108 protein-coding genes, 1 pseudogene and 2 riboswitches (2 of these 111 cut by a window edge) are annotated in these 114003 nt (G+C 56.6%); of the genes and pseudogenes, 44 read left to right on the forward strand and 65 right to left on the reverse strand.

Annotated elements, in window-relative coordinates; all coding sequences use genetic code 11:
• Positions 1-164: the end of a redox-sensitive transcriptional activator SoxR gene (soxR, locus tag HALTITAN_RS10145; protein ID WP_039859139.1), read on the forward strand. 319 nt of this gene lie to the left of the window's left edge; the window shows 164 of its 483 coding nt (coding positions 320-483); the start codon falls outside the window, past its left edge; the stop codon is at positions 162-164.
• 36 nt (positions 165-200) lie between these two features.
• On the opposite strand, the gene HALTITAN_RS10150 is transcribed toward soxR, so the two are convergent.
• Positions 201-608 (reverse strand): hypothetical protein, encoded by a 408-nt coding sequence (locus HALTITAN_RS10150; RefSeq protein ID WP_039859227.1) that lies wholly within the window; start codon positions 606-608, stop codon positions 201-203.
• Positions 609-715: 107 nt separating this feature from the next.
• The gene (locus tag HALTITAN_RS25745) at positions 716-853 is read right to left on the reverse strand and encodes a hypothetical protein (protein ID WP_169331552.1); all 138 of its coding nucleotides are present in this window, start codon (positions 851-853) and stop codon (positions 716-718) included.
• A gap of 219 nt (positions 854-1072) precedes the next feature.
• On the opposite strand from HALTITAN_RS25745, the gene HALTITAN_RS10155 reads away from it, so the two are divergent.
• On the forward strand, positions 1073-2269 hold the full coding sequence (locus HALTITAN_RS10155) for a DEAD/DEAH box helicase (RefSeq protein ID WP_039859140.1): 1197 nt from the start codon (positions 1073-1075) through the stop codon (positions 2267-2269).
• Positions 2270-2325: 56 nt separating this feature from the next.
• Here the strand turns inward: HALTITAN_RS10155 and rho are convergent, their stop codons facing one another.
• From rho to HALTITAN_RS10210, 12 genes are all read right to left on the reverse strand, one after another.
• Positions 2326-3282: a transcription termination factor Rho gene (rho, locus tag HALTITAN_RS10160; RefSeq protein ID WP_009287052.1), complete on the reverse strand. Its 957-nt coding sequence runs from the start codon at positions 3280-3282 to the stop codon at positions 2326-2328.
• Positions 3283-3476: 194 nt separating this feature from the next.
• Positions 3477-3773: a type II toxin-antitoxin system RelE/ParE family toxin gene (locus HALTITAN_RS10165; protein ID WP_039859142.1), complete on the reverse strand. Its 297-nt coding sequence runs from the start codon at positions 3771-3773 to the stop codon at positions 3477-3479.
• On the reverse strand, positions 3773-4027 hold the full coding sequence (locus HALTITAN_RS10170) for a type II toxin-antitoxin system ParD family antitoxin (protein WP_039859143.1): 255 nt from the start codon (positions 4025-4027) through the stop codon (positions 3773-3775). The genes HALTITAN_RS10165 and HALTITAN_RS10170 overlap by 1 nt, the downstream gene beginning before the upstream one ends.
• Before the next feature lie 199 nt (positions 4028-4226).
• A complete protein-coding gene (locus HALTITAN_RS10175; RefSeq protein WP_039859145.1) occupies positions 4227-5138 on the reverse strand; it encodes a toll/interleukin-1 receptor domain-containing protein in 912 nt (303 codons plus the stop codon).
• Between the two features lie 93 nt (positions 5139-5231).
• A complete protein-coding gene (locus tag HALTITAN_RS24850) occupies positions 5232-6062 on the reverse strand; it encodes a hypothetical protein (RefSeq protein ID WP_009287054.1) in 831 nt (276 codons plus the stop codon).
• A gap of 142 nt (positions 6063-6204) precedes the next feature.
• Positions 6205-6762 carry a hypothetical protein gene (locus tag HALTITAN_RS10180; RefSeq protein WP_009287055.1) on the reverse strand — a complete coding sequence of 186 codons (558 nt, stop codon included), beginning with the start codon at positions 6760-6762 and terminating at the stop codon, positions 6205-6207.
• Between the two features lie 500 nt (positions 6763-7262).
• Positions 7263-7703 (reverse strand): YtoQ family protein, encoded by a 441-nt coding sequence (locus HALTITAN_RS10185; protein ID WP_039859147.1) that lies wholly within the window; start codon positions 7701-7703, stop codon positions 7263-7265.
• A 99-nt stretch (positions 7704-7802) separates the two neighbouring features.
• Positions 7803-8309 (reverse strand): hypothetical protein, encoded by a 507-nt coding sequence (locus HALTITAN_RS10190; protein ID WP_236614949.1) that lies wholly within the window; start codon positions 8307-8309, stop codon positions 7803-7805.
• A gap of 88 nt (positions 8310-8397) precedes the next feature.
• Positions 8398-9162, reverse strand: a complete 765-nt coding sequence (gene cobF, locus HALTITAN_RS10195; protein WP_039859149.1) for a precorrin-6A synthase (deacetylating) — start codon at positions 9160-9162, stop codon at positions 8398-8400.
• Positions 9159-9962, reverse strand: coding sequence for a precorrin-4 C(11)-methyltransferase (gene cobM / locus HALTITAN_RS10200; protein WP_039859151.1), 804 nt, complete (start codon positions 9960-9962; stop codon positions 9159-9161). Before cobM ends, cobF begins: the two co-directional genes overlap by 4 nt.
• On the reverse strand, positions 9962-10345 hold the full coding sequence (locus HALTITAN_RS10205; protein ID WP_051051981.1) for a cobalamin biosynthesis protein: 384 nt from the start codon (positions 10343-10345) through the stop codon (positions 9962-9964). Before HALTITAN_RS10205 ends, cobM begins: the two co-directional genes overlap by 1 nt.
• The gene (locus tag HALTITAN_RS10210) at positions 10342-11565 is read right to left on the reverse strand and encodes a bifunctional cobalt-precorrin-7 (C(5))-methyltransferase/cobalt-precorrin-6B (C(15))-methyltransferase (protein ID WP_039859153.1); all 1224 of its coding nucleotides are present in this window, start codon (positions 11563-11565) and stop codon (positions 10342-10344) included. The genes HALTITAN_RS10205 and HALTITAN_RS10210 overlap by 4 nt, the downstream gene beginning before the upstream one ends.
• Between HALTITAN_RS10210 and HALTITAN_RS10215 the strand changes: the two genes are divergently transcribed.
• The gene (locus HALTITAN_RS10215) at positions 11564-12301 is read left to right on the forward strand and encodes a cobalt-precorrin-6A reductase (RefSeq protein ID WP_039859155.1); all 738 of its coding nucleotides are present in this window, start codon (positions 11564-11566) and stop codon (positions 12299-12301) included. The genes HALTITAN_RS10210 and HALTITAN_RS10215 overlap by 2 nt on opposite strands.
• Before the next feature lie 12 nt (positions 12302-12313).
• Here HALTITAN_RS10215 and cobJ read toward each other — a convergent pair whose 3' ends face one another.
• The 9 genes from cobJ to HALTITAN_RS10260 form a co-directional block, all read right to left on the reverse strand.
• A complete protein-coding gene (cobJ, locus tag HALTITAN_RS10220; protein WP_009287058.1) occupies positions 12314-13063 on the reverse strand; it encodes a precorrin-3B C(17)-methyltransferase in 750 nt (249 codons plus the stop codon).
• Entirely contained in the window at positions 13060-13785 is a 726-nt protein-coding gene (cobI, locus tag HALTITAN_RS10225; RefSeq protein WP_009287059.1) for a precorrin-2 C(20)-methyltransferase, read from the reverse strand. The genes cobJ and cobI overlap by 4 nt, the downstream gene beginning before the upstream one ends.
• Entirely contained in the window at positions 13782-14411 is a 630-nt protein-coding gene (locus HALTITAN_RS10230) for a precorrin-8X methylmutase (RefSeq protein WP_009287060.1), read from the reverse strand. The genes cobI and HALTITAN_RS10230 overlap by 4 nt, the downstream gene beginning before the upstream one ends.
• A 246-nt stretch (positions 14412-14657) precedes the next feature.
• Complete coding sequence (locus HALTITAN_RS10235) at positions 14658-15806, reverse strand: cobalamin biosynthesis protein CobG (RefSeq protein ID WP_039859157.1); 1149 nt, start codon at positions 15804-15806, stop codon at positions 14658-14660.
• Positions 15784-19620, reverse strand: a complete 3837-nt coding sequence (gene cobN, locus HALTITAN_RS10240; protein ID WP_039859158.1) for a cobaltochelatase subunit CobN — start codon at positions 19618-19620, stop codon at positions 15784-15786. The genes HALTITAN_RS10235 and cobN overlap by 23 nt, the downstream gene beginning before the upstream one ends.
• Positions 19620-20741 carry a cobalamin biosynthesis protein CobW gene (cobW, locus tag HALTITAN_RS10245; protein WP_009287061.1) on the reverse strand — a complete coding sequence of 374 codons (1122 nt, stop codon included), beginning with the start codon at positions 20739-20741 and terminating at the stop codon, positions 19620-19622. Before cobW ends, cobN begins: the two co-directional genes overlap by 1 nt.
• A complete protein-coding gene (locus tag HALTITAN_RS10250; protein WP_039859159.1) occupies positions 20728-22098 on the reverse strand; it encodes a cobyrinic acid a,c-diamide synthase CobB in 1371 nt (456 codons plus the stop codon). Before HALTITAN_RS10250 ends, cobW begins: the two co-directional genes overlap by 14 nt.
• On the reverse strand, positions 22098-22691 hold the full coding sequence (cobO, locus tag HALTITAN_RS10255) for a cob(I)yrinic acid a,c-diamide adenosyltransferase (RefSeq protein ID WP_039859160.1): 594 nt from the start codon (positions 22689-22691) through the stop codon (positions 22098-22100). The genes HALTITAN_RS10250 and cobO overlap by 1 nt, the downstream gene beginning before the upstream one ends.
• Entirely contained in the window at positions 22688-24445 is a 1758-nt protein-coding gene (locus tag HALTITAN_RS10260) for an AAA family ATPase (protein WP_039859161.1), read from the reverse strand. The genes cobO and HALTITAN_RS10260 overlap by 4 nt, the downstream gene beginning before the upstream one ends.
• Before the next feature lie 334 nt (positions 24446-24779).
• Positions 24780-24971: riboswitch (cobalamin riboswitch) on the forward strand.
• A gap of 64 nt (positions 24972-25035) precedes the next feature.
• Between HALTITAN_RS10260 and HALTITAN_RS10265 the strand changes: the two genes are divergently transcribed.
• The 3 genes from HALTITAN_RS10265 to HALTITAN_RS10275 are packed head-to-tail and all read left to right on the forward strand — an operon-like array spanning position 25036 to position 27877.
• Positions 25036-26052, forward strand: coding sequence for an ABC transporter substrate-binding protein (locus tag HALTITAN_RS10265; protein WP_039859163.1), 1017 nt, complete (start codon positions 25036-25038; stop codon positions 26050-26052).
• Positions 26049-27113 (forward strand): FecCD family ABC transporter permease, encoded by a 1065-nt coding sequence (locus HALTITAN_RS10270; protein ID WP_039859165.1) that lies wholly within the window; start codon positions 26049-26051, stop codon positions 27111-27113. The genes HALTITAN_RS10265 and HALTITAN_RS10270 overlap by 4 nt, the downstream gene beginning before the upstream one ends.
• Positions 27113-27877 carry an ABC transporter ATP-binding protein gene (locus HALTITAN_RS10275; RefSeq protein ID WP_039859167.1) on the forward strand — a complete coding sequence of 255 codons (765 nt, stop codon included), beginning with the start codon at positions 27113-27115 and terminating at the stop codon, positions 27875-27877. Before HALTITAN_RS10270 ends, HALTITAN_RS10275 begins: the two co-directional genes overlap by 1 nt.
• Before the next feature lie 82 nt (positions 27878-27959).
• Here HALTITAN_RS10275 and HALTITAN_RS10280 read toward each other — a convergent pair whose 3' ends face one another.
• Positions 27960-28571, reverse strand: a complete 612-nt coding sequence (locus HALTITAN_RS10280) for a Yip1 family protein (protein ID WP_039859168.1) — start codon at positions 28569-28571, stop codon at positions 27960-27962.
• A gap of 168 nt (positions 28572-28739) precedes the next feature.
• On the opposite strand from HALTITAN_RS10280, the gene HALTITAN_RS10285 reads away from it, so the two are divergent.
• Positions 28740-29630, forward strand: a complete 891-nt coding sequence (locus HALTITAN_RS10285) for an NAD-dependent epimerase/dehydratase family protein (protein ID WP_039859169.1) — start codon at positions 28740-28742, stop codon at positions 29628-29630.
• 3 nt (positions 29631-29633) lie between these two features.
• Here the strand turns inward: HALTITAN_RS10285 and HALTITAN_RS10290 are convergent, their stop codons facing one another.
• From HALTITAN_RS10290 to HALTITAN_RS10305, 4 genes are read right to left on the reverse strand one after another with little or no spacing between them, the layout of a single operon-like run.
• Positions 29634-30404 carry an ABC transporter ATP-binding protein gene (locus HALTITAN_RS10290; protein WP_039859170.1) on the reverse strand — a complete coding sequence of 257 codons (771 nt, stop codon included), beginning with the start codon at positions 30402-30404 and terminating at the stop codon, positions 29634-29636.
• Positions 30404-31390 carry a FecCD family ABC transporter permease gene (locus HALTITAN_RS10295; protein WP_039859171.1) on the reverse strand — a complete coding sequence of 329 codons (987 nt, stop codon included), beginning with the start codon at positions 31388-31390 and terminating at the stop codon, positions 30404-30406. Before HALTITAN_RS10295 ends, HALTITAN_RS10290 begins: the two co-directional genes overlap by 1 nt.
• Positions 31390-32313 carry a cobalamin-binding protein gene (locus HALTITAN_RS10300; protein WP_201764685.1) on the reverse strand — a complete coding sequence of 308 codons (924 nt, stop codon included), beginning with the start codon at positions 32311-32313 and terminating at the stop codon, positions 31390-31392. Before HALTITAN_RS10300 ends, HALTITAN_RS10295 begins: the two co-directional genes overlap by 1 nt.
• Positions 32294-34114, reverse strand: a complete 1821-nt coding sequence (locus HALTITAN_RS10305) for a TonB-dependent receptor domain-containing protein (RefSeq protein WP_039859172.1) — start codon at positions 34112-34114, stop codon at positions 32294-32296. The genes HALTITAN_RS10300 and HALTITAN_RS10305 overlap by 20 nt, the downstream gene beginning before the upstream one ends.
• Before the next feature lie 157 nt (positions 34115-34271).
• Positions 34272-34493: riboswitch (cobalamin riboswitch) on the reverse strand.
• A 74-nt stretch (positions 34494-34567) separates the two neighbouring features.
• Between HALTITAN_RS10305 and HALTITAN_RS10310 the strand changes: the two genes are divergently transcribed.
• Positions 34568-35185 carry a hypothetical protein gene (locus HALTITAN_RS10310; protein ID WP_009287064.1) on the forward strand — a complete coding sequence of 206 codons (618 nt, stop codon included), beginning with the start codon at positions 34568-34570 and terminating at the stop codon, positions 35183-35185.
• A 4-nt stretch (positions 35186-35189) separates the two neighbouring features.
• Here HALTITAN_RS10310 and HALTITAN_RS10315 read toward each other — a convergent pair whose 3' ends face one another.
• From HALTITAN_RS10315 to cobT, 7 genes are read right to left on the reverse strand one after another with little or no spacing between them, the layout of a single operon-like run.
• On the reverse strand, positions 35190-35615 hold the full coding sequence (locus HALTITAN_RS10315; protein ID WP_039859173.1) for a bifunctional adenosylcobinamide kinase/adenosylcobinamide-phosphate guanylyltransferase: 426 nt from the start codon (positions 35613-35615) through the stop codon (positions 35190-35192).
• Positions 35567-36220 (reverse strand): histidine phosphatase family protein, encoded by a 654-nt coding sequence (locus HALTITAN_RS10320; protein WP_039859174.1) that lies wholly within the window; start codon positions 36218-36220, stop codon positions 35567-35569. Before HALTITAN_RS10320 ends, HALTITAN_RS10315 begins: the two co-directional genes overlap by 49 nt.
• A complete protein-coding gene (gene cobS / locus HALTITAN_RS10325; protein WP_039859175.1) occupies positions 36157-36927 on the reverse strand; it encodes an adenosylcobinamide-GDP ribazoletransferase in 771 nt (256 codons plus the stop codon). Before cobS ends, HALTITAN_RS10320 begins: the two co-directional genes overlap by 64 nt.
• Positions 36924-37493: a bifunctional adenosylcobinamide kinase/adenosylcobinamide-phosphate guanylyltransferase gene (locus tag HALTITAN_RS10330; RefSeq protein ID WP_009287065.1), complete on the reverse strand. Its 570-nt coding sequence runs from the start codon at positions 37491-37493 to the stop codon at positions 36924-36926. The genes cobS and HALTITAN_RS10330 overlap by 4 nt, the downstream gene beginning before the upstream one ends.
• Positions 37490-38623, reverse strand: a complete 1134-nt coding sequence (gene cobD / locus HALTITAN_RS10335; RefSeq protein ID WP_009287066.1) for a threonine-phosphate decarboxylase CobD — start codon at positions 38621-38623, stop codon at positions 37490-37492. Before cobD ends, HALTITAN_RS10330 begins: the two co-directional genes overlap by 4 nt.
• A complete protein-coding gene (cbiB, locus tag HALTITAN_RS10340) occupies positions 38620-39624 on the reverse strand; it encodes an adenosylcobinamide-phosphate synthase CbiB (protein WP_009287067.1) in 1005 nt (334 codons plus the stop codon). Before cbiB ends, cobD begins: the two co-directional genes overlap by 4 nt.
• Positions 39621-40670, reverse strand: coding sequence for a nicotinate-nucleotide--dimethylbenzimidazole phosphoribosyltransferase (cobT, locus tag HALTITAN_RS10345; protein WP_009287068.1), 1050 nt, complete (start codon positions 40668-40670; stop codon positions 39621-39623). The genes cbiB and cobT overlap by 4 nt, the downstream gene beginning before the upstream one ends.
• Positions 40671-40951: 281 nt before the next feature.
• Between cobT and edd the strand changes: the two genes are divergently transcribed.
• From edd to HALTITAN_RS10390, 9 genes are all read left to right on the forward strand, one after another.
• Entirely contained in the window at positions 40952-42841 is a 1890-nt protein-coding gene (gene edd, locus HALTITAN_RS10350) for a phosphogluconate dehydratase (protein ID WP_009287069.1), read from the forward strand.
• The gene (gene glk, locus HALTITAN_RS10355; protein ID WP_009287070.1) at positions 42841-43806 is read left to right on the forward strand and encodes a glucokinase; all 966 of its coding nucleotides are present in this window, start codon (positions 42841-42843) and stop codon (positions 43804-43806) included. The genes edd and glk overlap by 1 nt, the downstream gene beginning before the upstream one ends.
• A gap of 35 nt (positions 43807-43841) precedes the next feature.
• The gene (locus HALTITAN_RS10360) at positions 43842-44711 is read left to right on the forward strand and encodes an aldo/keto reductase (protein ID WP_039859176.1); all 870 of its coding nucleotides are present in this window, start codon (positions 43842-43844) and stop codon (positions 44709-44711) included.
• Positions 44712-44748: 37 nt separating this feature from the next.
• Positions 44749-45699 carry a carbohydrate kinase family protein gene (locus HALTITAN_RS10365; RefSeq protein ID WP_039859177.1) on the forward strand — a complete coding sequence of 317 codons (951 nt, stop codon included), beginning with the start codon at positions 44749-44751 and terminating at the stop codon, positions 45697-45699.
• A 181-nt stretch (positions 45700-45880) separates the two neighbouring features.
• Positions 45881-46600, forward strand: coding sequence for a FadR/GntR family transcriptional regulator (locus HALTITAN_RS10370; RefSeq protein WP_039859179.1), 720 nt, complete (start codon positions 45881-45883; stop codon positions 46598-46600).
• Between the two features lie 43 nt (positions 46601-46643).
• A complete protein-coding gene (gene dgoD, locus HALTITAN_RS10375; RefSeq protein ID WP_009287071.1) occupies positions 46644-47792 on the forward strand; it encodes a galactonate dehydratase in 1149 nt (382 codons plus the stop codon).
• Between the two features lie 3 nt (positions 47793-47795).
• Positions 47796-48794 (forward strand): 2-dehydro-3-deoxygalactonokinase, encoded by a 999-nt coding sequence (locus HALTITAN_RS10380; protein ID WP_009287072.1) that lies wholly within the window; start codon positions 47796-47798, stop codon positions 48792-48794.
• Between the two features lie 22 nt (positions 48795-48816).
• Positions 48817-49422, forward strand: coding sequence for a 2-dehydro-3-deoxy-6-phosphogalactonate aldolase (locus HALTITAN_RS10385; protein WP_027957641.1), 606 nt, complete (start codon positions 48817-48819; stop codon positions 49420-49422).
• Positions 49423-49437: 15 nt separating this feature from the next.
• Positions 49438-50334: an SMP-30/gluconolactonase/LRE family protein gene (locus tag HALTITAN_RS10390; protein ID WP_039859180.1), complete on the forward strand. Its 897-nt coding sequence runs from the start codon at positions 49438-49440 to the stop codon at positions 50332-50334.
• Between the two features lie 93 nt (positions 50335-50427).
• Here HALTITAN_RS10390 and HALTITAN_RS10395 read toward each other — a convergent pair whose 3' ends face one another.
• The 4 genes from HALTITAN_RS10395 to zwf all read right to left on the reverse strand — a co-directional run bounded on the left by HALTITAN_RS10395 (position 50428) and on the right by zwf (position 55163).
• The gene (locus HALTITAN_RS10395; protein ID WP_009287074.1) at positions 50428-52023 is read right to left on the reverse strand and encodes a solute:sodium symporter family transporter; all 1596 of its coding nucleotides are present in this window, start codon (positions 52021-52023) and stop codon (positions 50428-50430) included.
• Between the two features lie 259 nt (positions 52024-52282).
• Positions 52283-52945, reverse strand: coding sequence for a bifunctional 4-hydroxy-2-oxoglutarate aldolase/2-dehydro-3-deoxy-phosphogluconate aldolase (locus tag HALTITAN_RS10400; protein ID WP_022523036.1), 663 nt, complete (start codon positions 52943-52945; stop codon positions 52283-52285).
• A gap of 45 nt (positions 52946-52990) precedes the next feature.
• On the reverse strand, positions 52991-53656 hold the full coding sequence (pgl, locus tag HALTITAN_RS10405; RefSeq protein WP_039859181.1) for a 6-phosphogluconolactonase: 666 nt from the start codon (positions 53654-53656) through the stop codon (positions 52991-52993).
• A 1-nt stretch (position 53657) separates the two neighbouring features.
• The gene (gene zwf / locus HALTITAN_RS10410; RefSeq protein WP_039859182.1) at positions 53658-55163 is read right to left on the reverse strand and encodes a glucose-6-phosphate dehydrogenase; all 1506 of its coding nucleotides are present in this window, start codon (positions 55161-55163) and stop codon (positions 53658-53660) included.
• 291 nt (positions 55164-55454) lie between these two features.
• Here zwf and malE point away from each other — a divergent pair, with 291 nt between their 5' ends.
• The 7 genes from malE (at position 55455) to trkA (ending at position 64081) form a co-directional block, all read left to right on the forward strand.
• A complete protein-coding gene (gene malE, locus HALTITAN_RS10415; RefSeq protein ID WP_039859183.1) occupies positions 55455-56642 on the forward strand; it encodes a maltose/maltodextrin ABC transporter substrate-binding protein MalE in 1188 nt (395 codons plus the stop codon).
• A gap of 74 nt (positions 56643-56716) precedes the next feature.
• Positions 56717-58288: a maltose ABC transporter permease MalF gene (gene malF / locus HALTITAN_RS10420; protein ID WP_039859184.1), complete on the forward strand. Its 1572-nt coding sequence runs from the start codon at positions 56717-56719 to the stop codon at positions 58286-58288.
• A gap of 10 nt (positions 58289-58298) precedes the next feature.
• Entirely contained in the window at positions 58299-59189 is an 891-nt protein-coding gene (malG, locus tag HALTITAN_RS10425) for a maltose ABC transporter permease MalG (protein ID WP_009287077.1), read from the forward strand.
• A 133-nt stretch (positions 59190-59322) separates the two neighbouring features.
• Complete coding sequence (locus tag HALTITAN_RS10430; RefSeq protein ID WP_039859186.1) at positions 59323-60813, forward strand: TrkH family potassium uptake protein; 1491 nt, start codon at positions 59323-59325, stop codon at positions 60811-60813.
• A gap of 40 nt (positions 60814-60853) precedes the next feature.
• Positions 60854-61999: a sensor histidine kinase gene (locus HALTITAN_RS10435; RefSeq protein WP_039859188.1), complete on the forward strand. Its 1146-nt coding sequence runs from the start codon at positions 60854-60856 to the stop codon at positions 61997-61999.
• Positions 61989-62711 carry a response regulator gene (locus tag HALTITAN_RS10440; protein WP_009287080.1) on the forward strand — a complete coding sequence of 241 codons (723 nt, stop codon included), beginning with the start codon at positions 61989-61991 and terminating at the stop codon, positions 62709-62711. Before HALTITAN_RS10435 ends, HALTITAN_RS10440 begins: the two co-directional genes overlap by 11 nt.
• Positions 62708-64081 (forward strand): Trk system potassium transporter TrkA, encoded by a 1374-nt coding sequence (gene trkA, locus HALTITAN_RS10445; protein ID WP_039859189.1) that lies wholly within the window; start codon positions 62708-62710, stop codon positions 64079-64081. Before HALTITAN_RS10440 ends, trkA begins: the two co-directional genes overlap by 4 nt.
• 17 nt (positions 64082-64098) lie before the next feature.
• Here the strand turns inward: trkA and HALTITAN_RS10450 are convergent, their stop codons facing one another.
• The 6 genes and pseudogenes from HALTITAN_RS10450 to HALTITAN_RS26360 all read right to left on the reverse strand — a co-directional run.
• Positions 64099-64836 carry an anti-sigma factor gene (locus tag HALTITAN_RS10450; RefSeq protein ID WP_039859190.1) on the reverse strand — a complete coding sequence of 246 codons (738 nt, stop codon included), beginning with the start codon at positions 64834-64836 and terminating at the stop codon, positions 64099-64101.
• Positions 64833-65387, reverse strand: a complete 555-nt coding sequence (locus HALTITAN_RS10455; RefSeq protein ID WP_236614951.1) for a sigma-70 family RNA polymerase sigma factor — start codon at positions 65385-65387, stop codon at positions 64833-64835. Before HALTITAN_RS10455 ends, HALTITAN_RS10450 begins: the two co-directional genes overlap by 4 nt.
• 118 nt (positions 65388-65505) lie before the next feature.
• A complete protein-coding gene (locus HALTITAN_RS10460; RefSeq protein ID WP_009287082.1) occupies positions 65506-66030 on the reverse strand; it encodes a DUF3455 domain-containing protein in 525 nt (174 codons plus the stop codon).
• Between the two features lie 317 nt (positions 66031-66347).
• Positions 66348-66632, reverse strand: a complete 285-nt coding sequence (locus HALTITAN_RS26355) for a hypothetical protein (RefSeq protein ID WP_176316292.1) — start codon at positions 66630-66632, stop codon at positions 66348-66350.
• A gap of 6 nt (positions 66633-66638) precedes the next feature.
• On the reverse strand, positions 66639-67013 hold the full coding sequence (locus HALTITAN_RS26275) for a 3-keto-5-aminohexanoate cleavage protein (RefSeq protein WP_338074267.1): 375 nt from the start codon (positions 67011-67013) through the stop codon (positions 66639-66641).
• Between the two features lie 42 nt (positions 67014-67055).
• Positions 67056-67400, reverse strand: a pseudogene (locus HALTITAN_RS26360) (3-keto-5-aminohexanoate cleavage protein); the annotation flags it as partial.
• Positions 67401-67709: 309 nt separating this feature from the next.
• Between HALTITAN_RS26360 and HALTITAN_RS10480 the strand changes: the two are divergent.
• Complete coding sequence (locus HALTITAN_RS10480) at positions 67710-68690, forward strand: helix-turn-helix transcriptional regulator (protein ID WP_039859194.1); 981 nt, start codon at positions 67710-67712, stop codon at positions 68688-68690.
• Positions 68691-68699: 9 nt separating this feature from the next.
• On the opposite strand, the gene ugpC is transcribed toward HALTITAN_RS10480, so the two are convergent.
• The 4 genes from ugpC to HALTITAN_RS10500 form a co-directional block, all read right to left on the reverse strand.
• Complete coding sequence (ugpC, locus tag HALTITAN_RS10485; RefSeq protein ID WP_039859195.1) at positions 68700-69815, reverse strand: sn-glycerol-3-phosphate ABC transporter ATP-binding protein UgpC; 1116 nt, start codon at positions 69813-69815, stop codon at positions 68700-68702.
• Positions 69803-71497: an alpha-amylase family glycosyl hydrolase gene (locus HALTITAN_RS10490; RefSeq protein ID WP_039859196.1), complete on the reverse strand. Its 1695-nt coding sequence runs from the start codon at positions 71495-71497 to the stop codon at positions 69803-69805. Before HALTITAN_RS10490 ends, ugpC begins: the two co-directional genes overlap by 13 nt.
• Before the next feature lie 145 nt (positions 71498-71642).
• Positions 71643-74348: an HTH-type transcriptional regulator MalT gene (gene malT, locus HALTITAN_RS10495; RefSeq protein ID WP_039859198.1), complete on the reverse strand. Its 2706-nt coding sequence runs from the start codon at positions 74346-74348 to the stop codon at positions 71643-71645.
• Between the two features lie 139 nt (positions 74349-74487).
• Positions 74488-75996, reverse strand: a complete 1509-nt coding sequence (locus HALTITAN_RS10500; RefSeq protein WP_027958695.1) for a carbohydrate porin — start codon at positions 75994-75996, stop codon at positions 74488-74490.
• Positions 75997-76450: 454 nt separating this feature from the next.
• Here HALTITAN_RS10500 and HALTITAN_RS10505 point away from each other — a divergent pair, with 454 nt between their 5' ends.
• The 6 genes from HALTITAN_RS10505 to HALTITAN_RS10530 all read left to right on the forward strand — a co-directional run bounded on the left by HALTITAN_RS10505 (position 76451) and on the right by HALTITAN_RS10530 (position 83597).
• A complete protein-coding gene (locus HALTITAN_RS10505) occupies positions 76451-77722 on the forward strand; it encodes an ABC transporter substrate-binding protein (protein ID WP_009287084.1) in 1272 nt (423 codons plus the stop codon).
• A gap of 15 nt (positions 77723-77737) precedes the next feature.
• Positions 77738-78721 carry a carbohydrate ABC transporter permease gene (locus HALTITAN_RS10510; RefSeq protein WP_009287085.1) on the forward strand — a complete coding sequence of 328 codons (984 nt, stop codon included), beginning with the start codon at positions 77738-77740 and terminating at the stop codon, positions 78719-78721.
• Positions 78721-79563, forward strand: a complete 843-nt coding sequence (locus HALTITAN_RS10515) for a carbohydrate ABC transporter permease (RefSeq protein ID WP_009287086.1) — start codon at positions 78721-78723, stop codon at positions 79561-79563. Before HALTITAN_RS10510 ends, HALTITAN_RS10515 begins: the two co-directional genes overlap by 1 nt.
• Positions 79564-79593: 30 nt before the next feature.
• Positions 79594-81213: an alpha-glucosidase family protein gene (locus HALTITAN_RS10520; protein ID WP_027958693.1), complete on the forward strand. Its 1620-nt coding sequence runs from the start codon at positions 79594-79596 to the stop codon at positions 81211-81213.
• Between the two features lie 62 nt (positions 81214-81275).
• Positions 81276-82382 carry an ABC transporter ATP-binding protein gene (locus tag HALTITAN_RS10525; RefSeq protein WP_027958692.1) on the forward strand — a complete coding sequence of 369 codons (1107 nt, stop codon included), beginning with the start codon at positions 81276-81278 and terminating at the stop codon, positions 82380-82382.
• A 183-nt stretch (positions 82383-82565) separates the two neighbouring features.
• The gene (locus tag HALTITAN_RS10530; protein WP_035538316.1) at positions 82566-83597 is read left to right on the forward strand and encodes a LacI family DNA-binding transcriptional regulator; all 1032 of its coding nucleotides are present in this window, start codon (positions 82566-82568) and stop codon (positions 83595-83597) included.
• Between the two features lie 14 nt (positions 83598-83611).
• Here HALTITAN_RS10530 and gap read toward each other — a convergent pair whose 3' ends face one another.
• Complete coding sequence (gene gap / locus HALTITAN_RS10535; protein WP_009287089.1) at positions 83612-84616, reverse strand: type I glyceraldehyde-3-phosphate dehydrogenase; 1005 nt, start codon at positions 84614-84616, stop codon at positions 83612-83614.
• A gap of 211 nt (positions 84617-84827) precedes the next feature.
• On the opposite strand from gap, the gene pyk reads away from it, so the two are divergent.
• Both pyk and HALTITAN_RS10545 read left to right on the forward strand, forming a co-directional pair.
• The gene (pyk, locus tag HALTITAN_RS10540; RefSeq protein ID WP_009287090.1) at positions 84828-86330 is read left to right on the forward strand and encodes a pyruvate kinase; all 1503 of its coding nucleotides are present in this window, start codon (positions 84828-84830) and stop codon (positions 86328-86330) included.
• A gap of 104 nt (positions 86331-86434) precedes the next feature.
• The gene (locus tag HALTITAN_RS10545; RefSeq protein ID WP_022523012.1) at positions 86435-86911 is read left to right on the forward strand and encodes a methylglyoxal synthase; all 477 of its coding nucleotides are present in this window, start codon (positions 86435-86437) and stop codon (positions 86909-86911) included.
• Here HALTITAN_RS10545 and cra read toward each other — a convergent pair.
• A complete protein-coding gene (gene cra / locus HALTITAN_RS10550) occupies positions 86908-87885 on the reverse strand; it encodes a catabolite repressor/activator (RefSeq protein ID WP_039859200.1) in 978 nt (325 codons plus the stop codon). The two genes, HALTITAN_RS10545 and cra, sit on opposite strands and share 4 nt — an antisense overlap.
• A gap of 300 nt (positions 87886-88185) precedes the next feature.
• On the opposite strand from cra, the gene ptsP reads away from it, so the two are divergent.
• The 4 genes from ptsP (at position 88186) to pgi (ending at position 95610) form a co-directional block, all read left to right on the forward strand.
• Complete coding sequence (gene ptsP / locus HALTITAN_RS10555; RefSeq protein WP_039859201.1) at positions 88186-91056, forward strand: phosphoenolpyruvate--protein phosphotransferase; 2871 nt, start codon at positions 88186-88188, stop codon at positions 91054-91056.
• The gene (gene pfkB, locus HALTITAN_RS10560) at positions 91056-92027 is read left to right on the forward strand and encodes a 1-phosphofructokinase (RefSeq protein WP_039859202.1); all 972 of its coding nucleotides are present in this window, start codon (positions 91056-91058) and stop codon (positions 92025-92027) included. The genes ptsP and pfkB overlap by 1 nt, the downstream gene beginning before the upstream one ends.
• Positions 92024-93763 (forward strand): PTS fructose-like transporter subunit IIB, encoded by a 1740-nt coding sequence (locus HALTITAN_RS10565; RefSeq protein WP_022523008.1) that lies wholly within the window; start codon positions 92024-92026, stop codon positions 93761-93763. Before pfkB ends, HALTITAN_RS10565 begins: the two co-directional genes overlap by 4 nt.
• 179 nt (positions 93764-93942) lie before the next feature.
• The gene (pgi, locus tag HALTITAN_RS10570; RefSeq protein WP_009287092.1) at positions 93943-95610 is read left to right on the forward strand and encodes a glucose-6-phosphate isomerase; all 1668 of its coding nucleotides are present in this window, start codon (positions 93943-93945) and stop codon (positions 95608-95610) included.
• Positions 95611-95742: 132 nt separating this feature from the next.
• Here the strand turns inward: pgi and HALTITAN_RS10575 are convergent, their stop codons facing one another.
• Together HALTITAN_RS10575 and HALTITAN_RS10580 are read right to left on the reverse strand one after the other, a co-directional pair.
• On the reverse strand, positions 95743-96282 hold the full coding sequence (locus tag HALTITAN_RS10575) for a DinB family protein (RefSeq protein ID WP_009287093.1): 540 nt from the start codon (positions 96280-96282) through the stop codon (positions 95743-95745).
• A gap of 60 nt (positions 96283-96342) precedes the next feature.
• The gene (locus tag HALTITAN_RS10580) at positions 96343-97074 is read right to left on the reverse strand and encodes an SDR family oxidoreductase (protein WP_022523005.1); all 732 of its coding nucleotides are present in this window, start codon (positions 97072-97074) and stop codon (positions 96343-96345) included.
• Positions 97075-97242: 168 nt separating this feature from the next.
• On the opposite strand from HALTITAN_RS10580, the gene HALTITAN_RS10585 reads away from it, so the two are divergent.
• Together HALTITAN_RS10585 and HALTITAN_RS10590 are read left to right on the forward strand one after the other, a co-directional pair.
• Positions 97243-98316, forward strand: coding sequence for a PA0069 family radical SAM protein (locus tag HALTITAN_RS10585; RefSeq protein ID WP_009287094.1), 1074 nt, complete (start codon positions 97243-97245; stop codon positions 98314-98316).
• Between the two features lie 41 nt (positions 98317-98357).
• Positions 98358-98654: a winged helix-turn-helix domain-containing protein gene (locus HALTITAN_RS10590; protein ID WP_039859204.1), complete on the forward strand. Its 297-nt coding sequence runs from the start codon at positions 98358-98360 to the stop codon at positions 98652-98654.
• Between the two features lie 23 nt (positions 98655-98677).
• Here HALTITAN_RS10590 and HALTITAN_RS10595 read toward each other — a convergent pair whose 3' ends face one another.
• Genes HALTITAN_RS10595 through coxB form a run of 4 tightly spaced genes read right to left on the reverse strand, consistent with a single transcriptional unit; the run spans position 98678 to position 104811 of the window.
• Positions 98678-100822 carry a heavy metal translocating P-type ATPase gene (locus HALTITAN_RS10595; protein WP_051051996.1) on the reverse strand — a complete coding sequence of 715 codons (2145 nt, stop codon included), beginning with the start codon at positions 100820-100822 and terminating at the stop codon, positions 98678-98680.
• A 47-nt stretch (positions 100823-100869) separates the two neighbouring features.
• Entirely contained in the window at positions 100870-101226 is a 357-nt protein-coding gene (locus HALTITAN_RS10600) for a hypothetical protein (protein ID WP_051051983.1), read from the reverse strand.
• A 4-nt stretch (positions 101227-101230) separates the two neighbouring features.
• Complete coding sequence (ctaD, locus tag HALTITAN_RS10605; protein ID WP_039859206.1) at positions 101231-103771, reverse strand: cytochrome c oxidase subunit I; 2541 nt, start codon at positions 103769-103771, stop codon at positions 101231-101233.
• Positions 103768-104811: a cytochrome c oxidase subunit II gene (gene coxB, locus HALTITAN_RS10610; protein WP_039859207.1), complete on the reverse strand. Its 1044-nt coding sequence runs from the start codon at positions 104809-104811 to the stop codon at positions 103768-103770. The genes ctaD and coxB overlap by 4 nt, the downstream gene beginning before the upstream one ends.
• Positions 104812-104847: 36 nt before the next feature.
• On the opposite strand from coxB, the gene HALTITAN_RS10615 reads away from it, so the two are divergent.
• Positions 104848-105309, forward strand: coding sequence for a DUF2231 domain-containing protein (locus HALTITAN_RS10615; protein ID WP_022522999.1), 462 nt, complete (start codon positions 104848-104850; stop codon positions 105307-105309).
• 25 nt (positions 105310-105334) lie between these two features.
• On the opposite strand, the gene HALTITAN_RS10620 is transcribed toward HALTITAN_RS10615, so the two are convergent.
• The 8 genes from HALTITAN_RS10620 to HALTITAN_RS10655 all read right to left on the reverse strand — a co-directional run bounded on the left by HALTITAN_RS10620 (position 105335) and on the right by HALTITAN_RS10655 (position 111576).
• Entirely contained in the window at positions 105335-105760 is a 426-nt protein-coding gene (locus tag HALTITAN_RS10620; RefSeq protein WP_022522998.1) for a CopD family protein, read from the reverse strand.
• A gap of 78 nt (positions 105761-105838) precedes the next feature.
• A complete protein-coding gene (locus tag HALTITAN_RS10625; protein ID WP_051051985.1) occupies positions 105839-106699 on the reverse strand; it encodes a DUF2797 domain-containing protein in 861 nt (286 codons plus the stop codon).
• Positions 106683-106967 (reverse strand): YeaC family protein, encoded by a 285-nt coding sequence (locus tag HALTITAN_RS10630; protein WP_022522996.1) that lies wholly within the window; start codon positions 106965-106967, stop codon positions 106683-106685. Before HALTITAN_RS10630 ends, HALTITAN_RS10625 begins: the two co-directional genes overlap by 17 nt.
• Before the next feature lie 10 nt (positions 106968-106977).
• Positions 106978-107829 carry a rhomboid family intramembrane serine protease gene (locus HALTITAN_RS10635; protein ID WP_009287098.1) on the reverse strand — a complete coding sequence of 284 codons (852 nt, stop codon included), beginning with the start codon at positions 107827-107829 and terminating at the stop codon, positions 106978-106980.
• A gap of 240 nt (positions 107830-108069) precedes the next feature.
• A complete protein-coding gene (locus HALTITAN_RS10640; protein WP_027958679.1) occupies positions 108070-109056 on the reverse strand; it encodes a metallophosphoesterase in 987 nt (328 codons plus the stop codon).
• A gap of 2 nt (positions 109057-109058) precedes the next feature.
• A complete protein-coding gene (locus HALTITAN_RS10645; protein WP_039859209.1) occupies positions 109059-109994 on the reverse strand; it encodes an NAD(+) kinase in 936 nt (311 codons plus the stop codon).
• A gap of 63 nt (positions 109995-110057) precedes the next feature.
• Positions 110058-110927 (reverse strand): carboxylate/amino acid/amine transporter, encoded by an 870-nt coding sequence (locus HALTITAN_RS10650; RefSeq protein WP_022522995.1) that lies wholly within the window; start codon positions 110925-110927, stop codon positions 110058-110060.
• A gap of 88 nt (positions 110928-111015) precedes the next feature.
• The gene (locus HALTITAN_RS10655; protein WP_009287102.1) at positions 111016-111576 is read right to left on the reverse strand and encodes a YqaE/Pmp3 family membrane protein; all 561 of its coding nucleotides are present in this window, start codon (positions 111574-111576) and stop codon (positions 111016-111018) included.
• 241 nt (positions 111577-111817) lie between these two features.
• Here HALTITAN_RS10655 and HALTITAN_RS10660 point away from each other — a divergent pair, with 241 nt between their 5' ends.
• From HALTITAN_RS10660 to putA, 4 genes are all read left to right on the forward strand, one after another.
• Positions 111818-112225, forward strand: a complete 408-nt coding sequence (locus HALTITAN_RS10660; protein ID WP_022522993.1) for a CBS domain-containing protein — start codon at positions 111818-111820, stop codon at positions 112223-112225.
• Between the two features lie 269 nt (positions 112226-112494).
• The gene (locus HALTITAN_RS10665; RefSeq protein WP_022522992.1) at positions 112495-112854 is read left to right on the forward strand and encodes a hypothetical protein; all 360 of its coding nucleotides are present in this window, start codon (positions 112495-112497) and stop codon (positions 112852-112854) included.
• A 60-nt stretch (positions 112855-112914) separates the two neighbouring features.
• Complete coding sequence (locus HALTITAN_RS10670; RefSeq protein ID WP_039859210.1) at positions 112915-113736, forward strand: AraC family transcriptional regulator; 822 nt, start codon at positions 112915-112917, stop codon at positions 113734-113736.
• Between the two features lie 162 nt (positions 113737-113898).
• A protein-coding gene (gene putA / locus HALTITAN_RS10675; protein WP_039859211.1) for a bifunctional proline dehydrogenase/L-glutamate gamma-semialdehyde dehydrogenase PutA crosses the window boundary here: on the forward strand, positions 113899-114003 show its start. 3087 nt of this gene lie beyond the right edge of the window; 105 of the gene's 3192 nt are visible here — the first part of the coding sequence; the start codon lies at positions 113899-113901; the stop codon falls past the right edge of the window.

Below are 114003 nucleotides of genomic sequence, written 5' to 3' on the forward strand. Positions count from 1 at the left end.
GTAATAACCTGGCAGGCTGTATCGGCTGCGGCTGTCTGAGCATGACCAGTTGCCCGCTCTATAACCCGGACGACAAGTTGGCGGAATCAGGTAGCGGCCCGGTGCTTCTCGATCAGGCAGAACAGAAAGCGAGAGCCCAGCAAGATCCAAGCGCTAGCTCATAGACCTTAAGAGTAGTCCTCAATAATAGCTGTCGAGCCTTAATCTACACGGATGAACCACTTGGGCTTGATGCGCCCGAAGTCACGACGGGTGTTTGTTTTCAAGGCTTTCTTGGAATCCAACACCACGGTTTCCCGCTCGCTTCTAACAAACACCACCCAATGCCAGAAAGGTCTGCCCTGCTCCATCCGCCATTTGATCGCCAACAGTGCTTTATCTGGAAGGCGCTCCCAGGTATCAAATGGCGCCTCCATAGGTGCAGCCGTGATTCCCAAAGCACGCAAGAGCTTACGAACGTACTCGGTGTCTGACCAAAGCGCTGTGTCTTCGGCATAGATACCCAAAGCGTTTGCTTTTTCTTTGGCCTGCGCATAGCTAATGCCCGCAAGAGCAGCGCATGCTGCGATGCCACAGCCGGATATTTCTTCTTGAATGACGGGGTTCATTTGCATATTGATTAACGTTTGCTATAAATGGTGCGAGGAACAAGCGTTCAACGACCTAAATAATTGAATTTAATTGCATTTTTATTTCGCTAACTCACGATCTAACTTCAATTACCCTGAGACTCCACTTTCGCCAATTTCTTCTCTAGCTTAACAACTTTAGAAAATGAAATGATGCCAAAAACAAACCCCAAGATGCCCATCGACATTCCCATAATTCCAAAAATGAATCCTATATCGCCCATGTTATCTCTCCGATTTTAAAGCTAATTCTGACCAATATTAGCGTACTATAAAGCATCACTTACCATTCATTTAATGAATGCCTTTAATTTCATCACAAAAGTCGCCGTTCAGCACTATGAAGCTAATTGCCCTGTTCGAGCAACGAGCGGCTGCTTTTACGCTATACTGCATCATTTTTCATTTTCGACACACCTTACGACCATCGGTCAGAGCTCCTAATGCCATTTTCAAAACTAGGATTATCCAGTCCTCTTGTTCAAGCGATTACCGAACTAGGTTACAAAACGCCAACGCCCATTCAGGAACAAGCGATTCCTGCCATTCTTTCGGGTAACGATTTAATCGCCACCGCACAAACAGGCACAGGCAAAACCGCTGCCTTTGTTCTGCCTCTGCTAGAACGATTCAGCAACGCGGGAACGTTACGCGGCAAGCGCATACGCGCACTGATCCTCGTGCCCACCCGTGAGCTTGCGGTTCAGGTCGAAGCCAATGTGGCTCAATACGCTAAACACACGCAGTTAACCTCCATGGCTATGTATGGCGGTGTGGATACCGAAGCTCAAAAAGAGCGCCTGATCAAAGGAGTGGATATTCTGGTCGCCACGCCGGGCAGATTGCTTGATTTGGCACATCAGCGTGCACTGCACTTTGATGAACTTAAAGTCATGGTATTGGACGAAGCGGACAGAATGGTCGACATGGGTTTTGTCGACGATATCCATAAAATCATAGATCGCCTGCCTGAAGACCGTCAGAACCTACTGTTTTCGGCCACAATGACAGACGACGTACGCGCCCTCGCCTACGATTTTTCAGATAGCAAGATGACCGATCTCGCGGCTGAAATATCCATTTCTCCAAACGTCCGAGCCGCCGCTAATGTCAAACAATGGCTAATCACCGTCGATAAAGACACGAAATCCGCCTTGTTGAGCCACTTGATCAACGAACAAAAGTGGGATCAGGCGCTTATTTTTACCGAGAAAAAACACAATGCAGCCAAGCTTGTTGCTCAACTGGAAAAACGCGGCATCAAGGCAGATTCCATTCATGGCGGTAGAAGCCAGGCCATGCGCGAAAACGTTTTGGCTCAGTTCAAGTCAGGCGAACTAAAGTACCTAGTCGCCACAGGGGTTGCCGCTCGTGGTTTGGATATTGGTGAACTGAGCCGTGTGGTGAATTACGATTTACCTTTTCAGCCAGAAGAGTACATCCACCGTATTGGCCGAACCGGCCGCGCGGGCGCCTCAGGGGAAGCCATCTCTTTAGTCGACATGAGTGACTTTAAAAATCTATGTGCCATTGAAAGACGGTTAAAAAGCATTATTGAGCGCAAAGAGATTGCAGGCTTTCCGGTTCGAAAAGCAGTACCTGAATCAAACTTAAACTATAAAAAACAAAGTAATCGTTAAACCTTACCAAAGAAGCTCACCTCTTGAAAAAGGTGAGCTTCTTTATTGTAGATATTTCACGAATCTGGCAAAAACGCATCTAACAACTCGGCATTAGTGGGATACTTATCCAATAATTCAAGCAACTTCTGGGCGCCGTCTACTGGCTTAAGCGTTGTCAGCCCTCTACGCACTGCCCTTACTTTTTCAATATCTTTTGCATCAATCAAAAGCTCCTCTCGACGGGTACTGCTTTTAGCAATATCTATCGCCGGGAAAATCCGTTGATTGGCCACATCCCGGGATAACACCAGTTCCATATTGCCCGTGCCCTTAAACTCCTCGAAAATCACCTGATCCATTCGACTTCCCGTATCCACCAGCACGGTGGCCAGAATGGTGAGCGATCCGCCATTTTCGATCTTTCTCGCGGCGCCAAACAGTTTTCGCGGTATTTCCATCGCTCGGGAATCCAGCCCACCCGACATAGTGCGACCATTGCCCCGCTGCTCGGCATTATGAACGCGCGAGAGTCTCGTCAAAGAATCGATCACAATCATCACGTTATGACCGTCGCCTGCTTGCTTACGCGCCGTCTCAAGAAGCTTGTCTGCCATTTTTACATGGTGTGTATAGCTTTCGTCTGAAGACGATGCATGCACTTCTGCCGAAACACTGCGCTTAAAATCTGTCACTTCTTCAGGGCGCTCATCAATCAGCAAGGCATACAGTTTTATTTCAGGATGAGCCTCTGCCACGGCCTGACAGATATGTTTTAACATCGTCGTTTTGCCAGAACCTGGCGGCGCAACAATCAACCCTCGCTGCCCCATCCCAATGGGCGTAATCAAATCCATCGCTCGCACAGTGCGCTGCTTAGAACCAGGTTCTAAATAAATGCGTGGGGAAGGATGAATAGCGACGCCATTTAAAAAACGTTTTTCAGGATCATTAGGAAATTGATCTTCCACTTCGTCGGCGGGCTTGGCATCTATCTCTCTTTTTGCCTTCAAACCTAGTGTTTTTCTCGTCATAATATTGATGGATCGCCTTGAATAACATGAGTTAACAGAATACTGAATTTATAAAAATAGCTGCATCATAGTCCAGCCGACTGATCGCATTGTTGCGGTACTTGGCATGGAAAACGGATAAGTCTAACTTGTGCGCAAAGGTATCGGGTTGGAGCTGATCTTAGTAGTGGACACCATCATGGCGTTAGCTGCCACTAATCCAGCAACCTTTGAGGTGCATCCATGTCTTCGTGCAACACACGAACAACAAGGATCTCCCGTTCAAGCACTTGGTAAAACACGGCATGATGCTCTACCTGCAATCGGCGGTATCCTGGAAGAACATGGGCGTAATTGGTGCCAAGTGACGGATAATTAACCAACTGCTTCATTCCTTCCTCCAGCTGATCCAAGTATTTATCCGCCTGTTCTACACCCCACTCTTCGCAGGTATATACCCATATGCCAATAAGGTCTGATTCCGCCTTCGGCGTGATGCTCAGCTTGACCACTACTGAGCCCCCTTCATCCGCTTACGGCCAGCTGCCTTAATAGTCGACATATCGAGCGGCTTGGGTTTCCCACTCATCTCACCTTCAACGAGGGCGTTTCTCAGCCTGGTTAAACGTTCTTGGGCCTGCTGGTCACGGCGGATAAGATGGCGGATATACTCACTATCATTGCCGAAGTGCCCGCTTTCAATCTGGCCTCTCACCCAGTCGTCTTGTTGTTCAGTCAGGGTAATGGTTTTCCGATGCATGCTCATAGGGTTGCTCCTAACACAGCAATAGTATGACAATATCATACTAGATGTTTCGCTGGATCAGTGCCTGATATTTATCGCATGAAAGTCATTGGTGTGATGAATAGAAGGAGGTGTCAGCGTAGTTTTTCTACAGGCTCAACGCCGCGCTCTGCGGAAATTTAGGAGCGCCAGCGAGTAAATTTTCCGTAGCAGCACATTGTTATGCCTTTGCGCTCAATATTACCTCTGCGAGCGCTCCAGCGATTTCCTCAATGCTCTGCAAAGAAGTGTTTAACGCGACTTTGTCCGCAAGTGCTGGGCTAAAATTCATAACTTCGCTCTTTGTTATTTTGTGCCATATCGGCAATATCATTTTATGTCCATTCATTTCCCGCGCAACCATCGAGTCAAGCTCATACTGTGTCCAATTCTTCGAGCAAAAAGCAGACGATAGAATCACTGTTCCAAATCTCGAGTTCACCAACCCTTGATCGATGCTTTTTCGCAAACTATCGCCAACTTTTAAAGTGAATTCGTCATACCATACTTTAACCCCAATATTTTCTAGCGTTTCAGCGAGTGGGCGAACAAATTCCTCTTTATCTTCCGAGGCATGGGATATAAATAAGTCATATTTCACAATATTTGTATGCGAAATATTTTGAGTATTCGCCAACTCTTTCACAGAAGCAGCCATATTGGAAGTTTGATTGATCTCTGCTCGCAAGCGGCGCTGGTATTCAAGCTGCTCTCTCTGATGCCTCTTTTCTAAATCTGCTAGTTTTTTTCTTTCTCTCTCGTCGGCAACGGCTTGCTTTTTACGTTCCTTTTCCTCTTCTTTAAGCAGATCTTGCTTGGCCTTTAGCAACTGCCCTTCTTTGTCAGATAGCTTTTTATAAAGACCCGCTTTATTTACTTGTATCTTAGCTATCTCAGCCTGTTTTCTTTGAACTTCAGCACTTTTGCTTTTCAGAGTACTAATGCTAGTGCTTTTGGTAATGCTCCTTTCAATTTGCCCAATCCGATTCCCACAATCAGACTCCTTTTTTGTCTCCAAGCTCATTTTGTGGTGGATATCTGATATTTCTTTTTGCAACCTAGTAATTGAACTTGAAATTGTTGAGATCGACATTATTACTCCACTGTCTGTTTGAACATTGCATAACACCCGCATTTGCGGCTGGTTTGAAGCGCGGCGAAAAACCAGTCCTGCAGCATGCGCTTGTTACGTGTTTTGCTTATAGATAAATTGAAGGCGTTTGTATAAATCATTACTTAGATTCCTTAATCCTTCTTCATTTGGGTAGTATTTTAATGCCCTATGATGCCCTAAATCAGAAGGTATATCGTCAAGGGACTGAGTAATTGGAATAACAGTTTTTCCAAGAGTATGTGCTATTCCCGTTTCATACATGACATTAGGATTTTTACCAGTGAAATCAACCACCACTACCTTAGAGCAAAATATCAAATCAAAGATATCTTGTATAAAGGTGGAATTATCCCATATGTCATCAGCTCGCTTGCATTCCAAACTCATATAATCAGCTACTCTAGTTACAGCTGAGTAAGTGCCATTAAATCCGGCATTAAATGGCATCATCACGGAAATTAGTTTTTCGTTTAATTTTTTAGCAGGAACTTGAAATACGCTGGGTTTAAACGTTATTACTCTCTCGGTAGGGATTTCTTCAAAAGATGTTGAAACGAACTCGCCATTCGCAGGAAGTAACCAAACTGTTCCGTTCGCCTGAACAGAAATCGTCAAATCATTTGTTTTTAACGATGAAGTGATAGCTTCTAAAGCCTTATCACGGTCAACGTTATCATCAAAAAGAAAGTGATCTGGATGTAAGAGATACTCAATGACCTTAACCATTTCTGGTGATGGCATATTATCTGGAGATTGCCGTCTATTAAGTTCATCAAGAACTTCCCTAACCCATACTCGTCTAGTTGATCCATCATGAACATAATCAAGGTCTAAATCGACAAAAAAATCGCGTAAGGTAAGACGAACTTCTATACGGAAAAAACTGAAATGGTTGATAGCCACATATCATTTCAGCAATTTTCGAGATTGCTGCTGCTCCAATTTTCATTAACTAAAAATCCTCAATGTGCTGACACGTAACGCTTTGGCTTTGCGGCGTGCCGCAGCGCAGGCACGTCCGACAACAGCCATTTGTTACATGTTATCAAGCCGCCATCTTTAAGCCTGCATTAAAAAAAGCGAACATGACGCCTGTAGATAAAAGCGCAGCCAAAGTATAGAGCGCACCATGATGCTTGGCGAAGTGAGTTATAAATCGAACTAAAGATAAACACCCCAGAACAATCGCCGCAACAAAAAGAACCATTACGTAGAACGCCGCTATGACTCCCCCAAAATTTTCAAACACCTGTTTTCCAGTAAAAATTAAGAGCGTCGCCAGAAAAGCCGCCAGCGCTTGATCGCTTAGAAAGCCCGATATGGCAGAGAAGGTAAATTTTGAATCCTTATCAGGAAGATCTAAAAATATTTTGACTTTCTCATTCGAAACCCCTTCAGCCTTCTTCGTCAAAATCGGAAGAAATACAATAACTAAGCCGACTAGGTTCATGAAAACGATCATGAAGTAGATTTCCTCAGTAACCACCCCTCCATCATAGACGCCCTTGAAGAATAGGTAATTCAGATAGCAAAAAAAGCCAAAAAACAAAACCGCAACACTGGACTCGAAGAGCCCATACTCTCCAATCAACTTCTTTCGCACACTTCCTCCTATGACATGTAACAGTGATTAGACTGCACGTTCTGGTATTAAATGAACGCACTGCGCTGCTCAACATTCTTATCGCGCGCGTTGAAACAGCGCTAACCAACTAATTTTTAATAAAATTAATAGTAGTTCGTCAGTATATCCAAAATTCGCGTACGTTCTAGTTTTGCTGATCTACTCGTACTGTATTCATAAAATTGGCTTAGGTCACGTGACTTTGCAGAAAACTTGTGCTGTAGCTGGCGCTGCCTTCGCGCCGGGCCTCCGCTGCGTGTGCCCTTTGACTCGTTCCTCGCCAAGCGTCACACCGCGCCACGAGCATGCAATTCTTTGATTTTATGGTATTTTTACCGAAGCGAACTCGCAATAGTGGCCTGACACCATATTGGGCTGGATTGTTTATGGGTAGGGGTCTTCGCGCGCTAAAGCGCCCTCCCACAACACCGGGTCAACATTACTAATGCTGCAGTGGGGTTGTGGAAGGCGCTAAGTGCTTAGGCTTTAAGGACGTAACGCAGAGTTTCGACGACTTGGTCAGTGGTGGTGCACCAGGCGTTCGCACCAGCATCCACTTCTTTCAGCGGGTGAACGATATCTTCGCTGTGCAGTGTGATGTAGGGCTTGGCGAGGGCTGCGCAGTAGCCTGCGTCGAAGGCGGCGTTCCACTGTTTGTACTGGTCGCCGAAGCGGACAACGACCAGATCCGCTTGCTCGATCATGGTGCGGGTACGGATGGCGTTGACCTTGGAGGACTGGTGGTCGCGCCAGAAGCCATTTTCCGGCTTGCCCAGGTGGTCGCCGGCGGCGTCAGAGGCGGCGTGGTCGGTGACCGGAGCGGTAAACACGATATCCAGGCCCGCTGCCTCGGCGCCGCGCTGGATTTCTTCGCGCCAGTCGGTGTGAATCTCACCGGATAGATAAACGTAAAAGCTCATGGGGTGCTCCTGGAGTGTAAGCGAATGAAAAATTTTCTGCTTCCTAGACAGTTTTGAGTCCAATAGTTCTGCGCCTAGGATAATTTAGTAACTGCTGAGTTACCCAGCTTTATCGTCATGGCGCCTTGCCGTGTCGACTCGTTCAACCAATTCTTCGAAAAGCCGATTCTCGCGTCTGAAAGTTTTGAACGATATATCGCCTGTATTCCAATTGGTTCTGGTCGGAAGGAAAGCAACCTCGCGGGTAGAGGTTTTCTCAGCGCCGGATCTTCGTAGCGTCAGTGTCACTTTATCGGGTGACACCATGGACTGATAGTTAACGTTCATCACATCCTTTAAATACACTATCTCTCGCTCTTTTCCGTACACAAACGTCAAGCTGTCACCATTGTCATACACACAGTTGGCTACACCTGCATAAGCCTTTTTAAACGAATGAGCCATAAAAACAATCATGCCAAGGGGGATAAATACGGCTATTGTAAAGCCACCTGCATGGTACAAAAATGACAAAGTCATCAAGCTGGTAAAGATTAACCATACGGCAGGAAAAATCCTGCGGCTAAAAACAGCTGAACGAGAGATAATACGCGCATCTTGTTGCATCGGCATAATTCCTTTAAGCACACATAAAGCCTATCAGCTCTCCAGATTATTTATAATTACTGTACGAGATGCCGCCCTCTACTCAGGCTTATAAGAGCGGCTCGCGCGCCATCAAATAACAGTCCATTATCCAGCCATAACTTTCGCGCAATTCGGCGCGCCGCTCGATAATCTCGTCGCTGACCTCATTAAGCCAGCCTTTGATCAGGCACTGTTTATCCATGCCCAGGTAGGCGCCCCACCAGATGTAAGTGTCCTCTTGCGGGAGCGAGGCAAAGGCCCCGCCGCTATCCAGCATTACGGCGACGGTGGCGGCATCGCTTGGCCAGCCGCGCTCGCGCAGGCGGCGGCCGGTGGTGATGTGCACCGGTTCGGCAAGGGCATTGAGGGGAATTTTGTGTTCAGCGGTAAGCACTTGCAGGCTGGTGATGCCTGGCACAACCTCTACATCCACCTGCTTACCCGCGGCGCTTAGGCGCTGGGTAATGCGCAGGCTGCTGTCGTAAAGCGAGGGGTCGCCCCACACCAGCATCCCTACCCGCCCGCCGCTGGGGAGATGTTCATCCATCAACTGTGCCCAGACGCTGGCGATGGCTGCGTGCCAGTCGTCCACCGCGCCCAGGTAGTCATTTTTGCTTTCTCGGCTGGGTAGATCGAATTCGACGATCCTGGTGGACACCGGCGCTTCCAGCAGCCGTTCGCAAAGCAACCGGCGCAGGTCGATCAAATCCGACTTGGCCTCGCCTTTACGGGGCAGCAGGATCAGATCGGCGTTATTGAGGGCGCGCACGGCGGCCAGGGTGACGTGGTCAAGGTTGCCGGTGCCGATGCCTATTAGCGACAGCGTGATCATGATTCGCTCTCTTGGTATTGGCTTGCCGTGGCAAAAGGCGAATCCGCCGACTGTGGACGAAAGCGGCGGTCGTAGCCTACGGCGTAGAGGCTGCTCTCCTGGAAGTCTTCGCTCTCCAGCACCGGCCCCACCAGAATTAGCGCGGTGCGCTGCATGGTGTCATCCACCAAAGCTTCTATGCTGGCTAGCCGCCCACGCACTACCCGTTCATCGGGCCAGCTTGCCCGCCACACGATGGCCACCGGGCACTGTTCGCCATAGTAAGGCGTCAGGCTCTCGACCACCTGGGCAAGGTTATGGATAGAGAGATGGATGGCCAGCGTGGCGCCGGTGCGGGAGAAATTGGCTAGCGTCTCGTCGCTGGGCATGGCGCTGGCACGCCCCGGCGTACGGGTGAGTACTACCGACTGGGCGACACCGGGTAGCGTCAGTTCCTGACCCAAAGTTGCCGAGGCTGCCGCAAACGCTGGCACGCCGGGGGTAATGCTGTAGGGGATATCCAGCTCGCGCAGGCGGCGCAGTTGCTCACCCATGGCCGACCACACCGATAGATCCCCCGAATGCAGCCGGGCGACATCCTGACCTTCGGCGTGGGCGCGGCTGATCTCCAGCATGATGTCATCCAGCGATAGCGGCGCGGTATTGACCACCCTAGCCCCAGCCGGGCAGTGTTCGAGGATTTCCTCAGGTACTAATGAGCCTGCGTACAGGCACACCGGGCAGGCGGCGATCAGGTCGCGCCCGCGCAGGGTAAGCAGATCCGGCGCGCCGGGGCCGGCGCCAATGAAATGTACCGTCATTATCTATTTCCTTCTGCTAACGCCAACGCGGCGGTGGCCTGCCGATCCGCTGAGATTATTCTTGGCCCTAGCAGCGTTGCCCCTGGGCCTGCCGCTAATAGCGCTACGGCCTCGGCCACGCTGCCTGTGCCGCGGGCCTGCAAACTTTGCGCTGAATGAGTCAGCGTTGTCACCGTTGGTAGCTCGGCGTCCGACACGGCGATAACCTCGATATGTCGCAGTCGCCCCAGTTCTTCTACTAACGGCAGCATGGAGCGAGCCGCCGACAGCTTATCGATAGCGCCGCATTGGTCGATCAGTTGATCCAGCGCCTGGGCGAGAGATTCAAGCGTGGCCTCACTGCGAAAGCCAAATCCCGCTACCCTCAATCCCCGTGCTGTCATCGAACGCCCCGCCACTGAACGATGGGGTAGCTGGCCTTCCAGCCTCGCCGGGTGCCGATGGGGGCGGCGTTGGCAAGCTCCAGCCGCAGCAGTTCGCCGCCTGCTTTTTGTTGCCAGTGCGCCAGCAGCGCTTCGGATTCCAGGGTGACGGCATTGGCAACGATGCGCACGCCTTCGGGGAGGCGCTGCCATAAGTCGTCTAACAACGCGTGAGATAAACCACCGCCGATAAATACCGCATCGGGCCGCGGTGTATCGTTTAGCACTTCCGGCGCGCTGCCCTCTTTTAATTCCAGCCAATCGACGCCCAGGTTCTCTGCATTGCTCCGCGCTCGCGCTGCCCGTTCTGCGTTTTGCTCGAAGCCTACCGCCTGATTATCCGGGTGGGAGAGCAGCCACTCAATGGCAACGGAGCCCGACCCGGTGCCGATATCCCACAGCCGCTCGCCGGGCATGGGGGCCAGCGCCGCCAAGGTGATGGCGCGAATGGTCTGTTTGGTGATCTGGCCATCGTGGTCAAAAAAATGATCCGGTAGGCCGGGCGTCAGTGGCAAGGCGGGGCCGCTACCGGCGACTTCCAGCCCCACCGCCACCGGGTGGGCGATATCCTGTGGCAAGTTGGCGTCGACACGACAATGGCGAATACGCTCGCTATCGCCGCCCAGGGCTTCCAGCACCGCTAGTTGGGAACCCCCAAAGCCGAACCGGCTGACCAGCGAGGCGAGTTCGGCCACCGACTCGCCGTCTCTTACCAACACCAGCAAACGCCTACCGGCATGCAGGTAAGGCCGAATGCGCGTCAGTGGTTTGGCGTGCAGGCCCAGGCAGGTGCAGCGCTCCAGCGGCCAACCCAAGCGGGAGGCCGCCAGGCTGAAGGTGGAAAGCGCTGGCAGCGCGATCCACTCGTCTATGCTGAGATGCTGCGCCAGGGTGCTGCCCGCTCCAAACCAGAACGGGTCGTTTGAAACCAGCATGACCACCCGGCGGCCGCGCTGATTGAGCAGTTCAGAAATGCCATCGGCAAAGGGCACCGGCCACTCAATCACCTCGGCGTTTAGAGACGGCAAAAGGCGCAGGTGGCGGCGCGCGCCGAATACCACCTCGGCACTTTCCAGTGCGGCGCGGCTTGCCGCCGTTAGTCCCTGTGTGCCACCCTCCCCCCAGCCTAAAAAGGTCAGCCAGGGAGCCTGACCTACTGGAGCGTGAGAAATTTCAACCATGATCAAGATCCTAATTCTCGGGGGAACCTCGGAGGCCAGCGCTCTGGCCAGTGCGGTTGCCAAGCGCGGGCTTCCCGCCATTTTCAGCTATGCGGGTCGCGTCGCTACGCCTAAACCCCAGCCGCTGCCGACCCGCATTGGCGGATTTGGCGGCGTTAGCGGACTTGCCGCCTTTGTGGCCCAGGAGCGCATCACCCATATCGTCGATGCCACCCATCCCTTTGCCGCGCAGATGAGCACGAACGCGTTAGCCGCAGCGGCCCAGTGCGAGGTAAAGGTCATTGCCCTTACCCGGCCTGCCTGGCAACCCGTTGACGGTGACCAGTGGCACAGCGTGGCAAGTATCGATGAAGCCGTCAGCGCCCTGGCGGGCCCGCGCCAGCGGGTGCTGCTCGCCATTGGCCGCATGCACCTTGCTGCTTTTGCCGCCCAGCCCCAGCACCATTACGTGCTGCGCTTGGTTGACCGACCTATAAGCCCATTACCACTGGCCGATGTCAGCACCGTGATTGACCGAGGCCCGTTTACGCTGGAAGGCGATCTCGCCCTGCTTGAAGACCAGCGAATCCAGCGCATCGTGTGTAAAAATTCCGGCGGTGATGGAGCCGCCTCAAAACTGACCGCTGCCCGTAGGCTCGGCCTGCCCGTGGTGATGATAGAACGGCCAGCGCTGCCACCCCGCCATGAACTTCATCGTATTGATGACGTGATTAGCTGGCTTGATAGCCCCTCTTAATCTTCAGTACGTTTAATCAGCCGAGCGCGGCGTATAAACCAGCGGCGATCCACTGCGGTCAATCAGTCGTGTCTGCTGTGAGCCGACGATCACCAGCGTGCGCATATCGGCCATGTCCGGCGTTGCCTCGCCTAGCGTGGTGACGCGAATCGACTCTTCCGGCGTGGAAACCGCCCGGGCGAAAATGATCAGCCTATCCGGCCCGCAGACTTCCCGCAGTATGTCCAGCGTGCGCTCGAAGCCCGCTGGGCGTGCCTTGGAGCGGGGATTGTAAAACGCCATGGCGAAGTCGGCCTCAGCGGCCAGGCGCAGGCGCTTTTCAATCAGTGCCCAGGGCTTCAAATTGTCGGATAGATTAATGCAGCAGAAGTCGTGCCCCAGCGGCGCGCCGACGCTTGCGCTGGCGGCCAGCATGGCGGAAATACCCGGCAGTACCTGAATATCCAGCGTGCGCATCTGGGCATCGCCCGCTTCCAGCGCCTCGAACACAGCAGCGGCCATGGCAAACACGCCAGGATCGCCGGAAGACACCACCACGACCCTATGACCCTCAAGCGCCAGCTGTAGCGCCTGCTCCGCCCGGCGAATCTCTTCACGGTTGTCCGAGCCGTGGCGGACTAATCCAGCACGTGGCGCGATCCGGTTAACGTAGGGCACATAGCCCACCACGTCGGAGGCTTCCTGCAGCGCAGCGGTTACCTCGGGAGTGACCATGGCCTCTGAGCCCGGCCCCAGGCCGACGATTTTCAGCCAGCCGCTCATGGCCGCCTCCCGTGGCCATGGATCAGCACAATCGAGAAGTACGGCACGCTCTCGCCAACGTCCGCCAGCGGCAATACGCGTTGCTGCGACATGGCGGCGTACTCGATCAGCCAGGCTTCGCCTTCGCGGCCCGCGTGAACCAGGGCCCGACGAAGCTTGGCCAGGTTGCGGCCAATCTTCATCACTACCAGCGCATCGGTTTGGGCGATGCGCTCAGCCAATGCCTCTTCCGGTAGCGTGGCCATGAGCACGGTCAGGATGTCATCGCCCCAGGTAATTGGCTGGTCGGTGGCCGTCCACGCCGCCGACATGCCGGTAATCCCCGGCACTACCGAGACGGGCACGCGGTTCAACAGTCGCGTGTAGAGGTGCATGAAGGAGCCGTAGAAGAACGGGTCGCCTTCACACAGCACCACCACATCGCACCCTGCCTCTGCCATCTCGATCAGTTGGGCCACGCTGCGTTCATAGAAAGCCGCCAGTAGCTCATTGTAGCGCGGGTCGTCGAAGGGAATTTCCGTGGTGACCGGGTATTCCATGGGCAACTCGATCGCGCCGGGCGGGATCATGCCCTCCACGATGGTGCGGGCATGGCCGCAGCGGCCCTTCTTGCGGAAATACGCCACATGGGTCGCGCCGCGTATCAGACGGTCGGCGCGCACGCTCATTAAGTCCTGGCTGCCGGGGCCCAGCCCAACGCCATATATCGTTCCCTGGGTCATTCGATGCGATCCGCCATGGCGTTAATGGCCGCCACCGTGACGGCGCTGCCGCCCAGGCGACCGCGTACGATACAGCTGGGTAGCGCTGGGTTCGCCAGCAGCGCTTCCTTGGATTCCGCCGCGCCGACAAAACCTACCGGGCAGCCGATGATCGCCGCCGGGCGCGGGCATGCCGGGTCTTCGAGCATATTGAGCAGATGAAACAGCGCGGTGGGTGCGTTGCCAATGGCGACCACGGCGCCTTCCAGGTGCGGCCGCCACAGCTCCAGCGCCGCCGCTGAGCGGGTGTTGGCCATTTCCTGGGCGAGGCCGGGCGTGCGCTCATCGTTGAGGGTGCAGATGACTTCGTTGTCAGCGGGTAGCCGCTTGCGGGTGATGCCTTCCGAGACCATGCGGGCATCGCAGAGAATTGGAGCGCCCTGCTCTAACGCGGCACGGGCCTTATTGACCACGTCATTTTGAAAATGAATATAGGCGGCCAATTCCACCAGCCCGGCGGCGTGAATCATGCGCACCGCCACGGTCTCTTCTTCCACTGAAAAGCGGCCAAGCTCGGCTTCACTGCGAATAATCGCAAACGACTCCCGGTAAATCGCCGGGCCACTGGTTTCGTACTTATAGGGCACCCAAACTCTCCAAATAAACTAATTCGCAGTTGCTGGTCTGCAAGGCATCCGTGCCAGGGCAGGTTTCCGCGAGGGCGCTGTGAAATCATCCACGAGCGCTACTTTCGACATCTGACCGCCATGGATGGCGGAAATGCCGGAAATGTCGGGAACATTTTCCGGCACTGGAAAAAGACCCTCGCTACAACCTGCCCTGGCACTCAGCTATCCAGCATATAAGCCACTATTTTTTTAATCTCGATAAACCTAATGGCTTTCGCTGAGCTTTCTAATAACATCCAACGCCTCACTCTCTGTGAGGCCTGACTTAACCGGCGTGCTATCGGCGCGGCCATTGATTATCACGTCAAAGCGACCATCGCGGCCGGTAAGACACAGCGCTGCCGGTCGTTGGCGGGCGCAGCCTTTAGCGCAGCCGGATATATGCACGGTTCCCTCCATCCAGCCGCTTAGCTGCTCGGCAAGCGGCTGGGTGGCGACACTCGCCTGTTCGCAAAAGGGCGCGCCGGGGCAGGCATCCATCGCTAGCCGCGGGTCGCTATTATGGCGGATCAAGCCATCCACCGCGGGTAGTGTATCGCAATCCTGCAACAACAGACGCCGCCAGGGGGTGACCTGCACGCTGCTGACTGTTTGCGAGACAGCATTACGTAGCGTGTTAGCGGCCACCCGGCCAAAAGGCAGGCCAACCACCATGCCCTCGCGATGTTCGCCCAGCGCCAGCTTCTCGCCTGGGGATGCGGGGGCGGTATCAGCGGGCGCCCAATCGGGCAGCGGTGCGGTATGCCGACGCATACGCCCGGCATCCCAGCCGCCGGTATCTACAAACCAGTGGGTCAGGCGTATCAGCTGCTCGACGACGGCCGCAGCATCGCTCACCGCCATACCTAGCGCGTAACCCTCGGCACGCACCAGCAGGCCGCCTTCCATTGAGCGCTCGATGCGAAAATCAGCGGCGCTGTCGCCAAGTACCGGCGCTTTTCCCGCATCGATGGCGATGCCCACCTTGCCGGGCATGGCGGCTAATTCACTGCCCCGCGTCTGCAACAGGCGGGCAATGGTAGGGGTGTCATCGCCCTTTTGCCAGGCGGGCGCCAGCATCAGCTGCGGCTGACGTTCTGCTTCCGGGTCGTCGCTCACCAACTGATGTTCGACCAGAAACGCCATCAGCGGTGGCCAGCTTGCGTCGGTCACCCCGCGCAGCTGCAGGTTGGCCCGGCTGGTCAGCTCGATCAAACCGCTGCCGAAGGTCTCGGCGGCGTCGCACAGTGCCACTACCTGTTCCCGCGAAAGCTGGCCCAGCGGCGGACGCACGCGTACAAGCCAACCATCGCCGGTGGCCATGGGTCGCCACGCGCCGGGGCACCAGCCTTTAATGCGCGGGCTGGGCGACATGACCATGGGTCTCTTTGGCTTCGTCCATTTCCAGCAGCAGATCCTGAAGCGCCTGGCCGTGCTCGCCGGGGGCTTGCCACATGCCCCGCTGGGCGGCTTCGAGTAATCGTTCAGCCATCTCTTCCAAGGCGGCCGGGTTGTGCTCGCGGAGGAACTGCTGATTGGCTTTATCGAGCACCAGAGCGTCACTCACCTGGGCGTACTGGTAGTCGGCAATCAGATCGGTGGTGGCGTCGTAGGCAAACAGGTAGTCCACCGTGACGGCCATCTCAAAGGCGCCTTTGTAGCCGTGCTCGCGCATGGCGTTGATCCACTTGGGGTTCAACACGCGCGAGCGAATCACCTTCGCCAGTTCTTCTTTCAGGGTGCGGATCTTGGGCACCGCGGGGTTGGCGTGGTCGGCGTGGTAAATTTCCGGCGCCTTGCCGCTTAGCGAGCGGGTGGCGTTGGCCATGCCGCCCTGGAAGGCGTAGTAGCTGTTGGAATCGAGAATATCGTGCTCGCGATTGTCCTGGTTTTGCATCACCGCATCCAGCCCCTGGAGCTGCTGCTCGAACGCATTACGGGCGGCAGTGCCGGAGGCCTTGAACTGACCGTAGGCGTAGGCGCCTGCATCCATGTAGGCCTCGGCCAGATCGTCGGCGCTGTCCCAGGCGCGGTTTTCAATCAGCCGGTTAAGGCCCGCGCCGTATTCACCGGGCTTGTTGCCAAAGATGCGGTAGCTCGCCTCCTGGGCGGCCATCTCCGGGATCAGTCCCTGGTCTTCCAGTTCCTGCTGGCGGGAAAGCACCGCCTCGCGGATGGTGTTGCTGTTGCCCGGCTCTGCATAGCTCGCCACCGCCTGCACCGCGGCATCAAACAGGCGAATCACGTTGGGGAAGGCGTCGCGGAAAAATCCCGACACCCGCAGCGTGACGTCTACCCGTGGGCGATTGAGCAACATCGAAGGAATGACTTCAAAGTCGCTCACCCGCTGGGAACCCAGCGACCAGATGGGCCGCACGCCCATTAGCGCGAAGGCCTGGGCGATGTCATCGCCACCGGTGCGCATGGTGGCGGTGCCCCAGATGGAGAGCCCCAACCGGCGTGGGTAGTCGCCGTGATCCTGTAGATAGCGTTCGACAAACGCCTGGGCGGATTTTTCGCCCAGCGTCCAGGCGGCGGGCGATGGAATCGAGCGGTTATCGACGCTGAAAAAGTTGCGCCCGGTGGGCAGCGTATCCAGCCGCCCCCGGCTGGGGGCGCCGCTGGGCCCGGCGGGCACGAAGATGCCCTCAAGGCCGTCGAGCAGCGACTGAATCTCCATCTTCACCCCGCGCTGCATGGTGACCCATAGCTGGTCCCGGGCGTAGCGCAGCTGCGCTGCCGTATCGGGGTAATCCTGGGCCAGGTCATCCAGGCTGCCGTTGGCCAAGACGTAGTCGGCCACCCAGCGCTCGGCCAGCAGTTCCAGGCGTTCACGGGCATCAGCCCCGGTGCGCCAGGGGGTATCGAGCTGCTGGGTTAAAATGGCCGGCTCGGGCCCCTGCCAGGGCTCATTGCCCGCGGCTAACGGATCAAAATCCAATCCTAAATCGCTGGCCAGATTGTGCAGCAGGCCTCGGCTGGCCACCGCTTCGCCACGGGGTAGTCGCAACAGAGCCACCAAGGTGCCCGCCCGCTTCTCTTCAGGCGGCAGCGTGCCAAGAATATGCAGGCCGTGACGGATCTGCGATTCCTTGATGTCGCACAGGAAGGTATCCAGCTCGTTGAGAAGCTCGGCATCGTCGCTGGCGTGCGCCAGTTCCTGGTCGATGCCGGTATCACGCAGGTGGGCGAGAATCTGGCTACGTATCAGCGCTTCCCGGCGGGGATCCATATCCAGCGCTTGATAATACTCGTCGGTGAGTGCTTCCAGCTCGGCCATGGGGCCGTAGAGTTCGGCCCGCGCCAGGGGCGGCATCAGGTGGTCGATAATCACCGCATGGCTGCGGCGCTTGGCCTGGGCGCCCTCGCCGGGGTCGTTGACGATAAACGGATAAAAGTGCGGCAGCGGCCCCAGGGCAATATCCGGCCAGCATTCCGCGCTCAAGGCGATGCTCTTACCCGGCAGCCACTCCAAATTACCGTGCTTACCCACGTGGATAACTGCATCGACCTGGTAGTGCTCACGCAGCCAAAAATAAAACGCCAGGTAGCTGTGAGGCGGCGCCAGCTCCATATCGTGGTAGGACTGGGTGAGATCGTCGATAAAGTCGCGCTCCGGCTGGATACCCACGAAGGTCTCACCCAAACGAACACCCGCGATCATCAAGCGTCCCTGGCGGCACTTGGGGTCTTCGTGAGGCTCGCCCCAGCGCGTCCACACGGTTTCCTGCAGCTCGGTGGGCAGGGTTTGAAACCAAGCCAGGTAGTCGTCAACGCTAATGCTCTGCCAGCAGGCGCGCTGGTCGAGGCTGCCGTGATCGTTGGTCACCGCCCCCTGAAGCTGGCGGATCAATTCATCGCCATTTTCCGGCAGTTCGCTGAGCGGGTAACCCGACGCTTTCAGAGCGCCGAGAATCTGCAGCGTCGACGCAGGCGTATCCAGCCCGACCCCGTTACCGATCCGGCCATCGCGATTGGGGTAGTTGGCCATGATCAGCGCGACACGCTTCTGCCCGTTGGGGATCAGCCGCAGCGAACAAATGCGCCGTGCCAGCTCGGCCACAAAAGCGGCCCGCTCCGGGTGGATCACGTGGTGGGTCACCGCCAGCTGGCAGCGCGGGTTGTAGTGGGCTTCGGCTTTAAAACCCACCGCCCGGGTGATGATGCGCCCATCCATCTCGGGGAGCACCACCTGCATGGCCACATCGCGGCTATGCAGCCCGGCGGCCATGCCCTGCCAGTCTTCCGATGTGCTGCTGGCAAGAATCGCCTGGAGCACCACGGGACGGCCTACAAAAAGATTGTCAGGTAGCTCTTCCCCCTGGGCATTCAGCCCGTCGGCGTTGCGATTGACCGCAAAGCTGGTGGTATTGATCACCAGCATGGCGCCGATCTGCTCAATCAGGTGATTGATAAAATCAATGCACGGCCCTTCTTTCAGGGACGCCACGGCCACCGCCAACGGCTCCAGCCCCTGGTCTTTAAGCGCCGCTATCATGCCATCGGGTACGGCGGTGTTCGCCCCCTGCAAATGGCTGCGATAAAACAGCAGCAGGCACACTGGCCGCCCTGGCACCTGGCGATCGCGCCACTCGCTGAGGCTGGACGCCTGCTGCTCCTGCGACGCATAAATCACCGCTGGCGGGATGACCTTGGGCTCCTGCCAGTCGCCCAGCTGTCTATCTATACACTCGCTGGCCATATACTCATTGGCGACAAAGCGCAGCAGCTGCTCGGCGTTATCGGTGCCACCCTCTCGCAGGTAGCGCCACACGCGATACGCGTCATCAAAAGCGATGGTGGAGTCTTCCAGCAGGGCGTCATCCGGGGCATCGCAGCCCGGCACCATTATCAATTGACGCTCGGGTTTCGCCGCCGCCCAGGCCAGCAGGCGTTCGTGACCGTACTGCCAGTAGGCCTTGCCGCCCAGCAGCGAGACGATGACCAACTGAGCCTTTTCCAGCACCCGGTCTTCGTAGAGATCGTAGGCGGCCGGTTTTACCAGGTTCATCCAGTTGGCCAGTCGCACCGAGGGGTACGCCTCGCCCAGACGGTCGACCGCCTGGGCCAGCGCCGACAGATTGCTATCGGCGGCGGAGAGTATCACGACCTCGGCAGGGCTCTGTTGCAGGTCGATGATGCCTTCATCATCGACAAAGCCTCCGGGCTTGGCGGCAAATAAGTGCATTAGCTAGCCGTATGCGCCTGTTCAGGGTTCATTTCGGCAGCGGCAAGTTCGTCCTGCAACAGCTGGCTATCCAGCGACTTGCCGATGATCACCAGTTGGGTCTGGCGCGTCTCGTCCTGGCTCCACAGCCGGTCGAAGTAGCCTTCCAGGCGCTCGCCCACCGCCTGGATGACCCGGCGCATGGGCTTGCCGGGAATCGCTGCAAAGCCTTTGGCGCGGTAGATTTCGTGGCTTTTCAGCAGCTGTTGCAGCTTGTCGGCCAAGATGTCGCCATCGACTTCGCCCAGGGTGATCACGCAGGAATCAAAGTTGTCGTGGGCGTGGTCGTGGTGAGCGCCTTCGGCGTGGTGCTTGTCGTGGTGATTGGTGATGCTATCAATATGCTCTTCGCTGGCTGCGCCGATACCCATCAGCGCTTCCAGCTGGGTGGTGTCGGTGGTCTGGGTCTGATCGATAAACAGCGTTTTCACCGAGGCACTCACCCGCGCCTGAATCACTGCTTCCACCTTTGTGCGCTCTTCCGGGCTGAGCAGGTCGGCCTTGCTGACCAGCACCAGATCCGCCGCGCTGAGCTGGTCATCGAGCAGCTCGCGCAGGCTGGGGTCGTGATCCAGGCTCTCGTCGGCGAGGCGCTGGGCGGCCACCTTCTCCACGTCGCTGGCATAGCGGCCGGCGGCCACGGCGGGGCCATCGATCACGGTAATAATCGCATCCACGGTGCAGTGCTGGCGGACGTCGGGCCAGTTGAACGCTTGCACCAGCGGCTTGGGCAGCGCCAGGCCGCTGGTTTCGATCAGGATGTGGTCGATATCGTCGCGGCGGGCGACCAGCTTTTTCATGACCGGCAGAAATTCTTCTTCCACGGTGCAGCAGATACAGCCGTTGGCCAGTTCATAGATGCTGCCGTCTTCACCGTCTAGCTGCCCGCCTTCGCTACCCTCTTCACACCCCAGCGCACAGCTACGCAGCAGGCTGGAGTCGATATCCTGTTCGCCGAACTCATTGACGATCACGGCGATCCGCTTGCCGGTCACCTGACGCAGAATATTGGCCAGCAGCGTGGTTTTGCCGCTGCCGAGAAAACCGGTCACGACCGTGGCAGGAATCTTATTCAATTGCATGGGTAAATGCCTCGCTGTGTTGCGGTTCGCAGTACGCCGGGCTGGCAGAAAAGAGCCTTGCCACAGCGTCAGGATTATTGGGGAAAAACAGATGCAAATAGGTCGCCGTCAGGCGCTTTTGACGGTAAATCGCCTCCCCCGGCGCGGGGTGCCGCTGGCGGCGGCCGTGGCCAATCGGCTCGAGGGTGCCTTCCGCCATGGAGCGGTGGTGCGCATGGCCGCGAACCGGGCCTTCCGGCAGCTCGGCGGTTTGCATCCCCTGGCAGCCGCGGCGCCCGCGCATGGCCCCCTGCCCGGGCAGCAGGCCTAGCATGGTATGAGTAATATCGTCGTAGTCGGTCAGGGTTTCCAGGCAGTACAGCAGCCCGCCACACTCGGCCAGAATGGGCTTGTCGGCGCGGTAGAAAGCCTCAATAGCCGAACGCATGGCGCCGTTATCCGCCAGCGTTTGAGCGTGAAGCTCCGGGTAGCCCCCCGGCAGCCAGAGGGCGTCGCATTCGGGCAGGCGGCTATCCGTCAGCGGCGAAAAGAAGCGCAGCGTCGCGCCCATCTGCTCCAGCAGGTCAAGGTTGGCCTGATAGACAAAGCTGAAAGCGGCGTCCCGGGCCACGCCAATGGTATGGCCTTTGAGCAACGGCTTAACGGCCGCAAGCTGTTCTTGTGGTGCGGTAAAAGTTACCGGCGAAAGCGCTGCAAGTGATTCAAGCAGCCCAGCCGCTTCCAGCGCTTTAGCACCGGCTTCAAAACGGGCTTCCAGATCCTCGCGAATCTCCGCCGCCTGCACGAGGCCCAGGTGGCGTTCGGGGAGTGACAGCGCGGGGTCGCGGGGCATAGCGGCCAGCAGAGGGATTGTCGCTGGCAGCGCCCCTTCGATCAGCTCGCGGTGGCGGGCCGAGCCGCAGGCATTGGCGATAAGCCCGGCGATATGGATGTCGTCGCGAAAGCCGACCAACCCTGATACCAGCGCGGCGGCGGTCTGGGCCATGCCTTTTACATCCATGACGATCACCATGGGAATATCAAACAAGGCCGCTAAATCAGCGCTGGAGGGCTCGCCGTCGAACAGCCCCATGGCGCCTTCCACCAGGATCAAGTCCGCTTCACAGGCGGCGTCATAAAAGCGCTGGCGGCAGTAGGCTTCGCCTGCCATCCATAGATCCAGTTGATCCACCGGCTGACCGGAGGCCTGGGCGAGTATCTGCGGATCCAGGTAGTCCGGGCCGGTCTTGAACACCCGCACCACCTTGCCCTGGTTGCGCAGCAGGCGGGCCAGGCCCGCCGTGACAGTGGTTTTGCCCTGGCCTGAGGCCGGGGCAGCGATAAACAGCGCGGGGCAGCGAGCGGTTGGCGTCGTCATCAGTATTCGATCCCCGCCTGGGCTTTAACGCCGCCGCGAAAGGCGTGGCGCTCGTCCTGAACGACGCTGATAGTATCCGCGATTTCCTGAAGCGGCGTGGCCATGGTGCGCCCAGTAATGATGACGTTCTGGTGCGCCGGGCGGCGCTTAAGCGCTTCCACCACCGGTTCGGGGTCGAGATAGCCGTACTTGAACATATAGCTCATCTCGTCCAGTACGATCATATGATAGGCGGGGTTCTCCAGCAGCCCTTTGGCGACGGCCCAGGCGGCCTCGGCGGCTTCGATATCCCGCTCGCGATTCTGGGTTTCCCAGGTAAAGCCGTGGCCCATGATGTGCCAGTCGAGCTTGGGATGATCGCGAAAGAACAGATACTCGCCGGTTTCGCGGCGGCCTTTGATGAACTGGATCACCGCGCACTGCTGACCGTGCCCCAGTGAGCGCGCCATGGTGCCGAAGGCGGAGCTGCTTTTGCCCTTGCCGTTGCCTTTCAGCAGAATCAGCACGCCCCGCTCTTCCGTCGCCTTGCTGATGCGCTCGTCGACCACGTCTTTTTTGCGCTGCATGCGATCTAAATGGCTTGCGTCGCTCATGAGAAGTTCCCAGGTTGATGTGCAGAAACAGTATGCGCCATAGAGGGTCTGCCAAACGAGGCCGGCCAGTAACGCGCGCCCAACTGCTGGGCGATTCGCGCGCCCTGCCCGCGTTTGACTTTGGACTGTTCGGTGTCGATAAGTAGACAGTCCTCCAGTGGGGCGAGATCGTCAACGGTTTCCCGGGTGCGGCCATCGGTGATCAGATAGGTGCGCACCTTCAGGCCGGGCTCGCGGCGCTGCCACTGGCGGATCAGCCGCTTGGCTTCAATAATCACTTCCCGCAGCGGGGTACCGCCACCGCCTTTGGCACTATCCAGAGTGCTCCGCGCGTTTTTGGGCGCTCGGCGGCGGGAGAGTATCGGCACGACACCACCGTTGCCAAACCCCAGCACCGCCACCTGCTCCCGCGCGGCGTAGGCTTGGCTAACCAGCGATTCGACCAGCCCCTTTGCCTGGCCCAGCAGGCGCTGACCCAGGGTGGAACCGGAGGTGTCCAGCAGCACCAGGTGCGCTGTCGCCTGCCCAGAGCGGGTCTTGCGCATCTTTAGCTGCTGCCAAGGCCACTGACCGCGATTGGCGATAACGGTCGCAAACCCATCCAGCCGGGAAGTCGTCACTTGGGATCGCCCCTGGCCCAACGCACCACCTTTTCCAGCGCTAGCGTTGGTATCGGTGCGGTTGGCCAGCTTAAAAAGATCTTCGCTATCGGGCAATTTCACCGCTGGTTGGATAATCGCTTCCTGGGCTATGGGAGGCATTGCGCCCCACTGGCCCTGTTCAGCGCTCTGTTGGGATGAACCAGCGGTCGATGCGTTATTGCCCGACGACGAACTGCTCTCGTCTTTCGAAGGTGTTCCATTAGGTGGAGATGATGGCGGGCTCTGCTCAGGCGGTTGGGTACGCCGATGAGCCAACACCCAGGGTTCAACGGTGTCGATATCCTGCTGCTCCACGCTAGCCACACCACGCCAGGCCGCATGGGCCTGGGCGGCGCGGTGCCAGGTAACGTCTGCCCGCAGACCTTCAACGCCCGCGGCTTCACAGCAGTTGGCAATCGTTCGATACACCCAGGTGTCGGTGGTGATCTCTTTGAGCAAGCGCTGCGCTTTAGCAATGCGCCCGGCCAGAGCGGCCTGGGCATCCTCAACGCGTTCGAGCGTGCCAGTGGGGTCGCGGTCAAAGGCTTCCCGTTGCTGCACAATGGCAATGCGCTCGTCGATGCTTATGGTTCCAGCCTGTTCAAGGCAGAGGCCAAAGCGGTCAAGCAACTGAGGGCGCAGCTCGCCTTCGTCCGGGTTCATGGTGCCGATCAGGCTAAAGCGCGCCGGATGGGAGTGGCTAATGCCATCGCGCTCAACAATATTGGTACCGCTGGCGGCCACGTCCAGCAGCAAATCAACCAGGGTATCCGGTAGCAGATTGACTTCATCCACATAGAGCACCCCGCCGTCGGCTTTAGCCAGCAGCCCGGCATGAAAGGTAGCTTCGCCATTGGCCAGTACCTTTTGCAGATCCAGACTGCCAACCAGCCTGTCTTCGCTGGCACCCAGCGGCAGAGTGACAAAAGGGGCATGCTTTCCTTCGCTATCGCTGGGCAGAATGGCGGCCAGCGCCCGAGCTAAGGTGGATTTAGCGCTGCCCCTTGGCCCACTAATCAACACCCCGCCGATGCGCGGGTTAATGGCGTTAAGGAGCAGCGCGGTTTTCAGCGACTCCTGGCCGACCACCGCCGCAAAGGGGAACTCACTCACCGGCACCTCCCGTGCTGGCCAAGCCCGCTAACCGATCACTACTAGCCAACTGATCTAGGGAGCATGGAACTTGAATATGATTCATGGCAACTAGCCAAGTGTTAATAAAATCATTCATAAAGAAGTGGGAACAGAAAAGGCGTTCAGTATAGAGGAAGGGGTGGCGGCGAGGCCAATTTGTTGCAAGCTATTAACTTTGTGAGGATATATATCACTTACGCTAGGGATACAGTTGGATTTTTATGCTCTTACATAATATAATGTTATAACATTACATTTCAAATGAGGACTCATAAGATCCTTAAGCTTCCTGTTGTTCGCTATCCACCTGCAACCTAGAATGGCCAGTGTCGGTGTTCCCCCCGGAACTTAATAGAGAATCCGCCGCGGCTTGCCGCGAACCGGAACTGCCCCCGCAACTGTAGGCGGCGAGCGATGCTCTTTGATGCCACTGGACACAGAGTCTGGGAAGGCGAGCTAGCCATGACCCGTCAGTCAGGAGAACTGCCGATATATTACTTACATCGAGCGAAGTGGCTCGGTCAGTATTTTCTGCCCGAATGCGGAGCTCATCATGCACGGGAGTGTACATGATGTTGAGATTGACCACGGCCATCGCCGCGAGCGCTGTTGGCCTTGCACAGGCGGCTTACGCCTCCACCGACTACCCTCTTACGCTAACCAATTGCGGCGTTGACTTTAGTGTGACGTCGTCCCCGGAGCGGACAGTGACGGTTGGCCAGTCAGCCACGGAGATTCTCTATTCGCTGGGGCTCGCTGATCGAGTGAATGGCACCTCGGTTTGGTTTAATCCGGTTCTTCCCCAGTTTGCTGATGCCAATGAAGCGATCGAGCGGATCGCCAACGACGACCCAAGCTTTGAGGCAGTGGTCAATAAACGGCCTGATCTGGTGGCGGTGCAGTATGAGTGGCACGTGGGCCCCACCGGCAGTGTCGCCACCCGTGAGCAGTTTCATGAGCTGGGTATTAATACCTATATTATTCCCGCCGATTGCGACACCAAGGATAACTCTACCGGCGGCGACGGCACCCGCACCGCCGCCTTCTCGACTGACTCCATCTATAAAGGGATCACCGAGTTAGCCGAGATCTACGATGTTCAAGACGCTGGCGAGGCGCTGATAACCGACCTTGCCGCCCGCGAACAGCGCGCTATCGTCTTGGCGAGCAGCCTTGATTTACCGGAAGACTTGTCAGCGGCATTCTGGTTTTCATCGACAGATCTAGGGGTTAGCCCTTTCGTGGCGGGGCAGCTGGGTGCACCAGGGTATATGATGGAAAAACTCGGCATTCGTAATGTCATCGAGTCTGACGAAGAGTGGCCCACGGTGGGCTGGGAAAGCATCGCCAGAGCCGATCCCGATGTGCTTGTTATCGCCAGTATGGATCGCCGCCGCTTTCCTGCCGATGACATTGAAGCAAAACGTGAGTTTTTACGTAGTGACCCGGTCACCCGCGAGATGAACGCGGTTAAAAATAACCGTATCGTCGAGATGGACGCCCACGCCATGAGCGCCACTATGCGCACTATTTACGGCCTTGAATCACTTGCCGAGGCACTATCCAATATGTCGTTTAACGAATGAGCATAGCGCTAACGAGGGCTTCCTCCGCACACTTCGGGTTGCGCTGGCTATGGATAACGCCGCTCGTGCTTGTGACGGCACTGATCGCGGGCACCGCCATCGGCGAGACGCCGATTCCCGTAGATACTATTGTCAAAGTGCTCGCCAACCAGCTAATAGGAACGGATTACCCGGCTGACCGAATCGACGCGGGCATTATTTGGAACTATCGTCTCAGCCGCGCCGTGGTTGCCGCCTGTTGCGGCACCAGCTTGGCCCTGGCCGGGGTCGTACTGCAGGCGCTGCTGCGCAACCCCCTGGCCGACCCCTACTTGATGGGTATTTCCGCTGGGGCTTCTACGGGGGCAGTCGCGGTGGCAGTCGCCGGAGTGGGCGCTGGAGCGCTTTCGCTCTCCCTAGGCGCCTTTATCGGCGCCCTGCTCTCCTTTGGTATCGTGGTGATGCTCGCCCATGCAGCCAATAGCGGTGTGGGTGGCGGCCGCGGCGTTCAGGCCGCGGGGGCGATTATTCTGGCGGGTATTGCAGGCTCGCAGCTGTTCAATGCGCTGACCGCATTTATCATTACCAAGTCAGCGAGCGCCGAGCAGGCCCGAGGCATCATGTTCTGGCTGATGGGCAATCTCTCCGGGGTGCGCTGGGCCGATGTCACCTTGGCCGTGCCTGCCGCGCTGTTTGGGCTACTGGTTTGCCTGTGGCACCGGCGCTCCCTGGATGCATTTACCTTCGGCGCCGACAGCGCCGCCTCCATGGGCATCGCGGTGCGCCCAGTGCGTGGAATGCTGATTATCGCCATGGCACTGGTCACGGCCGTGATGGTGTCTATCGTGGGGGCGATTGGTTTTGTTGGCCTGGTGATCCCTCACGCGATGCGTTTTATCGTGGGGAGCCGCCATACCCGACTGGTACCAGCAACCGCCCTGGCAGGCGCCGTGTTCTTGATCGGTTCGGATATTCTTTCCCGGGTGCTGATCTCCGGCCAAGTACTCCCCATCGGGGTGATTACCTCACTGATCGGCGCGCCCGCTTTTGCGCTGATTCTGGTTCGCGGCAAGAGGTCTTAATGCGATTAACGGCTGAACAGCTTGCGTGGTCAGTACACGGCACGCCACTGCTTGCTGACGTCAATCTTACCGTCGAGCCCGGCCAGACCTTTGGCCTGGTGGGGCCGAACGGCTCGGGGAAAACCTCCCTGCTGCGTCTGTTGGCGGGATTGAACAAACCCAAAGCAGGGCGGGTATCGATAGATAGCCAGCCCCTGCACACGCTCAAGCAACGGGCTATCGCACAATCCGTTGCCTTGGTGGAACAGCAGGCGGACACTACCGACCGCATTACCGTGCACCAAGTGGTATCACTGGGTCGTACACCTTTCCTTTCCGCGTTGCGTCCCTGGTCAACGGAAGATGATGCCATCGTGGCGCAGGTGCTGGCAGATGTGGATATGGTGCACATGGCCGATCGCCTTTGGCATACCCTCTCTGGCGGTGAGCGCCAGCGAGTGCATATTGCCCGAGCGCTGGCACAACAGCCTAAAATTCTGCTATTGGATGAACCCACCAATCATCTGGATATTCGCCACCAGCTTTCGATTCTTGAATTGGTCAGGCAACTACCGATCACGGTGGTTATCTCACTGCATGATCTTAACCAAGCCATGGAGTGTGACCGCATCGGCGTCATGGATGGCGGCCGCCTGATCGATAGCGGCCTCCCCCAAGACATACTCACGCCTAACAGGCTACAACAGACCTTTGGGGTATATGCCCATGTGATCGATGATCCTGTCGATGGCAAGCAAGTCATGCGTTTTCACAGTGCGATTTAGCTAGCTCCTAGTCTGCTAGGAAAAATGCCCGGTTACCGACAGCGCAAACTTTCGTGCCCCCCCCCGGCGCTACAGTGCCCATTCACCGGAAAAAATGCCAAACCACGCTGTGGTCCGTGCCCATACTCCACAGAAGTACAACGACGACAAGCAGCGCCTCCAGCACCAAAACACCGATACCCAGCGTCGTGGTCGACAGAATAAACCCCTGCTTATGACTGATTCCCAGAAAGCTGGGCGTTCCCTTGTAGAGCAGATAGGTGCTATAGAGCAGGCCGATCACCATCCCTAGCACACACAACCAGAAAACCGGATAGAGCGCAAAAACGCCGCTGAGGAACATCGGGGTCGCAATATAACCTGCGAAGATAATACAGTCGCGGCGGCTAGGTCGATTATCAATACGGCGGGCCATCCAATGGATCACACTCCCCACCACCCCCACAGCCATTAGCATCAGCGCATAAAAAGCCACGCCTAAGGCAATACCGTTGGCAAGGGAGACTTTATAGGTTGCCGAACCACCATAAGTCCAGCCTACCTGGGTGGTGCCTATCAGGGCACAGACAACAGGAACGGCAGCGAGTAACAGGACATGGTGAGCATAGAGATGACTGACAGACTCATGCTCCTCACTGATCTTATACCACTCCCGTTCAGGATGATGGAGAAGCCCCCAAACATGATTGACCATAACGACCTCCCGTTTTTGTGGACACGCTATTGTTAGGATCAGACGATGATCGATCGGATCAACAAGGTTCCGAATCATTTTTAGTGTAGAACACAAAATCATTTTCGGAGGTGAGGATTTTTCTTTGCTAAGGTGGAGGAGCTCATTCTATTAATTGGTGGAGTTCATATGCGTATTCTGTTCACCGGCGGCAGTGGCAAAGCGGGCCGTCATGCAACTGCCTACCTGCGCGATCAAGGCCACCGCGTCACCAATTTGGACTGGGTGGCATCTGATGTGCCCGGTATTACTACCCTGAAAACCGATCTGACCGATGCTGGGCAAGTGTTTAATGCTTGCCAGGCCTACGCTGGGTTCGATGAGCTGGAACCCGGCACCGGCGTGCCGCGTTACGATGCGATAGTCCACTTCGCGGCCATACCAGCCATTCTGCATAGGCCGGACAACGAGACCTACCGCATCAATACGCTAAGTACCTACAACATTCTTGATGCTGCCACCAAGTTAGGCATTCCCAAGGTCATCTTCGCCTCTAGCGAGACCACCTACGGTGTCTGCTTCGCTGATGGCGAGCAAAAACCCGACTACTTGCCCGTCGATGAAGAGCACCCCACCGTGCCTCAAGATAGCTACGCCATGAGTAAGGTAGTTAACGAAGTAACGGCACGCTCCTTCCAGGCGCGCTCGGGCATCGACATCTACGGCCTGCGCATCAACAACGTTATCGAACCCCACGAATACCGCCAGAATTTCCCAGCCTACATGGACGACCCCGCCCTGCGCCGCCGCAATATCTTCGCCTATATCGACGCCCGCGACCTGGGCCAGATGGTCGATTGCTGCCTGAAAACGGATGGCCTCGGCTACCAGGTATTTAACGTCGCCAATGACGATCTATCGGTTAGCCTGACCAACGCCCAGGTGATAGAGCGCTTCTACTCCGGCGTACCTATCAAGCGCGAAATGGATGAATTCGAAACCTTCTACTGCATCGAAAAGGCCCGTCGTCTGGTCGGCTTTGAACCACGCCACTCCTGGCGGGAAGAGCTGGAGCAGTAAGTATCACCCCTTTATCGGCACAAACACCGGTGCACCATCCACCTCTACTACTGCTAGCTTTTGGCGGTAGAGATCTTCCAGCGCGCTGGGCACCAGCATGTTATCCCGCGAGCCCCAGCACGCCTCGCCATTGGGATAAAGCAACAGCACATGGTCGCACCAGCGGGCAGCAAGGTTTAGGTCGTGTAAACACATGATGACCGCCTGCCCCTGAATGGCCTGTTCTGCCATTAGCGCCATCACGGCACTCTGGTGATGAAGATCCAGATGGTTGGTGGGTTCATCCGCTAGCCACACATTGGGCGCTTGCGTCAGCACCGTGGCAATCGCCACCCGCTGGCGCTCGCCACCGGAAAGAGTGCTTACCAGACGGTCACGCAGGTGCGCAACATCCAGGCGCTCAAGGGCGGCTTCCGCGCGGGCGTAGTCTTCAGCCCCCTCCATCTGCCAAGGCGATAGATAAGGGTGACGGCCAATCAGCGCGGTTTCCAACACGGTTGCTGGAAACCCATCCTGGCGATCTTGAAACACTAACCCCAAGCACTGAGCAACATGGCGGCGGCGCAGTTGGCCAAGCGCTGAATCGTTGAGCTGAACACTGCCTGAACGTGGCGCTTGCAGGCCAGCTAAGGTGTGTAATAGCGTCGTTTTTCCCGCACCGTTAGGCCCTAACACACCCCACACCTGCCCTGGTTCGATGGTTATATTAAGCTGCGTACCGCCTTCGCGGCCAGGCACATCGATGATGAGATTACGGGTAGCCAGTACGCTCATCAGCGGCTCCGGTAGAGCAGAAACAGGAAGGTAGGCACACCTAATAGCGCGGTGATTACTCCTACGGGCAACTGTTCCGGGGCGATCATGGTGCGCGCCAGGGTATCGGCCAGCACCAACAGCGTGCCACCCGCCAGTGCGCAGGCGGGCAGTATCAGCCGTTGATCATTGCCTAGCAGTAAACGCAGCATATGAGGTACCACTAGACCGACAAAACCAATGCTGCCTGCGGTAGTAACGGCAGCAGCAGTCAGCAGACTGGCGGCAATATAGATACACCACTCAAGCGGTCTGACCGCAACGCCCAGCGCGGCGGCTTGCTGCGGGCCACGGGCCAGCACATTCAGGCTCCGCCCGAGCGGAATCAGCACCACGCAGGTAGCCAGTAACAGCAGTAGCGGCGGCCAAGGCGTACGCGCATAGGAGAGATCACCCATGAGCCAGTAAAGCATACCCGGCAGGCGTTCGGCGGGGCTCAACGCCAGCATTAGTGTAATTACTGCGCCCCACCCCGCTGCGACCACCACGCCGGTGAGCAGCAGCCGCGAAGGCGTCCAGCCGCCGCTGCCATGGGCCAAACCAAAGACTAAAAACGTCGAGAGCAGTGCGCCGCCAAATGCCGAGCCTGAAATCGCCAGTCCGCCAAGTCCTCCTAGCATGGCCGCCAGTGCGCCAATCGAGGCGCCACCGGAAAGACCAAGCACGTAAGGGTCTGCCAGGGGGTTACGCAGCAACACCTGCATCAACGCCCCCGCTACCGCCAACAAACCGCCCACGGCAAAAGCCGAGAGCGCTCTGGGCAAGCGCAGCTCGATCACCATGGTACGCGCCAAGGCATCGCCCTGGCCTTGCACACTGTCACCCATCAACACCTGCCAAATTTGCGCAGGAGAGATTTGCGCACTGCCGACACCCATGGCGATGACCAGCGAAGCCAAGGCCGCTAGTAATAGCAGACTAAGCGGGAGGCCCAGGCGTGCGAGCATTAACTGCGCTCACGTTTTTGGCGGGCGATGTCGAGCTTCTCACAGAGGATCTGGGTGCCCTCCATCAGTCGCGGTGTGGGCCGTTGAATCAGTGAAGGCGGCACAAAAAAGAGGTTATCTTCCGCAACCGCCGTCAAGTTGGGATACTGCTCCCAGTGCATCAGCCAGTGGCGATTCTCTTCCCCCATGCCACCGGCAAAAATCGCTTCAGGATTCGCTGCCAGCACGGCTTCGTCATCGATACGCGGTACCAGGCGTGCCTGTTCGCCAAACACATTCTCACCGCCACAAATCTCAACCACTTGGCCGATCAGGTGCTGGTCGTTAACGCTCATTAGCGGCTCATCCCACACTTGGTAAAACGTGGGTACCGGCTCCCGGTCTCGATAGCGCTCTTCAAGGGCGTTCATGGTATTGCGGAAATTGTCGGCCACTGCTTGTCCCGCTGTTTCTGTACCTGCCAACCTTGCCAAGCGCTCAATGGCGCTGGCCACGCCTTCTACATCGCGGGGCTCGATATAGAACACTGGCATGCCCAGGGCTTCAAGGGTTTCAAGCTGTTCGGCGGGGTTACCCGTCACCCAACCAATCACTATATCGGGTGCCAGCCCCACCAGCTTTTCTAAATCAATTCGGGTATGGCTGCCCACTGACGCCACTTGTTTGGCTTCCGGGGGATAGTCGCTATACGAGACGACGGCGACCACTTGATCTCCTGCGCCAGCCGCATAAGTCAGCTCGGTTGCGCCAGGCGAGAGCGTAGCAATGCGCTGAGCAGCATTATACAGACAGACCTCACGGTCACGATCATCCACTGCACAGCGCGAGTGCTCGTGTGCCAGGGCAGCGGACGCCATCAGCAGTAGTGCGAGGCCCAGGGCTCCGCGCGCAAAACCACTTTTTCTATTGACCAAAGTGAACACTCAAGAACCCTGCCCGGCCAGCGTTGATGTAATCACGGGTGGTTGAATACTCTTTATCAAAGGCATTTTCTAGCGTAACACGAGCGCTCCAGAGTGGCGCAAACTGCCAGCCAGCGCGCAGGTTAACCAGCCCATAGCCTCCTAAACGCTGGGTATTGGTGGTGTTATCGTAACGGTAACTCTGCGCTACAAGTGAGCCGCCCAACGACCAATCGCCAAGTTCCCGATCTGCATCCAATCGCACACTTTGAGTGGCCCGGCGGGCTAATCGATTGCCGGTTGCCCGGTCTTCCGGATCCAGGTAGGTGAAGGCAGCTTGGAGTGTCCAGTCGTTGACCTCTACGCCGCTTGACAGCTCAGCCCCGCGTATACGCGCGCTGTTAACGTTTTGCGGCGCCCATAAGCCACTCGACGTTGGCGCCCAGGCAATCATGTCGTCGTAGTCGTTTTGAAAGGCAGCCAAGTCCCAGAACCACTGGCTGTATTGGCCGCGAACGCCCACCTCGACGGTTTCAGAGGTTTCCGGATTGAGATCAGGGTTACCCGAATCCGGCCAATAAAGGTCATTGAAGCTCGGTGCTTTAAACGCAGTACCTACACTGGCACGCAGCGTGTGGTAGTTATCCAGATCGTAGCCCAGCGCCAAGCTGCCGGTGACTTCATCACCATAGGCTTCGTTATCGTCATAACGCAGGCTTGCTTGAATGGCGAATGGCGAAAAGTCGAGTAACCCTTGGGTAAACACTGCTTTGTTATCACGGCTGGTAACGTCAAAATCGTTGGTGCTTGAAACGCGGTCTTTGCTGATTTCAGCGCCAGCGATCAACTCATGGGCGCCAAACTGAATGTTGTTCTGCCAACGGGCGGTTTGCGTGCGGGTATCAATGACTGAGTCGCCGAAATTATCCAACGTGTCCAGCTCATCGCGGGCTTCGCTAAGGGTCAGTCGGCTCTGCCACGTATCAGTTACCGGCAACTCAGCGTAGACGCCTGCTACCTGATGGACGAAGTCATTCTCCCCACCGTCATACTCGTTGTTACCGCGAGCGCGCAGTGCCAGCACGCCAACTTCAGCGCCACTCTCAAAGGTATGCGCAACGCGGGCTAGCGCTGAGGTATTGTCGTAGCCTTTGTCCTCACCACCCCGACGAATGGGCTGGCCATCGGTATTGAAATGGCTAGCGGCAAAGCTGTAACGCGTGCCCCCCTCGCGCCCTGAAACGCCTGCGCTTAACCGCTGGGTATTGAATGAACCACCGCCGACTGAAATTCTCGGTTGCGGCCCCTCTTCGTCACCATCAAGGGTAAAAAGCTGTATCACGCCGCCGACGGCATCCGCTCCGTAAAGACTACCGCGGGGGCCGCGCACGATTTCCGCACGATCAAACATACGCGGATCCAAGTACTGAAATGCAGCACCGCCCGCCGTGGCGGATCGTATCCGGATACCGTCAATCATGAGCACGGAGGCATCGCTGGGCGCACCCCGTAGATAAACGCTGCTACTTTTACCAAAGCTGCCGTTACTCGTGACATCAACGCCCGGCTGGCCGCGCAGAAGATCCGTCAGGCTGGTGGGGTCTTGGCGGCGAAAGGTGGCTTCATCCAGTACGCTAACGGAAGAGAGGCTTTCATTGGCGGTGCGGGGCGCTAACGCAGCGGTAACGACCACAGGATCAAGCGTGGCCAAATCGGTCGCTGTTTCGGCGTATTGGGCGTCGGCTTGGATGTGAAAGGCTAGCGGTAAAGCAGCCATACTAAACGCCGCCCGTTTGGCGGTGGTGTGGAAACGGTGGTTCATGTGAGACCCCTTGCTCGTTGTGCTCACCCGCACAGCGCATTTTTTTGACCGAACGGAGGATCAAACAAGGGAGTCTCGGTCGCGCTGTATGATCGCATCGCGCCACCGTTAATCGCCCTGAGAGCACCCACCGCGCCTCGGCATATATCGGTTCAGGTTGAACCATTACTCTCGGGCCGGTCTCCGGGCTGACGAGCGAAAGACGTCTTCATTCTTTCCGAACGACCACCTTCCCGTGCGTTAGCACAGTGGCGCCTTAGCCGTTCTTATCTCGATCACCGTTGCGGGGGCAGCGTTGGAATCACGCAAGGCGTTCACCAACTTCCCGTTTCACTAGCGGCTTTAATCCGCCGCCAGCACCTGAGAGTGGGCGTAAGCTAGCAACTTGCCCAAGAGAGGTCAATTCATGATGAGCTGCTAGAGTAAAGGCAGTGCACAGAACAGGAGACGGCCATGATCGATTTCTCGGCAGCCGGTGTGCCACGCTGGTTAAAGCTGGCTTTTACACTGTGGATCCTGGTCTGGGCACCAAGCTACGTAGTGCTGCTGGGAGCGCAGAACTTCTTTTGGCTGTGTAATGTGGCGAGTTTTCTGCTATTGGTGGCACTGTGGAGCGAGCAGCGCACTCTGATGTCGACGCAATGGCTAGCGGTGGCACTGGTCGGCAGTTTATGGAGCCTGGACGTCGCCACGGCTGCGCTCACTGGCGTGCATCCTATCGGCGGCACCGAGTATATGTTTGACCCGGAGCATCCACCCATGGCGCGAGCCATGTCGCTCTACCATGTGGTACTGCCGCTGGTGACTGGCATCGGCGTCGCCAAGCTGGGCTATTCGCGCCGCGCCCTGCTGTGGCAGACCCTATTGACCTGGATTGTGGTGCCATTGACCTATCTGCTGACCGAAGCCGAGCGCAATATCAATTGGGTGCATGGGCCCTTCGGCCAACCCCAGGACAGCCTCGACCCATTGCTCTATCTGTTTCTACTCTCGTTGCTCTGGCCCGTAATAGTCTACCTGCCAGTGCATTTGCTGATGATTGGCTTGCAGCGCTGGCGGAGCCAAGCTTAGCTAACTACTTAACCGCCATCAACAACCCATGCCGGACATACCACACCTGTTCAGCCTGGGCAGTGGCATCCTGAACAAACCAGCCATTGAGGTCACGCAGGCGGCGCTGTTCGGGCTGCATAGGCACAATCCCACGGCCAACTTCGTTGGCGATGATGATTAACGGCGCGTTTAGCTCTTCGGCGCGCTGGCAGAGCCCTGCCATACCGTTCTGCCACTGCTGGCGCAGGGTATCGTTATCGTCACGCTCAAGTGCAACGCTAAGCCACTCAAGCACACCTGTGATAACCAGCGGCGTATCGGCTACCAGCGCTTGCTGGCTATCGCTAAAGGGCTTAGCAGCATCCAGACGCCACCATTTCGCAGTGGGAAAGCGTGCGGCTACGGCGTCGCGTTTGCCAGCGCAGGCACCGCCGATGAAGAGCTGCATTGCCATTCCCCTTTTCCATGTTCGTTTTGCTGATAAATAAGCTGCCAGCGCCTGCCTTGGGCTTGGAGCACGGTACCGTCCCAGAAATGAATCGTTTCAAAGCGGCGGCGCAGCTCACGAATCACGCCACCATGGGTGACGGCCAGAATCTTTTTATGGCCGTCGACGCGGCCATTCGTAGCCAGATCATGCAACCAAGCGTCTAAACGCCCACGCAGTTGGGCCGCCGATTCTCCGCCGGGAATTTGCAGCTCGCCAACGCTATCAATCCAGGCACGGTAATGGGGCAAGTCTTTCAGCTCATCGTAAACTTTGCCTTCGTACTCGCCAAAATCGAGTTCACGCAGGCGTTGCTCAAGTACAAGCGGCACGCCAGCTTTGGCGACGTCAGCCCACTCCAGGGTTTGCTGGCAGCGGCTAAGATCGCTTGAATAGATAGCATCGAACCGCTCATTCGCCAGTACGTCGCGCAGTTCCAGCAACCCATCTTCAGCCTCGGGAAACAGCAGCGGAATATCCTGCTGGCCTTGATAACGGCGCTCTAAATTCCAAGCGGTGATACCGTGGCGAACTGCCACCAGCTCCACAGTAAGATCAGTAGCCAAAGCTCTCCTCCTTCGATGGTGGCGCCTACCATATCGCCGTTAATGCCGTTAAACAGTCGCAACATTAGCCAGCGGATTAGTAACACGAAAACAGTAACTGTAAGCATCATCAACACTATCGCGGGCGCTAGTAGGGCTATCAACACAATCGGCACCAGCGCTAGTGCCACATCCTGGCCGCTAAGCGATTGCTGCCAGCTCCACGCCAAGCCCTTCTGCTGGGCGCAGGGCGTTAGCACCAGTAATGCAACACCAGCCCAGCGACCTAGCGCAGGCAACATCAACAGCCACCACAAGGGAGCATGATAGGCCAGCAACGCCCATAGTAGAACGCCCTTCCAGGCGAGCAAAAACACTAGCGCCAGCATTCCAAAGCTGCCGATTTGCGGATCTTTCATGATCTCCCAGCGGCGCGCCATGGGCTGATTGCTGCCCAGGGCATCGGCGATGTCCATGACGCCGTCTAGATGCAAGCCGCCCGAAAGCGCCACCCAGAGGCTTAGTACAGCCAAAGCCGTGATAGGCGTGGGAACGTTGTGCGTAGCAAACGCTGTTAGCGCCAGTACGCTCCCTACCATCAACCCCACTAATGGATAGGCCCGCACTGCCCAGCGACGGGTGTCGGGCGTCCAGGGAACGGCTATTGGAATCGGAATTCGGGTCAGAAACTGCAGCGCCAGCAGCACACCAAACAAGGCATTTTTCAAACGCCTACCTCCTTCTCATGCTTCCATTCCTGATGCTTCCACTTAATGGCACAGCCTGCGACGACTTCGAGTACAGAATCGGCCTCTGCCGCTATCCAGCAGTGAGCCCGCTGTAGAAACGCCAGATAGCGCCAGGTTTCAGCATCCGTAGGCGGCAACGCTTCGTTGATATCATTGGAGACAATCACTAGATAAAGGCTGCGCGCGCGGGCATCAGCCAGTGCGTTTGCTAGCAACGCTAAGCCTTCTTCTTCGCTTAGTTTACTGGCGTACAGGACTTGGCTGGCCCATAGCGTTAAGCAGTCCAGCAGCACGGCGCCACCATCAGGCACCTGGGCAATCGATTGATCAATATGCAGCGGTGCCTCTAGCGTTTTCCATTGAACGGTGTGCCACTGCCCTTGCCTGGATTGACGATGACGCGCCACCCGCTCAGCCATCTCGTCGTCGTATATGTCTGCGGTGGCTAAGTAGTAACAGGGCGAACTGCCTGCTGCACTAACTGCTAGCTGCTCGGCGATATCACTTTTGCCGGAACGCGCCCCGCCGCTAACGAAGACAATCATGCAGTTCCTTTTTCCAAAACATTTTTCAACACGCTTATCAGCCGTAGATTAGCAGGGGCATCGCGCAACGCTACCCGCAGCCAATCACCATTGAGCCCGGCAAAATTATGGGTATGACGCACTAAAATACCCCGGCGTAGCAGCTGCTCAAATAACGCATCGCTGGTGATTGCCTGCGCAGCACTGGGCCGGATAAGAAAAAAACACGCCTGGCTGGGTACGACTTCCAGCCCTAGTTGAGCAAGCGCCTCAGCCATGCGCGAGCGCTCGCTGGCCAACCACCGCTGGGTGCGCCGGGCAAAGGCATCATCTGCCAGCAATGGTGCCACCAGTTCAGCCGCGAGGTGATTGACACTCCAAGGTGGCTGGTGAGCCTGTGCCGCTTGAACCGTGGCCGCATCCGCCAGCAGGTAGCCCAGCCGGAGCCCCGGCAGGGTATAAAATTTGGTCATTGAGTGGAGCAGCAGCAGATGCGGGTAGCGCGCCAGTAGCGGCACCAACGACGACGCTTGTGACGTCTCGCCCAGCGTCTCACCCACCATGTCGATAAAGGCTTCGTCGACCACAACGCGGCAACCCATCGCAGCGGTGTAATTCAACAGGTCTTCCATTGCTGAAATATCGATAAGCGTAGCGGTCGGATTATTGGGGCGGCATAGAAACAGCACATCAATGTCGTTAAGCCCAGCCGTTAGCGAATCAACGTCCAGCGTGAAGTGCGGCGTGGGCAGCGCGATCTCACTGATTGAAAGCCGATGGGCGCGACAAGCGCGGGCATACTCGCCAAAGCTCGGGGTAATAATCGCCGCGCGCTTACCCGTATGCAGCGCGGCGGCGAGGAAAATTGCCTCAGCGCCACCGTTGGTGAGCAGTACCTGTTCGGGCTGAAGCTGGTGATGGGTGGCGATGGCCTGACGTGCAGCAACGTAATCCGGCGCGGGGTAGCGTTCAAGACCTGCCAGTTGCTTAGACAGCCAGTCGCTAACCCAGGCCGGAGGCCCCAAAGGGTTAAGGTTGGCGCTAAAATCTTCCAGACGGTGATCGGCTGGCAAGCCGAAGTGCGCTAGTAGCGCCTCTGCTTGGCCGCCGTGCGCGGGCCATGGAGAGCTGGGCGACATAAATTGACTCATAGTAGCCCCTTAAAAATGAATGACATGCCCGCTATCACCACAACTGACAGCAACATAAACAGCAGCCAGGCGCCATGCATTAAGCGCACCGTGGCAGTGATATGGCTGCCCCTTAGCACTTCAAGCGGCTCGCCTAGGGTCGCGCGATGAGACACCACACCTTGATAGTAATTGGTGCCGCCCAGTTGAACACCCAGTAGCCTTGCCACCATGGCCTCTGGCCATCCGGCATTGGGGCTGGGGTGGCGCGGTGCATCGCGGAAGGTGCCCCACAGTGCGCCTTGCCAGCACAATCGTACAACACCTGAAAGACTTAATAGCAAGCCTACGAGCCATAGACACAGCGCGGTTAAGCGTGCCGGTACCCAGTTAGCTAGATCGTCTAGCTTGGCAGAGGCAAAGCCAAAATCGGCATAGCGCTGGTTTTTGTAGCCTACCATCGAATCAAGAGTATTGACTGCCTTGTAGGCCAGCGCTAGCGGCGCCCCGCCGATCAGCGCAAAAAATAGCGGCGCGGTGATGCCGTCAACGGTATTTTCCGCCACGGTTTCCACCGTGCCCCGAGTAATCTCAGCTTCGTCTAAATTGTGCGTATCGCGGCCGACAATCATCCCCAGCGCCTTGCGGGCAGTAGGCAAATCGCCTTGAGTAAGCGGTTGGATCACGGCGCGGGCCGCATCGCCCAGACCTTTGATCGCAAGCGTAGTAGAGAGCAGCCAAAGCTCGGCGATCAGCGCTAGCCCTGGGTGCAAGCGTTCCAGCAGCGCCAGCGTTAGCCAGCTAATACCCCATACGCCGCCGACGACAATAATGGTTAGCAGAAAGCCACTAACTCTGCGCTGCTGCGCCGTGCCACGATTCCACAGCCGCTCAAAAGCACTGATAAAGCGCCCCATCAGCACCACCGGATGTGGCAGCGAGCGCGGATCGCCAACCGCTAAATCAATGGCGATCGCGAAGATGATCAGAACAATACCGCCAAAAGTGGCGCCTGGGATCATGATGATGCCTTATCGCTAACACCGGCATCGGTAAAGGTAGCCATTTCCGCCACCATCGCTGTCGCCGCTTGCAGCAATGGATACGCCAGCGCAGCACCACTGCCTTCGCCTAACCGCATGCCCATATCGAGCAGAGGCTTGGCCTCCAACGCTTTTAATGCCACATCATGGCCTGGCTCCTGGGAGCGATGACCAAAAATCAGATAGCCACGAACGGCGGGGCATAGACGGCAAGCGGTTAGCGCTGCGACGGTGGCAATAAAGCCATCCACAATGGCCGGTAAACGCTGGGCTGCTGCTGCCAGATAAGCACCGGTCATAGCGGCTATTTCCAGACCACCCAACTTGGCCAGCACCTCTAAAGGCACCTGAGGGTCAGCGCTGCGCGCAGCGATAGCGCGTTCAATCACCGCCACTTTGTGCACCTGCTGCTGAGGGTTAATCCCGGTTCCGGCGCCCACCACGTTTGCCACTGACTCACCCGTCAGCACCGCCAGCATTGCGCTGCTGGCAGTGGTATTGGCGATGCCCATTTCGCCCACCATAATGCACTTTGCACCTGCCCTTTTTGCTCGATTAACGGCCGCAATACCCACATCAATCGCGGCTATAGCTTGATCACATTGCATTGCGTCTTCTAACGCCATATTGGCGGTGCCATGGCGCACCTTGGAGGAGATCACCCCAGGCATGGTTAAAGGCGAAGCGACGCCCACATCCACAATCTCGACCAGCGCGCCTATCTGACGGGCGAAGACATTAATCGCCGCCCCACCGTTGGCAAAGTTGGCCACCATCTGAGCGGTTACTGCTTGGGGGAAAGCTGACACCCCCTCATCAGCAACCCCGTGATCGGCGGCAAACACAACCACCGCAGGCGGCGCCACGCTGGGCTTGAGTTCACCGGTGATAGCGCTCAGTTGAATAGCAAGTTCTTCCAAGGCACCCAAACTACCTGGCGGCTTGGTCAACGTATCCAAGTAACGACGCGTTTCTTCACCGGCATTGAGATCAACTGACTGAATGTGGTCAACAATGGCGTGCATGCAGGCTCCAGCCCACTAGGGGTCATCAAACATTCAAAGGCAAAGCGCAAAATGGTAGCAAAAGCCTGAGTGCTATACTTGCTATTTCATTAGCGGGTCTTCCACCCTGTCAGGATGTTAAGGCTTTATTTAGATTTTTCGCGTGGTGTATTTGCCACCTCACATTCGAGTAATAAAACTACAAATGTGGTTTTTATTGCCGTAAAGTCTCTTATTTCGACGCCAAAAAATGTAAAATAACTACAAGCTTCACTCACCGTCTCTATCATGCAGAGGTCCCTATGCCGAGCTCAACACCTGCTACGTTAAACCCCACCGTTGCTGAGGTTACCCAGCGCATTCGTGAGCGTTCTGCTGAGCGTCGCGCCCTCTACGAGCGGCGCATGGCTGACCAGCACAAACGTGGCGTGCACCGTGCTGAGCTAAGCTGCGGCAACCTGGCTCACGGTTTCGCGGCCTGTAACCCGCGTGATAAAAACGAACTCAAGCTAATGAATAGCGCCAACCTGGGCATTATCTCGTCCTACAACGATATGCTCTCGGCGCACCAGCCGTTTGAGACGTTTCCTGAAACGATTAAAGCAGCCGCCAGTGCCATGGGTTCTACCGCCCAGTTTGCCGGTGGCGTTCCGGCCATGTGTGACGGTGTCACCCAGGGCCAGCCGGGCATGGAGCTATCGCTGTTTTCCCGGGATGTGATTGCCATGGCCACCGCCGTAGGTCTCTCGCATAATATGTTTGATGCCGCGCTGTATCTGGGCGTGTGCGACAAGATCGTGCCGGGTCTGTTTATTGGCGCGGCGCGTTTTGGCCATCTGCCCGCCATGTTTGTACCCGCGGGCCCCATGCCCAGCGGCTTACCCAATAAAGAGAAGGCGCGCATTCGCCAGCTCTATGCCGAGGGCAAGGTTGGCCGTGCTGAGCTGCTCGAAGCCGAGTCTGACTCTTACCACAGCCCCGGCACCTGTACGTTCTACGGCACCGCCAACTCCAACCAGCTAATGATGGAGATGATGGGCCTACACCTGCCCGGCACTTCTTTTGTAAACCCAGGCACCGAAATGCGCGAAGCGTTGACGCGCTATGCCACCGAGCAGGCGATCCGCAACACCGAACCCGGTGGCGACTACCGCCCGTTCTATAAGCAGATTGATGAGCGCGCGATTGTTAACGCCGTGGTGGGCTTGCTGGCTTCCGGTGGTTCAACCAACCACACGATGCACCTGATCGCCATGGCCGCCGCTGCGGGCATTACCCTCAACTGGGACGACTTCACCGACCTTTCGGCGGTCACCCCCAGTCTGATGCGGGTTTACCCCAACGGCCAGGCAGATATCAACCACTTCCAAGCAGCGGGCGGCATGAGTTACCTGTTCCGCGAACTGCTGGGCGCGGGCTTGATTCACGGCGATATTCCCACCGTATTCGGCACCGACCTAACCGCCTACACCCAAGAGCCGTTCCTTGAAGATGGCAAAATCGTTTGGCACGAAGGCCCCGAAAAAAGCCTTGATGAAGACGTGCTCAGCCCGGTAGCGACACCGTTCGCGCCGACGGGTGGCTTGACGGTCATGAAAGGCAATCTGGGTCGCGGTGTGATCAAAGTCTCCGCAGTGACGGAAGAGCATCGCGTGGTAGAAGCGCCGGTGAAGATCTTCGAAGATCAAAACGAAATGAAGGCCTCCTTCGAATCTGGCGAGCTGGATCGCGACGTGATTGTGGTGGTTCGCTTCCAAGGCCCTAAAGCCAACGGCATGCCCGAGCTGCACAAATTAACCCCTTACTTGGGCGTACTGCAGGATCGTGGCTTTAAAGTGGCACTGGTCACCGATGGCCGCATGTCGGGTGCATCAGGCAAAGTACCCGCCTCCATTCACATGAGCCCCGAAGCCCTGGACGGTGGCCCGCTGGCCAAACTGCGTGATGGCGATATTGTACGTTTGGATGCCAACGCCGGTACTCTCGAAGCCAAAGTCGACCCCGCCACCTGGGCTAAACGGGAACTGGCCATTGGCAACCTGGATCACTACCACGTGGGCTTGGGTCGCGAGCTGTTTGGGGGCTTCCGCCACCTGGCCATGCGCGGTGAAGAAGGCGCTGGTGTATTCGGTGGCTTTGAAGCCGATGATCTCGCCCGTCAGCAGGGGCAAATCTCAGAAGAGGATGCCTGATGCGACCGGCACTCATCGGCGACATCGGGGGAACCAACGCACGCTTGGCGCTGGTCTCTCCCGGTGAAATAACCCCACACGATATCTTGAACCTACCCTGCGCCGACTACCCTGGCGTCGTGGAAGCGGTGCAGGATTATCTGGGGCGCGTAGGCGCCACGGGTGACAACGCGCCTCAAGAGGCGTGTTTAGCCTTCGCCTGCCCCGTTCACGCTGAACGGGTCAAAATGACCAATAACCACTGGGATTTTTTGAAAAGCGATGTTCAGCAACAGTTGAATCTATCGCTATTCAAGGTCATCAACGATTTTACCGCCCAGGCGCTGGGCGTCCCCCATGTGGCGGCCAGTGATTTGGTCGAAGTTCAACCGGGGCAAACCCAGGCGCACTCCACACGCTTAATCATCGGCCCAGGCACCGGACTGGGCGTTGCCGGGGTCTTCCCTGGGCAACACGCCTGGATTCCGCTGCCCACCGAAGGTGGTCACGTCACCTTTGCCCCCACGGACAGTACCGAGCGGGCACTGCTGGATGTATTTCTGCAGCGCCACAAACGGGTGAGCGTAGAACGCATCTTATGCGGTCAGGGTTTATTGGAGCTTTACCAAGCCTACTGCACCCTTGAAGGAATTGAGCCGCACTTAACTAGCCCAGCCGAGGTGACCACAGCGGCCAATGAAGGCGATAGCCTCGCCACTACTGCCCTGCTGCGCTTTCTAAAAATTCTTGGCGATGTGTGCGGCGACGCCACCTTGACCATGGGCGCAAGGGGTGGGGTTTATCTATGCGGTGGTATTCTCCCGCGCTTGCTTGAGTGGCTGCCAAAAAGCGAGCTGCGCGCCGCCTTTGTCAATAAAGGCCGTATGGGCGCTTATAACGCTGACATCCCCGTGTGGGTAGTAACTGCGCCCTGGACGGGCCTGTTAGGTGCCGCCGAAGCACTGCATAACGAAGAGGTTTTCTGATCACAACTTCTAACAACATCAATATGGAACCTGCTATGCCCGCCGCCACCTTTGATGTGCCGTTTTTACTCGGCATGATGCGTCTGCACGAAACACCCGCCATGCACGAACCCGAGCGATTAGCAGAATGGATCGAAGCGCGCCTGGAGCAGTGCCTTAACTGGTTTGACCATGCGGACATTTACGGCAGCGGCCAAGGGGAGACGCTTTTTGGCGCCGCGCTACGGGCGCGCCCTGCCCTGGCTCAGCGGGTTAATGTCGTCACTAAAGCGAGCATCGCTAACGACAACCCCGCCCCCGGTTCGGGTAAGGTAAAGCACTACAACGCTAGCCCTGCTTATCTTAATAGTGCCATTGATGCCTCACTTGTGCGTTTGAATGTCGAACGCCTCGACCATTTCCTGATTCATCGTCCCGATCTGCTGATGAACGCAGAAGCGACCGGCCGCGCGCTGGACGACGCCATTGAAGCCGGCAAAATTGGCGCTGCAGGGGTTTCCAACCACCTGCCCAGCCAGTGGCGGCGCTTGCAGGGCGCCATGCATCACCGCTTATCAGCCAACCAAATCGAGCTCTCGATTACCCACACAACGCCGCTGTTTGACGGCAGCTTTGATGAACTATGTGCCGATGACCACGCCCCCATGGCGTGGTCGCCTCTGGCAGGCGGGCAACTGATGCAAGGCGCCGTTGGCGAATGTTTGGCTAAGTGGGCGACAAAGCTTGATAGCTCCCCCAGCGCTTTAGCGCTGGCATGGCTGCGTAGTCTTCCTAACTCGCCAGTACCGGTGATTGGCAGCATTAAACCTGACCGAATCAGCGACATGCTAAAGGGCCCTGCCACGCTACCCCGAGAAGTGTGGTATGAATTGCTGGAAGCCGCCCGCGGCCACTGCGTGGCATAAACCCGTCTTTGCAAACAATTACACTAAGGAGCCAATAATGACGCCAGTTATCGCGTTTGGGGAAGCGCTGGTTGATATGCTCTCCAGCCGTTTAGGGGCGGCTACAGATGCCCAGGAAACCTTTACACCCTACGCCGGTGGTGCTCCCGCTAACGTGGCGGTCGCCTGCGCCCGCTTGGGCGTTCCTAGCCAATTTTTAGGCATGACGGGCGACGATACGTTCGGGCATTTTTTGGTGCGTGAACTCAAAAGCCACGGTGTCGACACCAGCGGCGTGGTATTTACCCAAGAAACCCGCACGGCGCTGGCGTTCGTTTCCCGGGATGACGTGGGCGAACGCACCTTTGATTTCTATCGCCCGCCCGCTGCTGACCTGCTTTATCGCCTTGAGCATTTACCCCATGGCGTATTCGAGAACCCTGCCATTCTGCACTTGTGCAGTAACAGCCTAACCGACCCAGAGATCGCCGACGTTACCCTGGCGATGGCCACCATGGCCAAGCGCGCAGGCTGCCTGGTCAGTGTAGATGCCAACCTACGCCACAACCTGTGGCCCGGCGGCGAAGCCGATGCCAGCTTAGTCACACAGCTGCTAGACGGCGCTGAGCTGCTCAAGCTCTCCCAGGAAGAGCTCGACTACTTGCGCGCCGATCATCCTGCAGAATCGTGGCTTTCAGAGCGGCTTGCGGCAGGGGTAAAAGTTATTTTGATTACCGACGGCCCCAATGATGTCGTAATCAAAGGCGTCGGCATCGACCAGCGCATTGCGCCACCCAAAGTGGAAGCGGTCGACACCACCGCCGGGGGCGACGCCTTTATTGGCGGGCTGTTGGCGGAGCTCTCGGCCCACGGCATCAATGAACACTGGCAGAGCGATACGGATTTTCTACTCAGCGCAGTGAATACCGCCTGCCGCTGTGGCGCCCATGCGGTCACCCGGCCAGGCGCTTACGCAGCGCTGCCAACGCGAGCGGATATTATTGGCTAACTAAGTAGAACTATAACCCATTAACAAATGGCGCGCCCCACGCAGGCGCGCTTTTTTTATGCTTCTTAGGGGTCGACTCGTCGCCAATCTAATTCGGACTTTTGTCTAAAGCGGCTCGCTTGTGGAAATGTCAGACATTTACTAGACTAGGGTTTATCCAATAAAGAACAAGAGATGACCGATGACGCTGGATGCTCTACCGCCCCACCAGGGTGGCGCTGAACAGTTAGCCCGTTTACTCGCCCAGGCCCTGCTGGCAGGCCATTGGCAGCCAGGCGATGTTTTCCCCCGTGAGCTGGATATCGGCAAACACTTTGCCGTTAGCCGAAACCAAGTGCGTAACGCACTCACCAGTCTCACCGCTGCGGGTTTATTAGAGCGCACCGCGGGCCGTGGCACGCTGGTTCGCGAGGTAGGCGATTGGCATCTACTCGACCCACTGATGAGCGAATGGATGACCGGGCTAGTCAACCTTGACCCGCAGTTGGTAAGGGCCATTTACGCCTTTCGTTTTTCTGCTGAACCGGTGGTCGCAGGACTCGCTGCCCAGGCAGCTCAGGCTGAAGACATAGAACGTCTGGAGAGCGCCTATGCAGGCATGGAGAGCAGCGCCGGCAGTGTTGAAGCGCGTGCTGAGCATGCCGAGTACGATGTCGCCTTTCACGACGCCACCTACCGGGCCAGCCACAATTTAGTCTGGCGGCAAATGGGCCATTTATTGCGCCCTTCGATCATGGCGCTAATACATCGCTCGCAACACCGCACGGACACCCTGGACGACAGTCTCGCGCGCCACCGCCAGGTACTTGACGCTATCCGCAGCCACGATGCCAGCGCCGCAGAAACCGCCGCGAGAGAAGTGCTGCGCCGCACGGCCATCGACCTTGGCATCGTCAGCTAACAATTACTCAATGAATACTATCTATTCAGAAGGATGACTGAACATGAAAATTACCAAACTCAAGACCTGGCAAGTCCCCCCGCGCTGGCTGTTTCTCAAGATCGAGACCGATGAAGGCTGTTACGGCTGGGGTGAACCGGTAATTGAAGGCCGCGCGGCAACCGTTGAAGCCGCCGTACACGAGCTTTCCGACTACTTGATCGGCCAAGACCCGCACCGCATCGAGCATCTTTGGAACATCATGTATCGCGCCGGTTTTTATCGCGGCGGGCCGATTCTGATGAGTGCGATTGCCGGTATTGACCAGGCGCTGTGGGATCTTAAAGGTCGCGACCTGGGTGTGCCCGTTCATCAGTTGTTAGGCGGTGCCGTGCGCGACAAAATGCGCATGTATGCCTGGACGGGTGGCGACCGCCCAAGCGACGTAGGCGCGGGTGCCAAAGCGCTGGTCGACAAAGGCTTCACGGCTTTTAAAATGAACGGCACCCCCGAGCTGCAAATCGTCGACTCACACCGCAAGGTCGATGAAGCCGTCGCCCGGGTAGCAGAAGCCCGCAACGCCGTTGGGCCAGATGTAGGCATCGGCATCGACTTCCATGGCCGCGTGCACCGCCCTATGGCCAAAGCACTGCTGCGCGAGCTAGAACCCTTTCACCCCATGTTTGTGGAAGAGCCGGTCGCCCCCGAGCATCTGCCCTGCTTGAAGGATATTGCTGGCGGGCTTGGCTACCCGCTAGCCACCGGCGAGCGGCTGCATACCCGTTTTCAGTTCCGCGACCTGCTGGCCGATGGCATGATCGACATTATCCAGCCGGATATTTCCCACTGCGGTGGCATTAGCGAAGGTCTCAAAATCGCCGCCCTAGCCTCCGCTTATGACGTCGCCTTAGCGCCCCACTGCCCGCTCGGCCCGTTAACCCTGGCCGCCTCTTTACAGCTGGATGCGGTCAGCCACAACGCCTTTATCCAAGAGCAGAGCATGGGCATTCACTACAACCAGGGCAACGATGTCCTCGATTACCTGGTCGATAAATCCGCCCTCGCCATTGAAGACGGATTCTGCGCCATTCCCCAAGGCCCAGGCCTGGGTGTCGAGATCAACGAGGAGTTCGTTGAGGAGCGCGCCAAGGTGGGCCACCGCTGGCGCAACCCGGTCTGGACTCATGAAGATGGCTCTATTGCGGAGTGGTAAGCCATGGGATCAACCGAGATGAGTGAAACACCTGACATTGCAGGTCAATTAACCTGGATTGCCGTTGACTGGGGCTCCAGCAATCTGCGCGTCTGGGGGCTGGATCAACACGACCAAGTGATTGCCCAAGCCAGTAGTGACAAGGGCATGCTGTCGCTAAAGGCCGACGAGTACGAAGCCGAGCTGCTGCGACTGGTGGGCGACTGGCTACCCGCCACCGGCACGACTAAGGTGATGGTGTGCGGTATGGCAGGCGCTCGCCAGGGCTGGTTGGAAGCCGCCTATTTACCGGTACCCACGCGGCTTGACCAGCTTAGCCAAGGCGCAGTCACACCAACGCTTACGGGTAACCAGCTAGCTGTTTACCTGCTGCCTGGTTTAAGCCAAACCCGTGGTACCGCGACTCACTTTGATGTGATGCGCGGTGAAGAGACCCAGTTGGCAGGACTCGTCGCTGATTCGCCAGATTTTACTGGCCTCGCCTGCCTGCCCGGCACTCACGCCAAATGGGCAAGCCTGGAAGCGGGCGCGGTGAGCGGGTTTTCGACCTACCTGACCGGCGAGCTTTACCAACTGCTCGCCAACCAGTCGGTGCTGAAACATTCCGTTTTATCACCCTCTGCGGCAAGTAACGGCCTTAACGATGCGGCTTGCCGAGAGGCTTTTATTTCGGCCGTCAGCGAGATTCATCAAGCCCCCGAAACCTTTAGTAGCCGCCTGTTCGGCCTACGCGCGCAAGATTTACTCGATGGACGACTACCTGCTGGCGACACGCGTGGGGCCGTTCTTGCGGCCAGGCTCTCTGGGCTCGCCATTGGCCTTGAGCTTGCTGGGGCCTGCCGTGACTGCCCCAGCGATAAGCCAATCACGCTGATTGGCAACCAAACGCTGAGCCAGCGCTACACGTTGGCACTCAATGCGATCGGCTATCAGACACAACATGTGGATGGCGACACCGCCGTCTTAGCGGGCCTGCGCCTTGCCCATCACGCGTTAAAATAAATTAAGCTTGGAGAAATTGGCTATGTCGCTGCCACTGATTGGAATTTTACGCGGTGTAACGCCTGATGAGGCCGTGGATATCGCGGAAGCGGTGCTGGCCGCGGGTATCACCCAGATTGAGGTGCCGCTTAACTCACCCAACCCGCTGGAGAGCATTCGCCGCTTGGTCGACGCATTTGGCGAGCGCGCGGTCATTGGAGCAGGCACGGTGCTCACTCCGGCTCAGGTGCGTGAAGTTCACGCTGCTGGTGGGCGCTTAATCGTTTCTCCCAACTGTCGGCCAGCGGTGATTGAAGAAACGCATAAGCTCGGCATGGCTAGCTGGCCGGGCATTGTGACGCCTTCAGAAGCATTCGATGCGCTGGATGCAGGTGCTACCGGGCTTAAACTCTTCCCCGCGGTGCAGGTAGGCTTAGAAGGTATGAAAGCAGTACGCGCCGTGCTACCGGCAGGCACGCTTTTGTATGCCGTCGGCGGCGCTGGAGTCGATAACTTCGCCGAATGGCGCGCAGCGGGTGTCGATGGTGCAGGTCTGGGTAGCGCATTATACAAACCTGGCCAAAGCGCCTCTCAGGTGGGGAAACAGGCTCAAGCCCTCGTCGATGCCTGGTTAGCGGGAGAACAATAAGGAGAACCAACAATAATGAATACCGATATGAGTGTTTCAACGTGGCAGGCCGAGTTAGCTGTCGATTGCCGCTGCTCACTGGGTGAAGGCCCGCAGTGGGACACCAAAAATCAGCGCCTTTATTGGTGCGACATTCTTGAAAAACAGCTGCACTGGCTATCCCCCGCCACCGGGGAAAGCGGCCACTATCAGCTCGATCATCGGGTGTCTCTGGCAGCGCCCCTTGCTGAAGGTGGCCTGCTGTTAGTCGGTGAAGACCGTTTAAGCCGCTTCGACCCAAGCAGCGGCAGTATCGAAAAGCTGAGTGATTTCGAGGCCGATAATCCCATCACCCGCAGCAATGACGCCCGCATTGATCGCCACGGCAGCCTGTGGCTCTCCAGCATGGGGAAAAGCGCTGAAAGAAACGCTGGAAGCCTTTACCGCCTGCATCGCGGCGAGCTCTCGCGGCTGCGTTCAGGCCTAACGATTCCCAATGCCATTTGCTTCTCCGCAGATGGTGAGTTTGCGTGGTTTACCGATACTGTGACGGGTGCGGTGATGCGCTGGGCGCTGGATAGCGACGGCTGGCCGCAAGGCGAGCCACAGCCTTGGGCGGACTTTTTCTCCAGCCAAGGTAATCCGGATGGGGCGGTGATGGATAGCGAAGGCTGCCTATGGCTAGCGCTGTGGGGGGCTGGGCAGGTCGTTCGTCTGGATCCTAACGGTGAAATAATAGGCCGCGTCGAGCTGCCGGTCAGCCAACCCTCCTGCCCGGCGTTTGCAGGCCCTGATCTGAAAACGCTGTATATCACCACGGCGCAAGAGGGATTCAGTGCTGAGCAGCTGGCCCAAGAGCCCACCGCAGGCTCGCTCTATGTGGTCGAAACCGGCATCAAAGGCCTAGCCGAACCGCCGCTACGTCTGGCATAACTCTCCCACGAACCTCCCAGCAAAAGGCCCCACTAGCGGATACTAGCGGGGCCTTTCTGTTACGGCTTCACCTATTACCTACAAGGCGGGCAATCAGCCAGCAAAGCTAATATACATAACGATCACTAACACGACCAAAACGATACCGGCGGGTACCGCCCCTTTCCAGGGTGTTAGATCCACATCGCCGCTGTGCTCCTGAATCCAGTCGGTTTCCCTTGGGCGCACCTTGCCGATAATCAGCATCACCGCCACCAGTAATACAAAGACCAGCGCCACGAAGTGGAACTCGTGCATGATCTGCGGCAGCAATGTAAACGGTGGCACAAAGTAACCGGCGGCGATCAATAAGCAGCCGCCGATCAGGGCGATTTTGGCCGCCATTGGCGGAACACGTTTGGTTAGCAGCCCGACCAGCACCACGGCAAGAATCGGAATAAAGTAAATCGCGTTCATCTTCTGCAGGTAGCCAAACAGGCTCTCCTGACCTGCCAGCAGTGGCGCAATGATCATGGTGAGAATGGCCATGATCCAGCCAAACACTTTACCCGACTTAACCACCTGCTCTTCCGTGGCCTCTTTATTCAGCACCCCTTTATAGATGCCCAGGCTGAAAATCGTGGTAGTGCTGTTAAGCGCTGAGTTAAACGACGACAGGATCGCACCGACCATCACCGCAGCGAAAAACCCGGTGAGGTACGGCGGCAGTACGTTAAAAACCAAATGACCATAGGCTTCATCGGCACGCACGCCCTGATCGGCATAAAGGTGATAAGCAATGATGCCAGGCAGTACTAGGTAGAGCGGTCCCAGCAGCTTGAAGAGACCGGTCAGCAGCACGCCCTTCTGACCTTCGGCAAGGTTTTTGGCTGCAAAGGTACGCTGAATAATCTGCTGGTTGGTGCTCCAGTAGAACAGGTTAATCAGGAAAACGCCGGTAAACAGGGTAAAGAACGGCACCTGCTGATCAGCACCACCAATCGAATTCAGCTTATCCGGGTCGCTCTCTTTGAGGATGTTCCAACCCTCCATGATGCCGCTGCCGTCACTCACGGCCTGCAGGCCGAAATAGACGATCACAAAACCGCCGATCAGGAGGCCAACACCGTTGAGCGTGTCGGATACTGCAACCGTGCGCAGGCCACCAAACAGGGCATACACGGAACCGATAATACCGACGATCCACACCGTTAGCCAAAGCAGCGTCGTCGAAGACTCAATGCCGGTTAATCCCTGTAGATCGAGCATGCCCTGCAGGCCGATGGCACCTGAATAGAGAATGATCGGTAGCAGAATCACCGCGTAAGCAATCAAGAAGATGATATTGGTGATTAGCTGAGTCGTTTTATCGAAACGAATTTCGAGAAGCTGCGGCAGCGTAGCAATACCACTTTTCAAAAACCGCGGAAGGAAGAATAGCGCCAACGCCACTAGGGCGATAACCGCGACCACTTCCCAGGCCATTACGCTTAAACCATCAGAAAAGGCCGCCCCATTGAGCCCCACCATTTGCTCGGTGGAGAGGTTGGTCATCAATAGAGAGCCGGCAATCAGCGGGAAGGTTAGCGTACGTCCGGCAAGAAAGTAGCCGCTGGTGCTTGAGTGGTCATCTCGGCGGGTGATCCGCCAAGTGATAAAGGCGACAAGCCCTGTAAAAAACAGGAAGGACGCCAAGGTCAACGCGTGCATTTTGACTCACCTCATCATCATTGTAAGTGGCACGCACCTTTATGTATGCGCGAATAGCGAAATGTCAGACAAATCTTGTCACCATTTTAGTTGAGCTAAATATAGCCCGTTATACGCCTTTGGTCTTATATTGAGCTCTAGCGTGTTTCAAGACTGCTTAAAGGGTATAAAAAAAGCCCCAGCTATGTTTTATCAAACAATAAACTGAAGCTATTCTTTTAAACTTAGCACTGGTTTTTAATTCAGCGAAGGGGGCTATTTAGTGATGAAAGCGCTCCGCGGACTGGCGGGCCAGCTCACGGATGCCATCCCAATCTTCCGCTTCCACCATTGCTTTGGGTGTTAGCCAGGAGCCACCTACGCACATCACATTGGGCAGCGATAGATAATCATCGGCGTTGTCGACGGTGATACCGCCAGTGGGACAGAAGCGGGCTTCAGGAATCGGCGCGCCAAACGCTTTGATGGCTTTGGCTCCACCGCTGGATTCCGCCGGGAAGAACTTGAACCGACGGTAACCGTACTGCCAGCCGGTCATTAGTTCAGAAACTGTCGAGACCCCCGGCAGCATGGGCACCGGGCTTTCAACGCCGTAACGATAGAGGGCTTCCGTTGCGCCTGGTGTTACTACAAAGTCAGCGCCAACCTGCTCGGCCTGGCGGTACTGGGCGGGCGTCAGTACCGTGCCCACGCCAATGCTGGCACCGGGCAACGCTTCACGCATACGCTTCACTGCTTCAAGCGCGCAGTCAGTGCGCAGGGTAATTTCCAATACGGTTAAGCCACCCTCTACCAGGGCGCGGCCTAGCGGTACCGCATCTTCCAAACGCTCGATAGTGATGACCGGAATCACCTCGGCTTTCAAGCAGATGCTATCCAGCTCTGCAGTGCGTGTAGAAGGTAACTGTTTGTCGATAGTCATTAGTGAGTCTCCAAGCAACTTATTATTGGCTAAGGCAGTTAGCGCTCAAGGCGCCCAATAAATGGCCAGTGGGCAGGTTAAAAAGGCACGAATAGGCAGTTGACGAACATCGTCGCCACTTAGTGCCTTGGCCAATACGGCGCGTTTATCATCGCCGGTAATATGCAGAATATGCCGCCGCGCCTGATGCAGGCGATCAGCCGAAAAGGTAATTCGGGGCTGCGGCTGACTAGGCGTTCTGACCGCCACTAGCAGTTCCTCTGTGGCAAGTGCCAGGGTCAATTCAGGGCTGTCGGGAAACAGTGACGCCGTATGGCCATCGCCGCCCATACCTAGAATCACCACGCTGGCAGGCCACGCTAGCATTTCCGCTTGCTTGGCCACTTCATCAACGCCCTCTTCAGGTGTAGCCGCACTGCAAGTTAACGGTATAAAGGTGGCATCAGCCGCCTTACCCTGTAGCAGATGCTCACGCACCAACTTGGCGTTGCTGTCGCTGCTCTGCTCGTCGACCCAACGCTCATCGGCCAGCGTTACATCTACCCGATCCCAGGGTAGCGGTTTGGCCGCCAATGCCTTGAAAAAAGGTACTGGCGTTGAGCCACCTGAAACCACTAGCAGGACGCGCTCCTGGTGGTTTAAGTCTTCTTGCAGCGCTTGAAAAACGGCTTCGGCAAGCTGCTCGGCCAACTGTTGGCGTGCTTGGCTCATATTAATAATCCTCGTACCAGCTGCGGCCATCCTGGGTAATCATGGCTATAGAAGCGACCGGCCCCCAAGAACCTGCGGGATAACGACGCGGTGGCATATCGCGTTTTTTCCAGCCATCGATGAGTTGGTCGCACCAGCGCCAGGCGTGTTCGATTTCGTCGCGACGCACGAACAGGTACTGCTGGCCTTTCATAACTTCGAGTAGCAGGCGTTCGTATGCATCGGGTATCCGTGATTTGGGAAATGCATTGTTGAAGTCCAAATGCAGCGGGCCGGGGCGCAGGCGCATGCCCTTATCCAGGCCGCTGTCCTTGGTCAGCACTTGCAGCGCTATACCCTCTTCCGGCTGGAGGCGAATAATCAGCTTATTAGAGGCGATGCCGCGCTGATCCGGGTCGAAGATATAGTGGGGCTGCTGGCGGAAGTGGATAACAATTTGCGAGAGCTTCTCCGGCATGCGTTTACCGGTGCGCAGGTAGAAAGGCACGCCTGCCCAACGCCAGTTAGCCACTTCGGTTTTCATGGCCACAAAGGTTTCGGTCTGGCTCTGGGTGTTGGCGCCCTCTTCTTCCAGGTAACCCGGCACCGACTGACCATCGCTGGTGCCCGCGATATATTGACCGCGCACTACATCGCGACCCAGCGCCTCGCCCACAAACGGTTTAAGTGCCTTAAGCACCTTGACCTTCTCATCGCGAATGGCATCGGCATCCAGGTTAGAGGGCGGATCCATGGCGATTAAGCACAGCAGCTGCAGCAGGTGGTTTTGCACCATATCGCGTAGCTGACCCGCCTCATCGAAATAGCCCCAGCGCCCTTCGATACCTACCTTTTCGGCAACGGTAATTTCCACATGAGAGATATTGTTCTGGTTCCACTGGGTGCCAAACAGCGGGTTGGCAAAACGCAGTGCGATCAGGTTCTGTACGGTCTCTTTACCCAAATAGTGGTCGATGCGGTAAATCCGCGACTCGGGGAACACTTCACCAATTGCGTCGTTAATTTCGACCGAGGAGTGCAGGTCGTAACCGATGGGTTTCTCAACCACCACGCGGGACTCATCATCCAGGCTTTTACTGGCCTGCAGGTGACGGCAGATATCGCCATAAATAGGTGCTCCAACGGAAAGATAGACCACCATTGGGCGCGGTGAGCCCTTTCGCCACTGGCGAATGGCGTCGTAACCTTCAACGCTGGAAAAATCGAGTTTCAAATAATCTAGGCGGGCGAGAAAACGCTCGAGGCTCTGCTTATCCTGCTCGCTGCTTTTCAGCCGTTTTTGCAGCGCATCGTTAACCATTTTTCGGAATGATGCAGCGTCGTGCTCATGGCGAGCCAGCCCCATAATGCGCGTGCTTTCAGGCATCAAGCCTTCGCGATCAAGATGGTATAAGGCAGGAAATAGCTTGCGCATGGCAAGATCACCCAGCGCTCCAAACAGCGCTAAATCAATAGCGTGATTCGGATCGCCCAGCGGTGCACCTTGGGAAGCAGTGGACTGGCTCATCGTCACTCCTGTTTATAATTAGGCATCTAATGTAGTTAGATTACCTAAAATCTACCGTAAAGGGGGCATTATACGCAATAATTCGTGTAATTTTACTACAAAATAACCACGGTTTCTGCTCTATCAACGCACTCAGCACTTCATATCAATCCTTCTCCTTCCACTTTTACTCTACGCCCTTGATATACGCCACTGCTACGCCCCCTAAGGAGGAGGTGACCTTGCGCATAATTGGCCACTCTGCGGAAGTTGATAAATAAATGACCACAACAACAATGAGGTTATTACTCGATGGCAACGCTACGCTACTTTATCAGACCGCTACTCACAGCCACTTTGGCTGCCAGCGCTACCCTGCCAGCCTTCGCGTTCGAAGATGACCGCCTAACGATCTGGATGGGCGACAACAAAGGCCAGCAAGGCATTCAACTGCTGGCTGAGCAGTTTCTTGAAGAGACGGGCATAGAAGTTGAGGTGGTCTTTCCGGATAACCTGACCGACCGTTTTCAACAGGCGGCGGGCAGTGGCCAAGGGCCGGACATCGTGATCTGGGCCCACGACCGGATGGGCGAGTGGGCACAAAGTGGCTTACTAAAACAGGTAGCGCCTAGTGACAGCTTTCGCGAGTCTTTTTACGACTTCACCTGGGAAGCCGCCCTGTGGAATGGCGAAACCTACGGCTACCCCATTTCAGTGGAATCACTCGGTCTCATTTATAACAAAGCCTTGGTGGACACCCCGCCGGAGAGCTTTGCCGAGTTAATGCAGCTGGACAAGACGCTTGCCCAAGAGGGTAAAAAAGCCATCCTGTTCGACTACAGCGAGCCCTACTACGGCTGGACGCTGCTAGCCGCGAACGGGGGCTACCCGTTTAAACAAACTGACGCAGGCTACGACGTTACCGATATTGGCGTTAACAACGAAGGTGCCGTGCAAGGTGCAGAGCTGTTAGTCGAGCTTATCGAAAGCGACGTGGTGCCGCGAGGTACCGACTACAGCATCATGGATAATCGCTTTAACAAGGGCGAAGTAGCAACCATGATCAGCGGCCCCTGGGCCTGGCCAAACCTTGAGCGCAGTGGCATTGATTACGGCGTCGCCTTGCTGCCCAAGGTGGGCGACGAACGTGCCAAGCCCATGTTTGGCGTTATGACGGCAATGATCAACTCGGCCTCACCCAATGACTTTCTGGCCGTCGAGTTCCTGGAAAACTACCTGCTCAGCGAGGAGGGTATGCGCACCTTCAACAGCGATGGGTCGCTGGGGGCTGTGGCCCACATCGACTATCAAGCGGAACTGGCCGACAACCCCAATATTGCCGCCACGCTTGAAAACGCCGAAGTTGGCATGCCGATGCCGAACATTCCCGAAATGGGCGCCTTTTGGGCAGCCATGGAGCCCGCGCTGCAAAACATCGGCAGCGGGCGTCAATCACCCCAAGAAGCGTTGGATGCCGCCGCGCGGCGTATGCGTCAGTAGCCACTCGCCTTTCCTTCACTGCCCGACCATGGCACACCGCTGGCAAGGCCGGGCAGTTTCGCAGGACATCTTTCATGTTTACCACGAATGCTTCGCGGGGCTTGCCCCGCCACCGCTCCCGCCATGTGGCCGAACGCTATTCCCGCTGGGCAATGCGCAGCTTGATCGGGCTGATGGTACTGGCCCTGCTTTGGCTGGTGATGGCCTTTTACATGCACGGCCAGTGGGTATTTGCGCTGCTTTTTTTGGTGCTTGGCACGTCGCTGGGCGTGGTGTTCAGCCGACGTTCGCTGATGAGCCACCGGTATATTTTCCCTGCCGTGGCCGGGCTTGGCGTGTTTGTCATTTTCCCGCTGGTGTATACCGTCGGCATCAGCTTCAGCAACTACAGCTCGGACAATCTGCTTAGCCAGGAGCGCGTACGCGCACAACTGACCAATCAAACCTACCAGGCAGAAGGCGCTGCCTTTTCCTATGCGCTTTACCAGGAAGGCGAGCTGGTGCGCCTTTACCTGGAAAGCGACGCCCCTGCGGGCGACAACGACCGGCTACTATCCGCCGCGCTCAACCTAACTAACAGCGAAGTTCGTCGCGTTCCAACCCAAGCCGTAGACGGCCCGCCCGAAGGTGAGCCGCTTCCCATGCGCGCAGCCATCCAGGCCCGCGACGCCCTCCAGGCGCTGCGCCTGCAAACACCCGGGGGCACTGAGCTGCGCATGGCGGGCCTGCGCCAGTTCGCGCCAATGATCGACCGCTATGAGATTCGTGACAACGGCAGCCTCTACGATCGGCAGGAGGATCAGGTGCTGACGCCGGACAACGATATCGGCTTTTTCGTCACCGAAAACGGAGAACGCATCACCCCCGGGTGGCCGGTGAACGTGGGCTTCACCAACTACACCAAGATTTTCACCGACCCGGATATTCGCGGGCCGTTTATGCAGATTTTTGTCTGGACCTTCGTATTTGCCGGGCTCACCGTACTGTTCACGCTGGCCGTGGGGTTTGTCCTCGCCTCGCTGCTGCAGTGGGATCAGCTCAAGGGCAAGGCGGTCTATCGGACGCTACTGATACTGCCCTACGCGGTTCCAGCGTTTATTTCGATTCTGATTTTCAAAGGCATGTTCAATCAGCATTTTGGTGAAGTGAACATGATTCTGGAGGCACTGTTCGGCATTTCCCCAGAATGGTTTACCGACCCCTGGCTGGCCCGAACCATGCTGCTGATCGTCAACACCTGGCTGGGCTACCCCTATATGCTTCTGCTGTGCATGGGGCTGATTCAGTCGATCCCCGGCGATCTTTACGAGGCCTCGGCGGTAGACGGCGGCGGGCCGATCACCAACCTGATGAAGATCACCCTGCCGCTGATCATCAAACCGCTCACACCGCTGTTAATCGCCGCCTTTGCTTTTAACTTCAATAATTTCGTGTTGATTGCGCTGCTCACCGGGGGCAGCCCGGACATTCTGGGTGCCAGCACGCCCGCGGGCACCACCGACCTGCTGGTGAGCTACACCTACCGAATCGCCTTCCAGGATGCTGGCCAAAACTTCGGCCTGGCGGCGGCGATTGCCACGCTGATCTTTCTGCTGGTGGTGGGCATGTCGGTCATCAATCTGCGGCTTTCCAAGGTTAAGGTTTAGGAGGTTTACGATGGCGATGGTTCAACCCCGCTCCATTCGCTCACGGCGATGGGGCGCCCATTTGGCGCTGATCGGCTTTGTTTCACTGATCGTGTTTCCGCTGCTTTTGGTGATTTCAATTTCGTTTCGTGAGGGCAACTTTGCCTCGGGGAGCTTGATCCCCGAGCGTTTCTCTCTTGAACACTGGGCGCTGGCCTTGGGTATTCCCTGGGAGCGCGCCGACGGCAGCGTGATCCAGCCGCCCTTCCCCGTGCTGCTGTGGCTATGGAACTCGATCAAAGTCGCCGTGGTGTCCTCGCTGCTGATTTTGATGCTTGCCACCACCAGTGCCTACGCCTTTGCCCGTATGCGCTTTAAGGGCAAGGAGCCGCTGTTGAAAGGCATGCTGATTTTCCAAATGTTCCCAGCAGTATTGTCGCTGGTGGCACTCTACGCGCTGTTCGACCGGCTGGGTCAGTTCGTCGGCTGGCTGGGGATAAACACCCACGGCGCGCTGATTGTCGCTTCCCTGGGCGCAGTGGCGCTGCATATATGGACGATCAAGGGCTACTTCGAATCCATCGACGGGTCGCTCGAAGAAGCCGCCATGGTGGACGGGGCAAGCACTTGGCAGGCGTTTCGCTACATCCTGCTGCCGCTGTCGGTGCCGATTCTGATGGTGGTGTTCATCCTGGCGTTTGTGATGAGCATCATGGAGTACCCCATGGCCTCGGTGCTGCTGGTGGATGAGCATAAGCTCACCCTGGCGGTGGGCGCCCAGCAGTACCTGGCCGACCATAATCAGCGCTGGGGCGACTTCGCCGCCGCTGCCGTGCTCTCGGGGCTGCCAATCACCGTGGCGTTCCTGATCTGCCAGCGTTGGATTATTGGTGGATTAACCGCCGGGGGCGTTAAAGGTTAAATCTAACGAAGGTGTTTAGCTAGCTTGCCCAAACCCAGCGCTCTGCTGGGTTTTTTTGTTTTTTTACAGACTTTTTATGGAAGGTCATGGTGTCATGGCGGATGTTAAGAATACTAAACGGCGAGCTGGGCATATGACTCCATTCACACCATGGTTTTACCGTAGCAGGTATGTGTATCGGCACTGGGCACCTGTTTTTAAAATCATTTCGATTCTCTGGGTTGTGCTAGCGCTGTTCATGCTAGTGCCTTTCGTCGTACTGCTGATTGAAAGAGACCCTGACGCACCTGCCTTCGGTGTTTCCATTCTAATTGTACTTGGCGCCGCAGCGCTTACCTGGTTACTCACCTATCGCGCAGCTTTAGAGTTGAAGCCATGGCAGATGTTTATTCTTACCGCCGCCAGTTGGGTCACCATTAGCGGTTTTGCCAGCCTGCCGCTGGTGCTGGGCGCCCCACAGTTAACCTTCACCAATGCGGTGTTTGAATCGGTATCAGCGATAACTACGACGGGATCCACGATTCTGGTCGGTATTGAGCACTTTTCCGATGGATTGAAGCTATGGCGAGGGCTCATGCAATGGATGGGCGGCATCGGCATTATCGTCATGGGTATTGCGATTTTGCCGTTTCTTAAAGTAGGTGGTATGCGGTTGTTTCACACCGAGTCGTCCGACTGGTCGGATAAAGTGATGCCACGCACTGGCGGTATTGCCAAAGCGACGCTAACGATCTATGTCAGCCTAACCCTGGTCGCGATTGGTAGTTATTGGTTCGGCGGGATGACGCTCTTAGACGCCACCGTACATGGTATGACGTCGCTTTCTACCGGCGGCTTTGCCAATTCCGACGCTTCCTTCGGCGCCTATAGCGAACAGCCATGGCTGCTGTGGATGGCCAGTTTTTTCATGCTGAGCGGTGCGCTTCCCTTTGTACTGTATATCCGTTTTATACGCGGGTCGCGCAGTGCCCTATGGAACGATCAGCAGGTACTTGGGCTGTTAAAGCTCTTGATGGCCGCGATTTTGCTACTCAGTGTCTGGCGCATCACCCAGGGCGACAACTGGTTTGAATCGCTCACCCACGTTACCTTTAACATTATTTCAGTGGTAACCACCACCGGCTATGCATCGGATGATTACACCCAGTGGGGGGCGCTGCCGGTGGTCGCTTTTTTCTACCTGACCTTTGTGGGCGGCTGCAGCGGCTCTACTAGCGGCGGAATGAAAATCTTCCGGTTTCAGATTGCTTCTTTAATGCTGCTTAACCAGTTGCGTTACCTCATCCATGCCAATGGTGTGTTTACCACTCGCTATAACCATCAGCCGGTCACCAGTGATATCTCGCGCAGCGTAGTGGCCTTCTCGTTCTTCTTTTTTATCACCATAGCGGCACTGGCGTTGAGCCTCTCTGCCCTGGGGTTGGATTTAGTCACCGCTCTTTCCGGTGCCGCCACCGCAGTCACCAATGTGGGCCCTGGGCTAGGCGATATCATCGGCCCCGCAGGTAATTTTGCCCCTCTACCCGACGCGGCGAAATGGTTGCTATGCATTGGCATGCTGATGGGGCGGTTAGAAATACTCACCGTCGTGGTGTTACTGACCCCAATGTTCTGGCGACGCTAGCCGGATATCTTGAAGGACGTTCGTGAAGGACAATCGTGTCATGACACTTAGAAAACCAATATTCAAACCCTTTAGGCAGATTGCGAACCAGTTGCGCTTGCCAATGTCGTCAGAAATCCTGATTGCGCTGGCGAGCACGCTAATTGCTCTGCTAATCGCCTGGGGGCTATATACCTGGCTAGCCTTGGCTAATCTTTCGCTGATTTTTCTTACCGCGGTTCTCGCCAGTGCGGTGTTAGCAGGAAGCTACGCAGCTCTGCTATGTGCCGTACTGGGGTTTCTGACGTTTAATTTTTGCTTCACCGTTCCGCACTTTTCGTTAGCGGTTGAAGAGCAAGAGCAACTGCTAACACTGCTGTTCTTTCTATTAGTCGCACTGGTAGTCGGCAAGCTCGCCGGGGATAGCCGCCAACGCTTGCTGGAGCTTAGTGCCGCTCGCTTGGCTGAAGAGCAGGAGAGGTTGCGTTCAGCGCTGCTATCGTCGATTTCCCACGACCTGCGTACTCCGCTAGCGTCGATTATTGGCGCGGCCAGCTCGCTTCGCACTCTGGATGCACAGCTCAGCCAACAGGATCGCTTTGCGTTACTAGATGGCGTATTAAGCGAAAGTGAACGCCTTAACCGCTATATACAAAATTTGTTGGACATGACCCGACTAGGCCATGGCGATATGAAAATCGAGCGCGATTGGGTGGCGTTTGATGATTTAGTCGCTTCAGCGCGGAAGCGACTGGGCAGTGCCCTTGAAGGTTTCCAAGTCGAGCAGCACTGGTCAAAAGAGCTACCACTACTTTACGTTCACCCCGCCCTGATTGAGCAAGCGCTGGTCAACGTGCTTGAAAATGCGGCGCGCTTCTCACCACCTAATGGCCATATCACTATCGAAGCCCAATGTCGTGATGATAAAAGGGCTGGAGACCCGTCCATCTTATTGTTTTCGGTTACCGACCAAGGCCCTGGCATACCCGAAGCACTACGCGAGCGCGTGTTCGATATGTTTGTCACCGGTAACGACGGCGATCGCAGCCTGCACGGTAGCGGCCTGGGGCTGGCGATTTGTCGGGGAATGCTTGGCGCCCACGCGGGTCAAATCCACGCAAGCCCTGGGCCTGACAATGTTGGCACCAGGATTACCATGACGCTGCCCCTATCGGCACCCAGCAAGGACGCCGAGAATGAGCACTGATCAAGCGCGCGTATTAGTCATTGATGACGAGCCGCACATTCGTCACTTTTTGCGTATCAGCCTCACTTCTCAAGGGTTTCAGGTGATTGAGGCCTCCAGTGGTCGCGAGGGGTTGGAAAAACTCAATGCTGATGCGCTCACCGCTAATGCAGACATCGTTTTACTGGATCTTGGTCTGCCAGACATGGATGGACAGCAAGTGCTCGATTCTATCCGCAAGCATAGCGAGGTGCCCGTGATCATTGTTTCGGTGCGCGGCCATGAGGCTGAAAAAGTGCGCGCCCTGGATAACGGGGCGAGCGACTACGTTACCAAACCCTTCGGCATTCAAGAGCTGTTGGCACGTATTCGAGCCCTATTAAGGCGGCGCGCCAGCCCAAGCGCTCAGCGTTTCCAGCATGGCGGTTTGATAGTTGACCTGGCCGCTCACCAAGTAAGCTTGCACGGCGAGGCCGTTCATCTAACGCCGAAAGAGTTCGCCGTGCTGGCCCAGCTTATTGCTTCAGCTGGGCGAGTGGTCACGCAGACCCAGCTATTACGACAGGTATGGGGCCCAACTCACCAGGAAGATACGCATTACTTGCGCATCGTGGTGAGCAAATTGCGTCAAAAGCTAGGTGATGATCCCCAGTCCCCCACCCTACTGCAAACTGAACCCGGCATTGGTTACCGACTCTCCCTTGAGCCTGACCGTGAGGACAAGACCGTATGAAAATTATTATTCTCGGCGCCGGCCAGGTCGGCGGCACACTGGCAGAACACCTCGCCCGCGAGGAAAACGACATCACCGTCGTTGACACTGACGCCAAAAAACTGCGCGAGCTGCACACCAAAATCGATATCCGAACGGTCACCGGGGCAGGTTCCTACCCGATAGTGTTGCGCCAGGCAGGCTGCGAAGACGCCGATATGTTGATCGCTGTCACCAACAGCGACGAGATCAATATGATCGCCTGCCAGGTCGCCCATACGCTGTTTCGCACGCCGACTAAAATTGCCCGGGTGCGCGCCACCGCGTATTTGACCCGTAAAGGCCTTTTTGCCCACGAAGCGATCCCCATTGATGTACTGATCAGTCCCGAGCAGGTGGTCACCGACCACGTACGCCGCCTGATCGAGCACCCCGGTGCCCTGCAGGTGCTGGAGTTTGCCGGTGGCCTGGTACAGCTGGTGGCGGTGAAAGCGTTCTACGGTGGCCCGCTGGTGGGCCAGGATTTGGCCTTTCTGCGCCGCCATATGCCCAACGTGGATACCCGCGTAGCCGCCATTTACCGTCGTAACCGCCCAATCATTCCCCGTGGCGATACGGTCATCGAGGCTGACGACGAGGTGTTCTTCCTCGCCGCCCGCCGGGATATTCGCGCAGTGATGAGCGAGCTGCGCCGGGTCGAGCGGGACTTCCGTCGGGTCGTGATCGCCGGGGGTGGCAATATCGGCGAGCGGCTGGCGGAGCATTTGGAGCATAGCCACCAGGTCAAGATCATCGAGCACAGCCTGGAGCGCTGCACCACCCTCTCCGAGCGACTGGATCGCACCGTGGTGCTCCATGGCAGCGCCACCAGCAAGCGCTTACTGGAAGAGGAGAATATCGAAGAGTGCGATATCTTCTGCGCGCTGACCAACGACGACGAAGTCAATATCATGTCGTCGCTGCTCGCCAAGCGTTTGGGGGCGAAGAAGGTACTGACGCTGATTAACAACGCCGCTTACGTGGATTTGGTGCAGGGGGGCGAGATCGATATCGCCATTTCTCCCCAGCAGGCGACCATCGGCAGCCTGCTCACCCATGTGCGCCGGGGCGATATCGTCAACGTTCACTCGCTGCGCCGGGGTGCCGCCGAGGCCATTGAAGCCATCGCCCACGGCGATAAGCAGTCCTCCAAGGTGGTCGGGCGTACCATCCGCGAGATCGACCTGCCCGACGGCACCACCATCGGTGCGATTGTGCGCGGCAAGGAAGTCATTATCGCCCACGGCGACGTGATGGTTGAGAGCGGTGACCACGTGATTCTATTTGTGATCGACAAGCGCCGCATTCGCGATGTGGAGCGCCTGTTCCAGGTCGGCTTGACGTTCTTTTAACTGGCGCTTTTGAGTGGCTAAATCTCGACCGCGCGGCCAATGAACTCAATCGGCCCGGTGGGCAAGCCGGTTGGTGAGCCGGTTTCGTCTTCCAGCGTTAGCTCAAATAGCTGGTTATCCTCAAGAGGCGGCAGTTCATCCAAGCGCAAACGGATCGGCTGCCCTGGCTCCACTAAACCCAGCGATACCGGGGCCTGCCACTCATCTGCTTTGGTCCAAAACTCAAGCGCTTTACCTTCAGGTACTTCGAAAGTACCCAATGGGATCAGCTCGATTTCCTGGCGTGATGAGGCCTGCACTACCCAACCCGCTGACTGCGTTTGCGGAGCAAGCAGAACCACCATGTACTCGGGGGTCGTCGGTTCAGTTACTTCATTGCCCAGCATCACGCCCAATACTAACGCCGCCGCTAAGCCAAACCCGGCAGCGCCGCGCCAAAGCGGCAGGCTGTGCAGCATGCGGAGAGGTCTTGGCGGCACGACAGAGGCAGGTCGAGCACGCTTAGCAAGCGCTTTCCGTGATGCTAAGCTGCGCTCAATACGCGGCCATAAATTGTCAGAAGGCGTTACCGGGTCGGTGATAGCGGTATAGGGCAAGAAACGCTCTTCCCAAGCCATCACGGCTTGTTGCAATTCAGGCTCGTTAGGTAGCCGGGCCTCTAGCGCCTTACGCTGCTCTAACGAAAGCGTACCCAGCACGTATTCACCCGCTAAAGTATGGTCGTCTTGGTGTTCGTGCTGACTGGGGCGGCTCATGCCATACACTCCCGTAGGCGCAGCAAACTGCGTTTGATCCAGGCTTTTACGGTTCCCAGCGGCGCGCCGGTATGCGCCGCAATTTCCGCATGACTCAGGCCGTCAACATAGGCATGGAGTACGCAGTTACGCCGCTCCGGCTCAAGCGCTTCCAAACAGCTATCCATCCGCTGGCCGGTTTGCCAATCGAAAGCTTCATCGGCAACGGAGGCGTGCTGAAAATGTTCATCGAGATCTAATTCGGTGGGATCGTGATTATCAAAAGTGACTTCACGGTCGCGATAACGGATAGCGTTCAGTGCCAGGTGACGCGCCACGCTAAATATCCACGTCCGCGCGGATCCTTTGGCGGGATCAAAACTATCGGCATGCTGCCAAATATTAAGACAGGCATCGTGGACAATATCCTCGGCCATACCACGATCCTTGACGATTCTTATGACGACGCCTAATAGTCGGGCACCTTCATGAACATAGAGTTGGTGCAAGGCGTCATGCTCGCCACGGGCACAGTTGGCTAATGCCGCAGCATGATCAAATTCTGAATACACGTCAGTCAAACCCTAGCTCCCTGGTGACGGCACCGACGCCAGTCGTCGTTCTCAGAGACAGCATAGCCGCTGGGGACTCGACAGACGAGCCCCCAGCGGAGTTAACATTCCAGTCGACTTATTCAGCAACCCAGAAGATATAGTCCGCCTGGTAGGTCACTACCGCGGTGGCTCCGTCGTGATCCATATCGCAGGTGACGTCCGGGGCAACACCACCCTGGGTGTTCAGGCGCTGAATGTAACTAACACCGCTCATAGCGCCTTCGCCTTCAGCCGGATTGGCTTCCACCAGTTGAAGCGGGATGTTGCCATCACCATTGGCAGCCGTGGCTAGCTGAGTGCCGGTAATTTTTGAGCCATCCAACGCTTCCCAGGTGGCTGGCGGGCCGTAGTAGCTTCCTACTTGTGTGCCTTCGCTGTCGTTAAGCGCCGCGTGGGGGCCTTTGAATACCCAGCCCATGTTGCCGTCGTCTTTGGCTTCGCACATGTAGGTAATAGCGCCAACGCCAACGGTTTCGAGGGCGACAGCATTACCGTCCGGCACCTGAACTTCCGCGGGCGTCATGTCTGCCAGCGCGACGTGACTGAAGGATGCAATCAAGGTAGCGGCAAGTGCTGCACGCGTAAGAGGTTGGATGGTCATTTTCAGTCTCCTAAAAGGTTTTTATCAGCCGCCTTAAATAGCGCCTGTATAGGGATTACCCGCGAGGAGACGTATTGGATGCACTTTTTTTAAAAAATAATGGGAATCCGGATTAACTGGCTGAAGGGGTTCTCAAGCCATTCCAAACCCTTAATCCCCCAGAAGGTTGATAGATCGACGCCTAAGTTCTTCTCTGGATCAGGGAGCCCCATGCTAGTGGCCATTCCTAGGAACGGGGATTCCTTGGCCTGCGGTGACTTCTTTTAAGGGTGACCCGCTTGCCATGGAGGGGAAGGCCTCGGTAAGCAACATCGCGCTTACCGAAACGAACAATCGTGCTTATCTTTCTTAATATCCGGGATATGGTACTCAGGAAGGTGAAAGATGTTATCGAGCAGGCTGGTCATGCAAACTTTCCTTGTTAACATGGACAATCGATGATCGTGGTCTCTAACTGAGACACACTGCACCACTTGGAGCAGGTGTTCACTCAAGGTGGTAGAGGCAGTGCTGAACAGTATCGAGTGCTGCCCCACTTTGCGGTGGAACAGATTGAAAACCGCACCCAGAATTGTCAGGGTGCGGTTGCTTTCAGCTGTCATGGTCATTTACGTATGGCGGACGTTGTTCTCGATTAATGAGCGGGCAGCTTCAACCAGCTCGGCATTGCTTTTCGCCGCTCGACCATCCGGTAAGACTGTCACATCTTCTATCCCTGTCCGAATTCCATGTCCCAACGAGAGCGCTCGTTGGTTCACCGCCCAACACGACCCATCGTATCCATGATGTACCTGCGGAAGGGTAAGACCAGCCGACGATACGATTTCCCCCATTTCTTCCGCATCGCGCAAGGCAGCTACAGGATCTGGGTTACAGGGTTCTATAAGGATACGATGGCATCTATCGCGAATCGGTGAATCAATAAAGGTTCGGGCATCAGCGGGCGACAGTAAGCCCGCTTCGATACCAACGCCACGCGACATAAGCCACTCACATAGTGCAATAATTCCTTTCTCCCCCTGATTCGCGGTTACAAGGTCTGGGAACTCAGTCCATGACTGCACCGTCTGCAAACGCCGTAAAGGATCTGAAATAATCGTTTCGGAAGTAGTAAGTGAAATTGGAACACCTGGGCAACGAGCTCGGATCGCCCGTATGACAGCACCGCATTCAAAAGAGTTTAGAGTCTCTTTTCCAGCACTATTGTAAGCATGGACATGAACGGAATGAGCTCCAGCATTGATTGTTGCCGCCGCGTCATTTCCAATCTCCTCGGGGGTTCTAGGGGCCGCCGGATGTCGGCGATCGCCATTTAGGGATACCTGTAAAAAGACCATGTTCGTCTCCATCGAAAAGCAATTATTGTTCATTGACAGCCCCTCTATGCGTTCTATTACGCAAATCAGTGACTTCTTCGTATCCTTCGTCCCGGCGTACGGTGTTTTGTCGCGTTGTGGTGATGCGGTTCTAGGTAGAGATCAATTTTTGGAGACAAGAGGTGAAGTGCAACATTTGCGGTCTTAGTGTGCCTAAGTATTAGTCCCAAAAACCTTGTGCTGGCCTAGCCTCTTACACTTCTTGTCTTGCGTGAATCAATAGAGGGCGACTTCTCGACGCTTGGTTACGTAAACAAGATAGTGGTTAAATAGGACATAACTCGTCCTACTAGAATCGAGAAAATGCTCAACCCCACCGCTCGTGTGCTAGAGCTGTTGCAGACCCACCGTCACTTAAGCGGCGGAGATCTGGCGAACCGACTCGGCGTGGACCGCCGCACTCTACGGCGTTATATCCGAACCTTGGAGGAGATAGGCATTCCGGTGAATACAGAGCGGGGATGCCACGGTGGCTACCGATTAATGCCTAGCTTCAAGCTGCCGCCGCTGATGTTCACCGCCGAGGAGTCTCAAGCCCTTGCGCTGGGCCTGAAATCTGCCCTGCATCTAGGATTGAGCGAATCGGCCCCGGCGGTGGAGAGCGCCCGGGCAAAACTAGAAAGGGTGATGCCCTCCGAGCTGCAGCAGCGGGTTCGTGCCTTAGATGAGAGTACTCGGCTGGCGTTACCTACGACCCACGCCACGAACAACAAGCAACTGCTGGGACTGCTAGCCACTGCCACCCAAGAGCGCCAGCGGATACGGCTCGACTATCTAGATAGCTACGATCAGACCTCCAAACGGGTGCTCAATCCCTATGGCTTGGTTTATCACAGTGGTCATTGGTACGTCAGCGGTTGGTGCCACTTGCGCCACGACCTGCGCAGTTTTCGATTGGATAGGATCTGCGAAGCCATTCCCCTCTCGGCCACTTTTGATCGGCCTACGGACTTCGATGCTGCTGCTCACCTGATCCACAGCCTCGCCTCCCTGCCCCGCGCCACCGCCGTGGAACTGTGGCTCGACACCGACCTGGAGAGCGCCGCCGCCGAGCTCGCCCCCCATATCGGCCTGCTGACCCCCACAGATAGCGGCGTGACGCTGCACGGCCACACCGACAGCCTGAGCTGGTTCGCCCGTCAGCTTACCCGCCTGTCCTTCGACTTCTGGATCGTCGAACCCGCTTCGCTGCGCGATGAGCTTCACCGCCAAGCGACGCGACTACAGCGCCTGGCCGAGGCAGACTTTCGCATATCAACCAGAAAGTCCGGATACCCAAAATAAGCAGCTTGACTATTGGCTTACCCCATCTACCACCACCTGCCGCGGGCAGGCACTACCCTGTAGATCAAAAAGATGGCAATGCTGGCCCGCTAAACCCAAGTCGATCGTTTGGCCTTCGGTTAGTTGCGTTAAGCCATCCAAACGCTGGGTTAAGGTAGCGTCTATACCGTCTACCTGCAGATGCGTCAGGGTTTCGTAACCCAGCTTTTCCGCCACCATTAATCTCGCTGTCAGCCGAGCCTCCGCCTGTTCGGGCGATACAAAATCTTCTGCCCGCAATCCCAAAGTGGCGCCATCACCGGAATGGAGGTGCTTGCCATTGACCGCGACCGTCAGTGTCTCCCCGTTAGGCAAACGCACCACCGTTTGGCGCTCACCTGGGTCGACTACCGTAACCGGGAAGGTATTGATGCGCGGCGAGCCGATAAACTCCGCTACCTCTAAGGTTTTGGGAAAGTGATAAAGCGAGAGAGGCGCACCTACCTGGGCGATTCTTCCCCGGGAAAGCAGCACAATGCGGTCAGCCAGCGTCATCGCCTCCACTTGGTCGTGAGTCACGTAGATCATGGTGGCGTTCAAGCGCTTATGCAGCGCAGCGATCTGCACCCGCATATCCACCCGCAGCGCGGCGTCCAGGTTAGAGAGCGGCTCATCGAACAGAAACACGGCAGGCTCTTTGACCAGCGTGCGGCCAATGGCTACCCGCTGGCGCTGACCGCCGGAGAGGTCTTTAGGCTTACGCTCCAATAGCTCGGTGAGGTGCAACATCTCGGCGGCGTGTTGAACGCGGCGGTGAATTTCCGCTTTGTCGGTGCGGGCCAGCTTCAGGCCGAAGGCCATGTTCTCGGCCACGCTCATGTGCGGGTAGAGGGCGTAGGATTGGAACACCATGCCGATGTCCCGCTCCTGGGGCGGAATCTCGTTGATCCGCTGGCCATCTAGCTGCATATCCCCTTCGCTGATGTCTTCAAGCCCGGCAATCATACGCAGCAGCGTGGACTTTCCGCAGCCGGAGGGGCCAACGAACACCACGAACTCGCCGTCTTCGATGTTGAGATCGATATCCCGCGAGATTTCCACGCCATCAAAAGATTTACCGATACCACTTAGCGTTAGACGTCCCATAGTGCGTTCTCCTCTAGCTGGGAGCAGCGGGCAATGGCCACGCCATAGGGCGGAAGGGACAGTTGCGGAAGCGACAGTTGGCTGCCCTGCCACTCACCGGTTAGCCACGCGGGGGCACCGGCAATGGCTTCAGCGCCTTCAGGCGCCGAACGGGTGACCGTTCGACCGCTAAAATTCAGAGCAATTAGTAACCGTGTTTGCTGGTAGGTGCGCTCAAGACAGAGCACATCGTCACGCACAGCGTGATAGCGCACATCGCCCTTCACCAACGCAGGCTGAGTACGACGGAAGGCTAAAAAATCGCGGTAGGCATTGAGCAATGAATCAGTGTCGTTATCTTGCTGATCAACAGCGAGATTAGCATGAGTATTAGGCACCGGCAGCCAGGGTGTGGCGCTGCTAAAGCCCGCATGATGGGCATCGGCCTGCCAGGGGTGCGGTGTTCGGCAGCCATCGCGGCCTTTATAAGCGGGCCAGAAGGTAATTCCCGCAGGGTCAACCAACTGTTCAAACGTTAGCTGAGCTTCGGGCAGACCCAGCTCTTCACCTTGATAAAGGCATACGCTACCGCGCTGAGTGAGTAGAAACACCATATAAAGGCGCAGCTTATCCAGCTGCCCTTCTGCCTGCCAGCGAGTTGCCAGCCGCGTCACGTCGTGGTTGCCCAGCGCCCAGCAGGGCCAGCCATCGCCAATGCGTGCTTCCATTTCGGTTAGCGTTTCGTGCAAGTAGCCGGGGTCAGATTTATCGGTGAGCAGGTTGAACGAATAACACATGTGTAGCCGCTTGCCGCCCTGGGAGTACTCCGCCATCACGCCCAAGGCGTCGTCATCGCCTACCTCGCCCACGCTGGTGGTACCGGGGTACTCATCCAACAGAGCGCGCAGCCGCTCCAGAAACACCAGGTTTTCGGGCTGGGTTTTATCGTACTGGTGAAGCTGGTAGCCGTAGGGATTGTCGGGGCGAACGCCTAGAAAACTTTCGGTAATCTCCTGGCGCGGCGGGTTATCTTTTAGCTCGCCGTGGGTGCAGAAGTTCACCGCATCCAGCCGGAAGCCATCCACGCCCCGCTCTAGCCAGAAGCGCACTTCCTCCAGCATGGCATCGACCACCACAGGTGTGCGGAAATTTAAATCCGGCTGACTAGCCAGGAAGTTATGCAGATAGTACTGGCAGCGGCGGGTGTCCCACTGCCAGGCGCTGCCGCCAAACACGGATTGCCAGTTAGTGGGCGGCGCGCCATCGGGCTTAGGGTCAGCCCAAACGTACCAGTCGGCTTTGGGATTATCACGACTTTGGCGACTCTCTTCGAACCAGGCATGCTGATCGGCAGTGTGCGACATGACTTGATCGATGGTGACTTTTAGCCCCCTGGCATGGGCACCCTCGACTAAACGGTCAAAATCCTCCAGGGTGCCAAACATCGGATCAACATCGCGATAGTTGCTGATGTCGTAGCCGAAGTCTTTCATCGGTGAGGTAAAGAACGGCGACAACCAAATCGCATCGACGTTAAGCGAGGCGATGTAATCAAGTTTGTCGATCACGCCTTTTAAGTCGCCAATGCCGTCGCCGTTGCTGTCCATAAAGCTGCGTGGGTAGATTTGATAAATCACGGCGCCGCGCCACCAGTCGGCCCCTTGGCTACCAACGTAGTGGGAAGTAGAGGTTGTCTGCATCATTGTTTTGTCCTTGCCATAGTTCTTGTCACAGTTCTTGACATAGTTCTTGCTGGTTACTCGGCATGATGCAGGGTTGCTCACAAGATAAAATCCTCCCCCCAGGGTGACTCTGGGCGTAGGCGTTAGGAGTAGCCCGTCTGTCGACTTATTCCCCCTGAATATGCGTCAGCAACTGCCCCGCCAGGGCAATCGCTTCGTCGCGCCGTCGAATATTCTGCTTTTGATAGAGGCTGCGGATATGGGTTTTGATGGTGGTAGGCGCCACCGACAGCTGCTCGGCGATCTGCTCATTGGAAAGCCCGGCATGAATCAGCCCCAGGATTTGCCACTCCCGGCGAGTGAGCGGCGAAGTGCGGATCAGCTCGGGGACATCTGGCCGGGCGACAATATCGGCGATCACCGTTTCATCCAGCATTAAGCGTCGGGCGCTGCCAAAATCCTTCTGGCGCCCCGCCAGCGCCAGCAACCGCTCTGCCCTCGCCTGCTCTAAGGCATCCAAGGTGCCGCTGTCGAGCAACCGATTGAGCAACTCCCCAAGGGGTTTGCCCAGTCGCAGAAAGCTGCCCACCAGGGCGGTGCGGGAAGCCAAGCTCAGCGCTTGATGCATATGCTGGCAGGCATGCTCTTCTCTTCCTGCATACCACGCCGCTGCCGCGAGACAGATCTGGTTGCGGTTGGCATCCGTGACCAGCCCCAAGCGCTGAGTGTGCACTTCAAGGGCCTCTAATAGCATGCAGGCTTCATCAAAGCGCCCCAGCAGCGTGAGCGCCCGAGCGTGGTTGCGCACATTGCACTGGGAAAAGTGGTTGGTGGCCCCTTCAGTAATGGGGGACGGCGCTTCCTGGCGCCAGCGCTCTACCGCATCAAGATCCTGGGTGGAGTGCCACCAGGCCAACAGGGTAGCGTGAGCATTCGCCACCCAGTCAATATGGTAATCCCCTTCTGCGAGAATTTTGCGCAGCCGCCGAATATGGTCAGCGCACTGGGCTTGGTCGCCACGGCTTTGGGCGATTTTGGCCAGTTGGATATGACACTGAAGTGTCCAGCGCTCCCCCTGGTTATCCAGCACGGCGATGCCTTTCAGCGCGGCCTGCTCGGCTTCATCCAGCCGGTGCCACTCCCAGAGTACCTGACTGCGAATGCGGTAGAGAAACTCCGCCACGGGCAGGTGCTCAAGCTCCGCGCGCTCCAGGTGGGCAAAGGCGCGCTCCTGAATATCGTAGGCGGCCTGTAGGCGCCCCTGAGCCACCAGCGTCTCCGACTGATGGCAAAACGACCAGAGCAGCAGTTGATGATCGCCACGCTGGCGGGCCTGACGCTCTACCTCGCGCACCCGCTGCAGCGACTCTTCCAAATAGCCCAGCACAAAGCGCGCCTCGCTTAAGATGGCAGTGGCAGTCAGCGGCGTGGAAGCTAAATAGCGGGCGGGCACGGCTAGCGCTTGCTCGGCCAGCGGTGCGGCGCGCTCGGCATCGCCCTGGTTAATCGCTAACTGGGCGCGCAGCGTAGCGAATTCAGCGCTGAGCAACTGCCACTCTGACGCGTGCAACTGTGCTTCAATCCAGCCAATTACGCGTGCGGTAATATCAAACTGAAACTGAGCATGGGAGACCCAGCCATAGAGCAGCGTGTGTTCCGGACAGGTAGAGAGCCGCGGCTCACCGAGCAGGGCGAAGCCCTTGGCCAACAGTGAATAGGCGCCGCTTGCCAGCAAGGCGGGTCCATGGGCGGTCAGTAGGCTTGCCACATCATCGGGGGCCTCGGCGAGTATCGCCTGGCGCAGAGCCATCACCGGATCGTTCAAGGCTAACCACGCCTGGCTTGCGCGCTGGTGCAGCACGCGCTGGGTGGCCAAACTAAGCTCATGACGGCGATGACGGAGGTACTCGCCAAACAGTCGTTGAAAGCGGTACCACTGAGCATGCGGGTCTGGGCGTTCAATAAATAGCCCCGCTTGTTCAAAGGCCTCCAGGCGCTGGGTCAAGCGCTCCCCTTCCAGTAGTCGGGCCATAAGCTCGGGGGAAAAGCGCTCCAGTACCCCCAGTTGCAGCATTAGCTCTCGCTCTTCCAATGGCAGTGCAGCGGAGAGCAGTTCGTCAAACCAAGCGGCAAAGTCTGGGTGGGCACCACTTAACCGATCGACCAAGGCGTCAAACCCTGCCCGCGTGGTGGTCCGCTCTACCAGCCAGCTCAACGCCATTACCCAGCCACCGCTTCTGCGCAGTGCACGTTCCAGGCTGACTCGCGTGGGGGGAAAGCTCAACTGTTCGGCACACAGGGTTTGCGCCTCCTCGCTGTCAAAGGCCAACGCGTGAAGGTCGATCTCTTCGAGTTCACCTCTTAGCCGCAGGCTTGCCAAACCCAATGCTGGCCTTGAGCGGCTGGCCAGCGTTAACGTTAGCCAAGGCGGCTGATGACGCAGCCAGTGGGCGATCCCAGCTAAGATATCCGGGTGGCTAAGGTGCTCAAAGTTATCCACTACCAAACGACACGGCGAGCGCTGCTCAGGCAATTCGCCAAGCCAGCGCTCTAACTGCTCCACGCAGTCTCCATCGTCTGCCACGGGTGAAAGCCGTGTGTGCTCGATTAACAGTCCATCGAGCGCTGCCTGCCAGTAGGCTAAAAACCGCGCGGGTTGGTTGTCGCGCTGATCCAAGCCTAGCCAAGTGGCCTCTTGCTCCAGCGCGGTCAGCCGCTCAGCCAGCAGCGTGGTTTTGCCATAGCCTGGAGGCGCCTGCACCATCAGTAAGCGGACACGTTCATCTAACCCGAAACGGTCATTAAGGCGCGGCCGGGCCACTACACCAAGCGGTAGTGGCGGCGCTTTTAATTTCTCTTGCAGTAGTGACATAAACGCTCCTGAGCAACCCTGCTAGCCCTCCATAAATACTATTCACAAATTCTTTTAAAGCTATAAAAAAGCCCGCGACATGTCGCGGGCAAAGTGCATTGGAGAAGAAACAGTTAAACGCTAACCAACTTACATCGGTTTAGAACCATACCTCGGTCTGAACGCCGAAAGTCCACTGACCACCGGTAAAGCCTTCGTTGCCCAGTGAGCTGGCACCGTAGTTGTTAAGGTCGTCATCCCAATCGCTGAAGGTGGTGAACAGACGAATCTCAGGACGCTGCCAGAAGCCGCCGACTTCAGGCTTGAAGGTGGGCGCAATCGTGAATTTGCTGAAGCCACCATCCACGGCGTTACGACCGCTATAACCCTGGGGATCGAGATCCATCCACTGATAGCCCGCTTCGTACTGCATTTCGAAGTTCTGCGTTAACTCGTTGGCTAGGCGCACGTTGAGCCCTGCCCAGTTGTACTTATCGCCCTGGGCATAACGGTCTTCGCTGGTTTCAGCCAGAATGGAGGGGGCAACGCGCCACTGCGGGGCAATATAAGTGGTGCCATAGAGCGCTAGGCGCGTGGCGGTAGCGTCATCGGTTAGATCACCCCGTGAACCAATACTTTTGGTCTCGGCGCCTAACCCCTGACCATGCAGCACGGCCGCTTTGAAACTACCCTCGCCCATGCCGAAGAAGCTGTCGCCATGATAAGCAATCATGGTGTGGAAACCAGTATCGGCAGCAGTTTGGCCGACATCAATGTCGCGCTCGTCGTTGTCTGCAGCGGACATACCGTTGACCATCCACTGCCAGTTGCCGAAGTAGTTGTTGGAGGTCAGGATCAGGTTGTCGGTATCGCCTTCAAGACCGGGGTTCTCGCGGTCAACAATCGGATAGTCAGAAAAACTACGGCCATAAATCGAGAGGTTAGATTTCCAGTTGTCTGCCAACTGCATGTCGTAGATACCGCCACCGGTACCGGCCAGGAAAATCACATCACTGTCGAGCCAGTGGATATCGAAGTTATCGCGGTCAAAGCGCTTACCGGCCCAGATAGAGGCGTTTTCAAATGCGCCGGTAAAGCTGGGAAGGTCGCTGAATTCAGCAAACACTTGGCGCACGTTGAGATCGGACTCGCCACCAGTCCAGTCATTGCTGGAGGTCGTGCCGTCAGCAATCATGGTGCGATAAAGCGCTTTGGCGCCGTTATCGAACTGCATGCGGTAGTTGAAAATCGCTTCAGCGTAGGTGTCCGGCTCATTGCCTAAACGGCCAACGGCGCCGCCCTCTCCACCCGCGGGTGTCAGGTAAGGGCCAGCATTCTCGCTTTTACCATCTTCGCCAATCAACAAGCCTGAACGCGCATAAACGTTAAACGAGAACCCCTCTTCGCCATCGGCGTAACGCTCCACCCGGGCCAGACGCTCTTCGATCTCCGCGTCGCTCTCTGTCGCCACGGCAGTCGACTGTGATTGCTCGGCAATCTCGGCACGGCGCTCGGCGGCATCAGCGCGCTGTTCCGCGGCTTCAATGCGGGCTTCAAGCTCGGCAAAGCGTTGCTCCATGGTCATTTGTGCCGAAGCAACACCGCTCATTCCCAAGCTGGCGGTGGCAATCGCAATGGCTAACGGCGTTTTAAATGTCATTTTGTGCATTGTTTTGAGTACCCTATTGTTATTGGCAAGCGGTTGTTTATTAGCGCTTGTTTTAAGCGTCTGCCTGTAAGCGCTTTTGCCTAAATCGATTAAGATCGAATCGATAACACTTCCCTTGCACGGTTCACCCAGGGGGGAGTGGCTTTGCTGCTAAACGCCACGGCGCTTAAGGAAAGGTAGCCAAAACTTAATCGATTAAGTCTCTTTTTACCAACGGCTAGTTGCTAATTAGCGACTAATGTCTAAGGAACGATTTTATTTAGTGAAAACTGAATAATGTCGTTAGACAAAAGTCGCTATTGAACTTCCTCGATCAAAGCGGCTAACTGAGCAGCACAATCTTAATCGATTAAGATAAAGATTAAGAGAGCCATTGAACAAACGTTGAGTTTGTGAATTAACGCTAATTTAGAAGCCACACCATCCACAACAATAAACGTCGAGGTACGCCGTTATGAAAAAGACTTTAATCACTACCGCCATCGCAGTAGCCAGCACGCTGAGCGCAACAAGCCAAGCTCAGGCTGAAGAACTCACCATTTCCTGTGGCGCAGTCGGCGCAGAGCTGACGCTGTGCCAGGAAGGCGTACGCGCCTGGGAAGAGAAAACCGGCCATAGCGTCGATGTTGTTTCAACGCCCAACTCCTCCACCGAGCGCCTTTCGCTCTACCAGCAGATCCTTTCGGCTAACTCCAGCGATATCGATGTGATGCAGATTGACGTGGTGTGGCCCGGCCTACTCGCCAACCACCTACTCGACCTCAAAGAAGTGCTTGGCGATGACGCCGCTGCCGGGCACTTTGACACCATTGTCACCAACAACACCATCGATGACCGTTTAGTCGCCATGCCGTGGTTCACCGATGCGGGCGTGCTCTACTACCGCGAAGACTTGCTGGAAAAGTATGGCCATGACGTGCCAAAAACCTGGCAAGAACTCACCGAAATTGCCCGCGAGATCAAAGACGCCGAGCGCGCTGAGGGCCAAGACGGTATGCAGGGCTATGTCTTCCAGGGGCGCGCCTATGAAGGTTTGACCGTTAACGCCCTTGAGTGGGTAGCCAGCTTTGGCGGCGGCACAGTGGTGGAAGCCGATGGCGAAATTAGCATTAACAACGAACACGCCGCAGAAGCACTCGACCTAGCCGCATCGTGGATTGGTGATATTTCGCCTAACGGTGTGCTCAATTACACCGAAGAGGAAGCGCGCGGCGTCTTCCAAAGCGGCGGTGCCGTGTTTATGCGCAATTGGCCCTACGCCTGGGCACTGGCCCAAAGCGAAGACAGTGACGTTCGCGGCAAAGTAGGTGTTACCCAACTGCCCGCAGGTGGCGAAAACGGCCAAAGTGCCGCTGGCCTGGGCGGCTGGAACCTGGCGGTATCGCGCTACAGCGAACACCCCGAGCTGGCCGCCGACCTGGTCGCCTTCCTGACCGGTGAAGAGGAACAGAAGCGTCGCGCCATACAGGCCTCTTACAACCCCACTATCGACGCCCTCTACCAGGATGACGAAGTGCTTGAAGCCGTGCCCTTCTTTGGCACCCTTTACGACACCTTCGTCAATGCGGTCGCTCGCCCCTCTGCCCCCACCGGCGATGCCTATGGCCGGGTGAGTAACGCCTTCTTCAGCACTTCCCATGACGTGCTTTCCGGCACTAAAGATGGCACTCAAGCGGTCGCTGACCTTGAAGACGAATTGGCTCGCCTGAAGCGTCGCAACTGGTAACCCTGGAGCCCTTCCATGTCGACCTCCATCAAGCATGATGACGCGCCCGCTGGGGCGCGTTCTTTCACTACCAAGCCGCGCCGAGGCACTAAGGTTCGCCGTCAGCGGGTTAAAGCCGCCTGGCTCTTTTTAGCCCCCATGCTGATTGCGTTAACCCTGGTCGCTGGCTGGCCACTGGTGCGCACCTTCTTTCTCAGCTTCACCGATGCATCACTGTCAGATTTAGGCGCTGCCAATCTGATTGGCTTCGAGAACTACCTCGTCTATGAAGATGGCCGCTGGTATGGGGTATTGGCCGACTCGGTGTGGTGGCAGTCGGTATGGAACACCGTCTACTTTTCGGTGGTGTCGGTATCACTGGAAGTGGTTTTCGGGGTGATTGTAGCGCTGATTTTGAACGCCGAGTTCAAGGGGCGTGTAATTGTGCGCGCTGCGGTGCTGATTCCCTGGGCAATCCCAACCATTGTTTCCGCGCAAATGTGGGCATGGATGCTCAACGACCAGTTCGGCATCATCAACCATATGCTGATGGGCCTGGGTGTGATTGACGCTCCCATCGCCTGGACGGCTAACGCCACCTACTCCATGTGGGCGGTAATTATGGTCGATGTATGGAAAACCATTCCCTTCGTGGCGCTGCTGGTGCTTGCGGCTCTGCAGATGCTGCCCAAGGATTGCTATGAGGCCGCCGAGGTAGACGGCATTCACCCGCTGCGGGTGTTCTTCAAAGTTACCCTACCGTTGATTACCCCGGCGTTAATGGTCGCGGTGATCTTCCGCCTGCTGGATGCGCTGCGTGTCTTCGATGTTATCTACGTACTCACCTCCAACTCCACCAGCACCATGTCGATGTCGGTCTATGCCCGCCAACAGCTGGTCGAGTTCCAGGATGTCGGTTACGGCAGCGCCGCTTCTACCCTGCTGTTCTTGATCATTGCCCTGGCTACCGTGGCTTACCTCTACCTTGGGCGTAAACAAATCCAATTGGGAGGCGACTAATGAATACGCGTCAGTTGGCCAAAATAGCCAAGCGCATCGGGTTTTGGGCGTTGATTGTGCTGATTATGGTGTACGCCGTTTTTCCCTTCTACTACGCGGTGGTCACCTCGTTAAAACCGTCGAGCGACCTGTTCCGGGTTGAGCTATGGCCTTCGAACTGGAACTTCGATAACTACATCAGCATTTTTAGCCAGACCAGCTTTCTGCGCGCTATTTTCAACTCCATCGTGGTGGCGTTTAGCGTGGTGTTTATTGCCCTGCTACTCGGCATTACCGCCTCTTACGCCCTGGGCCGGGTGCGCTTTCGGGGCCGCTCCACGGTGCTGCTGGTAATTCTCGGGGTGTCGATGTTCCCCCAGGTAGCGGTGCTTTCCGGGCTGTTTGAAGTGATTCGTGCGCTCAACCTTTACAACAACCCCGCCGGGCTGATTTTAAGCTACACCATCTTCACCCTGCCCTTCACCGTATGGGTATTGACCACCTTTATGAAGCAGTTGCCCATGGAGCTGGAAGAGGCCGCCATCATGGACGGCGCCACGCCCTGGATAACCATCACGAAAGTATTTCTGCCGCTGATGTGGCCCGCCATGGCAACCACCGGCCTGTTGGCATTTATCGCCGCGTGGAACGAGTTTCTGTTTGCCCTCACCTTCACGCTGACCGACGCCCAGCGCACGGTGCCCGTCGCTATTGCGCTGCTGTCAGGCGGCAGTGCCTACGAACTGCCCTGGGGGCCGATTATGGCCGCTTCTGTGGTGGTCACGGTGCCACTGGTCGTATTAGTGATTATCTTCCAGCGCCGCATTGTGTCAGGCCTTACCGCAGGCGCCGTTAAAGGATAAGGAATTTTTATGTCAACGTTGGACTCTACGATGCAAGACAACACACTCTGGTGGCGCGGCGGGGTTATCTACCAGATCTACCCGCGCAGCTTTATGGATAGCCGCGGTGACGGTATTGGCGATCTTAACGGTATTACCGAAAAACTCGATTACGTTGCCTCCCTCAATGTGGACGGCATTTGGTTATCGCCATTTTTCACCTCGCCGATGCTCGATTTTGGCTACGATATTAGCGATTATTGCGACGTCGACCCCATGTTCGGCACCCTGGAAGACTTTAAAGCGCTGCTGGCAAAAGCCCACTCGCTGGGCCTGAAGGTGATGATCGACCAGGTGATTAGCCACACCTCGGATCAACACGCCTGGTTTCAGGAGAGTCGCCAAAACCGCAACAATCCTAAAGCCGACTGGTTTGTATGGGCCGACCCCAAACCGGACGGCACGCCACCCAACAACTGGCTATCGATTTTCGGCGGCCCGGCGTGGACGTTTGATTCCCGCCGCCAGCAGTACTATATGCATAACTTCCTGACCAGCCAGCCGGACGTTAACTTCCATAACCCGGAAGCACGTCAGGCGCAGTTGGACAATATGCGTTTCTGGCTGGATCTGGGCGTAGACGGTTTCCGCTTGGATACCGTCAATTTCTACTTCCACGACGCCGAGCTGCGCGACAATCCGCCGGTTCCCAAAGGCGAAGCTAAAACCCTGGGCGCACCGGATAGCAATCCCTACACTTGGCAGCGCCACGTCTACGACCTGAGCCGCCCCGAAAACCTCGAATTCTTGAAAGATCTGCGGGCGCTGATGAACGAATACCCCGGCACCACGACCGTGGGCGAAATTGGCGACGATAACCCGCTGGAGCGCATGGCCGAGTACACCGCCGGTGGCGACAAGCTGCATATGGCCTACACCTTCGACTTGCTCAACACGCCCCACTCTGCGCGCTATATTCATGAAGTGCTGGAGCGCTTTCAGCGCCTAGCGGGCGACGCCTGGCCCTGCTGGGCAACCTCCAATCATGACGTCGTACGCAGTGCCACCCGCTGGGGCGCAGGCAAAGACCCTAGCGCCTACCCTAAAGTGGCGCTGGCCATGCTCTGCTCGCTGCGCGGTAGCGTCTGCCTGTACCAAGGCGAAGAGCTCGGCCTGCCGGAAGCCGACGTGCCCTTTGAGCGCGTCCAAGACCCCTACGGCAAAGTGCTCTGGCCGGAATTCAAAGGTCGCGACGGTTGCCGCACGCCAATGCCCTGGAACGGTAGCGAACATGGCGGTTTTTCCAGCGTTGAACCCTGGCTCCCCATAGAGACCCATCATCGCGATCTAGCGGTAAGCCGCCAACAGGATGATGCCAACTCCACCTTGAACGCGCTGCGCAACATGCTGGCTTTCCGTCGCCAGCACCCGGCGCTGTTCGATGGCGACTTAACGCTGGTCGATGTGGGTGAAACGCTGCTCGGTTTTACCCGCCAAAAAGCGGATGAGAAGCTGTTGTGCGTTTTCAACCTCACCGCTGAGAAGCAGACGGTTAACCTGCCGCTAGCGATAGACAGCGATTTGCAGGGCCACGGCTTTATCACCCAGCGCGATGGTGACAGCCTGACGCTACCGGGGTATCAAGCGGCCTTTATGCGCGTCGTCTCATAAGCTCTAAACAACAACAGGCCGACCCAGAAGACATAAGCATTGAGGTCGGCAAGGAGTTACCTATGGCAAGTGTTACGCTTAGCAAGATCAACAAAGTGTTTGGCAGCGATCACATTATTAACGATGTGGACCTACATATTGGCGACGGCGAATTTGTGGTTTTCGTTGGCCCCTCCGGCTGCGGCAAGTCGACCCTTTTGCGCCTGATCGCCGGTTTGGAATCGATTAGCGATGGCGACCTGAGCATGGATGACACCGTGGTCAATGACTTGCCACCGCGGGAACGCGGTGTGGGCATGGTGTTTCAATCCTATGCGCTCTACCCGCATATGACCGTTTACGACAATATGGCGTTTGGCCTGAAACTGGCCAAGACCGCCAAAGAGACCGTGCACGAGCGGGTCATGAGCACGGCAAAGATTTTGCAGCTTGAAGAGCTGCTGCACCGTAAGCCAAAAGCCCTTTCCGGGGGCCAACGCCAGCGGGTGGCTATGGGCCGTGCCATGGCGCGTGAACCGCGTATTCTGCTGTTTGACGAGCCACTCTCCAACCTGGATGCCTCGCTGCGGGTACAAATGCGTAACGAGATCGCACGGCTGCATAACCGCCTTGGTTCCACCATGATTTACGTGACCCACGACCAGGTGGAGGCCATGACCCTGGCCGACAAAATTGTGGTGCTCAATGGCGGACACGTTGAGCAGGTAGGCAGCCCCCACGAGTTGTACCAGCGCCCGGCGACGAAATTCGTTGCCGGGTTTATCGGCTCGCCCACCATGAACTTCATGCCCGCAGAGTTACTCGCTGGTGACGCCAACGGCTGTCGTGTGCGAGCCGTAGGAGTTGGCGAGCTCGCCCTGCCCCAGAATGCCCAGCAGCGGCAAAGCGGCGAAGCATTGACCCTCGGCATTCGCCCAGAGCACCTATGCTTAGCGGCACCCACTGATAACAACTGCTTCGATATCGTCAATGTCGAGTATTTAGGTAACGAAGTTTACGTCTACCTTGAGCCCAAACAGGGCGACACGCTGTTGATCCATCGCAGCGAAGCACCCAGTCAGTGGCAGGAGGGTCAGCAGGTATCACTGGCAGCGGACTGGGAAAAAGTACACCTGTTTGATGAGAGCGGTGCAGCACTGATGTTATCCACTCAACAAGCAGCGGCTTAAGCACAAGAGTCAACCAAGATACCCGCTTTAACGACCCTCTGTGTGTGCCTAACCTTCCCTTCGCTTATCATGGGGAGTGGCAGCACACAGCGGGTCGATTTTATTATGCACATCCTTTGAATAGCTAATCTTCAATTATTAAAAAAGCCTGTATAAGGAAGTACCGTGACTGATCAGCGCCGTATGACACTCAAGGATCTTGCGCAGGAACTCAACGTCTCCACTGCCACGATTTCCAATGCCTTTAACCGGCCGGATCAGCTTTCTCCAGCCCTGCGCGAACGCATACTCAAAGAGGCGAAAAGGCTGGGGTACAGCGGCCCTGACGCCAAAGCGCGCAGCCTGCGCACCGGCCGCTCGCGGATTATTGCGGTGATTCTTGCGGAAAGCCTGACCTACAGTTTGAACGATGCCGTGGCCAGCGAGTTTTTATCAGGGGTTGCCGAAGTTCTTGATGCCCACGGCCACACGCTGCTGTTATTGCCGGGTCGCGGCCATGCCTCACAGCCGCCGGGCTCCGCCAATATCGCCGATGGCTTTATCGTTTATGGATTAATGCCCAACAATAAGCTGCTCGATGAACTGCCCGCCCAACGCACCCTGGTGGCCGTCGATTTTGATATTGAAGGCTGCCCGACGGTGCATATCGATGATACAGCTGCTAGCTATAAAATCGCCCAGCATGCGCTTAACCAGTTGCCCAAACGCCCGGCGATTATCAACCTGCGCTTAACCAAAGAGGTCTGCAACGGCCGCGTGACGGCCGAGCACACGCTGCTGCCCAACACCAGCACCATTAGCCGTGCCCGCCTTGAGGGCTTTCATAACGCGCTGAGTGAGCAAGGTGTGGATGTGGCGCAAGTGCCGCTCTGGAATATCGAGGAGAATACCTTTGAGGTGTGCTCGCCGGTGATTGCCGAGATTCTCGACCAGCCACTAGAACAACGGCCAGACCTGCTGCTGTGCATGTCTGACCGTATTGCACTCACGGCGCTAACGCTGGCCGAGCAGCGCGGTATACGGGTGCCGGAAGAGTTACGCATTACCGGGTTCGATGGCATTGCTGAAGGACAGTACCGCGCACCGCGTTTAACCACGGTGCGCCAGGATAGCGTGGGCAAAGGGCGAGTCGCAGCGCAGATGATTCTTGGCCGCATCCCCCTCGCCCAGCAGTTGCTGCAAACTGAGCTGCTGCTGGGCGACACCTGCCCTTAGCCCTTAGGAGGGTATTACTTAGCAGTCGCCTGCATGGCAAGCGCAGTATCCAGCATACGGTTGGAGAAGCCCCACTCGTTGTCGTACCACGCCATGATTTTAACCAGACGGCCATTCACGCGGGTGTGATTAGCATCGAAGGTCGATGAGTTGGCATCATGATTGAAATCAATAGAGACCAGCGGTTCAGCGTTAACAGCCAATACCGGAGAGTTAGCCGCGGCCTTCTCAACGATGGCATTAATCTCTTCTTTAGTGGTATCGCGACTGGCAGTAAAGGTCAGATCCACCAGCGAGACGTTGATCACCGGTACGCGAACGGCTAGGCCATCAAATTTACCCGCCAGCTCTGGTAGCACCAAGCCCACCGCTGCGGCAGCACCGGTTTTGGTCGGGATCATGGAGTGCGTTGCACTGCGCGCCCGGTAGGGGTCAGAGTGGTAAACATCCGAGAGGTTCTGATCATTGGTGTAAGCGTGCACCGTGGTCATCAAACCGTTTTCGATACCGACTGCGTCGTTCAACGCTTTCGCGACCGGCGCTAGGCAGTTGGTGGTGCAGGAAGCATTAGAGACAACCGTGTGCTCAGCGGTCAACACTTGGTCATTAACGCCATACACAATCGTCGCATCAGCGTCGGGGCTGGGTGCGGAAATCAGCACGCGCTTGGCACCCGCTTCGATATGCTTGGCCGCCGCCTCGCGCTTGGTAAACAACCCGGTGCACTCCATCACCAGATCGATATTCATCGATGCCCACGGCAACTCCGCTGGATCGCGCTCTGAGGAGATGGCGATACGATCACCATCCACCGTGATGCTCTCGGCGTCGTGTTCTACCTTAAAGGGGAAGTGGCCATGCACGGTATCGTGACGCAGCAGGTGGGAATTTAGCGAGGGGTCGCCGAGATCGTTAATGGCGACGACCTGTACGCGGTCACGGTAGCTGTTTTCGTAAAGGGCGCGCAGTACATTGCGGCCAATACGGCCAAATCCGTTAATCGCAACTCTTATTGTCATGATAGCTCCTCAATTGACCAATAGTAACAATCTGCACCTTTAGTAAAAAAATTACTAAAAATACGTATTTAAGCGTCATGAGGCCGATAAACAGCGTTTCAACCGCCCCAAAAGGCTAGTAAATATCCAATATGTAGTAAAATTACTATATAAACGCTATCGTAGTCCAATACTAAATTGCCCACAATCCCCTTACTCAAGGAGAGCGCCCATGACGAATGCAACCTCGAATACAGCAGCACCGGCGTCTACCAACCCTCATTCCCATACGCCTTTAAGGCGCACCAAAATTGTTGCCACACTCGGCCCCGCCAGTGATCGCCCCGGCGTGCTGGAAGCGATGCTAAAAGCCGGTGTGGATGTGGTGCGGCTTAACTTCTCCCACGGCTCGGCGGATGATCACCGCCGTCGCTTAAGCGAAGTCCGCGAGATCGCCGAACGCCTTGGCCGCAGCGTTGCTGCGCTGGGCGACCTGCAAGGGCCGAAAATTCGTATTGCGCGTTTTGTCGAAGGCGCCGTCAACCTCAATGTCGGCCAGGCATTTGTCTTGGACATGGCGCTGGACGCCAATAGCGGCACTGCAGAACGCGTCGGCTGCGACTATCAAACACTGGCCGATGATGTCGTTGAGGGCGACCGCCTACTGCTCGACGATGGCCGTTTGGTACTCGATGTCACCCGTGTAATTGGACAAGAAGTGCATACCCGCGTTCACGTAGGTGGCAAGCTCTCCAACAATAAGGGCATTAACAAGCAGGGAGGAGGACTCTCAGCGCCCGCCCTTACTGAGAAAGATAAGGCCGATCTAAAAACCGCTATTGAGATTGGCGTTGACTACTTAGCCGTCTCCTTCCCGCGCAGCGCCGCAGATATGCAAGAAGCCCGCGAGCTGCTTGGCGAAGCCGGGAAAGAGATCGGCCTGGTGGCTAAGCTTGAACGCGCCGAAGCGGTTGCCGACGATGCTACGCTGGATGGCATCATTGAAGCCTCTGAGGCGGTCATGGTGGCCAGGGGCGACCTGGGCGTTGAGATTGGCGACGCCGCGCTGATCGGTACTCAGAAGCGAATTATCAAGCACGCACGCACACTCAACCGTGCCGTCATTACCGCCACCCAAATGATGGAATCGATGATCGAGTCGCCGCTACCCACCCGCGCCGAGGTCTTCGACGTGGCCAATGCGGTGCTCGACGCCACCGATGCAGTGATGCTCTCTGCGGAAACCGCCGCAGGTGACTACCCGGTGGAAACCATCGAAGCGATGAACCGTGTGTGTCTGGGTGCCGAGCGTGAGCGTCTCGCTCAGGAGTCAGGCCACCGTATTCATGAGGGCTTTGAGCGCATCGATGAAACCATCGCGCTATCGGCGATGTATGCAGCGAATCACTTATCCGGCGTCAGCGCCATCGCTTGCATGACCTCCACCGGTTATACACCGCTGATTGCATCGCGCATTCGTTCCGGCCTGCCTATCGTAGGGTTGGCTCACAGCCCTATCGCCCAGCGGCGTATGGCGCTCTATCGTGGCGTGGTTTCCATTCCTTTCAACACCACCGATATGGATCCGGCCAACCTTAACCAAGAAGCATTGAAATGCTTGCAGGCACAGGGATTTATCCACCCTGGCGAGCATGTCATTCTCACTCGCGGCGACCATATGAATGCCCATGGGGGCACCAATACGATGAAAATCCTTGCCTTTGATAGCGAGTAACGGTCTAACCTTTGTAGCGAGCTTTTAGCTTTTACGACCTTTAAAAAGAAAAACCATTCGGCCATAAGACCGAAAGGCAATAGAACCATGAGGGAAGTGACGAAATGAGTGACGCGCAACCGCCCCGCCAAGCCATCCGTACGCTGCAAGCGCGCAAGCGTATTGCGCTAATTGCCCACGATGGCAAGAAGAGCGAAATGCTTGAGTGGGCAACTCGCTGGAAGGATACGCTGAGCCAGCACGAATTGATTGGCACGGGAACAACGTCTAAGCGGCTTAAAACCGCGTTAGGGTTAGAAGTCGAGGGTCTAATGAGCGGCCCCCTGGGCGGTGACCAGCAGATTGGCGCTCGGATTGCGGAGCAGCGGCTGGATGTGCTGATCTTCTTCTGGGATCCCTTCTCGCCCCAGCCCCACGACCCGGATGTCAAAGCGTTGCTGCGTTTAGCGGCGCTGTGGAATGTCCCCGTTGCCTGCAATGCGGCGAGCGCCGACTTCGTGCTCTCCTCGCCCTACTTGAGCGAGAGTTACGATATGTCGATACCAGATGCAGCAGCTTGGGCCCAGGCGCGCACGGTTTAACGCCGGTGCAGATGACGCGCCACCACCTGCAGCCCGCTCTCATAGTGGCCGTTCATAGCAGCTAGGGCACAGCGCAATGTTAACTCGGCAATACGGTCATAATCCTGTAGCGCCGAGTTCACTGGCTGAGGAAGGAAATCCAGCAGCCGGTGATCACCAAAGGTGGCCAGACGAATATTTTCCGGCAGGCCACCACGCTCCAAGAATACATCAAACACCCCTTCCATCAGCGTATAGGACGCTGTCACCAGTGCGTCGGCACCGCCCTGTTCATCCAGCAATTGAATCGCTAAACGCGCCCCTTCGCTACGTTCATAGTGCGACCCGGTAAGATAAAGCGGTTCAATCATGCTGCCTTCAAGGGCCGCCTGAAAACCCACCCGCCGCTCACAGCTAACCGACAGCTCCGGCATCGCTTCCAACCAGGCAATACGCTTGGTCGCCGCGCCGATCACCGAACGGGTCAACGTCTTAGCCGCCTCCTGATCGTTACTCACGACACTGGCAAAGCGCGTCGGGTTGAGGCCACGGTCCATCCCCACCACGCACCATCCCTCGTCTACCAGGTCGGCATAAAAAGTATCGTCGCTAGGCAAGCAACTGGCGGTTATCAACACCTCACAGCGTTGCGCACGCAGCGCCAACGCGAGTGTCCGTTCACTCTCTGCACAGTCATCTGAGCTTACGATCAACAGCTGATAACCCTGCTCCCGTGCACCCCGCTCCAGGCGTTTGGCTAGGCGAGCATAACTAATGTTCTCCAAATCCGGCACGATAAGCCCCAGCAAGCGGCTTGCACCCCGGCGCAGCGCAGCCGCCTGAGGGTCAATGTGATAGCGGTGTTGCCGCACCACCGCCATCACTTTTTCAATTGTCGCTGCGCTAATGCGGCGCTGCTCGGCCTGACCATTAATGACGTAGCTAGCAGTTGTGCGCGAGACGCCGGCTAGCCGGGCAATATCGGCAAGTGTCATGCGGTTTCCCCCTGGTGTGACCGGGCAGTTTATCAGCAAGTTAGCGCCTACCAGACCAAAGTCTAAAAGCTCAAACCTTGTGTCATTCAGTGAATCGATTCAGCATAGCACTATGTGCAGATTTAATAGCACCATACCCAGATTTAATGGCAAGGATAAACCGACTGAAACGGCACGGTTCATCTCATTGGCATCAACGCCATTACCATGATCATTTAACGACGATCACTTTATGTACACGACGCTGCGTCGACGCTGCCCCATTAAAATGCCGACAGTGCGCGTTTACAGGAGAATACTATGTTGACACTCGGCCCCGATGACATCTTGCTAGGCCGCCACGCCGACAGCTGGCAAACCGCGCTGGACAGTGCCGCTGAGGCGCTGGTTGAGGCCGGATTGGTTGAGGCCGAGTACCGCGACGGCCTACACGCCCGCGAGGCACAATCATCAACGTTTCTAGGCAACGCCATCGCAATACCCCACGGTACACCGGAAAGCCGTCAGTATGTGAAGCAGACGGGCGTGCGCGTGTTGCAGTTTCCACAAGGGATCGAGTGGCACGACGGCCAGCAGGTGCACGTACTGGTAACGATTGCCGCCCAGAATGATGAGCACCTGGATATTCTGCGCCAGCTCACCCATGTGCTGGATCGCGAAGGCGTTTCCGAGCAACTGGCAAACGCCACCTCCGCGGCAGATGTAGCGCGGCTGCTTTCGAAACCAGCATTAGAACCGCGCCTGGATGCCGACACCCTATGCGTCAACTTTCCGGCACGCGACCCACAAGAACTCGCTCTGGCTGCAGCCGCCCGCTTACGCCAAAGCGGCTGTGTCGATAACAGTTTTATTTCCGCCGTCGCCGCGGCACAGCCGACCTGGTTAGGTAAAGGGCTGTGGCTGGCTAGCAGCGCCCAGGGCGTTAACCAGCCCGCGCTTGGGGTGGCCACACCTGCTGAACAAAGCCTGGAAAGTGCTGGTCATCCGGTGCATGCGTTGTTCTGCCTGGCCGCCCATGGCGATGCCCACCGCCCCCTGCTAGAGCAACTGATGGCGGTGTTGGAAAACAGCGAAAGCCAAAGCCTGGTGGGCAAAACCAGCGATCAGCTGTTAGCCACCCTGGCGGGCGAAACCGCAAATACCCAAGCCCGTCGGGTACGGGTGCTCAACCCCCATGGGCTGCACGCTCGCCCCGCCAAACAGTTGGTACAGATAGCGCGCGCTCAGGCCATGCCGATTCAGGCACGTTTGGAAGAAGGCAGCGCCACCCCGGTTTCCGCCGCCAGTCTAACCAAAGTGATTGGCCTGGGCGCACGCCGCGGCCAGTGGCTGGTGCTGTCAGCCGAGGGTGGGCAGGCAAGCGCGGCGCTAGAGGCCGTCGCCGAGGCTGTTGAATCGGGCCTGGGAGAAAAAGTAACGCCCTTTGACGGCGGCTTTGATAGCACGCAGGAAGCGAGCCCCGCTACACCGGCCGTTGAGCCTCTCGCTGCCGATACGCCCCACGCCGGCGTGGCCGCCTCGCCGGGCTTGGCCATTGCGCCAGTATTTGTCATTCGCCCGATGCAGTTCGAGTACGCCGAACACGCCAGCGACGCTGAACACGAAATCAGCCGTTTAAATAGCGCGCTGAAAGAGGGCGCCGCCCAGCTGCAGACATTGGTGCATAACGCCCCCGGTGGCGAAGTCGCCGATATTCTTTCAATGCACGAAGAGATGCTCGACGACCCGGAGCTCCATCACGCGGCGACGGATGCCATTCGTGAAGGGCGCTCGGCGGAAGCGGGCTGGTGGGAAGCGATTGAAACCGCGGCCCACGCCCAGGAGATGCTCGCTGACCGTTTGCTGGCCGAACGCGCTGCCGACCTGCGCGACGTAGGTCGCCGGGTGTTGGGCGTACTCTGCGATGTGACGCTCCCCGAACCGCCGGATCACCCTTATATTCTGGTGATGGACGATATCGGCCCTTCCGATGTGGCCCGGCTGGATACTTCCCGTGTCCGCGGCCTGCTTACCGTTCGCGGTGGCGCCACGGCGCACAGCGCTATTTTGGCCCGTGCACTGGGCATTCCCGCCGTGGTGGGCGCGGGTCAAGCGGTGATGGCGCTTAACAACGCCAGCATGATGATTCTGGATGGCGAGCGTGGCCGAGTGACGTCGCAACCTTCCGAAGAGCGCCTACAGCGTGCCGAGCAGCAGTTACTAGACCTCCAGCAGCGCGAAGCCGATGCCTGGGAAAGCCGCTTCGAGGTCGCCCAAACTCGCGATGGGCACCGTGTGGAAGTCGCCGCCAACCTGGGCAACACTGCCCACGCCGCTGATGCAGTGGAGCGCGGTGCTGAGGCCGTTGGCCTGCTGCGTACTGAATTCCTGTTTATGGCCCACGCCAGCGCACCAGACTTAGCCACTCAGATTAGCGAGTACCGTCAGGCAATTGACGCCCTGGATGGCCGCCCGCTGGTAGCGCGCACATTAGATGTCGGCGGCGACAAGCCACTCCCCTACTGGCCGGTACCCCAAGAAGACAACCCCTTCCTGGGCCTACGCGGTATTCGTTTAGCGCTGACCCAACCCGAAGTGCTCGAGACCCAATTGCGTGCGTTATTGATGGCAGGCAAGGATAGTCCCCTGCGGATTATGCTGCCGATGGTCAAAGATATCGCTGAGTTCCGCGCTGTAAAAGCCATCTACGATCGCCTACTCAAAGAGGTCCCTACTTCCCAGCGCGCCACCGATGTGCAGTTGGGGGTGATGATTGAAATACCCTCTAGCGCGCTGCTGGCACCCAGCCTCGCCGCCGAGGTGGATTTTTTCTCAGTAGGCACTAATGACTTAACCCAGTACACCCTGGCTATCGACCGCGGCCACCCAGAGCTCTCTGCTCAAGCCGATGGCTTACACCCTGCTGTGCTGCGTTTGATTCAGATGACCGTGGCGGCTGCCCATACCCAAGGCAAATGGGTCGGTGTGTGCGGCGAATTGGCTTCAGACGCCGTGGCCATTCCGGTACTGGTAGGCCTTGGCGTGGACGAGCTCTCCGTCAGCGCGCGGCAGATCCCGCTGGTCAAAGCCCGCCTGCGCGAGTTTGACTTCGCTGATGCCCAAGCCAGCGCTCAGTTAGCGCTGAATCAGGCGACTAGCGATGAAGTGCGCGATGCACTGGAGGCGCGCTAATGGCCCGCGTGCTATGCATTACCCTGAACCCGGCACTGGATTTGGCGTTTAACCTTGACGCCTTGGTGCTGGGCAGCGTCAACCGCCCCACTAGCGCCCAATTAGAAGCAGCGGGCAAAGGCGTTAACGTTGCTCGCGTATTGGCGGGTCTTGGTCACGACGTCACCGTCAGCGGCTTTTTAGGTGCCGATAACGACGCTCCCTTTCAATTGGCATTTACCCAGTACTCCCTGACCGACGCCTTTGTGCGCGTGCCGGGAGAAACCCGTATTAATGCCAAAATTGCGGAACAAAGCGGCCGCGTTACCGATATTAATGGCCCCGGCATGCCCATTGACGCCACGCATTTGCAGGCGCTGATCGACACGCTAAATACCGAGCTTTCCAGCGCGACGCCCCCCCAGGCGGTCGTTGTGGCGGGCAGCCTGCCCCCCGGGCTGTCACTGGTCGATTTCAGCGCGCTGTTAAACCACTTAAACGCCAGCGGCGTACCGCTCTGGGTAGATACCAGTGGCCCGGCACTCAATGCGGCCATAGCGACTCACCCCGCCGGTGTTAAGCCTAATGAAAACGAACTGGCAGAGTGGGCGAGCGAAGATATGACCTCCTCCGATATGCGCTTGAATGCGGCCAAGCGGCTGCATAAAAGCGGCATCGCCAATGCGCTGATTTCAGCGGGTGCCGAAGGGGTCTTGTGGGTTAACGCTCAAGGTGCCTGGCACGCCACACCTCCTAAGGTTACCGCGACGAATACCGTTTGCGCTGGCGATACCTTTGTTGCGGGTATGCTCCACGGCTTGCTTAACCAGCAAGACGCTGAACAGACGCTGCGCTTTGCCACCGCGCTCTCGGCCGAGGCCGTTCGCCACGTTGGCGTGGGCACCCCCCACGCTGCCGATTTCGATTCACTCCAACAACACACCCGGATACGGCGTCTTGATGACACCATCACCGAGGGAGCCACGCTATGAATATTATTCTGATTACCGCCTGCCCCAGCGGCATGGCGACCACCTTCCTCGCGGCTAAGCGCCTGGAACAAGCCGCCCAGCGCCAAGGCTGGTCGGCGCATGTGGAAATGCACGGCGAAGTCGCGCCTCTCCAGGCCGCTACTGCCGAGCAGATCGCCAATGCCGATTTGATCGTGGTCGCCGCCGATCACGTGCCTGCCCCAGAGCGCTTTGAAGGCAAGCGGCTATTCCAAGCGCCGATTGCCAGCGCACTCCCCGACCCCAGCGCTTTTCTAGCCCAGGCTAAGCGTGAAGCGCCGATTTATAGCGCACCTGCCGCCTCTACTACTAGCACATCTACCGCTGCAAACAGCGCGGGTGGCAAGAAAATCGTTGCTGTCACTGCCTGCCCCACCGGCGTGGCGCATACCTTTATGGCCGCCGAAGCACTCGCAGAGGCGGGCAAAGCCATGGGCCACGCCATTCGCGTGGAAACCCAAGGCTCGGTGGGCGCACAAGATAAATTGACCGAAGAAGAGATCGCCGACGCCGACATAGTCGTATTGGCCTGCGATATCGACGTTGATCCGTCGCGGTTCGCTGGTAAGCGCATCTACCGCACTTCTACTGGCAACGCGCTAAAAAAACCACGCCCCACCCTTGAAGCTGCGCTCAGCGAGGCCGCCATAGAGAACGGCAGCAGCAATGCGGGCACAGCAAATAAGAGCGTCAAAGAGAAAGGCGTTTATAAGCACCTGCTCACCGGCGTTTCCTTTATGTTGCCGATGGTCGTAGCGGGCGGCCTGCTAATTGCGCTCTCCTTTGTGTTCGGTATTGAGGCCTTTGAGCAGGAAGGCACCCTGGCCGCCGCGCTGATGCAGATCGGTGGCGGCACCGCCTTTGCACTGATGATTCCAGTGCTGGCAGGTTATATTGCCTACTCCATCGCCGACCGCCCCGGCATCGCACCGGGTATGATTGGTGGCATGCTGGCGGCCAATATCGGCTCAGGCTTTATCGGCGGTATTTTGGCGGGTTTCCTGGCGGGCTACGTGGCGCTGGCGGTTACTCGCTACGTCAAACTGCCCTCTAGCGTTGAATCCCTGAAGCCGATTCTGATCATTCCGCTAGTCGCCAGTTTGGTCACCGGCCTGACCATGATCTATGTGATTGGCGAACCGGTCGCGGCGCTGCTTAATGCTCTGACCAGTTTCCTGGAGTCCATGGGCTCCACTAATGCGGTGCTGCTGGGTATTCTGCTCGGCGCGATGATGTGTTTCGATCTGGGTGGCCCGGTCAACAAAGCGGCTTACACCTTTGGCGTAGGCCTGCTAGCCTCTGAAACTTACGGCCCCATGGCGGCGATTATGGCGGCTGGGATGGTACCTGCCATTGGTATGGGGATTGCCAGCTTTGTAGCGCGCAACAAGTTCTCGGCACCGGAGCGGGAAGCGGGCAAAGCCTCTTTTGTACTGGGTCTCTGTTTTATCAGCGAAGGCGCGATTCCCTTTGCGGCGAAAGATCCCCTACGCGTTATCCCCGCTTGCATGGTGGGCGGCGCACTCACAGGCGCACTCTCGATGCTGGTAGGCGCGCAACTCATGGCTCCTCACGGTGGTATCTTCGTACTGCTGATTCCCAACGCCATTACCCCGGTACTGCTCTACCTTGGCGCTATTGTGGCTGGCTCGTTGGTGACGGGTTTAAGCTATGCGTTTATCAAACGTGATGCGGCCCAGGTAGCACTCGCCACCTAACCGCTGTTACCCAAAAAATGAGGGCAGGCGAACATGCCTGCCCTTTTAAATACGCCGCTTTACGCATTTAATACCTCTTTACGCCACTTATACCCTCTACTCTTTGTCATTTTTTATGTAGTATTTTTACATAACCTACTTTTTGATCACCAATTCACCTATAACAAACGGATCATCCTATGTTTCAGCTCACTCGCAGTGTTACCTGGCAGGCACTTGAACGCTTGCGCGACAAAACCGCAAACGACCGCATTCGTGACTACTTCACCAATGACCCGCAGCGCTTTGAGAAAATGAGTTTACGGGTGGGCGGTCTGTTTCTCGACTACTCCAAGCACCATGTCTCCGATGAAGTGCTTACCAAGCTGATTGAGCTAGCCGACCACTCCGCACTGGTACAGCGCCGGGCACAGATGTTCTCCGGGGATATTATCAACGTTACGGAAAACCGCCCGGTACTGCATACGGCTCTGCGTCACTTAGGCGATGAGCCGGTCTATGTGGACGGCGAAGACGTTATGCCGGAGATAACCCGCACCCGCGAGCAGATCAAGCTGTTCTCGGAAGCGGTGCGCAGCGGTGAATGGAAAGGCTACAACGGCAAACGCATTAAAGATGTGGTCAATATCGGCATTGGTGGCTCGGATCTTGGGCCCAATATGGCGGTTCGCGCGCTGCTCAAATACCGCCACCCGGAGCTCCACTTCCACTTCGTCTCCAATGTGGACGGTACCCATATTCAAAAAGTGCTCTCGCGCCTTGATCCGGCGACTACGCTGTTTATCGTCTCTACCAAGACCTTCTCTACCCAGGAGACACTGCTAAACGCCAAAACCGCGCGGCGCTGGTTCCTGGAGAACGCTGGCGAAGACGCCGACGTAGGCGCGCACTTTATTGCCGCCTCCACCAACCGCAAAGCGGCCATGGAGTTCGGCATTCGCGAAGAGAACGTGTTCGAATTCTGGGCTTGGGTGGGCGGCCGTTACTCCATGTGGTCGTCCATCGGGCTGCCGATTGCGCTGTCGATCGGTTTCGAAGGCTTTATCGAACTGCTGGAAGGTGCTCATGAGATGGATAACCATTTCATCAACGCGCCCTTCTCGCAAAACATGCCCGTGCTAATGGCGCTGATTGGTATTTGGTACATCAACTTTATTGGCGCTGAGACCCAAGCCATCGTGCCTTACGACCAGGCGCTGAACCAACTGCCTTCGTTTTTGCAGCAGCTGGATATGGAGTCAAACGGTAAGTCGGTGGATATTTTCGGCCACCCGGTGAACTATAAAACCGGCCCGATTGTATGGGGCCAAACCGGTTCCAACGGCCAGCACGCCTTCTTTCAGCTACTGCACCAGGGCACCCGCTACGTGCCGATTGATTTTATTGCCTCGCTCAAGCCCGAGCCCGGCGTGGAAGACCACCACTTCGCCCTACTGACCAATATGCTCGCCCAGGCCAACGCCTTTATGGAAGGCAGCCAAGGGGACAGCAAAGAGCTCAGTCAACACGACCCCTACAGTTGCCCCGGCAACCGCCCTTCCAGCACCCTACTGCTGGATGAGCTAACGCCAAAAAACCTGGGCGCGCTAATCGCGCTCTACGAGCACAAGGTGTTTGTGCAAGGGGTGATCTGGAACATCAACTCCTTTGACCAGTGGGGCGTGCAGCTTGGCAAGCGCATCGCCGGTGAAATCAGCGAGCGCATCGACACCAACGCAGCTGACTTCGACACCTCAACTCAAGGTCTGCTGGAACTGGTTCGCGCTCACTTCCCCAATGGTGGTAGCGGCGAAAAGGAAAGCGCACCGGCCAGTGCCGATAAGAAGCCATCACGGAAGAAGCGTTGAATGGATAGGGTAAATCGATAGAAAACAACGCCGTGGCTTTCACAAGCCACGGCGTTTCGCAACCCTGGAACCTTCGGTTTGTAATAAATGACTAATTCCAGTAACTCGGTTCCCGTTGTCTAAGCTTTCCCCTTAAGACTCATCCGGAATTAGATTCAACAAATCGGTGACACCAATATCTACACCGGCTTGGGAGAACAAAGTAGATGCCTGCCCACGGTGATGGGTTTGGTGATTGAAGAAGTGAACGATCAGGCTTGAGTAGCGCCGTTTTGAGGCCACTCCTTTTATGTTGTGATAACTCAGCGTGGTACTCAAATCGTCGTCTGTCAGCGCCGATACCCAGTTAATAATCACGGTATCGAGCCATTGGCGATGCGCTTTCAATCCCTTCAAGTCATCAAAGAGAATCTGATCAAGACGCTCTGGCGTAGGTAGTGCCACCATTACTTCAAGCGTCCTTGCGGAAGAAGAGGCGTGTGTTGCAAACCGTTTGAGCCAAATCGTGTCGGCTACCGCGATGTGGTTCAGTGTGCCAAAAATCGAGCCGAAGAACGCGCCACGCTCTTCAGCTAGTTCAGAGGCGCTCAGCTTACCGGCGGCATCATAGAGGTTAGTGTTCATCCACTGGTTATAAGTGGCTAACTGTTCGAAGTGTTGTTGAAGTGTCATGAGTTAAGACCCAAAAGCAGCATCTATTTAGAACGTTTGAAATATGGGGGAAGAACAGCATCACCGCCCGCCTGCTACATCAATGAATGACCCCGTTACATAAGAGGCTTCGTCCGAGAGCAACCAAGCGATGGTATTAGCCACTTCTTCAGCGCTACCGCCACGCTGCATAGGAATCTGGGGAGCTAAACGATCAACCCGCCCTGGTTCTCCACCATCGGCATGCATATCAGTGTAGATAAAACCGGGGCGAACGGCGTTAACACGAATCCCCGAGCCAGCAACTTCGCGAGACAACCCCTTGGTTAGGGTATCCATGGCACCTTTCGATGCAGCGTAGTCAACATATTCAAAGGGCGAGCCTGTTTGCGAGGCAAGCGATGAGACATTGACGATTGCACTACCTGCTGGGAAGCGCCTGACGGCTTCTCTGGAGCACAGAAAACAGCTGACCACATTGCTATTAAGCACTTGGTTGAAGCGCTCAAGGTCGATATCGACCAGCTTGGATTGAGTAAACAGAATGCCTGCATTGTTAACCAAATGTGTCACCTTGCCAAAGCGCTCTTCTGCTGCATCAAACAGGCGGATAACGTCAGCTTCACTGCTAACATCCGCTTGACAGGCAAACGCTCGACCACCCGCTCGAATAATGCAATCAGCCACATCATCTGCCAGCTCCCTATTAGCAAGATAGTTCACGCACACTGCATAGCCTTTTGCGCCTAGCAATTTTGCGGTGGCCGCTCCGATACCTCGGCTTCCCCCTGTCACGATGACCACTTTCGACATAACGTTTCCTCGCTGGCTCTTTAGTCACAAACCCACCTTGCACATTAAACCCACGATAGTTCTTTGGGTAGCGCCCTTTTAGCTACTGCAAGTTAATTAATTGACTGGCTATTGATTTCTTGCCACCTTACAACTACTGTATATAAAACCATATAAAAGAGGTGAACCATGACATCTCTTGGAACACCAAGCTCCTATAAGGGTCGCGGGGCAACGTACGATCCGCACAATCGTTTTGCGCCTACCCGCAGCGAGGAGGAAGATGACGGCTGGTGGCGGGAAGAGGCCTCTACGACTATCGCTACCGAAGTGCGTGAGGAGGTGAGCAAAAGTGCTTTGTCGTGGAATCGCTCACCAGATTTACCTTTTGATCGCTCGCTGAACCCATATCGCGGCTGTGAGCACGGCTGCGTTTACTGCTATGCCCGTCCTTCTCACGCCTACTGGGACTTATCCCCAGGGCTGGATTTTGAAACCAAGCTGATTGCCCGCAGCGGCTTGGTAGAGCGGTTATCCGAAGAGCTGTGCCACCCTAATTACGTGTGTCGCCCGATCAACCTTTCCGGCAACACCGACTGTTATCAACCGTTAGAAGCTACCTACAAAACCACTCGCCGCCTGCTGGAGCTGCTACTGGAGTGTCGCCATCCGGTAACGCTGGTGACTAAAAGCACCTTAGTGCTGCGCGATTTGGAACTCCTGGCGGAGATGGCCGAACACCGGCTGGTGCGCGTGTTTGTCAGTTTGACCAGCCTGGATGCCAACTTGAAACGCACATTAGAACCACGGGCGGCATCACCTCAGGCGCGCTTGCGGGCCATTCGTGAACTGAATACCGCAGGTGTTCCAGTTGGTGCGCTCATTTCGCCGGTTATTCCGGGGCTAACCGATCATGAAATCGAAAAGCTCTTGGAAGCCGCCAGCCGTGCAGGGGCGAGAACCGCCGCCTGGATGCTGCTACGTTTACCCTATGAAGTGGCACCGCTGTTTGAAGCCTGGTTAGAAGCCCACTACCCTGAGCGCGCCGCAAAAGTGATGAGCCTAATGCGTCAGTGCCGTGGCGGTAAAGCGTACGATGCCAAGTTTGGTAAGCGCTTTCGCGGTGAAGGGGTATTTGCCGATTTAATTGCACAACGCTTTGCCCGCGCCAGCCGTCAGTGGAACATGCAGGATCGCACCGAGCAGGGCTTGAACACCCGGGATTTTCGCCCACCACGAGCGCAGCAGGATTTATTCATTTAAGCTAAGCAGCACGCGCATAAATCAGCTGCAAAGGAAGTCGAATGCCTGCTCTAAGCAAAACCAAATCGAGTTTTTACCGCCGCTTATACGTCGCCCATTTGATCGAACAAGGTGCTGCCAGCGTGCCTGCACTCATTGAGGCCACCGGCATGCCGCGGCGCACCGCCCAGGATACGATTGCATCGCTTGCCGAGCTGGATATCGAGTGTGTATTTACTAAGGATGACGGCGAGCGCCACAACATCGGTCGCTACCAGATACGTGATTGGGGGGCGATAGATCCACGTTGGGTGGCCACACACGCGGAACGATTAAAGCAAGCGCTAGGCTATCCGTAATAAGGGCGATTTAAGCCGACCATTTAAGTATTCTCGTCTGGCTCTGCCCAGGCCAGCCGTGCAGCGTTGAGGGTAACCGTCAGCGAGCTTGCCGCCATAGCGAGTACCGCTACTAGCGGGGGGATCGCCATCAGCACCACCAGCCCGAGTGCCAGGGTGTTGTAGAGCGCCGAAAAGAGCAGGTTCTGAACCATGATGCGCCGCGTGCGTTTAGCAATGCTGAGCAGTTTCACGACACCACCTATCCCCGGCGTCATTAGCTGCGCGGAAGCGCCCTCCCGGGCAGCTTCGCTGGCACTCAGTGGTGCGATGCCAACATCGGCCGCAGCCAAACTCAAGGTATCGTTTAAGCCATCCCCCACATAGAGCGTTGGCGATGGCAACCCTTGCAAAAGCCGCGCTTTGGCTTCAGGCGAGCGCTGGGCATAGCAAGCTTCACGGGCAAGCCCTATCTGCTCACCTAACCAACTAACTGCCCCCTGCCTATCGCCACTGATCATTGCCACCACACACCCTTCATGCAGCAGGTATTTCATGCTTTTTTCAGCGTCTTCCACCGGCTGATCAGCAAGGTAGAGCGTGGCTAACCAGCCTGTACCATCAGACACCATCACTTGAGAAGCAAAGGCCAGCGTTGTGTCTTCCTCTTGGTCTGGCAGCACAACCTGCTGGTTGGTTAGCCAACTAGCGCTACCGACTATCAGCCACTCACCGCTGTTAAGTTGCACGCGGCGGCCTTCCCCTGGGGTGTCGTTAACCTGCAGACATTTCTCAGGGTGATGATTGTCTTGACGGTTCGACCAGCGCGCTAAAGCTTGTGCCAAGGGATGTTCGCTGCCAGCAACAGCGGCACTGAGCTTGCGCTGCAAAGTGTGCTTATCAATGCCCTCCCTGGCCTGCCAGTACAGCACCGAGTGGCTACCAGTGGTTAAGGTACCGGTTTTATCCAGCGCTACCGAGCGAATGTGTGCCAGGATTTCGAGCGCTGCCGGGTCGCGTAGCGCAACACCCTGCTGCATGGCCTGGCCGCTACCAGCAAGACTTGCCAGCGGCACCGCAAGCCCCACGGCGCAAGGGCAAGCAACCACTAACACCGAAAGTGCGCGCACAAAGGCTTCCTCCCAGCCCAGCCCAAATAGCAACGCAACAGGCAGCGTTAACATCGCTAGCACTAGGGCTAGCGGGCTTAGCCAAGCAGCAAAACGGTCAGCAAGCTTCTGTAATTCGCCTTTTTTAGCCTGATAGCGGCGCATTTCGTCACAAAGCTGATCCAGTCGTCGCTTGCCTACGCCTGCGCTCACCTGCATTACCAGCGGCGTTGTCCCCAGGTAGCGGCAGCCCGCATAGACCTTCTGTCCGGCATAAAAGTGGCGCGGCAGGCTTTCGCCGGTAAGCGAAGCAGTATCGATCCAACCTGAGTCTTCCAGGATCCCATCAAGGGCTATCAACTCACCGGGCGCTAGCTCGACGCGCGTTCCCTTCATCACTTCATCCACAGGAACCGATCCCCAGCGCTCGTTCTGCCAAACGGTTATGTCATCATTTGGAAGCGCCAGAGCATCAAGCGCTTTTAGCCCACGGTGACGGCACAGCGTTTCTACCAGCCGACCAACCAGTAAAAGTACAATCAGCATCACCGCCGTGTCGAAATAGACCTCTGCAGAACCGCGCCATAGTAGCCAAACAGAGACCATCACCGCGCCGATAACACCCAGGCTAACCAAAACATCCATACCGGGGCGCTTGGCGAGCAGCGTTCGCCACCCGGCCCGGTAAAACGGCACGCCTGCGAACAGCACGACAGGTAAGGAGAATGCCCCCGATACCCACGCCACCACCAGTTCAATCCGCTCCGAAGGCAATGCACCCGCATATATCAATAGTGAAGCGAGCATCGTCCACATGCCGAACAGCGAACCGACCATTAACCTCAGCGTCAGGTAGCGGCTCTCCTCTTCTAAACGTCCATGGGCATCTGCCACCGGCTCAAGTTCCGTAAGCCGATAGCCCAAACGTTTAACCTTTGGGGCGAGCGTTGGGAGCTGGACAGCGGCGGGTGTACCGCTGATGCAGAGGGCTGCACTTGGGTAGTGGACGCTAACCTCATGCACGCCTTCGAGCCGCTTTAGAGAGCCCTCCACGGCCAGGGCACAGCTGGTGCACCACATACCGTGGAGGGTATAGAGCTGCTCTTCCTCTTTGTTAAGCGCATCGCTTACAGGCAAGGCGGAATACCAATAATCGGCATTGCAGCAAACACAACGCTTAAGGTAGAGAAAAGATACAGCCCGGCGGAAACAGTGGCATTAAAGCGCAGCCGCCCTTCATGGCGCCTAGCCATGCGGCAACAACCCACTGTTAGCACCGCCAGTAACGCAATCGCCGCGATACTAACCACCAGCAGCATAGCGTTTACCAGGGTGAATACGCCCTGCTCGGGAGCAGGCGGCGCAACTGAGCAGGCTATTGCGTGCCCGCCGTAAACGGCTACGAACCAGATACACCATAGCGTTAAGCCAATGACGAAATGTAAGGGATGGGTAAGATGTAACCGCTGCATCGTGATGGACATTAACTTAGCTCCCTATCACACGCGGCAACACGGCAAGCGCGCCCACGAGTATCCAGAACGTCACCAGGTTATAGCGCCACCACTGGGCAACCACGGCAGGCTCGAAAGGCGCATGGGCACCCACATAGCCATAACCTACCCGCAGCCCCTGAAGCAGGGTCAGCACCGCGCCTAAACCGCCGTGTAGCAGCGCATAGGCCAGCCCGACCATAATGATCGCATCATGGGAGGTTTCGGTCACCGCCAAGTCTGCACTCAACAGCACCCAAAGCGTTATCGCAACCTGAACAAAGCCTAGGGCACTGATGCAATACATGCCCACAGCCAGCCCCGCATCCTTACCCTGGCGCAAACCGCGCACCAGTTTTTCGAGAATTCCCACGCCAGCAGTTAGCGCCACCCCGGCAAGGATCAGCCCCACCAAGGAGAGCGGTGAGGTCTCAGGCATCCGCCACTCAGGGGACACCGTCCATAGATAGAACCAGCCAAACAGGTAAGAGAGAAAGAACGAACCATTGGCCAGCAGCGTGATCGACATGGCCCATAAGCCTGGACCATCCATGGTGCGCGAGTGCAGCGGTGGATCACCGGGGGCTACCTCTGCATCTGGCGCCGCTTTTGGATGCGCACCATTCTCCCAAGACCAGCGCAGTAGAAATAGTCCGGCCACGACAACGGCTATACCCGCCAGCGGATATAGCCGCGTCAGCAGGCTTAAACACACCACGGCCAATGCCATTGCGGCGAACAGCGGCCACCAGGAGTTACCCGGCAGGTGAATGATTTCACGCACTTTGCCCGTTAATGGGTCGGTGCCCCACATCTCCCGCCGGCCATGGGTAGCCACCGCCAAGCTATGTTGCCCTTCTGCCATGGTGCGCGGTAGATCCGGGTCATCCCATAGTGGGTGGCGCGTATCGATCTTTGGCAGGCTGACAAAGTTATAGGCGCTGGGTGGCATACTGTTGGCCCACTCCAGGGTATCCGCGTTCCAGGGATTATGCTTAGCGGGTTTGCCAAAACGGAAGTGCAGCGCAAAATCCAGCAGCACCATGGCAATCCCCGCCGACATAATAAAGCTACTCATGGATGACAGCAGGTTGAAAATATCCCAGCCCATGCCCGTTTCATAAGAGTAGACCCGCCGCGGCATCCCCAAAAGGCCAGTCCAGTGCATGATCAAGAAAGTGCCATTAAAGCCCAAAAAGGTGAGCCAAAAGCCCCATTTGCCCAGGGTTTCAGAAGGCATTCGCCCTGAAAACAGCGGCAGCCAGTAGTAGAGTCCGGCAATCAGCGGGAAGAACATGCCCCCCACCAACACATAGTGCATATGCGCCACCACAAAGTGGGTATCGTGCACCTGCCAGTTAAAGGGCACCAGCGCCAGCATTACTCCAGTCAAACCTCCACACACGAAGATAATCAGGAAGCCCATGATCCATAGCATTGGAAGCTTCATTTTGGGCTTACCCAGCCATAGCGTAGCCAGCCAGACAAACACCTGAATCGCGGTAGGTACCGCCACCAGCATACTGGCCGCGGAGAAGAATGCTTGAGCCAGTTGCGGAATCCCCACGGTAAACATGTGGTGAACCCATAGTCCGAAACTGATAAAGCCTGTCACGGTAATGGCGAAGACCACCCAGCCGTAACCAACGATCGGACGGCCAGCAAACACTGGTATCAGCGTGGAGACAATGCCCGCCGCAGGCAGGAAAATGATGTAAACCTCGGGATGGCCGAACAGCCAAAATAGGTGCTGCCATAGAATCGGATCACCGCCACCGGTCACTTCAAAAAAGGGCATCCCCACTGCGCGCTCAAGCTCCAGTAGAATACTGCCCAGAATCAGCGGCGGGAAACCGACCACGATCATCAGCGCCATGGCAAGGATATACCAGGCAAACAGCGGCATTTTGTGCAGCGCCATGCCCTGAGTGCGTGTACGCAGTATCGAGACCACCAATTCGACCCCGGCAGACAGCGCGGAGATCTCAACGAAGGTGATCCCTAACAGCCAGAAATCTGAGCCCAAACCCGGTGAATACTCGCTGCCACTGAGCGGGGTATACATAAACCAGCCGCTATTAGGCGCCATCTCCAGAATCAAACTAAACGATAGGATGATACCGCCAAACAGATAGCACCAGTAACCCAGGGATGTTAGCCGTGGGCAGACCAGATCTCGGGCGCCGATCATCTTGGGAATCATATAAATCGCCAACCCTTCCAGCATGGGGATGGCGAACAGAAACATCATCACCGTGCCATGCATGGTGGTGACTTGGCTATAGATATCCGGCGACATAAAGTCTTGATCAGGGAGCGCCAGCTGGGTGCGCACCAGCATGGCTAACAGCCCGCCGAGCAAGAAGAACGCCATCCCGGTCACCATAAAGCGCAGGCCGAGAGTGGTGTGATTCACAATGGTGAGGGCTTTTAAGCCACGCGGATTGCCCCAGATATCGTGCAAGTCACTGTGCAACTGGTTGGGGCCTGCGATGTTATCACCTTCTGGGGTCGCTTCACGGTTAATGGTGGTCATGGGGTTAGCGTCTCCAGCCAAGCCCCCAGGGACGCCAAGGTGGCCGTCTCAATATCATCGTGGGGCGGCATTTTGTTGCCCGGTTTTAAGCGTTGGTGGTGCTTAAGCCAGTGGGTAACTGCGCCCTCCTTCATGGCTATTATCCCTGCCCCTAGGCTAGTCCGACTGCCAAGATCAGAAAGATCCGGCCCCTCCTCCCCAGAGGATAGTCCCGCTACCCGGTGGCAGCTCGCGCAATGGGTCATAAATGCCTCCCTGGCAGGCTCATGCTGCTGATCGTTTGCAGCTAGCGACGATAATGCTTTCGTTTGACGGGCGGCCAGCCAAGCGTCGTACTCGTCACGCCCGACGGCTTCCACATAGAGTTGCATCTGGGCATGTTGGGCGCCGCAGAACTCTGCGCACTGAGCACCAAATACCGCCGGTTCGTCCGCTTCCAAGCGTATTTTGTTCACTCGCCCTGGGATCATATCGATCTTGCCGCCCAGGCGAGGCACCCAGAAAGCGTGAATAACGTCCGCACCCGTAACGTGAAAATCGACTGGCTCACCAGCGGGCATGATGAGCTGATTTGAAGTCACCACCTCTCCCCCTTCTGCGCCGGGGTAGCGCACTTCCCACCACCACTGGTGGCCAATCACTTCAATTACCTCCGGCGGTTCTGCCAGGGGCAACGGTAAAAGCCGCTGGCCGGTGGGCACACCAAAGGCCAGTAGTGCGGTAATGCTGGCCACCGGCAGCACAATGCCACCGCCAATAATCCAGCGACGCGCTATTTTTCGCTCCTCGGCAGGCGTACGTACGACCTCCTTGCGCTTGAAGGTATACAGCCAAAAAGCAGTCACCAGCACCAATACCACAGTGCCAAAACTCAGCATTACCCACCAAATCATCGCCACGTCTCGCGCGGCTTGGCCTGCCGGGTCTAGAATAGACTTATCCCCCGCGCAACCGGCTAATAGCAGGCTGGCTAGCAGCGCTAGCGGTGTGCCAAGTGAGTTGACCCGCTGCTTGGTTAAGCGTTGAATAATCAGCCTCATCCCTTGAATTCCTTTTTCTGCCCACAGGAAGTGATCATGGCAAAGCCTCGCCAGCGCTCGATTAAAAGCCACGCATCTCTCGCCGGCCATCCGCTTCATCCCGTGATGATTCACTTTCCCGTCGCGGCCCTGATGGCGCTGGTGGCAAGCGATATCGGTTTCCTGCTTAGCGGCGACCCATTCTGGTTGCGCGCCAGCTTGTGGCTGGCCGGTGTCGGCGCATTTGGCGGTTGGATTGCCAGCACGGCAGGCATTATTGACCTGGTCACTGTGCCGCGCATTCGCCGCCTGATTACCGGCTGGAGCCACGCTATCGTCGCGGTGGTGATGCTCTCGTTGGCGTCGCTGAACTGGCTGCTGCGCTTCAACGACCCGAGTGCGATTTTGCCTTGGGGGCTGGCCGTATCGCTGCTCACCGCCGCGTTGATCGCTTTGGCAGGCTGGTTGGGTGGGCAGTTGGTGTATGAGCACGCCGTGGGGGTCGACGTTGAGGATTAAAACTAAGCTGTTAAAAGACACGGCGTTAGCTCCAATCCAGTGGCTTAGCTAACACAAGCCCCAGCACACCTATAATGCCCGCTAACGCAACACATAGCGCCGTCCAGTTGGCGGGTTTTACCCAGCGGTAGTGGCCCATCTCAAGGCGCAAGATTAACCAGCCAAAGCTGCCATGAGCGGCGACCATGGCCACTACGGCACCCAGCTTTAAGATCAGCCAGCCGCCCAACACACCATGGATGAGAAATAGCAGCGTGCCCGAGGCAATAGCCACTAAAGCGGCCGGGGTAGCGACTGAGTTATAAAAAAACCGCGGCATGGGCGGTGTGCCCTGAGCGAAGCCCGCGTCTTTGCGAAGCTGCAGTGCCTGGCTAAGCAAGGCGGGCAGATAAAGCAGTGAGCCGCACCAGATCACTAGCGCGGCAATGTGAAGCAGTTTAAGCCAAGGCATCGGGGCTTCCTTGCGTTGCGTAAGGCGGGGGCAGATCACCCCTAACCTTAGTCAAAGCCCCCCTTTATGGCTAGCCGTTCAACTTACCTGGATCTCATAACCAGTGAATTTGCGGAGATTAATGACCCCACTATCAAGGATCAAATACTGCCCTTTGACGCCTTGCAGCACGCCTTCGACCAGCGGCTGTTTATCAAAGTTATGCGACACCACTTTTTTGGGAAAAACGCTGACGGGGTAGTGAAAATGTTGCGCTGGCTGTTCCAACAAGCGAATGGCGTCCGCACCATGGGTTTCGCGCAGTTGGTGCAACCCATCGGCTAGCAGGGTTAGCAAACGGTCACGCTCGGCACTTAAATCCATGGTTTCGACGTCGCCCTTGAGCATCGCACGCCAATTGGTGCGGTCGGCCACCTGCTCTTTAAACAGCATTTCGACAAAACCGGACTGCTGACGAGTATCCACTTCAAGAATCGGCAGCGCCTGGATCGCGCCTTGATCCAGCCAGCGGGTAGGCATTTGGGTTTTGCGAGTGATGCCGACTTTAAGCCCCGACGAGTTAGCCAAATAGACGATATGGGGCTGGAAGCAGTGCCGCTCGCCCCACTCCGGCTCACGGCAAGTGCCTTGGAAAAAGTGGCAGGTTTCCGGCTTCATAATGCAGGTATCGCACTGGGCTAGCCGCTTGAAGCAGGGGTAACAGTGGCCTTGGGCAAAGCTCTTCTTGGTTGCTCGCCCGCAGTGGGTACAGGCAATTGCTCCCGTCCAACGCAGGCTGAGCGGTTCACCGATACGCTCGTTAAGCGCAACACGGTGCTCACCCGCGCGCAAGTGGTAAACCACCGGTTGCTCTTGGTGGCCAGGTAGCGCTGCCGCCATTTTGCTTAAACAGCCCTGTACTGAAAAGCCCGGTACTGCCGCTTCAATCACGCGTGGCATCCCGTGCCAAACCCGCCATTTCAGGCGTTACGCCAGCACCGCTAGCCGCTGCACCGCAGGTACGCTGCTCTAAATACCCTACGCGACTCTCTTCCGGCACATTGTTCTCCACCTCAAAGCGCATGACGGCTTCCAAGCAGAGTTCGGTCTGTTCCGGCGTTAAGCGGCGACCGTCGGGCCATTTGCGCAGCGATACCGCCTGTTTAAGGCTTTCGTAAATCGCTGGGGTCATCTGGTTGATCATTTTTTCGAACGTCATTTCGCTCATTGCAGGCCTCTTAACGGTTTTTCAAACGGCGGGATGAATAATACCAGCCTGTGACAAGCCCCACGAGTAGACCGCCCAAATGTGCTTCATTAGCGACATTGCCAAAACCAACGCTGCCCGCCATATCAGTCATGGTGAACACCATCCAGCCGAGCATAAAGACCACCAGCATTTGCGGTACAAAGAAGCCGCTTTGGGGCACCCTGCGTGACATCAACCAAACGTGAGCCAGTAAGGCATATACCACCCCGGACATGCCACCGAATAGCACGGTGCCGGTCGCGTACTGCGCCACATTCGCGCCAACGCCCGCCACAATCAGCAGCAGTAACATGGTACGGCTGCCTTGGAGTGCTTCAATCTGACGTCCGAAGTACCACACCCACATCAGGTTAAATATTAAATGCATCCAGCCAAAGTGCAGAAAAGCAGGCGATAAAAAGCGCCATACTTGTCCTGACGTAAGCGTTTGAGACAGATTACCGAAGACCAGCTCACCCCCTGAAATACCTATCGGCACGATGGTTAGAGTGACAATCAACTGGTCACCAAAAACACCAATCAGGGCAAATACCACCAGACTAATGACAATCATCAGCGCCGTTACCGGCACTTGCTTTAGCGATGCCAAGAAGTTGGTCATGGTGCGCGGGCGCTGAGCAGCCTGATGAAGCACCAGGGGTTCGCCCCGCTGCCAGCGCTCTAGCAGTGCTTTAAGTTCGCCAAGCTGGCGTGGGTCGGCTATCCATAGCAGTTGGCCGTCCGCTTCATCGGTAATGCGGTGACCAATGCGGTGGCGCCAGAGTGCTTGGCGAAGTTCACTGGTATCCGCGTGATCGGGCAGAAGCATCACTGGATGCATGACATCCCTCTAATCAAAGCGCTTGCGGCATGCTGACCGCAGCGGGTAGCTATTGAAGACAACTACTGAATGAACCACACGGTTGCCAACAAACAGGCAAAAAAAACCGGCGGTGGGAACCGCCGGAGAATAAAAGCAAGGGATCATTCAAGGGAACACTTACTCAGATGGCCAGCGGCAGGGTTAGTTCAGCCGTTTTGAAAAAAATATGTAATTTTATGTAATAAAATGAAACAACTGTTAATCAAAGTCGATTTCCCAGGGTTTGGGCAGCGCCCTTTCCTCTTTTGGTACCTTAATCCACACAAAATGGTCGGCATTTAATACTCTCTCACCACTCCAGCGATAAGCCACTAAACGCCCATATTTCACGGCACTGTAATCGAGGCAGGCAATATTATGTGTCGGCAGTGCCGGTATGCCTTCACACCAGTAGTGGCCGATAAACAACGGCGGCTGCTCTGGCCCGTAGTAGCTAAGTTTCTGGCGCTCTTCGTGGGTCAATGCGCGCGTTTCAAGGTCGCCGGGCAAGTTATCCGGTTGAAAGACGACATCACCCCACTGCTGAGGTGCCTGGGCCCAAAAGTGGGCGCGAAAGCTTTGTCTTGTAAAGCCATCGCCAGAGTGTATCGCAATACCTTTGGGTAGTGAGACATGAGGGCCCCGGGTGAGGCGGTCTAAAATTCGAAACGCCTGGGTTTTGGAGTTGGTGGACTCAATCAGAAACTGTGTGTCCATGCAGTAATCAGGGCGGCGCTGTTTCAGCTCTTCAATCAGCGCCTCATCCCAGCAGGCATGCACCACGCGGATACCATCGATTTCCAAGCACAAAGGGATGGTTTTAAACCACGCCAGGGTGTCTTCCCACTCGTTGGTGTAGTCGCGATACTGCTCTAGGGTGTCCTGAATAATACGATTATGCCGCGGCGTATGTTCGCGCAACCAGCGTTTGTGGCTACCTGCAGGCCCAGGATGGGTATACGCCAGGGCGTTATACTCGTGATTACCCATGACGATATACGCTTCGCCCTGCTCGACCATTCGCCGGGCAATGGTCACTGCCAGGCGAATTCTCGGGCCACGATCAATCAAATCACCGAGGAAAATCACTTTGCGACGCGGGTGGCGATAGACGCCGTTGCGCTGGTGGTAACCCAATTTTTCCAGTAGTGAGGCCAGCGTAGCACCGCAGCCGTGGACATCGCCAATGAGGTCGTATCCCTCCATACTCAATCCCCCAACCGATGGCTCCAGCCTAATTTGCTGCGCAGCACTTCGTAAAAATTATGCCCGATGGGGTGCACCAGCTGGATACGCTCAGGCTTGCGGGTAATCACCAGCACATCGTTGGGCTTGGCTACCGCGCGAGTTTGTCCATCGCAGCTGATATGCGGGTAGGACTGGTTGGTTTCGCCAATGTGAATACGTATTTCACTAGCGGCATCGATCACAATGGGGCGACTCGACAGCGTATGCGGGAACATCGGCACCAGCGTCACAACATCCAGTTTGGGGTGCATGATCGGCCCGCCGCCAGAGAGCGCATAGGCCGTAGAACCGGTGGGAGTGGCAACGATCAAGCCATCGCTGCGCTGGCTATACACAAACTGACCATCGATAAACAGCTCAAACTCTATCATGCGCACCGCTTTACCGGGGTGCAGCACGACTTCGTTCAAGGCATCGCCATTACCTACGGCAACGCCATTACGGTAGAGCACAGTATCGAGCAAAAAACGCTGTTCAACCTCAAACTCCCCCGCCAGCACTTCACTGACGCGGGTTTCCAACTCATCTGGGGAGATATCGGTAAGAAACCCCAAGCGGCCCCGATTAACGCCTAAAATCAGCGTACCGCTGCGGCATAGCGCACGCGCCGCGCCCAATAGACTGCCATCGCCCCCTACCACAATCACCAAGTCACACAGCTCGCCCAGCATGCGGCGGCTGGCTTCCGGCTGACCATGGTGCGGTATGACAGTAGCGGTGCGATCTTCCACTAATACCGAGTAGTCATGGGCGACTAGGTAGGTTACCAACCGCTGAAGGGAGTCGACCACTTTGTCACTCCCCAGCCGACCAATCAGCCCAATAGTTTTAAAGGTTCTGCTTGATTGATCGCTGGAGGGCGCTGACTTAGCGTCTGCTGATAAGGTGTTGCTCATGGGCCGACTCTCGCTAACATAAGTCGCCATTATGGGGACACCTCAGCTATCGGGCAAATAGGCTTAGCTAACGGCTACCTGACGACGCTGGCACCACCAGTGATTGAGCCATAGGGAGGCGGCCATGATAAGTGCCCCCAACAGCAAACGCGGAATATCCGCATCGCGGTTCCAAATCACTAGATTGACGATTAGCCCCGCCGGCACCAGCGCATTATTCATAATCGCTAAAGTGCCTGCATCTACTTTGGTGGCGCCCTGGTTCCAGGCAAAATAGCCCACGCCAGAAGCCACTAGGCCCAACCATGCGAGCACGCCCCACTGTAGTGACGTGGTAGGCAGTGCTGCGCTGTTACCAAAGAGTAAATAAGCAGGCAGGGCCACGACCATCGCGCCAATAAAGAACCAACCAAACACGTTGTGCCACGCCAGGGTAGGTGGCAAATCAGCGGCTAAACGGCGATAGCCTACCTGACCAAGCGCGAAACAGAGGTTGGCCCCCTGCACAACTAAAAAGCCTGCCCAGAAACCGCTATCAACGCCGTCATAGCGAATCACCCCCGCCCCAACGACGGCGAGCAGTGCAGTCACGATATAAATCGGCGTAAAACGCCCAAACAGCAGATCATCCAGTAGCGCGATATAAATAGGCGTGAAGATAGTAAACAGCAGCACTTCAGGTACCGACAGCAGCAGAAAGGATTGATAGAAGAAGGTGTACATTACTCCCAGCTGTATAGCACCTAAGCCCATAAGCGCCAGCCGGTGCTTACCCCGCAGAAGGCTGGGTCTTAAAAAAGGCAGGAAGACCAGGGTAGCAAGCGTTACCCGCAAAAGTACTGCAAAGTAGCTGTCGACCTGGCCCGCCAAGTAGACGCCTATCAGCGAAAATGAGAACGCCCATAGCGCCGTGACGCCTATCAAATAACCCATCGTAAACCCCGACTTGTAAATTAGTTTACCGGGATTATACGCACCTAGATCAGGCTGCCAAGTAGTTAACGTCTGCAAGGGTCTTTAGTTAACGCTGCTGCAACCACCAAAAAGCATACACGACACCGGGCAGCCAGCCCGCTAGGGTTAGCAACACAGCTACCCCTACTCGCTTACGACCACCATCAGTTAGCCCTACCGCCAGCGGCGGCAATAGTAACGCAAGAGCATAGTAGGCGAATTTTAACGCTCCAGGCTCTGGGACAGTTTGTTCCGCTTGCTCTAAGGGCGTCGCTTTAGGCGGCGTGGCTTTGGCAGACGCGGCTTCGGCAGGCGCTGGATCAACGTTAGGCGTCGGAGTGAAGTGCTCCACTGAGCTGGAGGCTGGTTCAGCCGCGGCCTTAGCTGCCCGCTCCTGGGCAAGTCGGTGGGCTTCTTTATCAATTTTTTGCTCTAGGGTTTCAGCCCCTTCTGCCAGGTCATCGTGATAACGCTCCCAATCCTCCCAGTCGTGAGGCGTCCCCGATTTTGGCCGCTGGTGACCGGAACCCCGCGCACGCTCCCAGGCCTTCTCTTCCAAGGTATTTGGCCGGTCAGGGTCGCGGTCGAGCCCTACCCCTTTGCGGTTTAAGTACTCACGTGCATCCATGAGTAGCTCCTTATTTCGTTAACTTGCAGGTCATTTGAGCAGTTAGAAAATTAACAGCTTAGAAAATTCAGTACTTATAGCGTTGAAAAAACACGGCTTGCAGTTAGAACACAGCGGCTTAAATCGCCTACAGTGAAAGTGTTGAAGCTACTTTAGCACTTAGCGACGACTTATCAGTTCGCATAATTTGCGATACCCGATTTGCCATAGCGCTGAATACGATGAGCGAGGAGCGCCCACCATGAATAGAGCAACCCCTAGCATCGTCCGCGATATCATGTCCCGTGATTGCTACCGCGTTTCACCCAACGCCTCGATAACAACCTTGGCCAAGGGGCTGGCACTGCATCGCCTGCCTGGCGCACCGGTTGTGGATGAGAGTGATCGTTTAATCGGCTTTATTTCGGAGCAGGATGTCATGGGACGTGTGCTGGACAGCATTTATCATGACGATGAAGCGCCCCTGGTGAAAGAGATGATGCGCCACGAAGTGCTCAGCGTCTCTCCCAATAAAAGCATTACCGACCTAGCCCAGGAGATGCTAGGCCCTAAACCCAAAGTCTACCCAGTAGTGGAACAGCAGCGTCTAATAGGAATTGTGACACGACGTGATATCCTGGTAGCGCTGCTGGCTATACGTCGCCACTAGCAGAGTGCTTAACGGTTTCAAATCAGGTGTCGAAGAACAGTTGAGCTTTAGACAAAAAAAAGCCGCTACTCAAGAAGTAGCGGAAGCAAGGGATCAAAACAAAGAGCCAGGACAACAACTTTAGCGACTGCTATCGCGATGCTGCCTGTACATACTCAGACACGCTATGAAGTAAAAGTTCGCAAAAAAGTAAAATTTTCGACCCTAGCGGCGCCAAGCGTATAATAACGTAGCTATTTATTAACGGACGACGCCCAGGAGCAGAGCGAATGGCGCTGTATTTATTAGTGTTTGGAGTCTGCTTACTCGTGATTGGTGCGGTAATGCTGGTGCTGATGACGTCAAGCACCCCACGTTACCGTACTGAGCCTAAAGATTTACTGGCGCTGTTTGATAAAGCGCTCAGCAGCCAAGTGAGCGAAACCGAGTGGAACGCGATAATCGGTTACCCTATTCGGCACAACGAGTACTTGGACGGCATCAGACGCCGTGCCGCACACCTGATGGAACAGCACGGCCGCCGCTGGATGGTTGCCCAGGGCAAGCCGTTGCTCAATCAAGAGGGACAGGCAGAGCTTCAGGCCCTTCGCGACCATTTATCCGCCCACACTGCCCTTCGCCAGCAGTAGCTGTTGTGTTTTGAAGGCGTATTGCGGTTCAGGAGACCTAATGCAATTCAGGAGAACTGCATGCCCAGTACCATTCGACAAATACCGCTAGCTAGCGCTACACATCACCACACACATGATTTTCATCAGATTGTGATTACGCTATGCGGCTCTTCAGAATTTGAAATTGAAGGCTTGGGTGGGCGAGTAAATGCATTCTCGGGCTGTATCGTGCCCGCTAACCACGAGCACTACTACTCAGGTTACGGCCATAACCGGCAGTTAATTTTCGATCTTCCCGAAGACGCCCCTGCGCTAACCGGTGAGAACCGCGAACTGGTAGCACTATTCGATGCCCCACGCTTTTTTGGCCTGGATAACGCACTACGCCACTACCTAGCGTTTATGCAGAGCGAACTTGCTCAAGGGTTGGATACATCGACAAACTCCTTTCAGCAAGACCGTTTAGCCGCCACGCTTTTGGGTTCACTAAAAGCGCGCCTAGGTACTACCGCCAACAGTACGCAGCAGCGCTTGGATTTGACGCGTATTAACCGCTTTATTCGTCAACATCTCGCCGAAGACCTGCGCGTCGCCGATTTAGCGCGGCTAGCTTGTCTAAGCGAAGCGCATTTTTCCGACTGCTTCCGCGCTCAAACGGGGCTTTCGCCCTGGCAGTACGTCAAGCGCCAACGTCTACATGCGGCCCGTCAACTGATCCTGCAAAGCCGCTTGCCCCTCACCGATATTGCGATTCAAACCGGCTTTGCCAACCAAAGCGCGCTCTCTCATGCATTTCGCCGCAGTTACGGATTATCGCCGCGGAAATTACGCCAGACAGATGTACCACCGATCTCGATTAACCCATCAAACGCTGCTTTAGGGTCAGTAGCAGGCCAGTAAAAACTCTACTAAAGTCGTATAAAGGCTACTCTTGCCGCGGAATTGACACGTTTTGCCCTGAAATCAACATACACCAAAGGTAGCTGCACTCTACATTCGCTTATTTGCTTGGGCGAAATGCCCTGTTACCCATTTGTTCTGTTCAGACTTTCGGGGGCTTCAATGCTCAATGCCAACCACATGCGTGACCCTGCCATCTGGCAAACCGATCTCGACACCCTCATGGCGCGCGTTAGCGACCACTACCTAGTGGACGAAAATAGTTAC

The sequence above is a fragment of the Vreelandella titanicae BH1 genome (assembly GCF_000336575.1).
Taxonomy (GTDB): Bacteria; Pseudomonadota; Gammaproteobacteria; order Pseudomonadales; family Halomonadaceae; genus Vreelandella; species Vreelandella titanicae.

What these genes read in the sequence shown, in the direction of transcription:
- HALTITAN_RS10390 (WP_039859180.1), top strand. Translation starts at nt 49,438, where the DNA reads ATGAATACCGATATGAGTGTTTCAACGTGGCAGGCCGAGTTAGCTGTC.
- HALTITAN_RS10650 (WP_022522995.1), bottom strand. Translation starts at nt 110,927, where the DNA reads ATGGGTTATTTGATAGGCGTCACGGCGCTATGGGCGTTCTCATTTTCG.
- HALTITAN_RS10525 (WP_027958692.1), top strand. Translation starts at nt 81,276, where the DNA reads ATGGCAAGTGTTACGCTTAGCAAGATCAACAAAGTGTTTGGCAGCGAT.
- HALTITAN_RS26355 (WP_176316292.1), bottom strand. Translation starts at nt 66,632, where the DNA reads ATGACAGCTGAAAGCAACCGCACCCTGACAATTCTGGGTGCGGTTTTC.
- cobW (WP_009287061.1), bottom strand. Translation starts at nt 20,741, where the DNA reads ATGCAATTGAATAAGATTCCTGCCACGGTCGTGACCGGTTTTCTCGGC.
- HALTITAN_RS10505 (WP_009287084.1), top strand. Translation starts at nt 76,451, where the DNA reads ATGAAAAAGACTTTAATCACTACCGCCATCGCAGTAGCCAGCACGCTG.
- HALTITAN_RS10215 (WP_039859155.1), top strand. Translation starts at nt 11,564, where the DNA reads ATGATCAAGATCCTAATTCTCGGGGGAACCTCGGAGGCCAGCGCTCTG.
- HALTITAN_RS10585 (WP_009287094.1), top strand. Translation starts at nt 97,243, where the DNA reads ATGACATCTCTTGGAACACCAAGCTCCTATAAGGGTCGCGGGGCAACG.
- HALTITAN_RS10315 (WP_039859173.1), bottom strand. Translation starts at nt 35,615, where the DNA reads ATGCAGCTCTTCATCGGCGGTGCCTGCGCTGGCAAACGCGACGCCGTA.
- HALTITAN_RS10330 (WP_009287065.1), bottom strand. Translation starts at nt 37,493, where the DNA reads ATGATTGTCTTCGTTAGCGGCGGGGCGCGTTCCGGCAAAAGTGATATC.
- HALTITAN_RS10435 (WP_039859188.1), top strand. Translation starts at nt 60,854, where the DNA reads ATGACACTTAGAAAACCAATATTCAAACCCTTTAGGCAGATTGCGAAC.
- cobO (WP_039859160.1), bottom strand. Translation starts at nt 22,691, where the DNA reads ATGAGCGACGCAAGCCATTTAGATCGCATGCAGCGCAAAAAAGACGTG.
- HALTITAN_RS10280 (WP_039859168.1), bottom strand. Translation starts at nt 28,571, where the DNA reads ATGGTCAATCATGTTTGGGGGCTTCTCCATCATCCTGAACGGGAGTGG.
- edd (WP_009287069.1), top strand. Translation starts at nt 40,952, where the DNA reads ATGCCGAGCTCAACACCTGCTACGTTAAACCCCACCGTTGCTGAGGTT.
- HALTITAN_RS10380 (WP_009287072.1), top strand. Translation starts at nt 47,796, where the DNA reads ATGGGATCAACCGAGATGAGTGAAACACCTGACATTGCAGGTCAATTA.
- HALTITAN_RS10625 (WP_051051985.1), bottom strand. Translation starts at nt 106,699, where the DNA reads ATGCCACGCGTGATTGAAGCGGCAGTACCGGGCTTTTCAGTACAGGGC.
- coxB (WP_039859207.1), bottom strand. Translation starts at nt 104,811, where the DNA reads ATGAGGCTGATTATTCAACGCTTAACCAAGCAGCGGGTCAACTCACTT.
- HALTITAN_RS10210 (WP_039859153.1), bottom strand. Translation starts at nt 11,565, where the DNA reads ATGGTTGAAATTTCTCACGCTCCAGTAGGTCAGGCTCCCTGGCTGACC.
- HALTITAN_RS10595 (WP_051051996.1), bottom strand. Translation starts at nt 100,822, where the DNA reads ATGTGGTGCACCAGCTGTGCCCTGGCCGTGGAGGGCTCTCTAAAGCGG.
- ctaD (WP_039859206.1), bottom strand. Translation starts at nt 103,771, where the DNA reads ATGACCACCATTAACCGTGAAGCGACCCCAGAAGGTGATAACATCGCA.
- HALTITAN_RS10640 (WP_027958679.1), bottom strand. Translation starts at nt 109,056, where the DNA reads ATGGAGGGATACGACCTCATTGGCGATGTCCACGGCTGCGGTGCTACG.
- cobD (WP_009287066.1), bottom strand. Translation starts at nt 38,623, where the DNA reads ATGAGTCAATTTATGTCGCCCAGCTCTCCATGGCCCGCGCACGGCGGC.
- cobJ (WP_009287058.1), bottom strand. Translation starts at nt 13,063, where the DNA reads ATGAGCGGCTGGCTGAAAATCGTCGGCCTGGGGCCGGGCTCAGAGGCC.
- malT (WP_039859198.1), bottom strand. Translation starts at nt 74,348, where the DNA reads ATGTCACTACTGCAAGAGAAATTAAAAGCGCCGCCACTACCGCTTGGT.
- HALTITAN_RS10155 (WP_039859140.1), top strand. Translation starts at nt 1,073, where the DNA reads ATGCCATTTTCAAAACTAGGATTATCCAGTCCTCTTGTTCAAGCGATT.
- HALTITAN_RS10170 (WP_039859143.1), bottom strand. Translation starts at nt 4,027, where the DNA reads ATGAGCATGCATCGGAAAACCATTACCCTGACTGAACAACAAGACGAC.
- HALTITAN_RS26275 (WP_338074267.1), bottom strand. Translation starts at nt 67,013, where the DNA reads ATGTCGCGTGGCGTTGGTATCGAAGCGGGCTTACTGTCGCCCGCTGAT.
- cbiB (WP_009287067.1), bottom strand. Translation starts at nt 39,624, where the DNA reads ATGATCCCAGGCGCCACTTTTGGCGGTATTGTTCTGATCATCTTCGCG.
- HALTITAN_RS10660 (WP_022522993.1), top strand. Translation starts at nt 111,818, where the DNA reads ATGAATAGAGCAACCCCTAGCATCGTCCGCGATATCATGTCCCGTGAT.
- cobT (WP_009287068.1), bottom strand. Translation starts at nt 40,670, where the DNA reads ATGCACGCCATTGTTGACCACATTCAGTCAGTTGATCTCAATGCCGGT.
- HALTITAN_RS10635 (WP_009287098.1), bottom strand. Translation starts at nt 107,829, where the DNA reads ATGCATCCAGTGATGCTTCTGCCCGATCACGCGGATACCAGTGAACTT.
- HALTITAN_RS10360 (WP_039859176.1), top strand. Translation starts at nt 43,842, where the DNA reads ATGCCCGCCGCCACCTTTGATGTGCCGTTTTTACTCGGCATGATGCGT.
- HALTITAN_RS10205 (WP_051051981.1), bottom strand. Translation starts at nt 10,345, where the DNA reads ATGACAGCACGGGGATTGAGGGTAGCGGGATTTGGCTTTCGCAGTGAG.
- HALTITAN_RS10250 (WP_039859159.1), bottom strand. Translation starts at nt 22,098, where the DNA reads ATGACGACGCCAACCGCTCGCTGCCCCGCGCTGTTTATCGCTGCCCCG.
- HALTITAN_RS10630 (WP_022522996.1), bottom strand. Translation starts at nt 106,967, where the DNA reads ATGAGCGAAATGACGTTCGAAAAAATGATCAACCAGATGACCCCAGCG.
- HALTITAN_RS10600 (WP_051051983.1), bottom strand. Translation starts at nt 101,226, where the DNA reads ATGTCCATCACGATGCAGCGGTTACATCTTACCCATCCCTTACATTTC.
- HALTITAN_RS10235 (WP_039859157.1), bottom strand. Translation starts at nt 15,806, where the DNA reads ATGTCGCCCAGCCCGCGCATTAAAGGCTGGTGCCCCGGCGCGTGGCGA.
- HALTITAN_RS10615 (WP_022522999.1), top strand. Translation starts at nt 104,848, where the DNA reads ATGGCAAAGCCTCGCCAGCGCTCGATTAAAAGCCACGCATCTCTCGCC.
- HALTITAN_RS10395 (WP_009287074.1), bottom strand. Translation starts at nt 52,023, where the DNA reads ATGCACGCGTTGACCTTGGCGTCCTTCCTGTTTTTTACAGGGCTTGTC.
- HALTITAN_RS10450 (WP_039859190.1), bottom strand. Translation starts at nt 64,836, where the DNA reads ATGAGCCGCCCCAGTCAGCACGAACACCAAGACGACCATACTTTAGCG.
- HALTITAN_RS10400 (WP_022523036.1), bottom strand. Translation starts at nt 52,945, where the DNA reads ATGACTATCGACAAACAGTTACCTTCTACACGCACTGCAGAGCTGGAT.
- pyk (WP_009287090.1), top strand. Translation starts at nt 84,828, where the DNA reads ATGACGAATGCAACCTCGAATACAGCAGCACCGGCGTCTACCAACCCT.
- HALTITAN_RS10620 (WP_022522998.1), bottom strand. Translation starts at nt 105,760, where the DNA reads ATGCCTTGGCTTAAACTGCTTCACATTGCCGCGCTAGTGATCTGGTGC.
- cobN (WP_039859158.1), bottom strand. Translation starts at nt 19,620, where the DNA reads ATGCACTTATTTGCCGCCAAGCCCGGAGGCTTTGTCGATGATGAAGGC.
- HALTITAN_RS10265 (WP_039859163.1), top strand. Translation starts at nt 25,036, where the DNA reads ATGATGTTGAGATTGACCACGGCCATCGCCGCGAGCGCTGTTGGCCTT.
- HALTITAN_RS10665 (WP_022522992.1), top strand. Translation starts at nt 112,495, where the DNA reads ATGGCGCTGTATTTATTAGTGTTTGGAGTCTGCTTACTCGTGATTGGT.
- HALTITAN_RS10285 (WP_039859169.1), top strand. Translation starts at nt 28,740, where the DNA reads ATGCGTATTCTGTTCACCGGCGGCAGTGGCAAAGCGGGCCGTCATGCA.
- HALTITAN_RS25745 (WP_169331552.1), bottom strand. Translation starts at nt 853, where the DNA reads ATGGGCGATATAGGATTCATTTTTGGAATTATGGGAATGTCGATGGGC.
- HALTITAN_RS10385 (WP_027957641.1), top strand. Translation starts at nt 48,817, where the DNA reads ATGTCGCTGCCACTGATTGGAATTTTACGCGGTGTAACGCCTGATGAG.
- HALTITAN_RS10670 (WP_039859210.1), top strand. Translation starts at nt 112,915, where the DNA reads ATGCCCAGTACCATTCGACAAATACCGCTAGCTAGCGCTACACATCAC.
- HALTITAN_RS10590 (WP_039859204.1), top strand. Translation starts at nt 98,358, where the DNA reads ATGCCTGCTCTAAGCAAAACCAAATCGAGTTTTTACCGCCGCTTATAC.
- gap (WP_009287089.1), bottom strand. Translation starts at nt 84,616, where the DNA reads ATGACAATAAGAGTTGCGATTAACGGATTTGGCCGTATTGGCCGCAAT.
- HALTITAN_RS10430 (WP_039859186.1), top strand. Translation starts at nt 59,323, where the DNA reads ATGACTCCATTCACACCATGGTTTTACCGTAGCAGGTATGTGTATCGG.
- HALTITAN_RS10370 (WP_039859179.1), top strand. Translation starts at nt 45,881, where the DNA reads ATGACGCTGGATGCTCTACCGCCCCACCAGGGTGGCGCTGAACAGTTA.
- HALTITAN_RS10295 (WP_039859171.1), bottom strand. Translation starts at nt 31,390, where the DNA reads ATGCTCGCACGCCTGGGCCTCCCGCTTAGTCTGCTATTACTAGCGGCC.
- malG (WP_009287077.1), top strand. Translation starts at nt 58,299, where the DNA reads ATGGCGATGGTTCAACCCCGCTCCATTCGCTCACGGCGATGGGGCGCC.
- HALTITAN_RS10645 (WP_039859209.1), bottom strand. Translation starts at nt 109,994, where the DNA reads ATGAGCAACACCTTATCAGCAGACGCTAAGTCAGCGCCCTCCAGCGAT.
- malF (WP_039859184.1), top strand. Translation starts at nt 56,717, where the DNA reads ATGTTTACCACGAATGCTTCGCGGGGCTTGCCCCGCCACCGCTCCCGC.
- HALTITAN_RS10575 (WP_009287093.1), bottom strand. Translation starts at nt 96,282, where the DNA reads ATGACACTTCAACAACACTTCGAACAGTTAGCCACTTATAACCAGTGG.
- HALTITAN_RS10365 (WP_039859177.1), top strand. Translation starts at nt 44,749, where the DNA reads ATGACGCCAGTTATCGCGTTTGGGGAAGCGCTGGTTGATATGCTCTCC.
- HALTITAN_RS10275 (WP_039859167.1), top strand. Translation starts at nt 27,113, where the DNA reads ATGCGATTAACGGCTGAACAGCTTGCGTGGTCAGTACACGGCACGCCA.
- rho (WP_009287052.1), bottom strand. Translation starts at nt 3,282, where the DNA reads ATGACGAGAAAAACACTAGGTTTGAAGGCAAAAAGAGAGATAGATGCC.
- HALTITAN_RS10190 (WP_236614949.1), bottom strand. Translation starts at nt 8,309, where the DNA reads ATGCAACAAGATGCGCGTATTATCTCTCGTTCAGCTGTTTTTAGCCGC.
- pfkB (WP_039859202.1), top strand. Translation starts at nt 91,056, where the DNA reads ATGGCCCGCGTGCTATGCATTACCCTGAACCCGGCACTGGATTTGGCG.
- HALTITAN_RS10270 (WP_039859165.1), top strand. Translation starts at nt 26,049, where the DNA reads ATGAGCATAGCGCTAACGAGGGCTTCCTCCGCACACTTCGGGTTGCGC.
- HALTITAN_RS10655 (WP_009287102.1), bottom strand. Translation starts at nt 111,576, where the DNA reads ATGGATGCACGTGAGTACTTAAACCGCAAAGGGGTAGGGCTCGACCGC.
- pgi (WP_009287092.1), top strand. Translation starts at nt 93,943, where the DNA reads ATGTTTCAGCTCACTCGCAGTGTTACCTGGCAGGCACTTGAACGCTTG.
- ptsP (WP_039859201.1), top strand. Translation starts at nt 88,186, where the DNA reads ATGTTGACACTCGGCCCCGATGACATCTTGCTAGGCCGCCACGCCGAC.
- dgoD (WP_009287071.1), top strand. Translation starts at nt 46,644, where the DNA reads ATGAAAATTACCAAACTCAAGACCTGGCAAGTCCCCCCGCGCTGGCTG.
- HALTITAN_RS10530 (WP_035538316.1), top strand. Translation starts at nt 82,566, where the DNA reads ATGACACTCAAGGATCTTGCGCAGGAACTCAACGTCTCCACTGCCACG.
- HALTITAN_RS10440 (WP_009287080.1), top strand. Translation starts at nt 61,989, where the DNA reads ATGAGCACTGATCAAGCGCGCGTATTAGTCATTGATGACGAGCCGCAC.
- cobF (WP_039859149.1), bottom strand. Translation starts at nt 9,162, where the DNA reads ATGATCACGCTGTCGCTAATAGGCATCGGCACCGGCAACCTTGACCAC.
- HALTITAN_RS10580 (WP_022523005.1), bottom strand. Translation starts at nt 97,074, where the DNA reads ATGTCGAAAGTGGTCATCGTGACAGGGGGAAGCCGAGGTATCGGAGCG.
- glk (WP_009287070.1), top strand. Translation starts at nt 42,841, where the DNA reads ATGCGACCGGCACTCATCGGCGACATCGGGGGAACCAACGCACGCTTG.
- cobI (WP_009287059.1), bottom strand. Translation starts at nt 13,785, where the DNA reads ATGACCCAGGGAACGATATATGGCGTTGGGCTGGGCCCCGGCAGCCAG.
- HALTITAN_RS10460 (WP_009287082.1), bottom strand. Translation starts at nt 66,030, where the DNA reads ATGACCATCCAACCTCTTACGCGTGCAGCACTTGCCGCTACCTTGATT.
- HALTITAN_RS10175 (WP_039859145.1), bottom strand. Translation starts at nt 5,138, where the DNA reads ATGTCGATCTCAACAATTTCAAGTTCAATTACTAGGTTGCAAAAAGAA.
- cra (WP_039859200.1), bottom strand. Translation starts at nt 87,885, where the DNA reads ATGACACTTGCCGATATTGCCCGGCTAGCCGGCGTCTCGCGCACAACT.
- HALTITAN_RS10545 (WP_022523012.1), top strand. Translation starts at nt 86,435, where the DNA reads ATGAGTGACGCGCAACCGCCCCGCCAAGCCATCCGTACGCTGCAAGCG.
- HALTITAN_RS10515 (WP_009287086.1), top strand. Translation starts at nt 78,721, where the DNA reads ATGAATACGCGTCAGTTGGCCAAAATAGCCAAGCGCATCGGGTTTTGG.
- pgl (WP_039859181.1), bottom strand. Translation starts at nt 53,656, where the DNA reads ATGAGCCAAGCACGCCAACAGTTGGCCGAGCAGCTTGCCGAAGCCGTT.
- HALTITAN_RS10290 (WP_039859170.1), bottom strand. Translation starts at nt 30,404, where the DNA reads ATGAGCGTACTGGCTACCCGTAATCTCATCATCGATGTGCCTGGCCGC.
- HALTITAN_RS10500 (WP_027958695.1), bottom strand. Translation starts at nt 75,996, where the DNA reads ATGCACAAAATGACATTTAAAACGCCGTTAGCCATTGCGATTGCCACC.
- HALTITAN_RS10310 (WP_009287064.1), top strand. Translation starts at nt 34,568, where the DNA reads ATGATCGATTTCTCGGCAGCCGGTGTGCCACGCTGGTTAAAGCTGGCT.
- HALTITAN_RS10565 (WP_022523008.1), top strand. Translation starts at nt 92,024, where the DNA reads ATGAATATTATTCTGATTACCGCCTGCCCCAGCGGCATGGCGACCACC.
- zwf (WP_039859182.1), bottom strand. Translation starts at nt 55,163, where the DNA reads ATGAGCCAGTCCACTGCTTCCCAAGGTGCACCGCTGGGCGATCCGAAT.
- HALTITAN_RS10150 (WP_039859227.1), bottom strand. Translation starts at nt 608, where the DNA reads ATGAACCCCGTCATTCAAGAAGAAATATCCGGCTGTGGCATCGCAGCA.
- HALTITAN_RS10480 (WP_039859194.1), top strand. Translation starts at nt 67,710, where the DNA reads ATGCTCAACCCCACCGCTCGTGTGCTAGAGCTGTTGCAGACCCACCGT.
- cobM (WP_039859151.1), bottom strand. Translation starts at nt 9,962, where the DNA reads ATGACGGTACATTTCATTGGCGCCGGCCCCGGCGCGCCGGATCTGCTT.
- HALTITAN_RS10490 (WP_039859196.1), bottom strand. Translation starts at nt 71,497, where the DNA reads ATGATGCAGACAACCTCTACTTCCCACTACGTTGGTAGCCAAGGGGCC.
- HALTITAN_RS10305 (WP_039859172.1), bottom strand. Translation starts at nt 34,114, where the DNA reads ATGAACCACCGTTTCCACACCACCGCCAAACGGGCGGCGTTTAGTATG.
- malE (WP_039859183.1), top strand. Translation starts at nt 55,455, where the DNA reads ATGGCAACGCTACGCTACTTTATCAGACCGCTACTCACAGCCACTTTG.
- HALTITAN_RS10185 (WP_039859147.1), bottom strand. Translation starts at nt 7,703, where the DNA reads ATGAGCTTTTACGTTTATCTATCCGGTGAGATTCACACCGACTGGCGC.
- ugpC (WP_039859195.1), bottom strand. Translation starts at nt 69,815, where the DNA reads ATGGGACGTCTAACGCTAAGTGGTATCGGTAAATCTTTTGATGGCGTG.
- trkA (WP_039859189.1), top strand. Translation starts at nt 62,708, where the DNA reads ATGAAAATTATTATTCTCGGCGCCGGCCAGGTCGGCGGCACACTGGCA.
- HALTITAN_RS10520 (WP_027958693.1), top strand. Translation starts at nt 79,594, where the DNA reads ATGCAAGACAACACACTCTGGTGGCGCGGCGGGGTTATCTACCAGATC.
- HALTITAN_RS10510 (WP_009287085.1), top strand. Translation starts at nt 77,738, where the DNA reads ATGTCGACCTCCATCAAGCATGATGACGCGCCCGCTGGGGCGCGTTCT.